Below are 115343 nucleotides of genomic sequence, written 5' to 3' on the forward strand. Positions count from 1 at the left end.
AATGTTTTTAAAACAATCACGAGAGATTAGGATTTATCTTTTGTATCTTTTACCTATTTTTTGTTTTTTCTCAATTAACTTATACTTTCTTGCAGAAACTATTCCACAAGGGAAAATTACCCATCTCGCCTTAATCCAACCAAACACAAAATATGCGAAGCGTGAAGTGCAAGAAAATCAAGATTGGATGACAAACACAATCCAATCGGTTTACGATATAGGTTTGGAAACAATTCGTTATTCACCGAAGCCAATTGATTTACTGGTTTTACCAGAATCTTCTGTTCCATTTCTTGGAACTCTCAATACGAATGGTCCTAATTCCACCTATAGCCAAAGTTTTGTGGATATTACACAAAATCTTGTAAAACTAAGTAATGCTCCCCTAGTGTTTAATGAATTGGTTTGGGATGGTGGATCAAGAAACTCTTTAACTCTCCTTCAACCCATATCTTTCACTTCAGAAAGAAGATATAAACAGATCTTATTGCCTTTTGGAGAATATTTACCGGGAGAAAAACACTTTCCTTGGCTTAGGACCGTATTCCCCGAAACGAGTCAACATATTCCAGGGAACCTAACAGAAGCAGTCAAGTTCCAAACCAAATCGGGCGAAATGGTTACATTTAGTCCGCTCATCTGTTATGAAATCTTATACCCAGAATTAGTTCGTAAAATGATAAAACATTCCCCGTCTGAATTCATCCTAAATCTTACGAATGATTCTTGGTTTGAAAGTCAAACAGAGACAATGCAACATGCAGGTGCTGGTAGGCTTAGGTCCATTGAACAAGGAAGACCAGTTGTCAGAGTTGCGGTCACAGGGCTAACGACTGCCTATGATTTATGGGGAAGGGAGATGATGGGTGATTTACAAACATTCCAAAAAGCAATCGGATATTTGGATTTACCGTTAGTCTCCAAGGAAAGAAAAACACCTTATATCCAATTCGGTCCAAGTCCTTGGCGGATCTTGGCCGTTTTTCTAATATTTTTTGTTTTTTTCCGTAGTCCCCGTCATATACTCACCAATAAAATGAAAAATGAAATTGAAATTTAGGTAAGGAAAGAAAGGCTATTCGAATATGGAATGGGAAAAAATACTTCGCGATGCGGTGAAAGAAAATTCAATTAAGGAATTGTATCTCAGAAAGGTACCTTCTTTAAAGACCTGCGAAGATTGGAATAAGGTCGTAGAAGTGGGAACTGTGGACCACAAAACGAAATATGCTTATTATAAAGGTGGACTTGTTAAATACGGAGAAAGATTGTTCTTCGTCACCCAAGAACGTTTGGATGCGGTTTCTCCTTTTCGCAAATGGGATTTTAAAAACAAAATTAAAGTCACTGACCCAGAACTCACGGCAGGCGAAAAAAAATAAGACATACCTCGGGACCAAATACCCACAAGACCTCTGCGTACATAAAAAAAGACCAACAATAGTTGGTCTTTTTTTATTGAATCTAGGTAAGCGGCAATTACCGATTCAATCGAATGATCATATTCAATTTTTCTGCGATGGCAATGACTTCCATGACCTTTGATTTTTCGATAATGATCCCTGTCGGGCTCACTTCTTCCAAAACAAACTTCTTCCCTTTAATTTGACCAAGGAGGAGCTCCATCACCTGCGAGTCTTTGGTTCTTAGGAGAACCGAATCTTCCGTAATGGTCACAATTGGTAAATTGTTACCCCAATCATCTAATAAAAAGAGTAAGTTTTGTGCAAGATCTGCCTTCGAAGATTCTCTTAAAAAATGAACAAATGTTTCTTTGTCGTAACCAAGTAAAATTCCCAGTTGGAAACTGTCTTTGGTTAGTAAAAAAGTATAAACCCTATCGTAATCTTTTAACTCACAAAAAGCTTTTAATAAATGAATTCCATGTAGAGAAACTCTATCAGGAAAAGCAATGATTGAAAAGTCTGGGTTGATGGTAATTCCACCCTTTTCAGTTACAGTAACTAAAGGTTCATGGTTGAAATAATGGGCGCCAAGTTCAGAAAGGCTCAAGTTTCGCTGTGGATATTCCACTTCAATGAGACCAAAGAGTTGTAAGTAAAAAATAGCAGAGATGATTTCTTTACGTAAGTCAGCTAAATCTTCTTCATAAGTTTTAATCTGAAAGGTTGGTGAAAAAACCAAATGATCTCGGATGATATGGGAAAATATCACGGATGTGTTGATTTTTCCATGTGCCATAATGAGTTTTACAGTTTTATCTAAAATTCCTTTTTCGTAGAACGGAACTTCGGTGGCAGTAAATACTTCGGCAGGATTGAGACGGCGAGTCCTTGCTTCATTGACTTCATGAATCACGAGTTTCATGATTTCAAAGATATCTTTTTTTAAGAATTCATCAGTCTCTTGAATGAGAATGACATTCTCACCTTTGATATCTACGTATCCTAAGAGTTTTAGGATCGGAAGGATTAGTTCAATTTGATAAACCTGGCTTTTTTCAGGAAAAATTTCTATATCAGGAGATAGAAGCTCAGTTTCTGTTCTTTTGTGATCTGCCTGTTTGATTTTCCCTGATTTTGCAAGGTTCAAACCTTTTCGTGAAATATACGAAATGAGTTTCTTTACATTGAGAAAAAAATCGAGACCATTGGCAGAAATTTTTTCCTGACGTACTCTTGTTCCCTTTTTTACCGGAGGCAAAATAGGAGAAAATTGCAAATGATCTAAAATTTCTTTCGGGATCACGATCACCCGAATGAATTTGTCCTCTACATAGTATAAATCGCGAACTAAATAAAGAGAGGTTAAATGCGGAATGGTTTGTTCAAATTTACCACGGTTGACAGTGATGTAGTTACGAATGGTATCTGCTTCAATGACACCACCATGAATGTAAATTTGATGAAGAACATCTTTATCAAAATCAGAAAGACCATCAATTAGCTTTTGAAGAAACTCTTGCTCTAGAGCATTCTTTAAGAATGTTTCAATGTGTTCGCCTTTTTTCGCACCAACAGCTTCCTTCCATTCTTCTGGAAGCTCAGCAATTGTGGCTTTATGTAAGGCCTTCTCAATCGAAAATTTAAACTTTTCACCCTTAGGGTTTGTTTCGACTTTGATGAGTTTTAAATATTCATCATACGTATGGTATTTATCTAAATTGTTAGTAAGACGTTCGCGGTTTTTTCGTTGGTATAAAAGATAATACTTTCGAAGGACGTTCAGTTCCATTTCCACGTTGATCGGTGGAATGTTAACCTTTCTCGAAATTTCTCCGAGTGTCATAACCCCTTTGTTCTTTAAAATGGAAGTCAATATGTTGACTTGGAGGGGTGTGAACTTTTCCAGAACCCCTTTTAGGTAAAATTCATTCTGGAAAATCTCCATGAGACCCAAAATGGTCGATTTTTTGTCCTTTCCTGGGATCTTTTGGATGTTCCAAAGGCTTGCGATTTTTTTGATCTCGTTGAGATCGAGTTTCTCTAACTCTTGGTACAGGACAGTTTCTTGGCTCATGGTTGCGATTTGATAAGTTTTTGATTGAGACCTAATCCTGCAACTCTATTTCACTTACAGGATCGAAGGGGATTTTCTCGTTTCCAATCCCGATTTAGGTCTCAAACTAGGACGTATGGATTCCCTTTCTGAAATCGTTTCTTTCGGCTGGCAATCGAGCCTACGGGTCGCCCACTCCAGTTTTGTATTCACTTCTAAGGCGTTAGGGATTCTGGCCCAGCTCACCAAGGGAAACCCCAATCATAGAGAAATAGCCATCGCCCTCCGAGAAGCATTTTCAAATTTGGGAGCCACTTATATCAAACTGGGCCAATTTATCGCAAGTGCGCCCTCCCTCTTTCCCAAAGAATATGTAGAAGAAATGCAGGCATGTCTGGACTCCGTGCGACCGGTAGCTTTTCGGGACATTCGATCTTCCGTAGAACGTGAATTGGGTGGGAAACTAGAAACCTTATTCCATTCCTTCGATGAATCCCCTCTTGCCTCCGCCTCCATTGCACAAGTCCACGCGGCGGTCACAAAAGAAGGTTTGGACGTAGTTGTAAAGGTGCAAAGGCCCGATGTCCATCTAACATTAAAGACGGATATGCAGATTTTAGGTATCCTTACTAAAATCTTAGAATTCATTGCACCCGAATTTAAAAAGTCAGGTCTTACTGCAATGTTTGAAGAATTTCAAACTTCAATCTTACAAGAAATAGATTTTATCCAAGAAGCAAAAAACATTGAAGAGTTTGAAAATTATCTTTTGCGTGTGAAAGAATCCAGAGCAAGAGTTCCTAGAGTTTACCATACACTTTCCACTAAAAAAGTTTTAACTATGGAAAGATTTTATGGAGTTCCTATTACAGATGAAGTCGGCCTTCGAAAATACACGAATAATCCTAGAAAAGTTTTAAGTGATGCTTTAGAAATTTGGTTTTCATCTCTTTCCAACCAAGGTTTTTTTCATGCTGATGTACATGCCGGAAATTTAATGATTCTAAAAGATGGGACCATTGGATTTATCGATTTTGGAATTGTGGGGCGAATTTCTCCTAAAATTTGGAAAGGACTTATGTTGTTTACTCAAGGCATCGGAATCGGCGAACCTACATTAGTTGCTAAGGGATTGGTAGAAATGGATTCAACTGATAGCGGAGTCAATCCTGCCGTTCTTGCAAAGGAATTAGATTCAGTTTTTAATGAATTAGAATCAGTATACGTACATTTAACCGACAATGAGATATTTGACGAATCCAAGGTGAATCGGATTATGTACGAGATGAAGGAAATTGCCGAAAAAAATGGATTAAAAATACCAAGGGAATTTGCACTTCTCATGAAACAAATGTTATATTTTGACAGATACGTGAAGTCGATTGCACCAGAAATCAATTTATTCCGGGACACACAAAAATTTGCCATCTCATAAACTTAAGACAATGACAATACAAGATTTAAAAATTGGAGAAACTGCAGCGATTGTTTCTTTAGATTCAAGACAACTTCCAAAACCAATGTTAACCGAGTTATTAGAACTAGGCTTTTTCCCTGGGGCCGAAATCACACTCAAAGATAAATCATCTTTGCTTGGAAAAATGATTTGTGATCTTAACGGCAGCACAATTGCCCTACGAATCAACGACGGAAAAGCCATAGAGATAAAATTAAAATCAACATGAAACAAAATCGAATTTATTTAGTCGGAAACCCCAACTGCGGGAAGTCAACGTTATTCAATCAGCTTACCGGCCTCAAACAAAAAACGGGAAACTTCAGCGGAGTCACCGTTGAAAAAAGAGAAGGAACTCTAAATTTAGATAATGTTGACTGGACTATCACCGACTTACCGGGTACATACGGTCTTGGAGGGGTGGCAGAGGATAAAAAAATTGCTTATGAAATACTACTTTCAAGAACACCGGACGAACAAGTTATATATGTTTTGGATGCACTGAATTTAGAACGCGGCCTTCAGTTTTTATTACAAATTATTGATATGGGTGTTCCAACACTTGTGGTTCTAACCATGAAAGATGTGCTCGAGAAAAAAAGAATTCAATTGGATTTAGAAAAACTAGAAAAATCCATCGGGCTTCAATTCATTTTGGTCAATGCAAAGTCTGGAGAAGGTATTGATCACTTAAAAGAGATTCTAAAAAAACAAGATAGCTTTCAGAAACGCCCAAGATTATGGAATTGGGATTCAAAAGAAGAATCGTTTTTAGCAGAAGCAAAACAAAAGTTAGGCATTAATACAAACGAAGCAGAGTTCTTTTTATCTCAATCTTTAAAATTTATCAATAAAGATCCACACTTAAATGACAAACGTTATTTTACAAAATTTCCTGAAGAAACAGGGAATTGGCTAAAGTCTGCTATAGAAGGCAAAGGATATAACTTTTATTACCAAGAAGAGATGATCCATCGTTCTTTCTTTATCAAAAAGGTTTTGGCAAATGTAATCACCTATCCGAAGTCCATTCCAGGAAGTTGGGAAGAAAAATTGGATCGCCTCTTATTACATCCGATTCTTGGATTTGTCTGTTTTTTCCTTTTAATGGGACTTCTTTTTCAAAGTTTGTTTAGTTTTGCAGAGCTACCGATGGATTTAATTGAATCAGGTATAACAAGCTTACAATCGTTTGTTGAAAGTTTATTAAGCGACGGACTTTTAAAATCCTTAATTTGTGAAGGAATCATTGGTGGAGTAGGAAGTGTGATTGTATTTATTCCACAGATTGCCCTATTATTCCTCTTCATTGGGATTTTAGAAGAGTCTGGATATTTGGCACGGGCAAGTTTTTTAATGGATCGAGTTATGGGTAAATTCGGATTATCAGGGAAGTCTTTTATTCCCTTACTCTCTTCGGCAGCTTGTGCCGTTCCCGCTATCCTTGGGACAAGAACCATAGAAAACAAATCGGATCGCTTTACAACGATTATGGTATCACCTCTAATTATGTGTTCGGCTAGATACCCTGTTTATATTTTAATTGTAGGAACAGTTTTTAGTTTTCCCCCTGTATTTGGGATATTTAATATCCAAGGTTTTGTTCTTTTTTCTATGTTTTCGCTTGGTATGATCGCAAGTTTGGGTTTTGCACTTCTCTTTCGCAAAACAGTGTTTAAAGAAGATGCTTCCTATTTTGTTATGGAACTTCCCAGATACAATCTCCCCTCTGCAAGAAGTTTGTTTCATACAGTCTTTGCAAAGGTAAAATCATTTTTGTCTACTGCAGGCCAGATCATTTTATATATATCCGTTTTGCTCTGGTTTTTAAGTCACTTCCCGGCTGATTACAAAAATAACGAATGGAAAACAAGCCCAATAGAAAATTCTTATATTGGAACTATCGGAAAAGTGATGGAACCCGCTATTAAACCACTTGGTTTCGATTGGAAAATTGGTATTTCCATTTTAACTTCTTTTGCAGCAAGAGAGGTTATGGTTTCCACCTTAGCTGTGCTATATGGTTCCGAAGAAAACGAAGAAGGCGAATCGCTTCGATCTATGCTTCGCACAGAAAAAAGGGAAGATGGATCACCGGTTTGGACGCCGCTCTCAGGACTGTCTTTACTTGTGTTTTTTGCCTTTGCCAGCCAATGTATGTCTACTCTGGCCGTGACAAAAAAAGAAACAGGAACTTTATTTTGGCCAGTTGTACAATTTTTATATATGACAACTCTTGCGATTTGTTCATCCTTTCTTATTTTCCAATTAGGAAAGATTTTAGGATTTTCTTAATTTGCCGACAATGATCTAAAGAAGGGAACACTTGGATTTTAAAATTGGATCAAAAACTTTAACAAGAAAATCGGAACCGTATTTAGTTGCCGAAATTGGGCTAAACCACAATGCAAATTTAGAAATTGGCAAAAGAACCATAGCCAAAGCAAAAGAATCTGGAGCACACGCGGTCAAGTTCCAAACCTACCGAACGGAAGAGTTCATTGATTCGACAAACCCTGATGTAAAATTTCTATATGACATTTTTAAACAATACGAATTAAATGAATCGCAACATAAAGAACTTCAAAAAACTGCATTGGATCTTGGACTTGATTTTTTTTCCACACCGCTATGTGATTCCGCAGTTGATTTGTTATGTGAACTAAATGTACCAGTATTAAAAATTGCCTCGGGTGATATTGTTAATTTACCATTATTAAACAAATCCATTCAATCGGGAAAACCATTGATCGTTTCTACAGGTGCCGCTTTGCCTGAAGAAGTTACAAGAGCCATTTCACTTTTTCAAAAACAGAAAACAGAGGTTTGTTTACTCCACTGTGTGTCCATGTATCCCACTCCACTCAATAAAGTGAACCTTCAGTCGATTCCCTTTTATTTGGATACAACAGAATATGTTGTGGGTTTTAGCGATCATTCGGATGGAAGTTTGGCTTCTTCAGTGGCCTGTGGTTTGGGTGCCGTCGTATTTGAAAAACACTTTACTTTGGATCGAAATTTAGAAGGTCCTGATCATGGAATTTCAATGGATCCAATGATGTTTACTAAATTGGCCAATGATTTAAAACAAAGTTTTGAAATGGGTGGGCTGTATGGAAAGAATACACATACAGAAGAAACGAATGGTTGGTTCTATGGAAGGAGATCCTTATACAAAAAAGGGGAATCCATTCTTAGTTTAAGACCTGCTTTGCATACTAAAGATACAAATATTTTAAATTCTTGGGAGTTGGATCGGGTGGGAGATCCTTCCCTTTTACAAGAAGGACCTATTATATTGGCACCTAAGTCTAAATAGGTGCCATTCTATTCTACATTTTTTGAATGATTTGTTCTAGAAGTGATTTTAGAAATATTGGATTTGGAGTACCACTTTCAATTTTTCTATCGTTCACATAAAGAGAAGGAGTTGATTGAATATTCAACTTTTCTGCCTCATCAATCTCAGCATTCAATTGGTTTTGTGCCTCTTTAGAAGCCATACAAGCTTTCAATGAATTGACATTGAGTCCAATGGAATTTGCTAAATTTACAACACTAGATCCGGAATGAGCGACACCCTTTTCTAAGTTATCATATAAACCACGATACATAGGTTCGAACTTTCCTTGTTTATCAGCACAAATGGCAGCAATCGCAGCAACACAAGAGGTTGCACCTGGCCTTGGCTGTTGCATGAGGCGGTTACAAGTACCGTCTAACGGAAAGTTCTTATATACAACTCGAACCATTCCATCATATTCAGAAAGAACCGTATGTAAGATATGGCTTGTATGCATACAGTGTCCGCAATTATAATCAGCATACTTAACAATAGTTATAGGTGCATCTTTTTTACCAATAAAAGGATAACCGTCCACTTTGATTCCAAGTGTTGGCTCTTGGAAATAAGCGGCAATTTTGGATTGCATTTCTTGAGAATCCATTCCTCTAGAAGTGGCCAATGTATTCGAATTGGACCCACTCACCCACATTTTGCTTGTCGCAAATCCCAGAGAAAAACTGAAAAAATAAACAAGTGCTGCAGTGGTAATACCTTCTTTGATTGCTACAGGGAAATTTAGTGTTGGTTTTCCCTCTGTTTTCCAAAGTAAAAACAAAATTGCAAGTAACACTATTGTAACTATGTATGTGATGAAACAAAGTTGACAAATGGTTCCAATGATCCCCACAGAGATTCCCAAAAGAACGAAATCAAAAACTAACCCTAATACCAAAATTGGCAAAAGTAGAGAAATAAAGTTTGATACTTCCTCATTCGATTTAGCTCTAGTTACTAAAAAGAAGGAATAAGTAAGTAATCCGTAAAAACCGAATCCGAGTAATGCGATAGGAACATTCCCTAAAAAAGGAACTCCAGGAATCGCAGAATAAGAACTCTCTGCTACTTTTAAACAGGAGTCCCCGCCACCTAATGCAGAACATGCGGAGCTTGCAACATTTTCAGTGCCAATACCAAAGTATTCGATTGCCAATAGGAAAGAGACGATGAGTCCAATGGCTCCACCAATCACCCCTGCTAATGCTAAATTCTTACGATTCATCAATTTTCATTCCTCTTCTTACTTAGAATCCTGATACTTTCTTTTAGGTCTAATTTTCCTTCATAAATGGCTTTTCCCGTAATGGCTCCAAAAAGTTTCCCTTGGGAAGCGTCATAAAGATTCACCAAATCATCGATAGAAGAAACTCCACCCGAAGCTACCAGTTGTAAATCCGGGAAAAGAGATAAGAGCTCTAAATACACCTGAGTATTGGGCCCTGCCATCATTCCATCTTTCGAGATATCGGTAAAAATTACATGCCTGACTCCCATATCATACATTTTTTTTAAAAAATCAATGTATTTGATACCGGAGTTAGTTTCCCAGCCTTTTGTACGAACAAACCCATCTTTTGCATCCACTCCAATCACAATGCGATCTGGACTGTAAGTGTTAAGAGCCTTTTCCACAATAAATGGATTTTCCACCGCCACAGTTCCTAAAATAAACCGGGACACTCCTAATCCATCGTAAAACTTCATATTTTCCAAAGAGCGAATTCCGCCACCTAACTCTAACTCTACGGAACAGTTATCTTTGATTTTTCGAATGGCATTTTCATTTTCTGACTTTCCAGTTTTAGCTGCATTTAAATCAACGATGTGGATGAGCGTGGCACCTTGTTCTTCAAATACTTGGATCATCTTCTCTGGTTCAGAAGAATATACCGTCTTTTGAGAATAGTCACCTTGGAGTAAACGTACAGCTTGGTTATCTAAAAGATCAATGGCAGGTAATACTAACATATTAAAGTTCTATAAAGTTTTTCAGGATTCCAAGTCCTGTTGTATCTGATTTTTCAGGGTGGAATTGTGTTCCAAATACGGTTTCCTTCTCTACAACTGCAGGAAAGGATTCCCCGTAATAATGACAGTTAGCTGTAATATCCAAACGATCTACACCAACAGGTCTGTAGGAATGGATAAAATACATAAAGGACTCATTTGGAATTCCTTTCAGTAGCTTTGTATTTTTAGCTTTGATATCGAATAATTTATTCCAACCCATATGAGGAACTTTCAAATTTGGTTTTCCTTCAAATTTTCGAATTTTCCCTCGAATGAAACCGAGACCTGGAATCGTTGTTCCGGCTTTGGAAGTTTCATCCGAGTCTTCGAATAACACTTGGTAACCGATGCAAATTCCAAACAAAGGTTTTTTTGCGGCAACATGGTCTTTTAGAACAGAAGAAAATCCAGCTTCATTTAGGTTCTGCATCGCTTTATCAAAATGCCCGTCACCAGGCAAAATGATTTTATCTGCTTTTTTTACCACTTCTAGATCACTTGTGAATTGGAAATCATTCGAATAAAGTGAAACAGCTTTTAGTAGGGAATGGATATTCCCCATTCCAAAATCTAAAACTGCGATCACTCAAGCATTCCTTTTGTAGAAGGGATTTGATCCTTAGCGAAAGTATCGATGGCAATGGCTTGTCTTAGTGCCTTACCAAGGGCTTTAAAAATAGACTCATGAATGTGGTGGCGGTTTTCGCCGTAGTGTACAACAACGTGTAGATTCATTTTGGCATTAAGAGCAAATTTCTGAAGGAACTCAAGAGAGAGTTCAGCATCATAAATTCCAAATTTCCCATCCATCGGAGGTCCAGTGTATTTAAAATAAAAACGACCCCCTAAATCTACCGCAACCGTAGTTAACACTTCATCCATTGGCAATGTGAAATGACCATAACGGAAAATTCCTTTTTTATCACCTAACTGTGTATGGATCATTTGTCCCATAAGGATAGCTGTGTCTTCCACTGAGTGGTGGCAATCGATACCAATATCTCCGCGAAGTTTGAGGTCCATATCGATCAGACCATGTTTGGAGATATGAGAGAGCATATGCTCGAAAAAAGGGATTTCTGTATCAAACTGATAGACCCCTGTGCCTCGAACGTTGAGGTCGAGTCGGATGTCTGTCTCGGATGTCTTTCTTGATTCCACCATATTCCTAGCATGTTTGGTAGAAAACCCAGGTGTCAAGAGAGAATGTAGGAGAACTTTAAGAGGCGAGGCTTAAGACCCCAGCCAAATCATACCCAACAAACACCCAGAAAATATAAAGTAAAGCAATCACCGTAAAAATAAGAATTCGTTTCCAATGTTCCTGCAAAGAAGTCCCTCTAAAAGGAGAAACAACTGAAAATCAAGTTCTTCTCAGATTTTTAGGGAATTCCCATTTTTTTGAAGGCGGAGTTCCTAGAGTCTACCTATTTTCCAAAACGTTGGTTGAACATCCGCACAAGCTCAGAAATGGAATCTTCCACATATTTAAAATGTTTCGGTTTCATTGGATCTAGCGGCATCATATCATGAATTTTTTTATAACGGTCAAAGGATTCACGAATGTATTCCAAATACTTTTGGCTCGTGATCCCATAACGTTTGAATAGAGATTCGTTCTCGAGAAACATCCTCTTAAAATCGTCTGCATACGTCCCATCATTCAAGAAATAGAAACGAAGGTCTGTTTTGGCCTGTGAAAAAACGATGTCTATATTCGTAATGAATTTGGATGTTTTGGCTGTATCTGGTGTTTCTTGGCTCTGGGAGGATAATTTAGCGGCTGCTTGTTCGATCGCTTTTTTTTCAGAGCTACGTTTTTCTTTTTCGAATTCTTTTGCTAATTTTTCGCGTTTGAGAACCTCTTCCACAGAGGATTTCTTTTCTACAGGCATGTTTTCATTATCCCCATCTCAGGTGTCTGTCAAGGAATTAGACGAAAAATTATTCTTTTGCCTTACGAAGAGCACAATTTGCCAACCATTCGCAACGCAAACAGATCGGATCCTCGGTGTTATACGTAGAAGGTGGGCAAATATTGGCACCTGCCACTTGCATTCCTTGTAAATAATTTATTACCGAATCCTTGTCCTTTTGGGAGGCTATCTGTTTCAGCACAGATTCGTTGATTTTTTTTTGATCGAGAAAAAGATCTTCAACGACAGCTGGTTTGGCCTTCTGTTGGATTTTGTTTTCTCTAGGTGGCTCCCATTCTAATCCCGGAATGTACGGTAAACTTCCCGGTTTGATCTTTTTTTGAAAAATTTTATAGAGAAGTAAGGCAGTGAGGGCACCGCCTAAATGACAGGTATTAGAGATGGCACCATTTCCCAGTTGGGAAATTAAATATCCGATCACAAGAGAAACCCAAACGGCATTTTTTGCTTTTACCGGAAAAATGAATAAAAGTAATTCCGCATTCGGGTAAAAAATTCCAAAAAGAGCGAGTAATCCAAATAAAGCACCGGAAGCACCGATTGTTTGTGTGGTCATCGATTCTAAAAAAGGGATATTTCCACCTAACATCTCATTCAAATAAGCAGAGAGAACTACGAATATTCCCGCACCAATTTGAGAAGCAAAATATAAAATGGTAAACTTAGTTTTCCCAATGATGGGAATGATGTTAGAACCCAACATATACATCCCATACATGTTTACCAGTAAGTGGAAAGGAATCAAATCTACTGCATGTAAAAAGCCATAAGTGAAAACTTGCCAAACAGCCCCACCTAACACAAAATCAGGTGTTAAACCAAATCGGTAAATCAGTTGTTGATTTGCAAAGTATTGGAGAAAAAAAACAAGACAATTGATGATGAGAATTACATTCAGGGGATGAAGGATGGGATTCCCAAATAAACTAGGACTCTGGCCTCGATTTCTAGACATGTAACCTCCAGGATTTAGATGGCTTGGAAAGAAACAAGGGAAATAAAAAAAGGGGGAATCCTTTCGGAAAGTCCCCCCGGGAGTGATTTAAGGTAAAATCAGGCAACAGACCCTACCTTGATTATCAATCACTTCTACCATCGGAATTCCGAACTGGGGGCTTAATAGCTCAGGGAAAAAATTTAGGCGATTTTTGAGAGTGAATACAGGGCTTCCCTGTTCAGGATGTCGATCCTGTTTTTGTCTACGGAGATGAATTCTCTGGCTTTGAGATCGGAAAGTGCCCGCACCAAAGTTTCTGTTTTGGTTCCAATAAATGTGGCAAGAACGTCACGAGTCACTTTGAGTTCTACATGATTCTTTCTTCCTTGCGCATTGTCTAAGACAATTAAGATTTCTGCTAATTTTTCATGGACCTGTTTGGTTCCAAGAGAAACCACATGTTCTTCCATCTCTTGCCATTCCCTTGCCATCTGTTTGAAAACTTCTTTCTGGAAGTTGATATCATCCTTTACAAGAGCATCGATCAAATCCCCGGTGATGTAACAAGCATGGGTGTCTTCCACTGCGACTACATTGTGGTGAGATACCGAATCAGAAATGCAGTCTCGAAAACCAATCCAATCCCCAGGTCCACTGAGACGTAAAGTCTGTTCCTTTCCACTAGCAAGTTGTACATAACTTCTGACAAGGCCTGATTTGATAAAGAAAAAGCCATTTGCTTTTTCTCCAGAAGTAATCAGATGTTTTCCTCTGGGGAATACAGTGAAGTCTTTACCTGCGTTGATTCTTTCAATAGTCTCATGCGCAGCACAATGAAGTACATTGTGATTTTTATAATCACAAACAAAACAATCAGGATTGAGTGGAAGATCCGCCATTCAGTTTTGATGTAACCTCTTGAAAAAACCTTGTCGAGTCTTAATTTAGAAACTTTCTAAATTTTTCATTTACCGGAAAATTTTGGTTCCCGTTTTTCTAAGATACTTTTGATCGTCTCTTTAAAGTCGTCCGAAATAAAGTTCCGCGCCTGAGATTCTGCTTCTTTTTTTAGGGCAGAATCGAGCTGTTTCCAAGAGTATAAATTATACTTTAACTCTTGCAAGGCGAGGGGTGCAGCCTTCGACAAGGAAAGTGCCAGTTCCATAGCACGAGAATAAACTTCTGATTTAGGGACACTGTCTAAAGCAAGCCCACAAGCCTTTGCAAATTTACCGTCAAAAGTTTCTCCAGTCAGTAAAAGTCTTCCCCCCAAACTTTTTCCAAGAAGCTCCGGTGATAAAAAACTAGAACCCATACCTGGATGAATTCCGAGTCTTACAAAATTGAAAGAATACTTGCCTTCTTCTGCGAAAATTCTTAGGTCACAACCAAAGGTTAATGAAAGACCAGCTCCAATGGCATGACCATTCACAGCGGCAATGACTGGAACAGGTAGTTTGCGAACGGATAAAAAGAAACCGTAGAACTTCCTCATATCACGTCTGTTTTGCGAGAACGATTTTTCAGAAAAGGATCTTAATAAATTTAAATCCCCGCCGGCGCAAAACACATCGTTTCGACCGGAAATGATCACTGCCCGAGGAAGGACTTTTTCTTTTTTAATGGAATGAATAAGGTCTGCGAACTCTTCCCCCATTTTCCAAGTCATGGAATTGCGGGAAGTGGGATTATTTAGGAAGATGGAAACTATCTTTCCATCTTCTGTTTCACGGGATTCAATTTCTAGGAATTCATACTCTTTGGTTTCAAATCGCGATTTCATCTATCTGAAAGGATTCGTACCAGGCTTTATCTTGTAAAGATAAAGGTTTATTCCCAATCTCCATATTTTCAAAGTAGTTGAGTAGAATCTCTAGGTGTTGGGATTCTAAATTCTCATTGGGAAGCGCAGAATCAATCCCTTTGCTTACCAAAACTTCCGCTCTAATTTTATCTTTATAATGGTCTGGTTTTCCGCTAAAGATCAAATGAGCAGAAATAAGATCAAAACGAATGGTATCAACAATTCTTCGGAGTGAGTCTTCCGATTCTAAAAAATAACGAGAAGCCACTTCGGTTTGGAAATAATCACCCCAAGTGATGAGATCAGGCAAAGATCCTGTCCTTTCCAAAATTTTCTTTTGAGCCTCCTCATCCGTATACAAACAACCGGCAAATCGTTCCACAATCAAATGGAGTTCCGTTAAAATGGCTAATTTCTCTGGACTGAGAAGCCCTTGGCGGATCATGGGAAGAAGTTCAGGATTGACTTGTTTAGGGAGAGTGAGTTCCATATACTTCCCATTTCGGCGAATTCTGTCGTTTCCTAGCACATTTTCCTTGTGAGAAAATCGATTTTCGCCTTTCAATAATCGATAATTTTAGTATGGCAATTGGAAGATCCGATTCGATGCAGGAACTTATAACGATCCTAGAATCGTTATTTGAAGAGACAATCATCGGTTCCGATGTCAATATCGTAAAACATCTCTTTTATTATCTCAAAGCAGACAACAGAGAATTCGAATTTATCTACGAAGAAGATATCGTTGTTGCGGCCGTAGAAGAAATTGAATCCCATACGGTTACTTTAATGATTCCAGATTTGGTGGAACAGGGATCCAGACGAGCCCGTGTCCGTTTTGAAGTAATGAACATTAACTACCAGTTTGAGGTGGTTATTCTAGATATCCAAAAAGATAAAACGATAATTAAAACTCCGACCGAGTTACAATCATACCAACTCAGAACTAACAAACGAATTCCAGTAGATGATTTGTTTATGAACTTTATCATTCTGTTTAGAAGTTTAACTGGAGGTTCAAGGGAAGTAGGTAAAAATCTTTACGCCGAAAGTCGCTTCCCTCACCTAATGAAAGAGGTACGAAAAGATAGACCTGATAGCAAACTCATCAATGTGATGTTAACTGAGGCTATCGAACGAATTTCCAAAGATTATGAAATTCATTTTTTCCAACCTGACGAAAAACTAAACGAATACGATGACTTTATTAAAAAAACCATTCTAAGAACTGGAAAAACCATTTATATATCCGATTGTAATCGAATTACTTCTTATATCAATGATCCAGGTGATGATGTTCTTTTTAATTATTTTAATGAACATAAAGAAATGGCAAAGGAATTCGGAGAAGAATTCGCCTTGGATTTTTTTGAATCTATGCGCAAACACGAATCGCGCAATTTTTATGTTTCTTATGTGATTACACCCATTCGATTGTACGAAGATGTCGTTGGGTTTATCAAAGTCCATTCTACTGCGATGGAACGATTTACTATTTCAAATAACCAAGCAGTCTATATTTTTGAACTGGCTGAAATCATTAGCTATGTATTCACAAAAATTGCCATCCAACATGGTAGTTATGAAACTATGCAATCCACGACAAAAGTTGTTGACATATCTCTCGATGGACTCCTCTTCGAAATTTATGATAAACGTTTGTTTCAATATTTAAAAAGGCATAATATCATTAAAATGTTCATTCCCTTAAACAAGGAAAGAACCATGATCATTCGAGGAGAAATCATTCGATTTTTAGATAAAGGGGATCATTATCATCTTGGGGTAAACTATTTCAGTTCGGCCCCGGATGATATGTTACATCTAGAATCTTATTTATTTGAAAAGAGTATGAAAATTTTATCAGAGTGATCCAGATTGTTTTTCAGCTAACCGGATGGCATTCAAAAGGTCTTCTGACAAAGTAGTTTCTCCAGTGTAGTAAAGGCGCAATAACTTTCCATGTTCTATCAGTTTGTTTCGATATTCTGTTTCTTTGACAGAACCACGTGTTTCTTTCCATTTTAAATTATAGAATTCACAAGCCAGTTTATGGAGATAATAATCTGATTTTCTTAATGAATAGGCTTTCTGTAAATATTCTTCCGAACGTTCCGACCACTCATCTCTTTTTTTACGACCATCTACTCCGATATCAGCCATATTCGAATGCAAAAGATTTAAAAAAGAAGTTTCAAAACTATAAAGCCAAACCTCGTAATTCTTAGGATAAAGATTTCGCGCTTCCTTTGCCACTAGTGGCATAAGATCCAATTGTTTTTTGTTTTCCTTCCCTTCTGCTTTAAAATAGAAAGTTAAAAATCGCAAATAATCGATCAGAAATAACAACCTTTCTTGAGCATTCGAAAATCGTTCTCTATTTTTCCAAGCCATCGAATATTCAAATGCAGTCGAGACATATCCTTCCCCATCTTTCCAATGAGCTTTACCAAGCGCATAATGAGAATCAGGTGATCCTTGGTCAAGAGAAACAGAATGTTTGTACATTCTGAGGGCTTCTTCCATTTGCCCTTTGGCAAAATAATGGTCGCCTTTCTTTTTAGCCATAAAGGCTTCATCGTATTTTGTGGTATCCAATAACCTTGCGGCTGTTACAGGTCGATCTTCAATAAGTCGCAAATATCCTTCTCCGCGAACCTGCCATCCAAAAAAAGTAGTTTGGTAAACGGATTTTACCGTGATCATTCCCACAATGTTTCCATCCCGAAATGTTTTGTGGTCTTGGTTCTTTTCTAATAAATACAATGTTTGACCAACTCGAATTCCTTTCGGGTCACCCACTTTAATTGTTACAGTGTCGGGTCTTGTGTCCACTTCCAGTTCCTGTGAAAGTGTATCCACTTCATAATAACTGGCTTTTTCAATCCCTACAACCTCCCCCACAACAATCATCCGAAGTGGGTCAAGTGAGGCTTGGCTACGAAATGCAAAGGCTAACCGATCGGAAGACGATTGGGCAAAAGCTGACGTAACAAACAAAATAAAAAGGAAGAAGGAACGAAACATCTGGTTTAAAGATCGGCCAAAAAAGAATCTTAGGGTGCAGAAAAACTGAATTCCCCACAGGTCCCGCGGGGAATTTTTTTAGAAACTACTGAGGTCGGAATTCCAATCGGAATTTTCCAGCCCCCACTTGCTCTTTTGAATACAAGATTTTCCTATGAACCCCACTTATATAATCATCCACTAAGTTCCCATAAAAGGGACTTGCAAGGTTTCCGCTATTCCCGATGGGAAGTTGGGTTACGGAATCCTCAAAGCGGCCATAATCAATCACTCTCCTTTTGGATGGACCGGCAGTAGCCGTCCAATCTTCTTTCATCAGTTTGTATTTTAAATTATTAACCACTTCGGCACCACCGGCAGAAGGAAGCGGACCAATATCAAAAATACCACCTATCAGTGGCAATACGCCGAGTGGATGAGGGTGTTTGATTTTGTATAAATTTTTCCATGTCCAAAGGCTCGGAGATGCAGAAAGATGTGTTTCTAAATACCGACCTGTTTCCTCAATCGATCTTTTGAGAATATCTTCTCTCGTTTCGATAATTCCTTCAGTTCGTAAGTCATCCCAATAGGGAGAATTTGTATTCCTTACGAATCGGCGATATGCATTCCAATACTCTGCCATATCTCCATATAACTCAAAATTGGCGGGACCCATCTCATCAATTAACAATTCCCGAAGAGTGATATAAAAGAATACATCGTAAACAGCAGCTCCTTGCGACTCGGGGAAATGTTCAAAATTCCATTTTTTTAATATCCCCAGAACTTTTTTGCCATTGGGAGTTTTTGCTTCTTTGACCGTTGATAAAACAAGATCTAAATACTCAGGTGCAAAGGAAGAGACGGTATCGTTTTGGATTGCTGCGAGGTCTTCCAAACTCCACTTTTCTTTTGTTTCCAAAATACCAACTAACCTTTGAAAACGATCAGGTGGTTGCCAGTTTCCTTCTGGTTTTCCAAGCCCGGTGAGAGATTTACTTGTCACTTGGTTGTTTGCTGTGACGATGATTCCATTTTTTGGATTGATGATCTTTGGATTGTCTTTTGCCGAAACATAACCAACCACATCATTTTCACCAGTTGAACCTTCTAAAATTTTACGAGAATTACCCGATTTTAAAATCGGAAATCTTCCCACAGCATAATAAGCAATGTTTCCATTTTTATCCGCATAACTAAAATTTAGACCTGGTGCCCCAATCATTGAAGAAGCAGAATCAAGTTCTGCAAATGATTTGGATTTTCCCATTTGAAAAAGAACATCAAGAAGTGGGTTTTGTACATGATGGTGAGCCCAATACAAACTCACAGGCCTTCCCTTAAATCCTTTGATATGTTCTGTAATCAGAGGACCGTGATTTGTGATCCCTACTTCAAATGGAATTTCGGTTCCATCCTTTTTACGAATTGGATCGCGATAATAAGTTAACTCTTTCCATGTATTTCCTGCTTTGAATTTTCCACCTTCGATGGTTTCTAAATACAAGTTAACATCATCTTGTTCCAACATGGTAAGCCCCCATGCCTTATCTCTGTTATGTGCGATGAGAGGGAAAGGAATGATAGATAGAAAATATCCATAATTTTCATATCCTGGATATTCAATATAGGCTTCATACCAAGCCCCAGGATTGGAAAGAGCGATATGTGGATCATTGGCAAGAACGGCACCTCCACTTTCAGAACGACTGGGAGCCACAAGCCAAGAGTTACTACCTTCTAACGGCTCAATCGGTAACTGCAATTGGTTCACAAAAGAAACGAGTTGTTTTAGATTTAGAACATCCTCTCCACCCGATTGCTTTTTGATCTGAAGATTTTGGGAAAGCTTCGGAGAAAGAATTCGTTTCTCAGTGGAAGTCAAACTTGAGTTTTGTTTCATGGATGGATTTATTTTTTCGATATCCTGACCGTAAGCTAACCGCTGTACACCCGGTTGTGTTTCCAGAATCGTCGCATTGGTTTCAAAATCATAACGTGGGAAAAGTTCGTTTGCAGACCTACCCTTAAGTTCCGACTCCATAATGGTGTACAAACTGTCCGATTTGATTCCTTCCGCAAAAGAAAAACCCATATAAAACAAAAAAGAAATAGCATCTACTCGATCAAAGGGTTTCGGTTTGATTCCAAGAATGGTATACTCAATTGGCAAATTGTCTTCAGATACGAAATGATTTACCCCATCCAAAAACCAGTCTAGTTGCTCCCATGCCTCAGGATAAATATGATCCTTTTGATTGGCATACTCTTCCGCCGTTTTTTTTAAGAGAAGAGATTTCAAAAACTGATCTGTGGGAATGAGTTTTTCACCAAAAATTTCAGTGAGTTCCCCTTTCCCAATTCGTCTTTGTAATTCCATCTGGAAAATACGATCCTGGGCCATTGTATAACCTAACGCAAAATAGGCGGAACGTGCATCGCCTCCTACGATATGAGGAATTCCTGCTTCGTCTCGGATCACAGTCACAGGAGAAGTTAGCTTATCAGAAATAATTTCTCCGCTATACTTAGGTGCTTTTAAGGCAACAAGCCCCCAAAACAAAAGATGTAAGGTGACGGGAAGGGTGAGAATCAAAAGAAGAAAGAGACTCACGTATGGTCTCTTTCGGATGAATTTTTTTGTTTTTTCTAACATAGGTTATTGTAGTGCTTTGATTTGACGAATGCGATTTTGTTTGTCTGCCGAATCCCACGCTGCATTCGAGAAGGATTCCACTTTATAATATTTTGTTTTGTATTCCTCTTTGTATGGAACAACGAGTTCACGATCTGGTTCTGTTGTTTTTGCCGCTTGGATTTTTCTGAGACCTTCTGCCCCTTGGTTAAACCATTCAGGATCAATGGGTAAGTTTACGCGGTGTCCCCGAAAGGATGTCGCAATGTATGGACCATCTAAATCTTTATCACGAAGGATTTTTCCAAAAAAAGTAAATTCTACTTCGTTAGAACCAGAAACCAAATCGCCATCATATACTGCATATGCGATATATTCTCCATTCTTTTCGTCTTTTAAATTTGCTTCTAAATGGTACTTCCCTTTTTTATAAACATTCACTACTGCGCGAACAATCAATGATCCATCTTGTAAAGAATCAGAAAAAACTCCGTTAAATTCAGCTGGAATGGAAGGACTAGAAAAGAAACTCGAAGTAAGCGTTGTTTTTAAATTTTCTGGTCCGTAAGTGATTTCTGCAACAAGAGACATTTGTCCCCAATCTGCTTTTTGTGGTTTCCAAGAGAAAGTGAAAATATTATCCCCTCTCGTTTGGTCTCCATCAGTTCCATTGTCATTCACAGAAGCGCTGACAACTCCATACCTTTGTCCTTCCCATTCTTTAAAAACTTGATGAGAATCGATAGATACCTTCACTCGATTTCTTGCTTTGTCACGACATTCTAATGTTACGTACATCATATCTTTGTTTCCGATCACGGCCCAAGTTTTCGGTTGGAATAAACATACATAGCCCGTTGGTTCGTTCGTTTTTGGATCAATGGAATAATCAGGGGAAGTTTCAATAATGAAAGGGAAAGCCAAATCATGATTGAGAATGGACATCGGTCTTGAGAAAGGAGGGTATTCAGCCCATTCTAGATACTTTTCTAAAATATATTCAGGAGTGGCGCCATCGTCAGGAATCCCACCGGATCCATCTGATCCACTTCCAGAACTATCATCACCTTGCGTTGGATCTGAGCTACTTGCCATCCTTTCTTGTCTGGCTTTCTCTCTAGCATCTTGATCAGAACCAACATTATCCTTAATGAAAAAGAAGATAAGGCCAATTACGACCAATATAACAACTGCTAGATACACACCGTATCTACGAATTAAATCCATACGCTCCCATCCTTTTGTTTTATAAAACGGATAAGAGCCTTGTCGGTTTTAAAACTATGTAAAGTAAAATTTAGATAGAAAGAAGACTCGCAACCGTTTCGGATATCAGGCTTTGTGTTGGAGTGGGCATTGATTTCCATTCATCATAATACCGGTACACTGATCGCGAATACTCTGGAATCCCTCCAAATCGTTTATAACCACCAAGTCCAGCGTTGTATGATAACAATGCTGCCTCCAAGGAATCAGTGCGTTCGATTAAGTAATTCAAATAAAGAACACCAATGTACAAATTTATTTCTGGATCATATAAGTCCTTGTCAGAAGAAAAAGGAATTCCTTCTTTTTCAGCCAACCACTTGGCTGTTGCTGGCATCACTTGCATCAGGCCAAGAGCTCCTTTATATGATTTAGCTCGTTTATGGAACTGTGATTCTGTATGCACAAGGCCTACCAAAAATCCTAATTTGTCGTGCCGCTCTTTTTGATTTCCACTGGGAAGACGAAGGCCCAGCGCGGCATTTTCCATCGCTTTTACCAACTCGCCTCTTTCCTTGGGAGAAAGGTTTGGCCTGTGTTTGGCAATGTAAGACTCCAATTTCCATTTGGAAGATTCATTACGGACGGAAAGTCCGGCAGAACTGATCTTTCCATAGGATTCTGTTAGGAAAAGGACCAAAATCAGTCCAGTTCCTAGAATTTGAGTGATTGTATTTTGTTTTCGCATTGGGTCCTCTTGGCCGCATTTTTATTTGTGCATCGCACAATAAGTCCATGATTCGACACTACCTCGTAGAGACAAGCCCAATCTTGTGCAACGCACAATAAAAACCAATGCGGGAAACGAAATGCTTGCCGAAAGTCAAATCTCAGGGATTTCTGGATTGGCTTGGCACCCTTACTGAATCTATACAGTTTCTTTTATTTTGGGCTCTGTTTGGTGAGTGGGATAGCCTTTGTCTACTTTATGTCACGAAAGGAGGACTTAACACCCACCTTCCGCGGCCTCCTTGTCCCTTTGTTCTGTCTCTTTTTTTGGTCAGTGGCCTGGTCGATTTGCAATTCATTTGTCGCACCGTGGACTGCCTATGTTTTTGTTTTTTTGAAAAATCCATTCATTTTGGTGTTGGGAATCGCTACCTCAAACCTTGCCTTCGGATTCCAAGAAAATAGTTTTCCAGGCTGGAAAAAATGGAGCCTTCGTATCCATATCATTCTTTCTGTGTTTGCGATTCTTTCCAACGGGATCGGTTTTTTTTTCCGGGACATCCTTTTTGATCCCAAAATGGAATTTTATGTTCCAGACCAACACTCTTCCTCACTTCTTGTCCAACTTTCCATTATTTCCATCGCAGGAACTTTATGTTTAATTCTTGGGAATACAACAACTGTATTAATCGCGAAGTATCTAAAGTTACAAGGTTTACAAAAAAGATATATTGGAGGATTTATTTTAGCGATCCTTGGAATTCTTTCTTTGGCTTTTGCCGATATTCTCGTTGACCTAAATTATTTTAGCAAACCAACCTTTCTTTTTTTACTTACTAACCTAACAATCATTATCATGACCATTCTTGTTTTGGTTTCTCTCAACCAAGAAACAATTCCGTCTACAGTCGGATTCAAAATCATGACATTTAATTTAACCGTATTATATTTAATCCTCTCCATTGTTGCTAATTTTTTATTTAACCGCTTCCGCATAGATTTTCAAAATGAAATGAGTCGTGAAAAACATAGTATCAAAACACAATTGGAATTGGGGTCCACTTATCCTTTTGTTTATCTTTCAGAACTTGTCATCGACATTCAAAATCAAAATTTTCGAATCAATAAAGCAAACTATACAAAAGAAGATATAAAAATTATTCAGAAGATACCCACTTCTTTCGAATCCTTTAAACTACAGTCATTTTCTAGTAATCCCGGTGGAATCTATTGGACTTCGGATTTTTATGCAAAGAATCACCACTTCTTCATTGCAATCCCCTACATTGAATACAGAAACACTGTACACAAAACCGTTGTTTGGCTGATAGTCACATTACTTTTCTCTTTATTTACAATCTTTATGTTATATCCCGTTTTACACAAAACGAGCATCGTTTATCCATTAACTAGGTTACTTGCGGGGATCAGAAAAATGCATTCGGGGGATTTGTTCGTTACTGTCAAAGTATCCAGCAAAGATGAAATTGGTGAGTTATCCAATAGCTTTAATGAAATGATTTCTATTGTTCGTGATGCAAGATTGCAGTTGGAACAAAAAATTAAAGAACGCACAGAATCATTAAACCAAACCATTTTAGAGCTTAAAGAAACCCAAGAGCAACTTTTACAAGCAGAGCGAATGTCTACTCTTGGAAAAATTGCAGCCAGTGTAGCACATGAAATCAATAACCCACTAGCAGCGATTAAAGGAAGTATCCAGTTTATCAAAGATGGTCAGGCTAATGTTGTGGGTTCAGAAAAAACAGAAACAGTTCTTTTAGCAGAACAATTTTTGGAAGAATTCAAAACCCAAAAACGATCTGAAGTTACATCCAGGTTCAAAAGAAAAAAAGAACTCATCGCCTATTTTAAATCCAAATCAGTCCCAGATCCCATTTCTCTGGCAGATACTTGTTTCGATTTTAAAATTGAAACCATTCCAGAACCATACCAAAAGTTATTTGATACCGAAGAAGGAAGAAACACTTTCCAATCCAAACTCAATGATTTTGTCATTGGGTTTCATTTAGGGATTATTGAGACGGCAGTGGAGCGAGCCTCAAAGATTGTTTTTGCCCTCAAACATCATTCCTATGCAGGTCCTAAGGAATCACAAAAACTCCTCTCTCTAAGAGAGGGAATTGAATCTGTTCTTTCGATGTATTCCACTAGTTGGAAACAAAATATCGAAATAGATTGGAAAGTCAGTGGAGATCCGGTCATCCTCGGCCACGCCGACGAACTCGTGCAAGTTTGGACCAACTTAATCTATAATGCTATCCAAGCCTGTCCTAAAGAAGGGGGGAAAATCCAAATTTTTCTACACGAGGAAACAATGGATGCCCTGGTAACTATCGAAGACAATGGCAAAGGAATTCCTGAAGAGATTTTACCCCGTATCTTTGAACCTTTTTTTACCACGAAGGAACTGGGAATGGGCACAGGCCTGGGTCTTTCTATCGTCCAGAAAATCATCCAAAACCACGGTGGAAACATCCATGTGGAAAGTCGTCCCGGCAAAACCCTATTTACAATCCGCATTCCCCTAGCAAAATCCTAGGATCCAAACCTAAAGATTGTCAGAGAAAACCCGACAATGGCAAAAATATGTTAAAATTTTGTCGAAATTTGTAAAAAAATTTCTTGTCAATCTTTTGCCAAACTTATAAAACAAGGAGAACATACCTTTAAAAAATAGGAAAACAAAATGCGAACGATACTAGCAACCATTACGGCAGTCCTTTTAGCGGGATCCCTAAGTGCCCAAACTTACACAGTCTTCATTCATGGAAAATCGGACAAAAATCATAATGGTGTGGGTACTACTGACGTAAACAGCTACTGGGGTTCTTCCGTTAACTCTGTAGGTGGAACAAGAATTTTTATTGGATATGATGGAACAAGCGACCCACGTTCTTATGGATCCTCTCGGGCCCAAACTAATATCGCTACTGGACTTACAAACTATTGCAAAGGATCCAACTCTTGTAAGATTGTTTGTCACTCTGCTGGATGTTATGCGATTGAATATTGGTTGGCTAATCTCGGTTCCACTGCATCGGCAAAAGGATTTAATCTAACAAAAGTCACTGCCCTTGCTGCTGCTTCCGGTGGATCAGAACTTGCAAACGCGCTGAATGGAATCACATTTGGATTTGGTGGGAATGCAATGGACAAATCTCTCATTGTTACCACAGCTCGTGGTGCCTTCAATCACAACAACACTGCTGGTGTTGCCGTAAACCACGTTCCTGGTTACAAAGGTATGATCGGTGCTTCCCTCATCCTTCCTGGAGAAGACGATTATGCTGTAGCATATCACTCTTCTTGTGGTTACAACCGAACTGGCGGATTAAATAAATGCCAAACATCCCTCACTCAATACGAAGGGCTCTGGCCATTTGGATCTAACAAAACATATAACCAATACAGTGGACACTACCGTGCTCCGTCTGTATCATCCACAGGACTTTATCTAGACCACGGCCAAATCAAAACCGAAGGTTGGAGATAGTTAACCGGTATCATTTAAAGAAAGGAAAAGGAAAAAAGAGATGCGTAGCTCAATCACAACAATACTTGCGATGCTGTTTGCAGGATCGCTCAGTGCACAAACTTACACTGTGTTCATTCACGGTAAGTCAGACAAAAACCACAATGGTGTGGGAACAACAGACGTTAACGGATACTGGGGATCTTCCACTAGCACCGTTTCTGGATCAAAGATTTTCATCGGTTATGATGGAACATCTGACCCTAGAACTTACGGAACTGCACGTGCACAAACCAATATCGCTACTGGACTTACAAACTATTGCAAAGGGTCCAACTCTTGCAAAATCGTTTGTCACTCTGCTGGATGTTATGCGATTGAGTATTGGTTGTCTAACCTCGGTTCTACGGCATCATCAAAAGGATTTAACCTAACAAAAGTAACGGCTCTTGCTGCTGCTTCTGGTGGATCAGAACTTGCTTCTGCACTCAATGGAATCACTTTCGGATTTGCTGGAAATGCAATGGATAAGTCTCTGATCGTTTCCACAGCTCGTGGTGCCTTCAATCACAACAACACTGCTGGTGTTGCTGTAAACCACGTTCCTGGTTATAAAGGTATGTTTGGTGCTTCTGCCATTCTTCCTGGTGAAGATGATTATGCTGTCGCATACCACTCTTCTTGCGGTTACAATAAAGCAGGGGGCCTTAACAAATGCCAATCTTCTCTTACACAAAGCGAAGGAATCTGGCCGTTCAATTCTAATGTAACTTACACACAATACAGTGGACACTACCGCGCTCCGTCTGTAACGGCGACTGGTCTTTACCTCGACCACAGCGAAATCAAAACAGAAGGATATCGGTAAGCCGAACTTCCCTTACTTCTCCTCTAAAAAAGGAAAAGGACAGGTCAGCCAAACGGCTGGCCTTTTTTTTGCCTTCTTATTATATAATTTGACATATTTGACTTATTTATGGAATTTGTGTCGTAATATAGAAAATCAGGAAAGGAAAAACAAATGCGAAGAACCATCACCACTGTACTTACGATGCTGTTTGCAGGATCGCTCAGTGCACAAACATATACCGTGTTCATTCACGGAAAATCAGACAAAAACCATAACGGCGTGGGAACAACAGACGTAAATTCGTATTGGGGAACCTCTGCGAATACAGTTTCTGGATCTAAAATTTTCATCGGTTACGATGGAACTTCTGATCCTAGAACTTACGGAACAGCACGTGCGCAAACCAATATTGCGACTGGACTTACAAACTATTGTAAAGGATCAAACTCTTGCAAAATCGTTTGTCACTCCGCAGGCTGTTATGCGATCGAATTTTGGCTGTCCAACCTTGGTTCGACTGCATCAGCAAAAGGATTCAATCTTACAAAAGTAACAGCTCTTGCTGCTGCTTCTGGTGGATCAGAACTTGCTTCTGCACTGAATGGCGTAACATTTGGATTTGCTGGAAATGCGATGGATAAGTCTCTCATCGTATCCACGGCTCGTGGGGCATTCAATCACAACAACACTGGTGGAATTCAGATCAACCATGTACCTGGTTACAAAGGTGCATTCGGACCATCTGCAATCCTTCCAGGAGAAGATGACTATGCTGTGGCATACCACTCTTCTTGTGGATACAACCGCGCTGGTGGGCTTGATAAATGCCAAACTTCTATCGTGAGTGGAAGCACTACTTATACACAATACACTGGACATGTGAGAGCACCTTCTCTAACAGCAGCTGGATTGTATAAGAATCACAGTGAGATTAAAAACGAAGGAACTCGTTAATTCGTTTGTCTGATAAAAAACCCTTTGGTTTCAAGCCAAAGGGTTCGACTGAAAGGCTGAAATTATTTTCAGCCTTTTTTATTTTAAGATTAGATTTTATGATTCGAATTCAAAACCAAAAACTAACCGTGTTTGATCACACCTTGCCTTGATTTTCCGATAAACCAGTAGTATAAAACAGGAACCGCAAATCGACTGAGAACTGTGGCAGCTATTTCACCAAACATAAGTGAGATGGCAAGACCTTGAAAAATTGGATCAAATAACATGACAAAGGATCCAACCACCACGGCTGAGGCAGTCAGTAACATCGGTCTAAAACGAACTACTCCTGCATGGACAACGGCTTCTTTCAGATCTACACCTTTTTTGATTTCTCCTTCGATAAAGTCCACGAGAATGATCGAGTTTCGAACAATGATCCCTGCTCCCGCAATAAATCCAATCATAGAAGTTGCCGTAAAGTAAGCACCCATCGCCCAGTGACCCGGCAAAATTCCAATGAGAGAGATAGGAATCGGAGCCATAATCACGAGTGGAACTGTATAACTTTTAAACCACCCAAGAACCAAAACATAAATGAGTAAAATCACAACGGCAAAAGCACCACCTAGATCACGAAACACTTCATAGGTAATAAACCATTCGCCGTCCCATTTGATCACAGGTTTTGTTGTATTCCAAGGAACATCGGCCGTTTGTGTTTCATATTTGATTTTGGGAGCAAGTTTTAACATCCCATAAACGGGAGCTTCTTCTGCGCCTGAAAGTTCACTCATCACATAGTTGACCGGCTTTAAATTTTTTCGAAAGAGGGCCCGATCTTCTTCCAAATAAGGTTTTCCTAAAACACGTTCTGAGGAAATCACTCCTGACTCCATAGACATAATGTTTTGGTTTTGGAACGGATCTTTAGAACCACGGTAACTTTGAATCACAGAAAGATTCACTGTTACTTCTTCCGGTTCTTCCGCAGTCGCCAAACTGACTAAAGGCGATTCGGAAAATAGGATGGAACCTGTATAAGCAAGAGCAGAAGTTTTGATTCCATAAAGACCTGATTTTTCAAAATCAATTGGGTAAACCATCTTTGGACGACCATTCCTAAGGGATGTATCTAAATCTACTACACTAGGTTCTTCTCGAAAAACTTGATAAATTTCCTCGGCCACACGTTTCCTTTCCTGTGCGGTTGGACCATATACCTCTGCAACCATAGTTGCCATCACTGGAGGTCCAGGAGGGATTTCCAAAACTTTAGTCACTACACCGTAATCTTCACCAAACTTTTGTATGTCGGAACGTAAAGTTTCTATAATCTCATGACTTGATTCTTTGCGTTCATTTTTATTTTTCAAAATCACCTGTAAATCATTCATCGAATCGAGATTACGAAGAAAGGAGTGTTTTACCATTCCCGAAAAAGAAAACGGTGCCGCTTCCCCAGCAAAAATTTGAATTTTCTCTACATTCGAATTTTTTAAAAGGATTTTTGCTAACTCTTCGGTATGACCCATACTTTGATTCAGTGTAGTTTCAGGTTTATAATCTAATAATACCTGAAATTCTTCTTTGTTGTCAAAAGGTAACATCTTTACTTTCACCCATTTGAATCCAACAAATGCCATAGAAATAAACAATAAACCAATGGTAACTGCACCAAAGACGGCTGCATTCTTTTTGAATCCAAGTAACCAATTCATAAAACGAATATAGATTTGGTCTAATTTAGAAACTTTATGTTCACCGGATCCGTTTTCCGTATGAGAATGGTTTTCTTTCAGTAACCTTACCGAGGCCCAAGGTGTAATTGCGAATGCTACGATAAGAGAAAGAATCATTGCAAGGCTTGCACCCACAGGAATTGGTTTCATATAAGGACCCATGAGTCCTCTTACAAATGCCATTGGCAATATAGCAGCTATAACAGTAAATGTTGCAAGGATCGTAGGATTTCCTACTTCTGAAACAGCAACGAGTGTAGCACGAATGATACCTAACTTTGGATTTTCTTCCAAATGCCTCTCAATGTTTTCGACCACAACGATGGCGTCATCCACAAGTATTCCAATGGAAAAAATCAAAGCAAATAAGGTAACTCGGTTTAGAGTATACCCAAGAAAATAATAAATGGCCAAAGTAAGGGCAAGAGTCACTGGAATTGCTATGGCAACCACAAGAGCTGATCTCCATCCCATCCAAAGGGCAATCAGGACTGTAACAGAAATGGTTGCAATCAATAAGTGTTCAATGAGCTCATGCGATTTATCTTCCGCTGTACTTCCATAATCACGAATCACACTCAATTGAATTTCTTTTGGTAAATCCTTTTGAAATAGGTTTGCCCTTTCCAAAAGATCTTTAGATAAATTGACTACGTTTGTTCCTTTCCTTTTGGCAAAAACAATGGTGACTGCATTTCGTTTTCCTTCACCTAAAGATTTATCGTATAAAGCTGAAGATTTAGTTCTTTCTTCTGGTCCCTCTTCTACAAGAGCAAGGTCTTGGATCCGAACCACTCGCCCTCCCCGTTGCGCGACAGGAAGACGTTTGACATCAGATATTTTTTTGAGAACACCGCCAACTTCGATATCCATAATGGATTCAGAAGACCAATTTTTCCCAGCTGGGATCAAAGCATCGTTTTGTTTCAAACTCATTGCTACTTCAATCGCGGTAACACCATATTGATTCAAAAGACTTGGATCAACTTTTACGCGGACTACTTTTTTTAATCCACCTAACATTTGCACAGATGCTAAATCTGGAGTTGATGAAAGTTCACGTGCCAAGGGAGCTACCAATTGTCGTAACTGATAATCATTCATACTTTCTGCACTAAAACTCAATGCCAAAAACGGAACATCATCAATGGAATACGATTTAACTATAGGACTTAAAGTGTTTGAAGGGAGACTATTTTTAACCTCCATCAATTTATGGTGGATTTTAACCAATGAGGGTTCGATAGGCTCGCCAACTTTAAATCGAACGGTGATATAACTTCCATGCCATTTACTTGTTGAATATATATACTCAACACCTTCTAGTCCCCACACGGCCCGCTCTACAAACTCCGTAACTTTACGTTCTGTTTCTTCTGGTGAAAACCCAGGCGCTGGAATTTGGATATCTATCATAGGAACAGAAATCTGTGGTTCCTCTTCTTTAGGTGTTAAGTAAACGGCAAACAATCCTAACACCAAACTAGCGACTGCGATCACTGGCGTAAGTCTCGAATGCAGGAAGGTCTCTGCTAGTCGCCCAGCAAAACCTTTTCTAATTTCTTCCAATGGATTCATTTGCTTCTTCCTTATTTGAAAATAACGACGTTTCTGTTCTTACTTGTAAAACAGCGATTTCTGTTTCCATAAGTACTCGGGATAATTCTAAAGATTTATTTAATGTTTCTGCAAATTGTATGGCATTGATAGCTCCGCTTTGGAAGAGTCTTTGCATATTTACAACTTGTTCTTCTTGGTATTTTACAGTTTCTATTACCAAATCTAAACTCTCTTTTAATGAAATTTCTTTCTGAAAAAGAGACTTTACATGGGCTTCTTCTTCTTTGGTTTTTTCTTCAATTTTTTTTAATGCAGCTTCTGCATTAAGTTTGGATTCCTCTACAGCTCCCATATCTTTTGGATTATAAAGATTCATTTGTAAATACACACCAGCTTGGTAGGCATTCGCTACGTTACGACTTCCTTGGTATCCGTATGCTTCGGAATAAGCACCGATTTTAGGCAAAAACTTTGCCATTTCCATATCGCTTTTAAGTCTTTCGCCCTCAGCATATTTGATCTGTGCATTCATTTGATTGGATCTTTCATAACCAATAGGACGTTTGAAGTGAGTATCTAAAAAGACATTCAAGTCTGATTCTATAATTTCTAAATCAGATGGAGGGAGATCTGATAGAACATATAAAGTCTCTTTATAATCATTGATTTGTAGATCGGATTGTTTTTCTAAAATGGCAATTTGATTTTTGATAGATTTTAATGCAAGATACCCTGCATATCCAACAGGATTCCCTTTATTACCAAGCGAATAATTGGATTGGAATCTAGACTCAATTTTTTTAATTTGTTCTAGTCTGCGTTTGTATTCATTTAAAGTCTGAATTGCCCGGTAATAAAAACCGGTTTGAGCAAATTCACGATCACGGACGGCAAGCCACTCAAACTTAAGACCTGTTGATCTTTTTTCATTCATGGCAGCCAGAGTTTTTCCTGACCCACCTTCGTATAATGGTAAATCCATACCAATTGTCCCACGAGAGTATGTATGACTTCCAGGATAGTTGAGTGTATCTTTTGAAAACAGATTCATAGTATCCGAATTCAATGTCGAATAAGCTTGGTTATTCGAGTCTAGAAAATTTCCAGGTCGATACCTTGTTGAGGCAGTAGAAAAATCGGAATCTGTCGCACTTCTCTGACTTAGTTTTCCCATAAAATTTAATGTGGGATCATTCGTTTGGAAGGTACGTAAATCTGTATATACTCTAGGTAACCAGTGTTTGTCGGATCTATCTTTTGAGATTTCTCCCGCTTTCCATTCTAAATACTTGGCTTTTCTTGCAGATGAATTTTCCTCAATTCGTTTCCACAAATCGTTAAAACCGACGCTCTCCGCAAAGAGAGCCATCGGAACGACCAAAAGCAAAAAGCTAATGATTGATTTCATATTCTTAGTCCTTAACCTTGGGTTCAAAACCAAGTTGTTTCAAAAGAATTGCCATCGGACAAAAACCAGTGGTTGAAAAAACAATCAGGTTCACACCTACAAGCAAATTCAATAAATACCACCAAGGTGAAACAAAGGTCCCAAGTGTTACACCCACGAGACTGAAAAGTCCTGCGACGAAATACACCACTCGTTCCAAATACCAAGTTTTTGTTGAAGCTAGAAACATTACCATACCCCCTATAGTATATAGATACTTAATCCACATATACCCTATGGGGTATATGTGGCAATCAATTTATGGATTTTTTTTATGGAAGAAAGAGAGAGTTAAAGGGAAAAAGCAGCAGAAATTGCTTTTTTCACATCAGTTTCGATGTTTTGGGTGGATTTTTTTTCTTTAAAACATGTATCCATGTACTCATGGATATAGGCCTCACCAAATTTTTTCATGGCTTGATGGGCTGCTTTTAAAAGTAAGATTGCCTTTTCGCAGTCTTTTTCTTCCGTTGTGATCGTATTCTTGATTGCTTCCAGCTGTCCCTGGATTCGATTGATACGGTGGATCAGTTTAGTTTGGTTTTCCGAAAGGCTCATACTACATACCCGGCAGGGTATAAGAATCTATCAAGTAAAAAATGACACCCTTCCCTTTTTCAAAATCACCAGCTTTTATCCTTCCCCAATCATCCCCCTTCTATCTTTCTAATTTTGGATATTGGGATGGGGAATCTTCTTACAAAACGGCGGGAATCAGGTTTATAGCCGAATTTGCCAAAGGATGCGAACTTAAATCCAAATCTAAAATTTTAGAAGTTGGTTCAGGGCTTGGAGGAAGTTTGATATACTGGTCCAAATATTATCATCCAAAACTTCTTTCCGCAATCAATCTTCCAGGAGAACAATCAGACTTCGCCGAACATTTATTTGATTCTAACAAAATCATCGTAAAACCTTTCCTAAAAGGAAGTTGGGAAGTTCTTACAATGTTACCGAATTCTTCTTACGATTATGTATTTTCTTTAGATGCAGCCTATCACTTTAAGAATCTTCCCACATTTTTTAAAGAAAGTTACCGAGTCTTAAAACCTGGTGGAAGATTTGTATTCACAAACTTTCAGTTATCAGAAAACAAATTCAAAAAATTTGTTTGGCTATACCTACCTTTTCTTATACCAAAGGAAAACTTAAAATTGAATGAAGAGACAATTTTAGATTTGAAATCAACTGGTTGGAAACTTATAGAAAACCAAAACTGGACCCAATCTGTCCTAAAAGGATTCACTCATAACTCAAAAGACCTACCGATTTCCTTAAAAGTATTTGCAAAGATTTTAGATTGGTTTGTGAATTACCTTGGACTTACCTACTACTATTATGTTTTCGAAAAATAAATTCTACTTAGAATTATTTCTGAATCAGCTCATCTATGTTTTGGTTTAACAATCTAGAAGCAACTTGTAATGCAGATTTTGCGCCTGCTTCCAATAAAGGAATTCCATACAAAGAGTAAGAACCACACAACCAAAGATTACATTTTGCTTGAGAATGAATTGCCGAAATCCTTTGAATGGCCTTAGCAGTTCTCTCATCCATCACTGGTCTTTCAAACTTTGCTACTTTCAATGTATCCGCATCTTTAGGTAGTTTGTGTGGATTCCAAGTCTGAAAGATTTTTTTTCCTTTTAATTCTGGGATGATCCTACCTAAGTCCAAAGTCACCTCCGGTTTATCAAACCCATCTCGGATTTTAAAAATTAATGAAACTTTAGGATTCAAAAAATAAGATTCATCAGTATGTAAGACAACATCGCTAGATTCGTATCGGAATTCATTTAACACTTCTTTTTCTAAATCAAAACCTACTCCGAGTAAGTCTTTTGCTTGGTTCGCCTGAGTAGAAAGTATTACGTGATCAAACTCTTTTTCCTCAGCAGTGAATTGAATGATTGTTTTATCATTTTTTTTATATATTTTTTGAATCCCTGCATTTAGGGTTAAGTTTTTTAAATTTGTTGTTAGACGATTAACAATATCCCTAGTGCCGGAACTTGCTGTTTCTTGTGGTGTATAAGAATATCCACGAGAATGATAGCCAATAATGGTTTCTGCAGGATAAGCACCTACAGTTTCCGTTTTACAAGTATTCACTAAAGCAAAAGTTGGCAGAAGAAATTCATAAATGAACTCAGTCGAATAACCGTGTTTTACAAGAAAATCCAAAATGGAGATGGTTGGATTTTCTTTCTTCCAATCTTCTTTTGCATTGGCATAAAACTTTAACAAATCAGAAAAAATTTGCCTCCCTTTTCCTGTTCGAAAGGAATCCAAAGTAGGTATTCCAAATGGTATACCTAAGATTTGGTGGGAGCGGAATCCAAAAACAGAGTCACCATTTGATTCAACTGAAAATGAATAATCCACAGGCCTAGTTTTGATTCCCGCTTTATCATACACCTGAAAGAGTGTTGGATAATAATCTCGTTTGATAGTTCTAAAAGGAATATCAAACTCAATATTTTTTCCATCTATCGTTTGTTTGGCCCCAAAGGCAGCCATACCAATCTCTGGAAATTTTTCAAACAAAGTTACATCACGATACTTTCCAATTGCCCAAGCTGCTGTAAGTCCTGTAATTCCGGAGCCAACTACTGCAATCACTTCATACTTCCCGTTTTTAAGAATTGAACATGCCAAGAAAGTGCTCTTTCCAAATCATGAGGAGTATGTTTTCCCTTAGAAACCCTAAGCGCATTTTCATAATATTCACGAAGTTTATCACGGTAAATGGGATGAGCACAATTGTTGATAATGAGCTCAGCTCTTTTTTTCGGAGGACAACCTCTAAGATCAGCTAACCCTTGTTCTGTTACAAAAATCATTGTTGAGTGTTCATTATGATCCGTATGCGATACCATCGGAACCACCGCAGAAATATTTCCGTCCTTGGCAAGTGATGGTGTCATAAAAATACACAAATGGGAATTTCGAGTGAAATCTCCAGATCCACCAATTCCATTCATCATCGAAGTTCCCATTACATGCGTGGAGTTTACGTTTCCATAAATATCAACTTCGATTGCTGTATTCATAGCGATAAGACCCATACGTCTAATTACTTCTGGGTGGTTAGATATTTCCTGTGGTCGAATGATGAACTTAGATTTCCACTCTGCTATATTCGCGTGGAATCTCTTTAATCCTGCTTCCGAAAAAGTCAATGCGGAAGTAGAGGCAATTTCTAGTTTTCCTGCATCTATCAAATCAAAAACAGAATCTTGTACCACTTCCGTATACATTTGTATTGAATGGAAGTTTGGATCTTTTGCCATACTAGCAAGAACTGCGTTAGCAATATTCCCTACCCCATTCTGAAAAGGAAGATACTCTTTCGGGATTCTACCTTTTTTGATTTCATGTTGTATGAAAGACAATACGTGAGCTGCAATGTTTTGACAATCTTCATCCGGAGTTTTAAAAACAGTCGCTGCATCTGGTTTACTAGATCGCACAATCCCTTTGATTTTATCAGGAGGAACTTGAATGTAAGGTAATCCGATACGATCCCCAGGTGTGAGAATATTAATCGGAAGTCCTTTTTCATGATGGTTTGGAAGATAAACATCATGATAACCTTTTAACTCTAAAGGATGAGTATCCGTTAACTCAATATAAACTGATTCCGCATTATGGATATAAGTTGCACTCATTCCAGAAGATGTTGAGAGATAGATTTTTCCATCTGTGGTTACATCAATTGCTTCTACAATCGCTGCATCAATTTTTGGTAAAATTCCGTGTTCAATGTACTTTACAACATGAGACAAATGCATATCGATGAAATCAGTTTCGCCTTGGTTGATGAGATTACGTAGGTGCGAGTTCGACTGGTATGGAATTCTCAATTTTAGTGCACCAGTTTTTGCTAACGCACCGTCCAATTCCTCGCCAGTGGAAGCACCAGCGTATAAATTAATAGAGAACTCTTTACCTATTTTTTTTTCTTCTTCAATTCGTTTGGCAAAGGCAACTGGAATGAGTTTAGGGTATCCAGCCGGTGTAAATCCAGAACATCCTAGAGTGACATGTTGGGGTAGAAGTGCTGCCACTTCTTCTGCAGTTTTAATTTTTTCTTCAATTAAAGGGTTTGTTACGGCCATAATTTTAAATTCTCTTCTTTGACCAAAGATAAAGAGATTGCCTAAAAATAAAAAGTCCAAATTCTGAACGTATGGATTTTCTCTTATATCTGTATTGTTTGCTATTTGGAATCATTCTGGTTGCGCCTTTTTTAGTCTTTTATTACAGATTCCGATTGGATGAATCACCCTTTGGAAAAGATGAAGGAGCTTACCTAAAACCCTTTACAGAAAGGAAAAACAATTTGTTAGATTCACTAAAAGACATTCGATCTGATTTTGATTCAGGTAAATTAACTGAAGAGGAATTCCAAACCCAATCCCTTCCTTATATTGAAGCATTGGATTCCTTAGAAGTAGAACTAAAGGAAAAAAAAGCGAATGTGGCAATTCTTCCCACTCCCAAAATCAACGAGAACTGGACCTGTGCCAGCTGCGGTTCGTTTGTTGCAATTCCCAATGCAAAGTTTTGTCCTAATTGTGGAGTGGGCCGCCTGGCCTAAGACCGTTTTAGCTAATTTGAACCTGAAAACTGCATATCATACAATCTTTTGTATTTAGAGTTTTGGTTTTTTAATAAATCAATGTGACTGCCACTTTCTACGATTTCACCGTTTTCTAAATAATAAATAGTATCTGCAATTTTGACCGTAGATAAACGGTGAGCAATGATAATAACCGTTTTGTTTTCATACAACCTAACAAACGCTTGTTGAATCAGACGCTCCGATTCTGTATCTAAAGCAGAAGTTGCCTCATCCAAAATCAATACTTCCGGGTTGGCAAGTAATGTCCTAGCAATCGAAATCCTTTGCCTTTGACCACCCGACAACATAACTCCACGTTCTCCCACAATGGTATCATATCCTTCTTCAAAGGCCTCGATGAACTCTGAAGCAAAGGCATCTTCGGCAGCTCGTCGCACTTCTTCCTCAGACGCTTCGGGTTTTCCAAAAGCAATATTTTCACGAATAGATCCGTTAAATAAAAAAATATTTTGCGAAACCACTCCGATCCGTTTGCGTAAATTATCTAAACTGATATCTTTTGCATTTACATCGTCCCAAAAAATCCCACCTTCACTTGGATCAATTAATCTTGGCAAAAGATCAACTAACGTTGATTTACCGGCACCAGAAGAACCTACTATCGCAATGGTTCCTCCGCGAGGTAAAGTTAGGTTTATATTTTTCAGAGCATATATATCTGTATTAGGATAAATATAAGAAACATTTTTATACTCAATGGACTTTGAGAGCGCACCCAAAGGATTCGGGACCTTCGGCTCCTTAATATCCACATCTCTTCCTAAAATTTCGAATACGCGATCACTTGCGATCACAGAAGCTTGGATTAAGTTCACAAGAATACTCATCTGTTTTAACGGGCGCATAAGGAAAATCAAAGTTAGGAAAAAAGCAATAAACATCCCTTTAGAAAAACTTGCATCTTCTAATAAACATGCACCTATCCCTAAAAAAACCATAGTCACAACAGATCCAGATAACTCTGTCAATGCGGGACCTATTTGGTGATAAAAATGCGTTTTAAATGTTTTATCTGAAAGATTTTGATTTACTTTAAAAAATCGATCGGCTTCTTTATCTTCCATTGAGAATGCTCGGATCACTCGAATTCCTGAAATAACTTCCTGAAGATCGCCATTCAATTCAGATAATTGTTCTTGTTGGTTTTTTGTGGTTCGTCTGATTCGATCAGCAAATGTACTAACAGGTCCCACAATCAAAGGTATTACAATAAATAATAAAAAAAACAATTTCCAGCTTAACACGAGTAAGATGATCAAATGAGTGACTATATAAAAGAAATCATTTATAGCATCTTTTAGGTCATTTGATACAACTTTACCAACAATATCTACATCATTGATCACTCGACTCATGAGAACGCCAGTTTTTTCACGATAGAACTCATTAAGTGGTAACACTTGGAGTTTTTTATAGAGTGCTTGCCTAAGATCACTGACAGCAAGAAGGCCTGCGGAATTGACAAAGTAAACGGTTCCTGCAAGACAAATAAGTTTCAAAAAGTAAATCGGAAGGATGATTAAACAGAATAGATAGACTAGATCATCTGGTTTTTTATCAGCAAGCTCTTCGTTTGTCTTTTGTTTGAGATTAGCAAATTGCCATTCCCAAAACTTGAGTCCTTCGAGATGGTCTGGTTTGTTGTATTCCGAAAGTAATGTTTGGTCTTTTTTGGTAAGAGCAATTTGAAACTTGTAATTTTCACCAGTCCCTAAAGAATCAAAGATAGGAATGAGAGACGTGAGGGAGGCTCCATTAAATATGGAAACAAATATAGATAGAAATACACCGAGGCTGAGTCTGTATTTGTATTTTGTCAAGTATGGCCAGAGTTTTCGGTAAATCTTCACGTATGAGAACCTTATCCCTTGTTTTCTTTCTCTTGTCCCTCACTTTTTGCCAAAAGGAAACTCCGCATTTTGACTTAAAAATTGGTCTTCCCTCCGATCCTGCGCATTTGGATCCGCTTTTCCTGACTGATTTGTCAGGTCAGAAATTGGCAAAGTTCCTTCACCAAGGCCTCTTCGCTCGAGAGAAAAATGGTTTTAATGCCCCCTGGATTCTTTCCTACAAAAAACTACCACACCCGCAAAACGAAGTCTGGCGTTTCCAATTGAATCCGTCAGCCCCAAGTCTTAAAGATATCGAATACAGTTTATCTCGTTTGATCCTTGAAACCTTTCCCAGGAAAGGGGACTACCAGTTCCTTATATCGATCCGAGTATCATCGGAGAACCAAATCGATTTAACATTCAAAAAAGGAACTAAAGAAACGGAGTGGAAAGAAAAACTCAGTTTACCTTTCGCATCCATTATCGGAAAAAAAGAATGGGAACAAGGAATCTTAAAATCTTATGGGAAATACAAACTCATCACTTGGAAAAAAAATGAATTTTTAGACTTAACGTTACAAAATGAAAAAGAGTCAAAGTTTCCTAAAAAAATTCGATTCTTAATTTTACCACAATCCTCCACATCCTTATTTTTATACAAAAAACATCAATTAGATGCGTTCAAACTAACAGACTTTCTCCTTTCCTTACCTGAAGCCAATTCTGAATTCACTCTTACAAAAAAAGGAAGATCAGTTCAGTATGTTGCAATCAATCAAAACAATCCCTGTTTTGATATTCATTTTCGAAGAGCAGTAAATTTAGCGATCCCACGCGAACTAATCATTCAAAAATTATTAGAAAACCATGCAGATTTCACTTATGGACCCGTTCCTGTTACATACATGGAAAAAATTTCAAAGCTTCCAATGATCCCTAAAGAAATCTATGATCCAAAATTTGCTATCGAAGAATTAAAAAGATCAACATGTTTTTCAAAACTTAAAACGACAAAATTAGAATTTAGAATGCGTGGTGATGATGAAAACCAAGCCAAAGGTAGAGCCATTAAACAAGCGTTAGAAGAAATAGGTTTAAAGATTCAACTTAAACCAATGGAAAAAGCGCCCTTATACAAAGAAAACGGAGAAGGGAAAGGGGATCTTACATTGCTCACTTGGTATTCCGATTTTGACTCAGTTTGGAATTTTTTAGATCCGCTATTTCATCCAAACAAAGGTGGTAATGGAGGGAACCGATCTTTCTATAAAAATGCGGAGGTAGGTGCAATTCTGAATCAACCTTCCAAAAATGATAAGGATGCCCTTCAAGTCATTGAAAGAATTCGAGAAGACAAACCTTGGATTTTTCTTTGGTCCATTCAGGAAAATTATTTAGTATCTAGGGACTTTCTTCGTTATAACGCGCTCGTCGATTTTCTATAACAGGAGGTTCTAATTCTACCGAATCAACTGCAGTTGGCCGAATACGACTTCCTTGCGCATCAAAGGTGGAAATTTCTGATTCCTCATCATCAACCTCTTCTGGTTTGAAATTTGCGTTTTGGTTTACAGGCTCTTGTTTTACAAACCCAGCTCTTTTCGGTGGTAAATCTCCAATATAATAATACTGTGCATATAAAGGCACCTTACAGACGTAATCTGGATTTGCTTCAATGATAGTTCCATCATCAGCGCATACGTCTATCTTTACAAAATCACCTACGAAGTTAGGAATTAACTGATTTCCCATTCCTAACTTAGATTTAACATTTTGCGTATATCTGTACCAAATCCCACCAGAAACCCCCGATCCCGATCCAGGAAAAGGAGCCCCTTCATCATGCCCAACCCAAACAACTGTTACATTCCTTGGCGTGAGTCCAGCAAACCATACGTCACGAACTCCCTTTAATCCTTTCCAGCGGGATGATTTTAGTTTAGGCGATTGAACCGTGCCTGTTTTTCCAGCATATAAAAAAGGTTCCCCTTCTTTACGCTTTAAAGTCATGGTCCCCTCTTCAGTTAGGACTGATTGTAATGTATTAATTGCCATCGCACAAGCAACAGGATCTAATATTTGTTCTGCGGCCTCATTTGGCACAGTGCTATAAAACTCGTTTCCATCCAAATCTGTAATTTTTAGAATTTTTCTTGGTGTGACTCGCCTTCCCCCATTCATAAGAGTTGCATAAACCACAGAAAGTTCCATCGGACTCAGTTCACCAGACCCAAGGGCCAAAGATAAATTTCTTTGGAATCGGACTTCAGCTTCTTCCTCTGGGATGGAAAGAATCGCACTTAACTTTTGAATAAAATATGAAATTCCAATTTCATGTAATAATTTTACAGAGACTGTATTCACAGATTGGGCGAGAGCTTGTCTAACGGTAATTTCTCCCTTGTATCCTTTATACCAATTCTTCGGTGAATAACCTGAGATGTCTAATTTTTCGTCTTTGATTTTTGATGATGGGTTTACAATGCGTTTTTCAAAAGCAAGTGCGTAAACAAGTGCTTTGATAGTGGAACCTGGTTGTCGTCTTGCGTCTTCCGCACGGTTGAATCGAAATACATTAGAAATTTTGTAACCACCTACCAATGCTTCAATATCTCCAGTTTCAGGATCAAGAGAAATCATAGATCCACTCAGTTGAGGTAATATGGCCCTTGTTACTTCCGCTAAATCAGCTTTTCCTTTACTTTGATAATCAATTTCTTGTTTGGTGAGATCTGCTCTGACTGAATCAACACCAACTCGTAATGCTTCTTCCGCGAATCTTTGTTTTTCTAAATCTAAGGTTGTGTAAACAAGTAGACCACGTTCCTCCAGGTCCTCATTGGAAAATCTCTCTAAGATAAATCTTCTAATTTCAGAATTAAAATCAGGAGCTAAGTTTACTCTAAAATCTTTGTCGGACCCATATTTCCCAATTTCACTTGAGTACTTTGGATTTCCTTCTTCGTCTTTGGATTCTTTGACTTTATAGATGGTTCTAAACTTTTTTAAATTAAGCTCGATGGAATCAGAAAATTTATGAGGAATCTCTTTTTGCGAAGGGTGAAGCTCTGGATTCCTCGCCATATCATATAACACGCGTTTCTGTCTCGAAAGAGCGATTCCTAAATTGCGGACAGGATTGTAAACGCTTGGAGCAGGGATAATACCTACAAGTAAAGCAGCTTCTTCTGGACTTAATTCTGATGCAGGTTTTCTAAAATAGTATCTAGCAGCTTCTTCGACACCAGTATTCCCTTCTCCGAGAAAAATCTGATTCAAATACATAGCCAAAATTTCTTCTTTTGAATATTGACTTTCAATATAAAAGGTGCAATATAATTCGGTAAGTTTATTGAATAAATTTCGTTTTCCTAAGTTTAAGGTGAGTTTAGCTAACTGCTGTGAGATGGTAGATCCACCTTGCGACAATCGGAATTGGATTAAATTGGTTACCACTGCCCGGCCAATTGCCGTATAATTCAACCCAGAATGAGAAAAGAACTCCCGATCCTCAGAAGAAAGGACAGCCCAAACAATGACACTGTGTTTTCCTAAATTGTCTGTTCGGATGGGTCGAAAGTTTCTTCGATAAAACTCACCCATTACTTTTCCACTGCGGTCCAAAATCTTTACTGATTTTGGCTGGAAACTGTCGTAAAAATTGGAGACTTCCGATCTATATTTCTCCAATGATTTATGGACACGAGCCTCTTCACCAGACCAAACAACATAAGCCCCACCCAAAAAGAAAAAAGATAAAAAAACACCAAAAATAAAACCTAAAGTCAAAAAACGAACTCGCCTAATCCAAAAAAAGCGAAGGAGGTCTTTTAAATGACTATATAAAACTTCTATAATGAGAACAAAGGAGCTTGTTTGTTGGTTCATTTCTTTTTACCTTTGGACTTAGGAAAGACAAGTTTTTCCACTTCTTCAAAACGAGTCACAGGGAAAAAAGTTACACCTCGTTTTACATAATCAGGGATTTCTTGGAATGCTTTTTCGTTATCTTTTGGAAAAATGATTTTTTTCACTCCCACACGTTTCGCTGCTACGATCTTTTCTCGTAATCCTCCAATCGCAAGCACTTCACCAGTTAATGTTAGTTCTCCGGTCATACCAAAACCAGGTGCAATGACCCGATCTGTTACAAGCGATAAAAGAGCAGTAGCCATTGTTATCCCTGCACTTGGTCCATCTTTGGGTGTTGCGCCATCTGGAACATGTAAGTGAATTGCCTTTTTCTCAAACAAACTGTCATTGTTCACATAATTCTTAACAAATGACAATGCAATGTTAGCAGACTCTTCCATCATTTTTCCCATCTGCCCCGTAAGAGTCAGTCCACCTTTTCCAGGGATGAGAACAGCCTCGATAAGAAGTGTCGAACCACCTGCATTAGTCCAGGCAAGTCCTAGTGCGGTTCCAGGAACTTTAGGAATTGTCATTCGGTCATCCACAAATGGAGGTGGTCCTAAGTATTCCACCAAATCCTTTTCACGAATTTCTTTGGAATACTTATCCTTTAACACTTGTTTTAAGGCAATTTTCCGGACTAATTTATCAAAAGTTTTTTCCAGTCCACGTAACCCTGATTCTCTAGAATAAGAATTGATAAGGACTGTTACCGTTTCCTTTTTCATAGAAAAAGAATCCGGATTTAACCCATTTTTCTCAAAGATTTTTTTCCAAAGATACTTTTGGAAAATCTGAACTTTTTCTTCCGTGATATACCCTGAAAGTTGAATGACCTCCATACGATCCAAAAGCACACGAGGGATAGGCTCAAAAGTATTTGCTGTAGCTATAAACAAAACATCAGAAAGATCGAACGGTAAATCCAGGTAATGGTCTCTAAAATTTGAATTTTGTTCTGGATCTAAAACTTCGAGTAAAGCCGCTTGTGGATCACCTTGGTATCCTTGAGACATCTTATCAATCTCATCCAAAAGAATCACTGTGTCCCTTTCTTTTGTGATTTTTAATGCACTAATGAGTTTTCCGGGCATTGCCCCAATGTAAGTTCGTCTATGTCCTTTGATTTCTGCTTCATCCCTAACTCCACCAACAGAGAATCGAAAAAACTTTCTACCAAGTGCCTCTGCTACTGACTTGGCAATGGAGGTTTTACCAACACCAGGTGGACCCACCAAACAAAGAATAGATCCTTTACTTTTTGGATTAAGTTTATGAACGGCTAAAAACTCTAAAATTCTTTCCTTTACATCTTCTAGTTTGTGGTGATCCCGATTGAGAATTTTTTTAGCATGAACGAGATTTACATCCTTTTCGGCCGGTTTTTCCCAAGGAAGGGCATCAACTAAATCCAAATAGTTGCGGATGACATTATAATCACTTGAGATAGGATCTGAGTTTTTAAACTTATCGATTTCCCTTTCTATTTCCACTATGATTTCATCAGCAACCGGGATAGCCTTAAGTCTCTCCAAAAGTTTTTCGTATTTAATTTCTGTTTTATCTTCCCCAACACCTAACTCTTGCTGTATTGCCTTTAATTGTTCACGCAAAAAAAATTGTCTTTGTTGGTTATCAATTTTATCATTGATCTGTTCTTGGATCTTTTTTTGAAGAACAACCAACTCTATCTCTTTTTTTAGAAACAATAAGACTTTTTCTAAGCGATCGTTGATTTGGATCGCTTCAATGACAGACTGGTATTCCTCTTTTTCTAAGTTCAAGATAGAACAAACAAAATCAGCCATTTTTGCTGGTTCGTTTACATTCATCATTGTAAGCTTCATATCTTCTGTAAACAGAGGATTATTTTGGGCGAGTTCCTTAGTCAAAATAAGTAAGGTTCTCATTAGAGCTTTGATGTTATTTTTACTAGTTCCCAACTCTTCTTCCGGATAACTTACGTTAGCAAGAAGCACAGGTTCTTTAGTATGAATCGAATTAATTTTAAATCTTTGTATGGTGTTTACTAGAATATTCATTCCACCGTCAGGTAGATTGATCTTTTTTAGAATCCGAGCGACCACTCCAATTTGGAAAATATTATCTTCCGAGGGTAGATCCGATTCATCTTCTTTCAAAAGGATAAGACCTAAAAATCCAGCACCTTTGGATGATTCTTCGATGGATTGAATGAATCGACCGGGAGGAACAATTAAAGGAGTAATGATTCCTGGAAATACTGGCCTTACCTTAATGGGGAGAAGAAAAATTTGTTTAGGAAGGGAGTCTTCCATTCTCGCCAATTTTGTTGAGTTTTCCCAAAATTCATTTGTTTCCAATTAAAATCCTACCTTATGACTCTATCTTATCTGGCCCGAGTGCTAACATCTTATCTCGAAACATGGCCGCTTTTTCAAAATCCAAATCTGAAGCATATCGCAACATTTCTCTTTTCAATGCATCGCGTAACTTGTCTTTGGTTTTGTATTTCTTCAAGGTAAACTCTTTTTCCATTTCCTTGAGTGCTTCTTCTTTACTATCCTCTTCCGCCATTTCACGTGGGAGGATATCATGAATTTCTTTAATGATACTTTGAGGTGTAATCCCCAGTGCCGCGTTATGTGCTTCTTGGATTAGACGGCGGCGTTCCGTTTCACTGATTGCTTTTTTGATCGAATCAGTCATTCGGTCTGCATACAAAATAGCCTTTCCATTCACATTCCTTGCGGCCCGTCCAATAGTCTGGATCAGAGATTTATAGTTTCTAAGAAAACCTTCTTTATCCGCATCTAAAATGGCAACAAGGGAAACCTCTGGAATGTCCAAACCTTCTCGGAGCAAATTGATACCTACGATACAATCATAAACACCCTTACGTAAGTCTCTGATGATTTCCGTTCGTTCTATGGTATCTATTTCTGAATGTAAGTAGGCAATTTTTAAACCCACTTCCTTATAATAGTCCGTTAAATCTTCGGACATTTTTTTTGTGAGTGTGGTAATCAGGATTCTTTCTTTTTTTTCAATGCGAAGCCTGATTTCGTTTAACAAATCTTCAATTTGATTGGTAGTGGGACGAACTTCCACGACCGGATCCAATAAACCTGTAGGACGAATGATTTGTTCAATCACTGCTTCACTTTTATTAATTTCATTTTGATCAGGTGTTGCTGAAACATACAACGTCATCGGCGTTAAAGTCTCAAATTCCTCAAAATTCAATGGCCGATTGTCCAGAGCACTAGGGAGCCGAAACCCGAAGTCAACTAACGTCTGTTTTCTGGATCTATCTCCCGCATACATCCCTCCGATTTGCGGTAGGGTCACATGGGATTCGTCAATGATCAGTAAAAAATCCATATTGGGGAAATAATCAAGTAAACAGGCTGGTCGTTCTCCCTCCTGTCTCCCCGTTAAGTGACGAGAATAATTTTCAATCCCACTACAATATCCAAGTTCAACCAACATTTCCATATCATAATTGGTTCTGGATTCTATACGTTCGGCTTCTAAATGTTTGCCAGCTTTCAGAAACTTATCTTTTTGTTCGGCCATCTCAGCTTTGATTTTTTCAATGGCATCCTTAATTTTTGGTCCAGAAGTGATGAAGTGCTTTGCAGGATATACTACCACTCGGTCCAGTTTCATTTTCACCTTTCCCGTGAGTGGATCAATTTTGGAGAGTCCATCAATTTCATCACCAAAAAGTTCAATCCGAATTCCTTCCTCTTGGTAGGAAGGCATAATTTCAATGGTATCACCACGAACACGAAAATTGCCTCGGCTAAAGTCTATATCGTTTCTTGCATATTGGATATGCAGAAATTTTCGAATGATTTGGTCCCGGTCAATTTTGTCTCCGATCCTTAACATAACCACAGAGTTCATGTAGTCTTCAGGAGAACCCAAACCATAGATACAAGATACAGAACTCACTATGATGACATCATCACGTTCGAGCAAACTCGAAGTAGCACGTAACCGAAGTTTATCGATCTCTTCATTCATTGACATATCTTTTTCAATGAACGTATCGGATGAAGGAACATAAGCTTCTGGTTGGTAATAGTCGTAATAAGAGACAAAATACTCTACGGCATTTTCTGGAAAAAATTCTTTAAACTCGCGAAAGAGCTGTGCTGCGAGAGTTTTGTTATGTGAAAGGATCAAGGTTGGTTTTTTGACGCGAGTGATGACCTCTGCCATTGTAAAGGTCTTTCCAGAACCAGTTACACCTACTAGAGTAATTTTATTTTTACCCTCACCGAAGGCCTTTGCAATATCTTCGATTGCTTTGACCTGGTCTCCGGCAGCCTTAAAAGGAGAAACCATTTTGAAATTTGCCATAGGAACCTATGTTAGTTTTCGAGTTGCTTTGAGTATAGCTTGTTTTCGATTGTCGCTGATTTCCAAATCCACAGAATCGAAAAGTTTTTGCATGACCATCATACCACGCATGAGCGTTGCCGTGGAAGAAAACTTACCTCTCTGAATATCATCTTCCAAACTAAAATCTTTTACAGTATTGATCATTTCGATGGTAAAGGTCTTGTGTTTGTCTATTTGGAATATTACATCCACACCTCCACCGTCACCGTATTTCGCGGCATTCTCCACAGCTTCCACTGTAGCAATACAAAGATCCATTCTTAACTCTTCGGCAATCCCGTTTCGTTTTAGAAAATAATCGAGTCTGGCACGGACATACTGCATCGGATTGTATCCGAGAGCTCCCAGGATTACAAACTGTTCGGAATTACCCATCTTGCGAATGATAGGAGAAGATTCAGCTAACAAATATTCCCTTGGGTCCAAGGGGTTTGTGGTAATGATTCCATCCTTAATGAAGTCTTCTAGGACAGAAGTCATGGTTTCCAAAGTGGTATTCGGATTGTCTTTGAATTTCCTTTGGGTTTCCATAAACACCCAAGAGTAGAAATCGTTCACATTCCCCGAGAGGCCATTCGAGAACAAAGTTTTCACTTCTTTCTCTAACTCAGTTCTGGAGAGAGGGAACGGCATATATTCCCATTTCAAGGGGAACGGAAGAGTTGTAAATTGTTTTATCCTTTAAGGATTAGTCCGTGTTTTCTCTTGGCGCAGTGCTTCATAAAGTACGATGGCAACGGCGTTGGAAAGGTTGATCGAACGACTCACCTCTGCCATAGGTAAGGAAATAATATGTTCTGGAGGGCATGAACGGTGGATTTCTTCTGGTAAACCGGAAGTTTCACGACCAAACAAAAAGACATCCGTGCTTTGAAAGCTTACATCCCAGTACACCTTGGTCCCAAATTTGGATACGAGGAAAATTCGACTCCCTTCTGCTTCTTTCCGAACCTTAAATTCTTCGAAATTAGCAAACCGTCGGAGGTCCAGATCTTTCCAATAATCTAATCCAGCACGCCGAACTGCTTTTTCAGAAAGATCGAATGCCGGTTCTCCCACTATGGAAAGGGGGACACCGGCATTAACACAAAGCCTAGCAATATTGCCGGTGTTAGGTGGGATTTCTGGCCTAAAAAGTGCGATTTCCAAATCGTGAATTACTTTTTATTCTTTTTTTCCAAAGATTTTTGTAGGGCAAGACCAAAACTAGAAACGGCACCTGGTGTTTCTTCCTTGGACAAATATTCTTGGTATTCCATTCGATCTTTTGCCTCTGCCGCCTTGGTTATTGATAAAGCGATTTGTCTTCTTTCTGGATTGATCTCCATCACAAAAACTTCCAATTTTTGACCTGGATTAAAAACAGTATTCAGTGGAGTGCGAGAAGGAATGCCCGTTTCTTTGTTCGGAACAAGACCTGAGAAGTCATCACCCAACCGAACAAAAAGTCCAAAAGGTTTAATCGACTCTAAAGTTCCTGTTACGATATCGGATTCTTTAAAAGGAAGTTTCCCTGACCAAGGATCTGACAAAAAGTCTTTTACACTGAGAGAGATCTTGTTCGTTGTCCAATCAAGGGTAAGAATTTTGGCTCGCAAAGTTTCTCCTACTCGAAATTCGGTAGTGAGATCGGCATTTTTTTTGTAAGTTGCTTCCGATTGAGGAACCAAAGCATCAAACCCATCCATATCCACAATCAGACCAAATTTATGAATACTTTTTACAGTGCAGGATACAAACATCCCTGCCTTCAGCTCATCACGTAACAGTTGTTTTTTGGTTTCCCTTTCTTTATCAGCGATTTTTTTCTGAGATAAAACAATTTTGTTTTGTTTCTTTCCAATTTCAGAAATCACAAACTTGATTCTTTTGCCTGAGATATTTTTTCCTTTTAAGGAAACATCCAATTGGCTGAAAGGGACAAAGGCAGGATGACTTCCTAATTTAACATCCCATCCGCCATTTGATTCTACAAGCAACTGGCCAAGAACAGGAATCTCATATTGAGACGCCATCTCCATATTTTCTTCTGTTAGGTTATCTCCAGAGAGACAAGTGGTAAAATAAAAATCTCCCGAGTTTTCTCTTAAAAAATAAACGACAAGTGAGTCGCCAATCTTTGGCAAAACCTCATCTCTCCATTCTTCGACTGAGATATTTCCTGTAATTTTATTTTCTATGGTTCTAATGAACACATAATCATTTTTAACAGCTGTTACTTTAGCTTCATGGCGAGAGCCAGGCTCGATGGATTGTCTTTTTTTAAAACTTTCTTCTAATAAACGTTCAAATTCTGAGGATGGGCCTTTCATTTTGCGGTTCCTTCCTTGGTGGGTTTAGGGGTATAGACCAATTTTCCTCCTAATATCATGGATTCAATTGGAAATATTCCGGAACTGCGTTTCAGTGGATTTTCGTCGTGAATGGAAAAATGAGCAGGCCCACCCACACGGATTTTCCCCTCATGGTCCGCACCAATAAAGGAACAAGTGCGAACTGTCAAGGTTTGGATGATCTCCCTACGGATTTGCGATATAGATTCTGGGTCTCTATTGGTGGGGAGGAGGCCTGGCGAAAAGTTTCCAAATAAGGAAGCCCAAAATCCAGGTTTCTCCTTAACTAGTTCTACCTTTCTTTCCTCTGGTTTTGCCAAAAGGGTCTCCCAAAGCCTTACTTCAACAATAGCTGCTTGTCCAGGGAAAAGTCCCCAGTGCCCGGACCCACTCGCAAATAAGAGATTTTTTCCCACTTCGGCTTCGGCCTGGAAAGTAGACTTGTATTGCGAAAATGAAATGGTTTCAGAACTTTCCTCTTCGTCTTCCCAGGAAAGAGAGTCCTTCCAACGTGATCCAAAAACGGAATGAAGGCGGGACCAAATGGGGACTTCTTCTTTTCTAAGTTCTGGATTCGTTTTTAATTCTTGTAGGTACAAAATAGACAACATCGGAGCCCAACGGAAATCCCGTTTCTGTGCTCTGTAAAGATTGGTTCCCTCTGGCATCGGATGGAAAATGACCGGAAAACCTGTGTCTAAGGCATCTTCCCAACTCGTTTTGTCCGCAAAAGTATAGGCCACAGGCAGGTATCCCTTCTCCTCTCCCTCTCTTCGTTTGGCAAAGAGTTCGGTTTGGGAAAACCCTCTGTTTTCCACCTCTTTTAAAAAGATGGGGATATGGCGGTTCCTTTTAGAATCGGGGGAGAAGGTTAAACCAGAATGGTATAGTGTTTCCTTCCCTATAGCAAGTTCTGCATACAAAGCTGGCTTTTGTGATTGGGTAATGACAGGGGAAAGCCACTTCGATTTGGTAATTTCGGATTGTAAATTGGATAAATTCGGATCCCCGACAGATTCAATATGACTGAATCCTGCCGCTAAAAACCCAGAAAGATAAGTCGCAATCTCCTCGCGCCCCGTCTTTCCACCTCGCGCATTGGATCCTAAAGTGACAGACGCATCACAAAATCCAGGCAATAAGTACTTAGGTTGTACAGTGGGGACTGCGGCTTTTAAGGAAAGAATTTTCCCTTGGACCACCTCTAAATCCACAAATCCGCCAAAATTGGATTTTTCACTGTCCCAAATTCGGACAGATTTCATTTTCAAATTTTGAGACAAAAGTATCGTAGGGGCAAAAGCCGATAAAAATATAGAGAGGAATAGAAGCCTGCGGTTTTTCATGCTAGCGGTCTTAGTTACCTTGACAGTAAGGACTAGAATGGAAAAGATTTCGGGTATGGGAAAGGAAACAAGCGAGATTTCTGATCACATCAAATTACACATCGAAAATGGGAAAATTCTCTCGCTAAAAACGCACCGAGTTTCCAAATCCGTTGAGGAACATATCAAGGAAGCAGTTGGCCTGATTCTAGATCGCCTCACTTACCCGACCCTTGTCCCCACTCTCTACACCATCATCAAAGAACTAGCCATCAATGCCTGCAAAGCCAATCAAAAACGAGTGTTTTTTGAGGAACGTGGTTATAGTATGTTGAATCCTTCTGAATACGCTAGGGGAGTCAGGGAATATCGGGAGATGTTTTCGGAAGAAATGTCCAACGAATTTGGAATGAAAGCCAAAAAAAAAGGATATTACTGTTTAATTAATTTTAAATTCAATGACGATGGGATTACCATCGAAGTCATCAACAACACCCCCATTGCCAAAGAAGAAGAAAAAGCCATCCGCGAAAGATTGGAAAAAGGGATGGTATATGACGATATCGCGCAGTTCTATATGGACAATGCGGATACTACAGAAGGAGCTGGTCTTGGACTTGCCCTCATTCTCATTATGTTAAAAGGGGAAGGCATTGATCCCAATTTCTTTCGTATCATCATCGGAGAAGATTCTACCATTGCAAGGCTTGAAATTCCTTTATCTGATAAATTCATTTCTGTCCGCGACCCCAACCAAATTTAAATTATGCCTCTTCCTTTATCCTGTGCCATCATTACCCTCAACGAAGAGGATAATATTTCTCGCACACTTGAAGCTCTTTCCTTTATTGAAGATATCGTAGTCATTGATTCTGGTTCTACTGACAAAACAGTATCCATTGCAAAGTCTTTTGGAGCGCGCGTTTTTTATCGTAAGTTCATAAACTATGCGGACCAAAAAAACTATGCCATTGAACAAACAAAATACGATTGGGTCCTTGCCGTAGATGCCGACGAAGTGGTATCGAATGGATTAAAAGAAGAAATCATAAATTTATTTGCAGAAAATAAATTACAATCGGAGGGGTTCCTGATTCCCCGGTTGACTTATTATTTGGGTAAGTGGATTCGATTTGGTGGTTACTATCCAAATTACCAAATTCGTCTGTTTAAAAAAACTGCTGGAGAATTTAGCGGTGGTTTGGTGCACGAACGAGTCAAACTCATCGGTAAACCAATCAAACTTACAAATCCACTTTATCATTATTCTTATAAGAATATATCCGATCATTTACAGTTTATTGATCGTTATTCTAGTCTATTTGCAGAAGAAGAATTTAGAAAGGGAAAATCTAGTTCTATACTTTGGGCTTTTTTAAAAGGCTGCTTTAAAGGTTTTTATATGTATTGGATTCGGCTGGGAATCCTAGATGGGAAACAAGGATTTGTGCTCGCCCTACTAGGATTTTATTATAATTTTCTTAAGTATTTAAAGTTATATGAGAAATCGAATTCAATCTCTTCTTTCTTTGTTATGGTTGATTCGGTTCATGATATAAAGAGCCGTAAATCCACCAAGAAAGATAGCAACCAAGTTCACGTTGGATAATTGAGTGGATCCAATTTTGGGTGACATGAGCCACATAATGATATCGCGGATGTAGGTTTGGAAGGTTGCAAAAACGATAAGCGCTCCAATCCCTGCAACAAATGTTGATCCCCAAAATTTTCCGAGCAAGTCTTTACGTTTATAATAATAAAAATAATAGGCACAGGCTGCGGATGCGAGAAAAAAGAATAAAATATCTACGAGAATGGTCCACGGTTCTGATGGTGCGGCAAGCGGTAATGAAATCATTGATCTTGTACCTGTCTATTACCTATTTTCGGTAGGCTATAGTTTAGTCCATAAGATAAAAAAAGAGGTTTTCCTTGTATTCAAAACACACTGAGATATTTGGGATCTTGGGATATCCCTTAGGCCATACCCTTTCCCCTTGGATTCATAACACTCTGTTCCAACTCTCTGGATATGATGGAGTGTATTTGGTATTTGAAAACCAACGTTGGAACGAGATTGGACTTCGTCCCTTAATCGACTTAGGTGTAAGAGGAGTCTCTGTTACGATTCCTTTTAAAGAATGGGCCTATTCACAAGCGAACATTGTTTGTAAAGCATCCCAAACAATGGGTTCCTCCAATACCTTACTATTGCGCGAAGGCATTGAAGCTGTGAACACAGATGGAACTGGTGCCGTCAGATCCATTCTCAAGGCCAATGCCCATCTTTTAGATCCACATCAGGAAAAACAAATTTTAGTTCTAGGAAGTGGGGGGAGTGCAAAAGGAATCTTATTTGCGATTGCAGAGTCCCTTCAAAAAAACGCAAATAAGGGAAAGATACAAAGAAAGGTAAATATCCTTGCAAGAAATGAAGTGGCAACTAAAGAGATTTTGTTTTCTTTAGGAAATCCAGAATGGCTTGGGGTTACAACCAAGGAAACATCTATGGAAGAAGCGGAAAACTATGACCTCATCATCCATACAACCCCGGTTGGTATGAAAGGATTTGCTGGGGAACCTCTCCTAAACTTCGATTTTTTTACCAAAAAACATACGTTATTCGATATCGTCTACAATCCTTTAGAAACTGAATTGGTAAAACAGGCGAAGAAAAAAAAAGCTGAGATCATTCCTGGATATCATATGTTACTCTACCAAGGAATTAGACAATTTGAACTATTTACAAATATCCAAGCAAAACAGAAATGGATCAGGAAGGTGGAATCAATCCTTTTCAAACAATTAAAAAATCGCAGTTAAATCGATGCGGCATCGACCGAGAACTAAGGATTACAAAAGAATTCAATATGTTGTTTTTTGATTTTTTACATAGTTTACAGAACGTTGAAAAAACAAGGAACTTCAATGTTTTCAAAAACTATTCTTTAGATGGACTTTCCGAACTTTTTTTATTTTTAAAAGCAAAACATAAAATAAAAAAACCGGTTCGGATCAGTGTTGTTGGCACCAATGGAAAAGGTTCCACTTCTCACTACCTTGCTTCTCTTTTGTCCCTTCTTGGATACAAAACGGGACTTTATACCTCCCCTCACTTATTAACACCACTAGAACGTTTTCAAATTTTCTTAGAAGGAAAATCAGAACTTCCCATAGAAGAGGATGTGGAATCATTTTTTAAACATACCATCCTTCCCGACCTAGAAAGGTACCAGTCACTTTCGTATTTTGAATTTTTAACCGTTTTTGCTTATCTCTATTTTGCGAAAGAAAATACAGATTTCGAAATTTGGGAAGCAGGTCTTGGCGGAAGGCTTGATTCCACAAAACTAGTGTATGCTGATTTTGTCATATTAACAAAAATTGGAATGGACCATTCTGAAATTTTAGGAAATACCAAAGAAAAAATTTGTTTGGAAAAACTAGGAATACTAACAGAAGTTTGTCGAAAATTAGTTGTGATGGACCCCGACGATGATTCCTTACAAATCCTCATTCAAAATTTTTCAAAAGGAAAAACAGAGACTCACTTCCTCCCTCTCGAAAAAAAAGACACCTATTTAGAAACGAATTTTCTTTTTTCCCAAGCGGCCCTAATCCATTTGGTTCCCAACCTGACAACAAAACTCAAATCCATTTCCTTTGGGTCAGTAGAAAAACCTCGCGGTCGAATGGAAGTTTTACAAACCTTTCCCGAAGTTGTTTTTGATCCGGCGCACAACCCAGATGCCATAACCACCACCACTCAAGAGTTTGCCAAAACCCACCCATCCTTTTCCCTTCTACTCGGTAGCCTTCCTGACAAAGACCGCGAAGGGATTTTGTTCCAACTGGTAGGCCTTCCCCTCCAATCACTGATTCTTTGGGAAGGAAGCGGTTTTGGAACCTTCCCAGAACTTCCACAAGAGTTAAAACCTATCACCGCCAAAGTGCGGACGGAAGAAGAGCTTCGGCCCCTATTCCAAGGCAGATTTCCGATATTAGTGTTAGGAAGTTTTCGCCTCTATGGAATTGTGGCAAAATTAATACAAAATACAACAAACATGTAAAATTTAACTTTACAAATGAATCCTGAACGACATTGTTCTTTTAGGAAACATCGTTCAGGACCATGCAAACTCCCAAAGAACATACACGAAAAGAAATCTTACAAGCGGCTCGAGAGGAATTCATCCAACTCGGTTTTGAGAAGGCTAGTATGCGTACCATTGCGAAAAAAGCAAAGGTATCCACGAGTAATATCTACAATTACTTTGAAAACAAAGAACACCTTCTATCAGAAATACTACAGCCGGTCCTTTCAGGAATGGAAAAAGCCTTTGCTTATGTATCTCATCCAGATTATTTCGAAAAAAGATTTAACGACAGTTATGAGGCATGGCAAGAAAGATTTCATATTGCCCTTGATTATGTTGATGCAAATCGAGATGATTTTATTCTTCTTTTAACAAAATCACAAGGTTCTCATTTAGAAGAATTTCCAGATACGGTTCTCACTCGTCTTACCAAAATCAACTTTGACCAATACAGCAATTTTAAAGAAAAAAATCTAAGTTACAAAGGGGAAGTGAGTGAGTTTGTTGTCCGCAACATCCTTTCCTTTTTTCTCAATATCTTTGTGCAGATGGTCCGCCAAGGAATTTCCAAACAGGATATGTTGGTCTATCAGGATAGTTTCCTTAAATTTTTACACTTTGGGTACAAAGGATCGATTGCCTCTGATCTGAGTTGATTCAATCTGGTTCCCATATGGGAACCAGATACAAAATTAAAATCTGCGGAATCAAAGACCTGGCTACACTGGAACTATGTGTGGACCTCCAGGTCGATTTTGTTGGACTCAACTTTTCTCCACGTTCCCCCCGTGCCATCACTGCCGATACAGCCGAAACACTTCTTAAGTTAAGAAAAAAGTCAGGATTTCCCAAACTTGTCTTTTTGTTTTTTGAAAACGAACTTACAGAAATCGACACGTTAACAAATCGTTTCCAACCGGACCTCATCCAACTCATCCGAGGTGATGCCTTCGTAACTTCTCAAATTTGGAATGAATTTACAGAAACTAAAAAGTTATTACCTGCCATTCGCATCCAAACGAAGGTCATAAATGAAGAAGACCTGGAACCTAAATCGAATTTAGTGATTTTAGATAGTTTTCAGAAAAATTTGGGTGGTGGGACAGGACATACTTTCCCTTGGGAATATGTAACATCCGTAAAACGACCCTTTTTACTTGCTGGTGGAATCACTCCAGAGAATGTTAAATCCGCTTTGGAAACAGTTCACCCTTATGGGATTGATGTGGCAAGTGGAGTAGAAACTGACGGAATTAAAGATCCAAATAAAATAAAATCCTTGGTACAAAATGTCCGAACATTATGAAGCATTGAATACTCCTGTTATGCGCCAATATATGGAGGTGAAAGAACAACATCCCGATGGGATTGTATTCTTTCGTATGGGCGACTTTTACGAAATGTTTTTAGAGGATGCAAAAATTGCGGCTCAAATTTTAGACATCACCCTCACCAAACGCCAAAACCAAATTCCGATGGCTGGAATTCCCTATCATGCAACAGAGAGTTATATTTCAAGACTCATTGCAGCTGGTAAAAAAGTAGTGGTTTGTGAACAAACAAAACCCGACGATCCCAAAGCCAAAATCATGTCGAGAGAAGTGGTTCGTATCATCACCCCGGGAACTGTGGTGGAAGATAACCTTCTTGGTGGATACCAAAACAATTATTTATCTTTGTATTACCGTGAAAAAACTTCCGTCTACCTAGCGTTTGCTGACGTTTCCACTTCAGAATTATTGTATTTCTTTTTTTCAGAAAATGAAACGGAAAGAATAAACGACACCATCAAACGATTTTCCCCAAAAGAAATCATTTATACAGAGGAAATACCTCCCTTAGCCAAAGAATCGAAAATCATCCTTTCTAAAATACCTCCCGATTATCTTCCTAAAAAGAAAGGTGCGGGAATTGACACGGTTGTCCATGTACTCGATGCCTATCTTCAATATAACTATCGCAAACAAAATTTTGTTTTTAAATCCCCTAGGCGAATTGATGAAAACGATTATTTAGTTTTAGATGAACAAACCGTTTCCCATTTAGAGTTAGTTGAAAATCCTAATGATAAAAACCATACTTTGTTTGGAGTTCTTAATCGCTGTATCACAGCTACCGGCAAAAGGTATCTCAAACAAAGGATACTATTTCCAACGCGAGATGAAAACAAAATCAAAGCCCATTGGGATAAAATTGAAATCCTTTCTGCCAATAAAAAAGAAAGACAAAAAATAAAAGATTTGTTAGGTGATCTTATCGATTTAGAGCGTGTACTTACTAGGTTTCGAGTGGGGAAAGCTTTGCCTCGCGACTTTCGCGGGATTGAAAAAAGTTTAGAATCCACAGCAAGTATCAAATCCATTTTGGATGGAATTGGTTATGACTTTTCCAAATTACCCAAAGAGCTGAACACATTATCTAAACTATTTTTCGATACCCTTTACGATGGAGAACTTCCTGTTTTTTTGGGTAACTCCCCTTTTCTTAAATCTGGATTCAATAAAGAATATGATGATGCCATCCTTGCCCGCGAAAAAGGAAAAGATTGGATTTTAGAATTGGAAGAAAAGGAAAAAAAAGCATCAGGCATTTCTTCTCTAAAAATTCGTTACAACAAAATCCTCGGTTACTTTATTGAGATATCTAAAGCCCAAGCGAAAGATGTTCCCAAACATTTTTTAAAAAAACAAACACTGGTTACAGGGGAAAGGTTCACTTCTCCCGAATTAGAAGAGTTAGAACGGGCCATCCTACAGGCCGATGAAATCATTGAAAGGATTGAAAAAGAAAAATTTGAAGAATTAGTAGCACATTGTATTTCTCTTTATGAGGAGTTTTTAACTTTATCCAATGAAATTGCCTCTTTAGATTATCATCTTTCCCTCACAGAAACCAAAGAAGAATACCAATGGGTAAGGCCCGAAATTCGTAACGATGGAATATTAAACTATTCCGAATCCCGCCATCCTGTTGTAGAAACTTTTTTACCGATTGGCGAACGTTTTGTACCCAATAGCCTAGAACTCAATCCAAAAGACAGCGCCATTGCAGTGTTAACCGGTCCAAATATGGCTGGTAAATCTACGTTTATGCGCCAAATTGCAATCAACCAAATCCTATTCCAAATGGGTTCTTATGTTCCGGCAAAAAAAGCATCGCTTGCCGTTGTAGATCGAATTTTCACTCGGATTGGTTCTGGTGATAACCTTACCAAGGGTGAATCTACTTTTTTTGTAGAGATGAAAGAGACAGCAACCATCTTAAATCAATTTTCAGAGAACAGCCTCATTCTATTTGATGAAGTAGGTAGAGGGACTTCCACCTATGATGGATTGTCTATTGCTTGGGCCATTTTAGAATTTTTATCAGCCAAGTTTCCCAAACCAAAAACCATTTTTGCAACTCACTACCATGAATTGACAGAACTAGAAAAAGGAAATGGGATCTTTAATTTGTATTTAGATACGTTTGAAAAAGAAGGAGAGATTCTTTTTCTTAAAAAAGTCAAACGGGGGAAATCAAAACAATCCTTTGGAATTTATGTAGCAAAATTGGCAGGGATTCCCGAAACCGTTTCTGATCGTGCGAAAGAAATTCTTTCGGGACTCGAATCCAAAAAAAGAGAAATTAAAATCAAAAACGAAGAACCAAGTTTGTTTGCCAGTTTAATGGACAACCAAACAACTAATCTTTCACCAAACGAAGAAAAGGTTCTAAAAAGATTAAAACAAATTGATCCAAATCAAATCCCACCGATGGAAGCGTTATCAATTTTGGATGAATTAAAAAGAATTCTCAATGAGAAAGACTAAGGCAGAGAGATCAGTAAACTCAATCCAGTTTGTGATTTTTTCTTTTAATCCAGATTTTGCGTGAATACCAATCCCAATTCCTGCGGCTGCAAGCATGAGTGCATCATTTGCTCCATCTCCAACGGCAACAACTTGTTCTAAAGGAATCGAAAGTTCATTGGCATACTGTTTTAGATAAATTTCTTTTTTTTCCCTATTGATGATCTCACCAAAAATTTCACCAGTAAAGGTTCCACCTACTTCTTCCAATCCATTGGCTCTATAAAAATTCACTGGATATTTTTCAGAAAATAGTTTTAATACGGGAGTAAAACCACCACTTAGGATTCCGAGTTTCGATCCATTGGCTGGAACAAACTGAAAAACTTTTTCCATCCCATCGTTAAGTGTCAAAAGATCATACACTTCACGAAAACTTTCTTTTGAAAGTCCGGCAAGGTGTTTTACGCGCAACCGTAAGGCCTCGTCAAATCCCATCCCACCTTCCATTGCCTGTTTGGTGACAGTGGCGACGGCATCATAGACTCCGTGTTTTCTTGCCAACTCATCAATGACTTCTTCTTTGATCACTGTAGAATCCATATCAAAAACAAAAAGAGACTCTTTCTGTTTCGGTAACAAAGCACCAAGAGATAAAAAATCAATCTGATAGTCGGCTAATTTCTTGCGTGTTGTTACCACTTGGTCTCGATTGAATGATTGATTATGTAAAATGCGCACACAGTACAATCCAAAATGTGCCGCATGGAAAACATTCGAATCACTCACATTGACAGTGGATTGGGTATCATTCAATTTTAGATTGGAAAGAGTTTCAGAAAGGATGGAGGACGAGATGGGAGAACGAGAAATCAGAAGTAGTGAATTCATTTTTACTTTTTTAAATAGGGTCTTAGTTTTTTACCCCAGAGTTCATATCCTTTTTCATTAAAATGAAGGTTATCCCCATTGGGACGAATGAATTCTTCGCTTAACGTGGGAGAATCGATTTTACGCATTTTGTCCCAAACTTCAATGTATTCCACATTGTTTGTGGACCTTGCCACCTGATTTAAAAACAAATTGAAAACTGGAACAATTTGGTTTAATTCTCTAACACGTGTTGGCGGTACAGCCATCAAAAAAATCTTAATATTCCGATTCCGCGTGTGAATTGTCTGAATGATAGAAATCAGATTATTTTGTACAAGACTAAGGCATTTGCCTTGGATAAAATCGTTTCCACCAATTTCGATGACTACTTTCTCAGGACGAAGTACAAGAACATCTTCTTCGATGCGAGTAAGAAGAGTCTCTGTCATATCACCTCCAATTCCACGATTGGTAACGGTCTGACCTGGAAATTCTTTGGCAATCAAGTCTGGTAAAAACAAATGTACCAAACTATCACCTGTAAAAACAATTTCTGATTTTTTGATTTTTAAATTATCTTCTGCGTATAACAGCCGTGTGGGCAGCCATGCCTTTTCAATATACTTTTTAAAGTTAGCGTTGTCTCGCCACCCAGGCTCCGCAAAACATTGAAAGCTGGTATCGAAATAATCACGTTTTGAGGAAGATTTACAATCGGTAAAACTCAAAACAAGGGCAAAAGCCATGCCCCATCGGAGGAAGAATTTAGTCCTGTTCTTGCGGTTCATTCATTCGGAAACGCTTTTGCCAATCTTTGATTTGGGCCTGCGCATATTCTTCCGTATCACAAATCCGAAATTCAATCGGGTTATTTGTGGTTGTCTCGATGAGTTTGGCTTCGATATACCCGTTCTTTAACTTGGTTGTCTCAATGCGATATCTCATCTGAATAGCTCCAAAAACCAGGATTTAATTACCACGTATCTTTGCAATCTCTTCTAAAGTTTCATCTTCCTTGTATTTTCCAAAGAGAAAGATGGCGAGTAGACAGAATGCTGAGGCAAGAGGACCCGTCAAACGAACACCAAGCTCCCCTCCCGCTTCTACTTCTTCGACTTTACAAATGGAAGATTCCATACTTATTTTTGTCTCTCCTTCTGGATTTTTTTTCATTTCTGACTTAGGTTCTGCAACAGAAGGAGTAATGATCCCTGTAACTTGAGGAGATACATTTTTCTTTGTTTCACGATCAAGACCTAAAAGAATCACCGTGCTAAAGATAAGGACTGCTAGAGTTTGTCCCAATTTCTGCATAAAAGTTCTTCCCGCATAAAAGAGTCCCTCACGTTTTGAACCTGTTTTTAACGAATCAAGTTCAGCGATATCAGCAAGGATCGCATTCGGTAAGATTCCAAGAATCGCTATGGGAACGGCAGCAATAGCAACAATCAAATAACCTTGGATATACGGTGATAAAGGCAAAGAATCTTTTCCTACAAAATAAATTGAAAGAAAGAGTATAAGGAAAATATAGAATCCGCCGAGTACGGTCTTTTTCTTTCCGATCCTTCTTGCGATCCAGTTGACCGCAGGATAAAAAGCAAAAGATACCAGTAACATCACGGTAAGGAGTTGTGTGACAAATTCACGTTCCAATTCCAATAGGACAGTTACATAATAAGAAATCCCTGTGGTGAGTATGGTCAGTGCTAAAAAATAGCAAAGATCCGACAAAGCGAAGTATAGAAAATTCTTATTTTTGAATGTTAGAAGGATGGCCTCTTTGAAAGGAACACTGGATGCTTCCGACTCACAATAGGTTTTTTCGTGAATGGAAAATACGGGAAAGTACATACAAAGTGCAGCAAACGTACAAAGGATTCCCAGTGCATACTGACGGGACACCAATGTTTGAAGAGCGCTGTCCCCATGAAAAACAAAAGTGGATTTTAAAACATTGGCAATCATGGGTTCTGTCGATGCGACAATGATCCCCAAAGCATAAGTCACGGAAATATAGGTAGAGAGATTCAACCTTTCTTCCGGCGTATGCCCCAGTTCTGGGATAAGAGCAAAGAAAGGCGTAACATACACTGTTAAAAATAAATAAAACAACAACATACAACCGGTCATCCAAACCAAGTTGGTGGAAGATATATAGTTGTGAGGGGGAACAAAAATCAACCAACAGAAAACGGCTGCAGGAACTCCCCCAAGAAAAAGAAAGGGAATCCGACGTCCAAACCTTGAAGTAAACCGATCCGAGGAATTGGCAATGATAGGGTCTGTAAAAGCATCCCACAAACGACCAATAGCAGCCACAACACCAATGGTGGACAGTCCCCAAAAGGCCATCTTTTCAATGAGATCAGGGAAACATTCCTGTCCTGGTTTGGGTGCGGGAGGAAGATAAAAATAAACTTGGTGAAGACCAATGATATTAATGAGAGTGGACCAACCCAATTGGCCGATCGCATAACTCATTTGTTTTCGAAATGGTAAAGAAGGTTTTCGCATGTCTCTCACTAGAGGCGGTAAAGTAGGAGCATACTACCGCCAAAAGTAAAAAAGGCAAACTACTTTTTATGTTTATAAAGTTCTGGAAAATTTTTCTCGTCGTAAAGAAACTGTGACTCGTACTCATCCCATCCCTCCGGTACCCCTTCTGTAAATTCAGGTACCATAGAACAATCGCGAATCAAATTCATCGTTTGGGCCATCTCACTGCCTTTTACATTTAAGTATCCTTCAGCAAACAATGAATTGGCTACAAAAAGTGCCATCGATTGTAAAGAACCCAAATGACCTTCTCTTCCGGCACCAATTCGAATTTCTGAATCTGGATTGACCAATCGAAACATAGATAACACCCGAATACAAAATTCAGGAGTGAGTGAGGACTTCTGGATGGCATGTCCTTTAATCGGAATAAAAAAGTTAACAGGGATCGATATCACTCCTAACCGTTTGAGTTCAAAAGCAACTTGAACCAGATCCTTTAGTTCTTCTCCCATCCCAACAATAATCCCAGAACAAAGCCCGATGTCCGCTTCTTTGGCCGCTTCTAGCGTTGTTAGTCGGTCTTTAAAAGTATGGGTGGAACAAATTTCGTTGTATTTAGATTCAGATGTGTTGAGATTATGATTGTAGCGGTCAAGACCTGCGTCTTTTAAAGTCCGAGCTTTTTTTGCATCCAAAATTCCCGCAGACAAACAAACCTTCATTCCAAGTTCGCTGTTGATTTTAGAGATGGTCTCGGCCAATCGATCGACCGCATTGTCAGTAGGACCACGTCCAGAAGTCACCATACAAAAACGGTAAGCACCGTTATCTTTGGCTCGTTTCGCATCTTCCCAAATTTCTTCCGGTGATTTTAATGAATACTCTTGGATTCCGGAATCACCACCCTTTCTTTGGGCGCAGTAACCACAGTCTTCAGGGCAATAACCATTTTTGATATTATCTAATATATGAATGCGGACACGATTGGTATAATAACGATTTCTTTCTTCCGTGGCACGAGCAACAACCGAAAGCAAAGGGACTTTTCCTTCGAGGATTTCTAGGGCTTCCACTTCCGTAATTAAGGAAGGTGCGGAGGAAACTGTTTTTTCTTGGATTTCTGCAATCATGGGAACAGATTCTTTACGACGCCAACCTGTGTAAACGAAGAAAATCCCTTCGTATATTTAGTCTCAATCTGAATGGGCAAAACTAAGAAGAGTTTCTTCCAACGCCAAAAAAATTTGATCCAGGGATTTCTCTGAAATGGTATAGGGTGGAGTGATATAGATGGTTCGACCGAGAGGGCGCAAAAGAACACGAAATTCTCTCATTTTTTCGCGAATCTGTTTTCCAATGGGATTTAGGTATTCATCTTCTGCAATGGTTTCTTTGTATTCAAAAGCAAAGATTCCGCCAAACACCCGAACATTTTGGATTCGTTTTCCTAATTTTTTTTGGAAAGGTTCTATTCGTTTTTGCAAAGAACTTTCAAGTTTTTTAACAAGTGTTTTCCCATCTTCTTGTAAAAGTTTTACTGACGCATAACCAACGCTACATGCAATAGGATTTCCAGTCATAGTATGAGCATGAAAAAAAGAATGGTAAGGATCTTTTGATAAAAATTGTTGATAAATGAATTCAGAAACTAAGGTAGCACCTAAAGGTAACATCCCTCCTGTTAGGCCTTTTGCCATCACCAAAAGATCAGGTTTGACTCCTGCTACTTGGTATGCAAAAAATTCTCCTAGCCTTCCCATTCCTGTAAATACTTCATCAAAGATAAGTAGCGTATTGGTTTGTGTTGCCAGTTGCCTTAGTTTAACTAACACCTTTTTATCATAAAACACCATTCCATTGGCGCCAAATACCAAGGGTTCTATGACTATTCCTGCATATTCTTTTTGTTTGATGCTACTTTCTAAGTCGTTTAAACATTCCGTTGCACAACTACTCACATTTTTCCCCCAAGGACAATTCATACAATTAGGAGCAGGAAATTCTTTTGTGGGAAATCTAAGTTCAGAAAAAATTCGGTTAAAATAGTTTTTTCCTGAAACATTCATGGCTCCAATGCTATCACCATGATAAGAATTAGAAAATACGAGAAACTCTGATCTTGGTTCCAAATCAGGATGGTTTTTATAGTATTGGATTGTCAATTTCAGAGCAATTTCTATCGCATTGGATCCGTTATCTGAATAGAATACTTTTTGGAAATCAAATTGAGTTAGTTCTAACAAAGATTTCGATAAAGCTTCTGCAGCAGGATGGATATGACCTGCAAGCATCACATGGTCTAGTTCATCAATTTGTGTTTTAAGTGCGGATACTAATTTTGGATGCCTATGACCAAAAATAATTGTCCACCAACTGGCAATGGCATCAATCCACTGATTTCCATCGGAATCGAAGACAAATTCTCCCTCGGCTTTGACGATATCAATCAAGGATTCTCCTTCTTCTTGGATGGTCAAAGGAACCCATGTAAGAGTTTGGAGCGGATTATATTTCATCGTCTGGGTTCTGAAGTGTATCAATGACATTTCGATTAGGATCAAACTGGTGGTTTGCAAAAGAAATAAATTCCGCAGGTGTTAATTTTTGTTTTGGAAAATTAGTAACACCCAAACAAGGCGCTCCACCTAACTTCTGTATTGTTTCCGCATTATCAATTTGTAAGGAATTTTCTGGACCCACTAAATAAAATCCAAGGACAGCAACAAACCTACTTGTAAGGGCGTCCAAAGTGAGTAGGGTATGATTGATGGTGCCAAGCTCAGTGGATCCAATCACTACAACAGGAAGGTTACTCTCCCCAATTCCTCGTATCGCTAAGTAGTCCTCTGTCCAAGGAACAAAAACTCCACCAGCACCTTCGACAAGGGTATTGGTTTTTCTTTCTTTCGCAAGTGCAGTTAAAAGGAATTTTGGATCTAAAATTTTTCCTTCTTGTTTGGAGGCATAATGGGGACTTGCGGGTGTCTGGAATTCATAAACAGGTTTTAGGAAAAAGGAATCCGGGAGGTTTGTCGTTTTCTGGACCAATTCCGTATCACCAGTGCCCGCTGCCCCAGTTTGGATGGGTTTCCAATAACGAAAACCATTACTTTCTGCATATTTAGCCATAAAGAGGCAGGAGAAAAAAGTTTTTCCGACATCGGTTCCTGTTCCAGCGACGTAAAAAGCTTGGCCCATACGGATCAAGTTTTATCAATTCTTACCCTCGTCTATCCGATTTATATAGAAGAGGCTTTATGCAACTTCCCCTTTGGAAATCCATTCTCAAACGTGACGAAAATCCGATTACGGAGATTTCACATTTTTTACGTGAAACTGCTATCTTTGAAGGAATGTCGCGCAGGACGTTACGAGAAATCGCAAGACTCATCCACAAACGAAAGTATTACGCTGGTGAAACTATTTTTTACCAAGGACAAGCTGGAACCGGTGTGTATCTCATCTTACAAGGAAAGGTAGAAATTTTTTCAGAAAGAGAAGGTGTTACTTTAAAACTCGCAGAACTAGAAAAAGGTGCTTTTTTTGGTGAACTAGCATTGTTCCAAGATTTTCCTAGATCTGCCACTGCAGTGGCTCTTGTTGATTCTATTTTACTTGGTTTTTTCCAACCAGAATTAAAAACACTCTTAGAAACCAAACCTAGGGTGGGGAATGATTTACTCCTGAGTTTTGCATCCATAATTGCAGACAGACTCCGCAAAACAAACGACACACTAGAAGCAGCTTACTTCAAAAGCAAAAAAAACAAAGCAAAATGAATCCGAAAGATTTTAATATTTCATCTTTTATTTTACGAAGTGCTTTTTTTGGACTGATTGCACTTACCGTTTTAATTGGAGTCGTTGGTGTTAAGTTTCTAGCCATTCCGCTATTGATTTCAGGTATCCATTTTTATATATTTCATGGGATAGTGGACTATTTTGAATCAAGAGGAATCCATAGGGCTTTTACAATTATCATTATTTTTTCAATTTTGATTGTTGGTGCTTATTGGTTTTTAGCTTTTTATTTGCCTAATCTTTTCGAAAAGGCACAACCCATTGTTTCAGAATGGTCTGTTAAAATGGATGATCCCAATTTTCAACTATTGGATTTCAATAAACTACCTGTGGTTTCCAAGAATCCGGATCTCTGGAAGAAGATCATTAATCCAGAAGAAGTTGCAAAGATGGCGACAAATAATTTAGAGGAATTTTTAAGAGAAATGATTGTTATGATACCTACTTTTATAAGTTGGATGATCATTATACCTATCATTAGTTTCTTTTTACTTTTGGATGCCCATTTAATTTACAAAACGATGATTAGTTTTATACCAAATCGATTTTTCGAAATGTTCTTAATGGTTTTTTATCGAATGAACCAACAGATCACTAGTTACTTAAAAAGTTTGGTGATCCAATGTGGGATCATGGCAGTTGTCGCTTCAATAGGTTTTTACATTGTTGGGGTTAAGTTTTTTGTTTTGTTTGGAGTGTTTCTCGGTGTTGCCAATTCCATTCCATATTTAGGACCACTTGTAGGAGCAGTTCCTCCAATTTTGTTTTCGATTCTTTTTCCTGAAATTTCTCCATCCATCGGATCCATAGCATCCGTAGTTGTGGTAGCCCAACTTGTAGATAACGCGATTGTTCAACCGGTAGTGATTGCCAATGCTGTTTCTCTCCATCCACTGGCGATACTCATTGGAATTGCTGTAGGGGGAAATTTTTTCGGGATCTTCGGCATGTTACTCGCAATTCCAGTATTATCCATCCTAAAAGTAACGATTGGGATTCTTTATCATGCCTTAAAAGAGCACCAAATCATTTAAAGGAAAATAGAATACTTTGGGAGAGAATACATACCCGAAAGTTTCATTCTTCGCGTTTGTTCCACTTACCTAATTCGGAAAACACAATTCCAAAAAGGGTAAGGCCGGAACCAATAGCACCGACCGTCTCCAATCTTTCTCCTAATACTAAATAGGCGAGAAAAAAAGAAAACACAGGTTCCAAACTATATAGTAGTCCTGCTCTTGCTGGAGGAACCGCTTTTTGATATCTAGTTTGAATCTGAGTTGTAAAGATTGTAGCAAAAATGGAAGTATAAATGATTCCGATCCAAAATTTCAAATCAAATTGTATGGAAATGGTTTGATTCAAAAACATTGATTCAACAGGAAATAAACTAGTGGATACAATCGCGATGAGTAGAATCTCAAAAGACACTAAGATTTGGGCAGGAATTTTTTTACTAAATATATCAATTAATATAATATAGATCGCAAAGAAAAATGCTCCAATGAGCGTAAGTCCATCACCTAGTCCAAAACCACTGGATTTAAGAATATCTTCATACGATTTTCCATTTTGCGAAATCAAAAATAGTCCTACGATTACAATCAGAACCGCAATCCAAGTTCGAACTGAAGGTAGACGACGCTCAATGGCAATTTGTAATAGAGGAACAAAGACAACATAGGCCCCAGTCATAAAACCAGATTGAGTGGCAGTCGTATAAACAAGGCCAATGGTTTGAAAGGCATAACCCAAAAGAGCGGAACAAGCGACGAGAAAGGCAGGGAAAATATAATCCCACCTACGATTGGCTTTAGAAAACAAAGTCTTTCGGTAGAGGAGTAAAGTGACAATTCCCGCAAGCCAAAACCGGACGGCTAAAAATAGAAAGGGGGGCACTGAATCCAGCGCAAGTTTGATGACCACAAAGGTTCCACCCCAAAGAATGGCGGCAATCACCAAAAAGAGTTCTGGAGTGAAGATCCTGGACATATAGAAGACAATGTTTCGAAAGAAATGTCCAGAGCAAGGAAAAGATGAATTGGAAATTTAGAATCCGCAAACCACAAACAGGAACAACCTTAAATTGGGAGGTGTATTTTTCTCCCGGGACTGCATCTTGGGTTGGTGAAAAAATAAAAGAGATATTAAATTCTGTTCCCTTACCCAACCAACCAGAACCAAATATACGTATTTTTTCGGAAAAAATCAAATTAGAAAACACAAACTCTCATCAGATCGCCTACCTTTTGTTTCATGGTCTTTTTCTTAGAGACGTTCGTCTTGTCATTGGGCGCACCAAAGACTGGGACAAGTCTTCTGAGGTTAGGGAAGAAGAATGGGATAGAATCTTAACAGAAGCAGTAACAATCGCAAAACCTTTGTTTTCCGATCATAATATTAGATTTTATGAAATTAAAGAAAACTTACATATCAGTTATTTTGAAGATGAAATCACCGTTTCTCTTTCTGTATTGGGAGAACCAGGTTACAAGCGGGGAATCAAAGCTAATTTTCCTACCAGTGCACCTGTCCCTGAAGACTTAAGTCAGATTTTAATCCAACAATGTTTTGATATTTTTTTAGTTTCTAAAAATGAAATTTCCGCTTTGTACGTTCCGTTTGCAGGTACATTAACTTTTGCCACCGAATGGAAGTTACAAGAGGAGAACATTTCTCTTCTCTCTTTACCAAGGGACTTTTTATTTTCCAAACTCAGTTTATTTCCAGATAAATCAGTAGAACATTTCAAAAGAAAACAAAAAGACCTTATCGCTTTGTCACCTCCCAACTCGACACCGATTGTCATCCAAGATACAGACCCCGCCTTAGAAAAATACTGGTCGGAAGAGTTTCAACGTTGGCAAAAGGTGATTCAAGTATCTAATTGGGATCATAGTATATCTGATTTTTTTAAAACATTTCCTGTTTTTCCAGAAGGAGAATCAGTATCGGCTTTTTACTTTTTGCCTTTAAATCCACCATACGGACTTCGTAAACATGAGCGAACCGGACCTGAAGAAAAACTTTATTCCAAAATTGGAAAACGATTGGAAGAGCTTTTAAGGCTAACAAAAAATCATCCAAAACTCATCGGCTTTGTCCTTTGCCCCACAGAAGAAAAATGGAGTGACTGCATGAGAGAACTTCGTAGTTTTTCAAAAAAAACCATCCATGTAACACATGGAGGAATCGACTTACGAGTATTATACTTTCATTCAGAGGGGAGAAATGAAAGACGTTCAAATTGAATCTGGTTGGAAAGAAGTTCTTAAGGAAGAGTTTGCAAAACCTTACTTTTCTAACTTACGAGAATGGGTACGAGAACAATACAAAACCTCCACCGTTTATCCCCCAGCAAAGTTAATCTTCAATGCCTTCGATTCTTGTCCCTTTGCTAATGTTAAAGTGGTGATTCTTGGCCAAGATCCCTACCACGGCCCAGGGCAAGCACATGGTCTTTGTTTTTCCGTAAACGAAGGAGTTCCCTTCCCACCATCCTTACAAAATATCTTTAAAGAAATTGCAGACGATTTACAAAAACCTATTCCAAAATCAGGAAACTTAACGCATTGGGCAAACCAAGGTGTCCTTCTTCTCAATGCCACTCTGACTGTACAAAAAGACAAAGCCGGATCTCACCAAAACAAAGGTTGGGAAGAATTTACAGACGCTGCGATCAAAATCCTGGCAGAAAAAAAATCGAATCTTGTATTTTTGTTATGGGGATCTTTTGCTCAGAAAAAAGAAGTTTTAATCCCACCAAACAAACATTTGGTTTTAAAATCGGCGCACCCCTCCCCACTTTCCGCCTATAGAGGATTTTTAGGAAATAAACATTTTTCCAAAACAAACGAATACTTACTAACACAAGGGAAGAAACCCATTGACTGGTAACGAAAAAAAAGGATATTTCTTTGTATTTCTGACAGGGGTATTCTTTGCCTTTGAGGTAATTGGTTTTAAAGAGATATTTAGGAAATACCAATTAGAACCAGAAATTGCCGCTTTTTTTGGAGTTGGGTTTTCTTTTTTGGTAGTGACTCCCTATTTTTTAATTTCCAAAAGAAGAAGATTCAAAGTAACCACAACGATTAAACGAGATGGTTTTATTCTAACTTTAGGAACTATTTCCAATGCCATTGGAATCGTTTTATACTACTTTGCTCTTAAACAAACCGATTTAGGTCCCGCTGCCATCCTTATCAAAACAACTGTTCTTTACAATGTATTACTTGGAGTTTTTTTCTTAGGAGAAAGATTACGTAAAACAGAAGTGTTTGGAATCGCAATTGCCATTTTGGGAATTTATATGATTTCAACTTTGGAAGGACAAATTAATTTTTTATCTACTTTCTGTATTTTACTCAGTGCCTTTCTTTTCGCAATCCAAAGTTATATGATTAAAAAATATATTCCTGAAATTTTGGGTTTAGAATATGCTTACTTAAGACTATTTCTTTTGAGTCTGTTTTTCTTAGTTTATTCACTATACATTGGGAGTTTTCATGTTCCTGAAATTTCTATTATAGTGACTCTTGGTTTATTTTCACTTCTCGGTTATTTTTTAGGTAGAGCTTTTTATTTTGAGGCGCATAATTATTTACCTATAAGTAAACTTAATGCAACTTTACTCATTGAACCCATCTTCTTAATGTTTGTTGGTATATTATTCATGAAAGAACCATTTGACGAACAAAAATTAGCTGGTGCTGGTATCATTCTAACGGGATTGTATTTGATCGTATTTCACAAACGGAAGGGGAAACCATGAGAGAGAAACCAACAAGTCTATCAAATGAGGAAATAGAGAATCTCTTAACTCTCCAAAAAGATTGGAAATTGGATTCAAAAGAAGGAATCCCTATTTTAAAATTTGAAAAAGAATTCCGTAATTTTACCGAAGCATTTTCTTTTATCACAAAAGTGGCATTAGTTTCTGAATCCATAAATCATCATGCAGAGATTTGGAATGTATACAACAAACTACGATTGCAACTATTCACTCATGAAACTAATTCTTTAACCACTAGAGATAAAGATTTCATTACAAGGCTGATGGACTAAACAAAAATCCTATCGATCCGTGATGAAATAAAAAAAGCCGGGGTTGGAAACCAACTCCGGCTTTTGATTTTTCAGTAAAGAACTGATTAAATCTCGATTTTGTAACCTACGCGGTAAGTTTGTCCACCCACTACTACTGGGTAAGCTGCCCAAGGAGCAAGTGCACTAGCACCACCAACAGATGTGGTGCCAGCAACACCCATTCCTGCAGAAAGGATAGTTTCCAATTCGAAGAAAAGGTGACCTTTATCAGTTACTTTTGTTTGAGCTCCAACAATCCAGTTGAATCCGAATCCGCTAGCACCAAATTTTGCATTTTCTTTTGCAATACCAGGACTTGGAACATCACCCAAAAGAGCGCCCCCACGACCAAGTAGTGGAGATCCGTTGGAACCAAGTCCAGCGGTCATTAACTCTAAACCAGGAGCGTTGGTAGTTCCTGATACGTTCCACATACCTTTAAAGTAGTTCACACCACCACCGATGTAAACAGCTGTGTCGTTAGCTGCATTGTACAATTTAACCCCAATATAAGTGGGAACAGTTACAGCAGTATAATTCCACTCTTGGTCTAACCATTTGTAACCCATGATAGTGGAAGTAGTATCACCACCAGCAATTTTAGTTGTATAGTTAGCGTTGATTCGGAAGAAAAGATTATTGAGCCCGAAGATTCCTTCTTTTTCGTAACCGATGTTGATGTTACCACCAGTCATTGCTCCACTGTTTTTTCCACCAACCACTCCACCAGTAGATCTTTTTAAGCTGAGTAATGTGTTTTCAGCATAAATAGCTTTTTGTTGTCCACCAGTCAAAGCGCCAGAGCTGTTAGTTACTGGAAGGCGAGAATCGAGACCATCTTTTGTGATGGTTCCGCCGAGTTGTGCTAGGTCAAATTGCATACCTAGACCGATCATAAGATACGAACGAGGACCGGATTGTGCGCTTAAGCTGCCAGCTAAGCACAAAAGTAAGAACCCCATCATTCCAAAGCGAAGAGATTTAAGCATTTGATGATTACTCCTTAGTGAGTGTTTCCTGAATTTTTTTTCATTCCTGTGGACAAACGAATGCAAGTGAGCAACCGTTCATACCGACAATTGCAATGAAACTAGTCGTTCTTCTAGGATTTGTCAAATAAAATTGTTAAATTTAAACGAAAATTGTGTTAAATGTGGTAATTCGAATGAGTCTAATGCCATCTAGGCAATCTTTCCTTATTTGCAGATTGTTCTTGCTTTTTGTTCTGTTTTCCGGCGAGGCATTTGGTCGGGAACGCAAAATCATTCGTTTTTCAGGCGAATTGGTGCATTGGGATACAAAAGGACCCGAACCACAGTTTCGTTTTATCGACCCTACCAATTTACGAGAAAAAACCATCTATTGTGACGCTGATACGATGCAGCAGGCCCTTGGAAACCAGTCCTTTGAAAAACACAATATTGAGGGCAAAGCCACGCAACTTAACCCCACTTCTGAAATTTGGCTTTGTTTGGGGAAACCTCATATTTTTCAGAAATTTCAAGTGTCTATTAGTACTCCTGGTCCTCAGTCGAAAAAGATCCAAGGTCAGGTCATCGAAGCCGATGGCAACACAGGCCAAATTGTCTATTTGGTGAGAGGGAAAAGGTCCTATTTAACCATTGCACCAGAACTGGCTCAGGAGATGGCCGACTCCCTTTCTCGAATGCAAACAGTGGAAATCAATGGGGGCTACCATTATGACAGGATAAAACGTTATTACATAAAAGATTGATGAATTTTTGTTCGTCAGAAGGGACCATTTCTTTGGAATGGACTGGATGCAGGCTTTTTTGGTTTTAGCAAACGGAACGGTCATGAAGGGCCGATCCTTCGGTGCAAATAAGAATTCGATTGGCGAGGTAGTGTTTAATACCTCTATGGCGGGATATCAGGAAATCATCACTGACCCTTCCTACAAAGGCCAACTCGTGACACTAACTTACCCCATGATCGGGAACTACGGTATCAATCCAGATGACATGGAATCGGACAGAATCCAAGCTTCTGGACTCATTGTCAAAGAATACGTAAAACGACCTTCTAACTTTCAATCTAAAGAAACTCTGAGTGATTTTTTAATCCGATTCGATATCCCTGCCATTGAAGGAATCGACACTCGCAAGCTAACTCGCATCATACGAAACTCAGGTGCCATGTCTTGCGGAATTTTTATTAGCGAAACTTACAACGATTCATTCCTAGTAGCCGTTAAAAATGCCCCCTCTATGGAAGGCCAAGACCTAGCACAAGTAGTTACTTGTGAGAAACCATACGTTTTTGGTGCTCATTCTCCAAGTAAGTTTAAACTTGCTGTTTATGATTTTGGGGTAAAACGTAACATCTTAAAACTTCTGGATGCAGCCGGATTCAATGTTCATGTATTCCCCGCGAAAACCAAAGCCGAAGATTTATTGAAAGAAGGATTTGATGCCTACTTCCTTTCCAATGGTCCTGGAGATCCAGCTCCTTTGGATTATGCCATTTCCTCTGCAAAAGCCATTATGGATGCCAAAAAACCTCTGTTTGGAATTTGTTTAGGACATCAAATTATTGGTTTAGCTTTAGGAAAAAAGACCGCCAAACTAAAGTTTGGTCACAGAGGTGGAAATCATCCGGTCCGAAACGAAGAGACTGGCAAAATTGAAATCACATCCCAAAATCACGGATTTCATGTTCTTGGTGAATCAACAAATGAAATGCCGATTACAAGAATCAACCTATTTGACCAAACTGTTGCTGGGCTTAAAATTACGGGCCTTCCCGTTATGGCTGTCCAATACCATCCAGAAGCATGTCCAGGTCCGCACGATTCAGCCTACCATTTCCAAGAATTTTATACTATGGTAGAATCTAGTAAATCTTAAGATTTGGCTAAATAGTGAGGTGATTCATGTCATACGGTGAAGATAAAAATTTTTGGGGAATCCCATACGGAACAGAAATTTCTGCAGAAGCATTTGTAAAAGATATTTGGGATCCTAGTACAGAAGAAATCCTAACACCAAAACAATTCTTTGGCCTTGGTTGGGGAATTAATCTACATGCCTTGGGCCGAAGAGTGGGCGTAATCAAATAAAGCCTTTTTCAAAATTACGGCAAACGCATCTCTTCCTTTTTGGTTTAGATGCGTCAAATCACCAAAATACCGATACTCCTCTAAAAATACCGATTTAAAATCAAAAACGATTACATCCTGCTTAGCTCTCATATCTGCGGTGATTGTTTTAAAAAAATCATCAGCAACTAAGTTTGCCTTCGTCTTCAAAATATCTTTTTCCATCTTCGGAGAAAACGGGATGCGAAGAAAAACTACATTTACTCCTCTTTCTTTCCAGAGTCGGAGAAAATCGAACCAAAGATGAATCGATAATTCCCTTTTCCCTGAAAGAACTTGCGAGCTATTTTCTGGGAACACTTCTTTTGCATCTAAGGTAGGATCATCACCTATGGATTTCCATACCCAAGAGCCTTGGTTTTTCTCCATACTTTCCTTTATATATACAAATTCTTTTTGTCTGCGCAAAACATCAATTTGTGCCAAAGGATCATAAACCAAACGGTTGATATTGGAACTAAGCCCAAAGTAAGGGAATACTTTGATGATTAATTTCCAACTTAAATCAGTTAAATTCGAAAAGTAAGCCTTACGTAATAATGGATGAGTAATTACTTCGAATGAAAAACCTCCGAAGGAAAAGTAAAGTTGCCTATTGGCATCAGTCACAGAATTTTTACTCGTATTTAATGGTGAAAGATTGACATAAACTTTCTTCAATTTCGGAAGCTTAGGAAGAACATCCAATGATTCCAATAGAATTCCTTCAGGTTGCTGACTCGGTTTAGGAAGATATAAAACTTCATTAATAGTTACACCTTCAATTTCGGCAATCAACTGAGGTGTTACCCCAGTTACTATTTGGCTATCACCTAACACCAATACTTTTGCATCAGAGTTTACAATTCGATTATTTGCAAGATACCAATATGAAGATGTAGTTTCGCAAAAAGGAACTATCCATTCGACAGTAAGATGCATAAAAACAGAAAGAAGTAGAAAGGTAATTAAAAAATAACGTAGCTTCATCATCTAAACTAAAACTGAAAATAAAAGAAATCCTGTTTTCCAAATGGAGAAAATAAAGAAAACCAAAGAAAAAATAGAAAAAATAAAAATAAGAAGGAAAATGGTTTTGAAGTTATATAAAAATTCGGACGATCTGTATCTTTCCACTCTTGCCACAAATCAAATAGGAACAATGGCAATATAGTAATTAGGATCATTAGTGGAATAGATGAAACTTTTGGTAAGTGAGATAAATTTTCCAAGATTAACATTGTTTCCCCAGGCGATTGAATTCGAAACAACAATAACCCTAAAGAAAAACTATAGAAAGTAAAAAAAACACCTAAGAAAGCCTGAATGAGATTTGTTTCTTTCACAATACCATAATATTTTAAACATCGATAGAAAACCAAACAGAGACCTAAATACACTCCCCAAATCACAAAACCATAACCGGCACCATGCCAAATCCCAGCCAAAAACCAAACAATCATTAAGTTTAAATTTTCACGTAAAAAACCATGCCTATTCCCACCTAACTTAATGTAAACATAATCGCGTAACCAAGTAGAAAGTGAAATATGCCACTTGGACCAAAACAAAGATGGATTGGAGGCAAAAAATGGTCGTTTGAAGTTATTCATCAATTGAAATCCCATCATTTCGGCCAGACCCATTGCGCAGAGCGAATAACCAAAAAAATCTGCATACACTTGAAATGCAATCACCGGAGCCACAATCCATAAGATTCCTTGTTCTAATGAAATAAAGGATGGAGCATGAATTTCCACATATCGGGATAACGGATCTGCAATTGTGGATTTGATAAAAACGCCCCAAATCAATAAGGAGATCCCATTCCAAATTTTTTCTCTAGTGATGGTTTGTTCAGACTCTATTTGGGGAATGAGATTCCCTGGCCTTTCTATTGGACCAAGCAACAATAAAGGGAAAAACAAATCATAAATCGCAAAGGTAAAAAAATTCTTACAAGGAAGAATTCTTTCGTCATATACTTCAATTAAATAACTAATGTTATGAAATGTATAAAAAGAAATCCCTATAGGTAGTAGAATTTCAGGTTTCCATAATAATTCAGCAAAACCAAAACCTATCCTTAAATCAGAAAACAAATCCCATAGAAAAATGAAATATTTAAACACTCCGAGGTAAAGTATGTTAGTAGAGATTGCGAATACAAATACAACTTTCTTCTTTTCCTCAGAAAGCGAGGTTAGGTATCTAGCTAATGTATAATTAAAAACCACTGAAATGAGGAGTAAGAATGTAGCATTGATATTCCATTGAGAATAAAAATAAATGCCGAAAGCCAAAAGCAGATATTTCCTAATTCGATCGGAAACAAAATAATAAATGCAATAGAAAAAAAGAAAATGAAAAAGGAAGGGTAGAGAGTTAAATAACACGGGTAGTTACTTAGGCTTCTTCAACCATTTCCAAAAATTGATTTTTGTCCTTTGTATCATGAGGATAGGATAAATTTAAAACGCGATAAGTCGCTCGATACGATCCAATAATAGCGTCTTCTTTTTTTGCAAAAGAAGACTTAATTTTTTTAATCACGATGTCGGCTTCCTCTTTGTCTTTTCCATGAAGAACCATAGCAAACTTTCCTTGCCCTACTCGCGTGAAAAAATCCAATTCTCCAATATGGTCCATCATTGTTTTTCGCAATGCATCCGCATAACGAGCAAATGTTCCTGTTCCGACTAAGTGAACCATTCTAGAAACATTTTGAATTTTAAATAAGGAAACAGTGAAATTCGTATTCATCTGAGATGCCTTTTCAATCTCAGTTAAAATTCTATTTTCCAATGGATTAAACGGATTTCTAAATAACGCTTCTTTCTCTTGTAAGATTAAAAGATTTGCAAAGACAGGCGCAGAAGTTTCAAGAAGAGTAACAGCTACGTCTCTAGTAGTGTCTGTCCAAGAAGATCCGGTAGAATGAACAATCACCATACCCACAAGCCAATTCAAATTTATGATAGGAAGAATGGTAAATTCATTCATAATCCCTAGTTCATCATTGGTAAAAATAGATTTTAATTCTGCATCTTCTCTAAAGTTTTCTAACTTATAAACTCCAGGTACATTGGAAACCATTCCAACGATGTCAGAATCTTTACTGAGCCTGAAATCTTTGGCCCGTTCTGGTAGTATAAAATTTGACCCAAATACAATATAATCTGAACGAGTTTCCGAATCTAATACCAAGAAGGAAAACTGTTTTACACCTAATTTCTGTTTAATGCTATCAATAAGCAGGTCATATGCCTCATCCATCTTGCGAACACGAGTAAATTCGCGTGCAATTTTCAAAACAGATTCATTGATTTCTATTACTTCTTTAGCCTGGACTAGACTATCATTCGTAGCTTCAAATTCTGATACTCTTTCAAATACGGAACCCGCAATATCACCTACAATTTTTGCAAATTCTAAATCGTCGGTAATGTATTCTTCCCCATTGATGAGTTTTCCTAAGGATAATAATCCAAAACATTTATCTCCATGTCGAATCGGAACGAGGATTTCAGAACCCATTTCATTTAATAGGTTCAATTCTCGGCTAGGCAAACGAGCAGATTTAAACTCTCCTGCATAAATCACAGTTTCCGAATCAGAAATGCGAGAATAGATTTCATCGTTAGGTGACAAATACCAAGAATCTTTGGATTGAATTCCTTGAGCAGCAACTGCTTCCCATTTTGGATTTTTAGGATTTGTGGAAGTGAGAACTACGACTGAGTTACATCCCACTTGTCCAATTAAACTATAAACTAAATTATCAAAGTAATCAGAAAATTCTTTGGAAGATGCGATTTCTTTTGTTATTTCAAATATAGCTTGGTAATTTTCGATTCGTTTTTTGGAAGCAAGATGATATGACATCGGTGCTGTTCCAAAATCAGACTCATCGTCAAACAAGACATCTTCGCCAATCGGAGTCGGATCTTCTTTCGTAGGTCTAAGAGGTTGTTTTGCAGCTTCTTTTTTTGCGTCGATTTCCCACTCATCAAAAAGATTTACTTCTGGCAGTGGTGCATCCGGTTCCGTTGTATCGTCATGAAAATCACGATCAATTAAATCGTCACCAAACTCCAGTTCACTGGTCTTATCTGGTTCCGTTCCTTTGCTAGGTGGCGTTGTCTTTTCAGGTGATTCTGCTTCTAATTCTGGTGAAGGATTTTCATCGGAAGGTGGTAATTCTCCTTCTAACTCGGGAGATAATTCTTCCTCTGCGGGCAATTCAAAATCTAAATCAGGTTCTACAAGAGAATCATTTTCAGAATCCTCATCCGCAATTGGTTGGTAATCATTAGGTCCATTTTCAAAATCATCTTCTAATTGTGAGACAGGATTTTCATCCCATGCCTCATCTGCTAAGTCACCAAAATCGGCATCTGTCAATTCTGGAATATCACTTAAATCAAACTCTTCCTCTCCATCAGGATTGGGTAGGTCCCCAATTTCAGTGGGAAGGTTATCTTGAAATTCATCGTCTAACCATTCCGAGTCGGAGTCGACGGCAGGTGAAGATTCTTTTTGAGTTAGTTCTATCTCTTCCCGAAAGTGTTCCGCTTTTTTTAGTAATGAAGGTTTATCTTGAAAGTCGGAAATTGTTTTAGGAGTTGGGGAATCCGAAGTTTTTTTAATTTCTTCGGCTCTATCGAGAAGTCCCACTTTATAACTCCAATTCTTTCATCATTTTTTTGTATAACTCGAAGTATTGGGATTTCGAGAATTCACGAATGACTTCATCAGGAAGGTTGCCAAGTAAGTTATCCAAATAACCTAACACTTTTTTGCGATCACCAGCGGATAAATTTTCGCTACCAACCTCGGCAAAAGCTTCCTCTGCAGGGGTTTGTTTTCCCTCTGGTGCGGATACATCTGATTTACGAAGTTCTTCCAATGGAGAAAGTTTTCCTTCCATTGCATATTCATCTAAATCAACTTCGTATTCTTCCGAATCATCTGAAGCTAAAGTCGGAACTCTTGTTTCTTTAGGTGGTTCGCTGATTGTTAAATCAAAGCTATCATCAACCGCAGAATCGGAAGTTAAATCTCCAAAATCCGTATCTGATTCATGTTCGACTAAGTCTTGTTCCTCGACAGTGCCAAAATCAAATTCTGATGCATCTTCTTCACCAATTTGTTCCGATAACGCAAATTCTTCCTCAACTGGAAGGTCAGCGATATCTTCTAATCCTTCTCCGGGGAGTTCTTCCCCTAAAATTTCATCCAAACTTTCCGGCGAGAGAGTCACATTCTCTGTTTCAATTTCTGCTTCTAGAGAGTTTGCAATTTCATCAGCTGAAACCTCTTCTTCTTCCGAGGCAGTAATGTTTTCCAACTCTTCCATTGACAAAGCGATGGATTCATCTTCTTCATCTTCTGCCATTAGATCTGATTTTGGAGTCAGTTCTTCTTCATAAGGGAGTGGTGCGCGGTCAAAACTATCAACAAGTTCTTCTTCCGAATTTTCTTCAGCATCAGAAGCAATGGATTCCAATTCTTCCATAGAAAGAGCAATGGGGCCTTCATCTTCTTCGGAAGATTCAAAACCTTCCATTTGACCTTCTAGCCCTTCTTCCGAACTTTCCGATCCTTCTAGGTCAGATTCCGTTTCTCCTAAATCAAAACCGAAATCGTCGCCGAGATCCGTTTCTAATTCGTCACTTCCTTCGATTTCAGAAGTTTCAGAATCTTCTGTTTCTTCGATTGGATCACTGGCAATGATATTTCCAAGTTCGTCTGGACTTAAAGTGATAGATTCGTCTTCTAATTCTTCGTTTAGAATGTCTGAAGTAGGTTCTTCAAAATCCTCTTCAATAGCTTCGCCAGAAATGTTTTCTAATTCTTCTAATGATAATGTGAGAGGACCTTCCTCTTCGTCATTGTCCTTAGTTTCGTTTTCTTCTTCATGCGTTTCAAACTCGCCGCCTAATAGGTCAAAGCTGCCTTCTTCATCAGTGAAACTAGGAAGGTCTGATTCATCATCGGATGTTAGGAATTCTTCTTCCGAACCTAAAGTTTCCTCTAAACTTGCTTCACCGCCTGCTCCAAGGATACTTCCTAGTTCTTCATCAGAAAGCGTGAGGTTTTCATCTTCTTTGTTTTTTCCGAATAATTCTTCTTCTTCTGGATCAACAAGAGGTTTAAAACTAGTATCCTCTTCCTCTACCCCAAGTCCTAAGTCATCTTTAGGTATAAAAGTATCTTCATCATCATGATCAGTTAGATCAAATTGAGGTTTACCTTCTTCATCGAACGCAAGGTCTGTATCAATTTCAGAATCATCTAAATCTAGATTTAAATCGGAATGTTCATCAATTAAATTGTGTTCATGTTCCTCTTCATCAAATTGAGTTCGTGCAGGTTCTCCTGTATGATCTTCCTCTTCTAAGTTACCTGTAATATTCTCAAGTTCTTCTAAAGATAAAGAGATAGGACCTTCTTCTTCGTCTTCATCCTGCTTGGTTTTCTTAGGAGTGAGAATTCCGTCTTCACCGTTAAGAATTGATTCGATTTCTTTATCCAGGTCAATCAAATCATCATCAAACTCTAATTCAAGATCTTCGTCAAGGGTATCGTTATATGATTGTTTTGCGGGGCTTTTGGAATTTTCTTTTTCTAAATCTTCTTCGTAGTCAGAAAAATCAGCATGAATGTCTTCATCATGCAAAATGGGGTCTTCTTCCCCAAGTAAGTTTAAATCAGAATCTAAATCTATATCTAATAAATCATCATAGGAATCGGAAGAAGCAACCATATCCGAAATGGAATCGTCTTCCTCATCGAAGGCAGAGATATCTTCGAGGTTTGGGGCTTCAATCCCTGGCGATACATCTAAGTCATCATCGCCCATATCAAAATCATCCAAATCCAAAGAAAACGAGTCTTCATCGAGTATAGGTTCGATGTTTTCTAGATCTTCGTTTTTATTCTGTTCTTGATCCGCCATTCGCCTCGATTACCGTTTTCCCAAATTTAGTATCTGGCCATCCTCTAATGGTAACTCCAAGATACTATCCTCCATTTTGATTTGCGCTCCAGGTAAGTAACCACCCGCCATCTCAATCAAATCTTTACCATTCGAGCCTGCATCTAATGAATAAAACCCAGGGTTCACCACAGGTCCTTCAATTTTAACACGAATTGGCTCTTCAGAATAGATTCTTTTTCGCAAATCAGGGTTTTCCTTTAAGTAATAGAATCCAGCAAACAGTATCGTCACCAATACAGAACGTCGAATCCAATCTATAGCCAAAGGAATTCCCCCTCTGGTTTATTTTCGGCAAGAAGGGGGGAAAAAAATTAACGTTCGTGCAGTAAAATGCGAACTTTTGCTTTCTTTAGTAGATTTTCTTTCTCTTTCGAGGAAGGAAGTGATTCCGCTTCCTGTAAGAGTTCGATGGCGTGGTCATGAGTCAAATCTTCCTCAGAATCCCCACCTTCGGTGAGAACTCGGATTTGATCATTTTTCACTTCACAAAATCCTCCATCGATGGCGATTCGGAATTCTTTTCCAGCTGTATGCAATTTGATCAGTCCAAAATCGAGTTGGGAAACAAGAGTCGCATGGCCTGGTAAAATTCCAAAATAACCCACAGAACCTGGCAGAATCACCGATTCTGCCTTGCCCTGGTAAAGGATTTTGTCAGGAGAGATGACTGTTAAAGTCAGTTCTTTACTCATCCTGATTAACCTTTGAGTTGTTTCGCCGCTTCGATCGCTTCGTCAATCGATCCGACCATATAGAATGCTTGTTCTGGAAGTGTGTCATACTTACCTTCAATAATTCCTTTGAAGGAACGGATGGTGTCTTCCAATTTTACATACTTTCCAGGTCGACCAGTGAACTGTTCTGCTACGTGGAAAGGTTGCGAGAGGAATTTCTCCAAACGACGAGCACGAGAAACAAGGATTTTGTCATCCTCAGAAAGTTCGTCCATACCAAGGATCGCGATGATATCTTGTAGGTCTTTGTATCTTTGAAGAATTCTTTGTACTTCACGTGCCGTGTTGTAGTGGTCTTCCCCAACAATTTGTGGGTTCATAATGCGTGATGTGGAATCGAGTGGATCCACCGCAGGATAAATCCCTTTTTCAGAAATCGCACGAGATAAAGTCGTTGTTGCATCCAAGTGAGCAAACGCAGTTGCAGGAGCCGGGTCAGTTAAGTCGTCGGCAGGAACGTAGATCGCTTGCACAGAAGTGATGGAACCTCTTGTTGTGGAAGTGATTCGTTCTTGTAATCCACCCATCTCAGTGGAAAGAGTTGGTTGATAACCTACCGCAGATGGCATACGACCAAGAAGGGCAGATACTTCAGAACCTGCTTGAGAAAAACGGAAGATATTATCAACGAAAAGAAGGATATCGGACCCTGATTCGTCACGGAAGTTTTCTGCCATAGTTAATGCAGAAAGTGCAATACGAAGACGAGCACCAGGTGGTTCGTTCATCTGACCAAAACAAAGAACGGTTTTGTCGATAACTCCCGATTCTTTCATCTCATTCCAGAGGTCGTTTCCTTCACGAGTTCTTTCACCCACACCAGCGAACACAGAGTAACCACCATGTTGTTTTGCGATGTTGTTGATAAGCTCTTGGATAAGAACGGTTTTTCCTACCCCGGCACCACCGAATAGTCCTGTTTTTCCCCCTTTGATATAAGGAGCGAGTAAATCGATAACCTTGATCCCTGTTTCAAAGATTTCAGTTTTTGGTTTAATTTCATCGTAAGAAGGTGCATTTCTATGGATTGGCATCTTTTTTACGTCTTTAGGAAGATCACCGAGTTCATCGATAGCCTCACCAAGAACGTTAAAGATACGGCCAAGAGTTTTTGTTCCTACTGGAACAGAAATTGGTACTCCTGTATCAATCACTTCTAATCCTCTTTTTAATCCGTCAGTGGATTGAAGGGAGATTGCACGAACAGTGTTGTCTCCAATATGTTGCTGCACTTCTGCAGTGATAGTCACATCTTTGCCATTAACTTTCGATTTAATCTCTACGGCATTGTAGATCTCAGGCATATTCCCGGAATCAAAACTGATGTCCATTACCGAACCGATGATTTGTTTAATTTTACCTTTATTCATATATACTCCGAAAGACCTTTGTTAGGAGATGGCTTCCGCTCCCCCTACGATTTCTGAAATTTCCTGTGTAATTTTTGCCTGACGAACTCGGTTGTAACCGCGGGTTAGAAGTTTAATCATCTCACCTGCTGCATCTGTTGCCGCTTTCATAGCTACTCTACGTGCGATGTGTTCGGAAGCTACCGATTCCAAAATGATCTTAACGAAAGTTGTTTTGATCACCATCGGAAGAAGGTTTTCCAAAATAGTTCTTGGATCCGGCTCATACAATACTTCAGGACCAGAAGATCCTTTGGCACTCGTATCTTCCATTGATAAAGGAAGTACTGTTGTGATCTCTGGTTTTTGAGTTGCAGCCGAATAATAATGTGTGGAAATGATTTCTACAGAATCCACAGACTCATTTGCAAAACGTTCCATAAAGTAAGTTGCAAGGTCGTTTGCTTCTTTACTTCCTGCTTTGTCATCGATATTGGTATATGTTGTTACCAATTCAACTTTTGCAAATTTAAAGAAAGCAATGGCTTTTTTCCCTGCGGCATGGACTTCTACTTCCACACCTTTTGACTTCAACTCTTCGATTCGGTTTTTGACCATCCGAAGAAGATTGGAGTTAAAACCACCACATAACCCACGGTTTGCGGCGATTGCAAGGATAGCAACTTTTCGGATTTTATCCGGCTTCCTTAAGTAAGGGCTGTGGATGATCCCAGCAAGGCCAGACAAAGAAGAAACTAACTCACGAGTTAAATCAGCGTATGGTTTCGCCGCATTCACTTTGTTAGTGGCCTTTTTTGCCTTTGCCGTGGAGACCATCTCCATGGTTCGAGTGATTTTTCTCGTGTTTTTAACCGAGTTAATCCTCTTTTTTATCTCACGCGGTGTCGCCAAGATCTTTCCCCTTAGTTATTCTTTGCTAGAAAATGTTCAACAATCGATTTGATTGTTTTTTGTAGAGCTGCTTCTTGTTTTACTTCTTTGGCAGTTCTAATTTCTTCCAAAATTTCAGTGTGTTGCTCTCTCATCGTTTTCAAAAGGAAAGATTCAAATTCTCTAACTTTAGCGGTAGGAATTGTATCCATAAATCCTTTTGTTACAGCAAAGATGGAAATTACTTGTTCTTCTACTGGAGATGGTGAGTTATTTGGCTGTTTTAGAATTTCAAGAACTCGGTATCCACGATCAAGCTGTGCTTGTGTGACTGGATCCAGTTCTGTTCCTAACTGTGCAAACGCTTCTAAGTCACGGAACTGTGCCAAGTCTGACTTGAGTGTTCCCGCTACTTTTTTCATCGCTTTGATTTGCGCTGCAGATCCAACCCGTGATACAGAAATCCCTACATCCACCGCAGGGCGTAGTCCCGATGCAAAAAGGTTGGATTGAAGGTAAATCTGACCATCAGTAATGGAGATTACGTTAGTCGGGATGTAGGCGGATACTTCCCCTTCTTGCGTTTCAATGATTGGAAGTGCAGTCATAGACCCACCACCAAATTTATCATCGAGTTTTGCTGCTCTTTCAAGAAGGCGAGAGTGAAGATAGAATACGTCCCCAGGATATGCTTCACGACCTGGTGGGCGGCGTAGAAGTAATGACATTTGTCTGTATGCAACGGCTTGTTTGGAAAGGTCATCGTAAACAACGAGTGTTGCTTTTCCTTCTTCATACATAAAGTATTCAGCCATTGTCGCACCAGAATAAGGTGCAATGTATAACATTGGTGCAGGTTCCGATGCGTTTGCAGATACGATGATTGTATACTCAAGAGCACCTTTTTCGCGTAACATTTCGATGGTGGAAGCAACTGTAGATGCTTTTTGTCCAATCGCTACATAAACGCAGATCACACCTTTACCTTTTTGGTTGATGATGGTGTCGATTGCGATGGAAGTTTTTCCTGTTCCACGGTCACCGATGATAAGCTCTCTTTGTCCACGTCCAATTGGGATCATTGCATCAATTGCTTTGATACCAGTTTGCATTGGCTCATGAACCGATTTTCTCATCGCAATTCCAGGAGCTGGAGACTCAACCGGTCTTGTTTTTTTTGCGTTTAAGGGGCCTTTTCCGTCGATCACTTCCCCAAGTGGGTTAAGAACTCGACCGAGAAGTTCAGGGCCTACCGGAACTTCGAAGATTTTTCCCACACGTTTAACGGAAAAACCTTCTTCAATTTTAATATAATCACCGAAGATTACAACCCCTACGGAGTTTTCTTCTAAGTTGAATGCTTGCCCTCGAACTCCGTTTTGGAATTCAACAAGCTCTCCTGACATTACGTTTGTGAGTCCGTAAACTCTCGCAATCCCGTCCCCAACTTCGAGAACTGTTCCGACTTCTTCAACTTGAAGGTCTTTTTTGAAGTTTTTAATTTCTTGTTTTAGTACCGACGTTACTTCGTCTGTTTTAATTTTCATTCAAATGCTCCGACTGGGATTTTCTTTTGGAGGAGAGCCTCTTCTATTCCTGCAAGTTTTGCACGGATCGAGGCATCGATTAAAAAGTCGTCTATAAAGAGTTTGAATCCACCAATAAGGGCTGGATCCGTTTGTTCTGTGACACGAAGATCGCGTCCAAACTTGGAAGTGATAGACTTGGTGATTCGATCTACAGCTTCTTTGCCAAGAGAATCTTTGGAAACAATGCGAAGAGAACTACGATTTTTAAGTCGGTCCACTCCTGTTCTATAATCTTCCAAAATATCCTTGAGGAATAGAAATCGATTTTTGCGAACCACAAGTGTGATGAAGTTGGCAACGATTTCCGATGCCTTCCCTTGAACTGACTTTTCAGCAGTTCGTTCTTTCTCAGAAGGATCAACTAATGGAGAAAGGAAATAATGGCGAATTGATTCATCAGAAAAGAAAACATCAACGAGTGTTGAAAGTTCCTCTTCTGTTGACTCAAGTGAGTTAGCTTCCTGAGCTAACTCCAAAAGTGCCGTTGCGTAAACCTTTGAAATTTGGTTCAGACTCATTTGATTTTAAGTTTATCGAGTTTTGCGATCTCTTTTTCGACAAAGGAAGCATAGTCTTCCTTCTTCAATTGTTTCTCCAAGATCTCACTCGCGATGAGAACGGACATTTCCACAATTTGGTTTTGCATTTCAGATAATGCTCTGCTCTTCGCTAAATCGATTTCGCGAATTGCGTTATCTTTAATGCCTTTCACTTCGTTGTGTGCTTCTTCCGTCAATCGAGAGCGGAGAGCAACTGCATCTTTTTTAGCTTCATCTACAATTTTATGAGCTTCTTCCGTCGCTTTGAAGAGTTGGTCTTTATATTCTTTTAAAGACTTTTCTGCTTCTACGCGAAGGGTTTCTGCTTTGTTGATATCGCCTTGGATGCCGGAAGCACGTTCTTCGAGAGCATGAAGGATCTTGTCCCATGCAAATTTTTTAAGAACGAAGACAACAACTGAGAAAGTGACCAGGGTCCAGATGACCAGACCCGGATTGACTTTCAGCAAATTGAAGCCGGAAGCCGCAAGGATAACCAAGACTATTGTCCTTGTTCTACTTTAGTGGCACCAGCACCAATTGTTTTGTCAATTGAGCCATTGAGTTTGAGCGCGATAAGAAGAGCGATTACCACTGCGAAAAGTGCTGCACCTTCAATCATACCTGCTGCTACGTAAAGAACGAGTTGGATCTTTCCCGCTGCTTCTGGTTGGCGGCTGATGCTTTCTGCCACTGATCCACCAATTCTACCAATACCGATTCCTGCACCAAGTAATGCAAGTCCTGCTGCGAGTCCTACTGCGATGTATCCTAAACCGAATTCCATTGTTTTCGTTTCACTCCTGTGTGTTTTATAATATAAATAAAACCAATCTTAATGTCTATGCATCACAGTTCCGATGAAGACGGTTGTGAGCAGTGAGAAAATGAACGCTTGTAGAAAGGCTACAAGTAGTTCTAAAAAGTAAATAAGCACTGAACTGAGAACAGATACAGGTGCTATGAGCCAATTTTCGCTCATAAAGATAAACCCAAGTAACGCAAGGATCATAACGTGCCCTGCAGTCATGTTGGCAAGTAACCTCATGGTTAACGCAAAGGAACGTGCGATATGAGTGACGATAAATTCAAGAACCCACATCAGTGGCCAAAGTGGGAGAGGAACTCCCTTAGGAACCGCATGTGCTACAAATGAAATTCCTTGGTAAGAGAATGCTGTGCCGTATATCGTTAGTAAGGTGATTGATGCAAGAGAAAGTGTGACACTGATATCACCTGTTGGTGTGATCCCAGACCAGATTTCTCCGAATGTATGGAGAGAATGTGGTGTGTGATCCACTGCCCCGACTGCCACAAGAGCATCAGAAGCGGCAACTGTTAGCTCCCCTACCGAAGGGATAAGGCCAAACAAGTTACAGAATAGAATAAAGAAAAACAATGAGAAAATATAATGGTAGTAAGAATGGCCGTGGTGATCAAGAGAAGAATCTACAACGTTTTCTTTTAGATAAGATACAAAAGCCTCTACACCTGATGTAAATTTGTTATGAACTTTTTTTGGGTTTTTTGAAATCAAATTGGCTGCAGGGATAAAGATGAGGAACATAAAGAAACATGCAATCCACATCATGGTCACTCGTTTGGTGATGTGAAGGTCAAGGCCACCAACATAGTGGTATTTCACACCGTCATGGTTTACAAAGACATCATGGTTTTCAGCGTCGAATCCAGGTTGTCCTTCTGTCACGATGGTGCCACCGAAGTTCAGCGGAAAAACAGGAGCATCACCTAAATGGTGTGCCATGACTTCACTGAAATCGAAGCCCTCTTCAGAGCCGTGCCCTTCCGAATCGTTCGCAAAAACATTCGTAAAACTAAGGGAAAAAACTAATAAAAATGATAAAAAAAACCGATATTTAGACTTATTTTCCACTGAAATAGCTCGCAAATACAAGGAAAAGAAGGTGGACGAAATAGGCAATTAAAAATCCAGAAGTTGCCTCAAAAGGGTACTTTAAGACCTGCAAAGCAGTCAATATGCCCAGATTGAGAAAAAAGGAGAGAAATACTGTGAAAACAGGGAACCCAGACTCTGCTAATGCAGGTATTTTGCGAGGTAGAAAACGAAGTTGCAAGATTGCCATTTGAATGGCAAAAGACATAGCTCCACCGAAATAAAAAATCACACGATACCCATCTTCCACCAAACCTGCAGTTAGTGGAAGACTTAGAATGAATATAAGAAATAAGTAACTGAAATAGTGTAGATGGAACCTTTTGAGATTGATGGTATTTAGATCCATTGGTTGTAGTTTGGAAGGTGGGGGAATGGGGGCAAGTAGGAATGGGGGTGCGTGGGGGATAGAAAGGTAGAGATCCCCGCCCGTATCGAACTGGGTGGGGTAATCCACCCGCCACCCAATGGCTACCATATATCAAATGTTTGTTGGTTTGTGAAGGAAGAATTGCAGGTTTAAAATTTTTATTGGAAAGTGTTCGGCTTTTTACATAATCTAAAGGTGAAATCTCACATACCACTACATAGGCGAAAGCCCATATTTCGCATTCAGATAAAAAAACAATTTCTGAACATCTGTATCTGTAAGATCCGTATTGAAATATAATACTTCAGCAATGTCTGCATCAAGATTACCATTGCCTAAATAAATAGAATTTGGATTTTCTCCAATTGAATAATCATGCGAGATTGGTACTTGGCCTTTTAAACTACCATTCCAATATTCTCGAGCAGAAGTCATTAACACTTGTACTGAACCTACCACCAGAAAATCATTTTTTGGAATTGGTAAAGCCGATATGTTAGTGCAACTTTGTCCATTTCGACAGACAAGATATGTAGAAATGGGATGATCTATGGAGATCTCTCTTCCTTGTCCGCCATGTATATTTAATAAAGTAATTCCACCAGGAATTGTATTTACTAATCTCAAGACAAAAAAACGCTTCCGCTATTATTCACATACAGCCCAATTCCACCAGATAAATTCATCCGCGATACTGTTGAACTCCTAAACTCCGCGATTGGATAACCATTGACTTGGTTCATTCGAATCACTGGCCTTTGAGTCGTATTTACTTGCGAAATATGATTCCCATGTCCACTCAGATCTGACCAGGAAGCAATCGGATCTCCATCATTTAATGTTAGTTGGTCTGCCTTAAACCACAAACGAAGCGAACCAGAACCCAAAATTCGAGGTGCAACCATTTGAACCGTATATTCATTTGTGCTGCCATCAACACCGGTCACAATATATTTTAAAGGAGCCGTAAAAGGATTGGAAGTGATGCCACTAATTTGTTCAATCCCATTCACTGTTACAGAAACACCGTTAGTTTTGAAATTAGCAATGTATGAAGATATAGAAACTATAGATTCCGATGTGATGACAATTTTGTTTTCTGTTATGATTCCATAAACGCCGAGACTCGGAATCGAATACTCAAGAATCTCTTTTTGAACTGATGGAACATAGATCTTACCGCAAGTAGGACTGGCATCCGATGTTGCCCATTTTAAAAGCAATGTGTCTATAAACTGTTTTCCGTTCGGATCACATGAATTTTCAGTAAACGGGTTTTTACAGGAAAACAATAGAAAAGCGAGACAGAAGCAAAGAGTAAAATGTTGTTTCTGCATACAGCAACGGACCTTTGCTTTTTATGGTTCATTTAAGAACAAACCTAAATGATGTTAGATCATCGCTAAAATGGCGAGAATGAGTCAAGAATAAATTAGGAAATATATTCCAGGAATTTTAAAATTAATATATATGAGCCCCTAGCCCATCAAGAATTTCCTTCAATTGAACCGCCTGACTTTCTTTAATCCCTGACAGACAAAAAATCTGTTCAGGTATTGCCTTTGCTTTTTCACGTAAGTGTTTTCCATTTTTAGTAAGGGACACAAACACAACACGTTCATCTTCAGAACTTCTTTTACGTTCTACAAACCCACTTTGTTCCAATCTCTTTAGTAATGGAGTTAAAGTTCCAGAATCTAACTGCAAACGATCCCCAAGTCCACTCACAGTAATTTTCTCCTCTTCCCAAAGAACTAACATAACAAGGTATTGTGGATAGGTAATGCCCACCGCCGAAAGCAGTGGACGGTAGATTTTCATTAACCTATGCATAGAAGAATATAAGGAAAAACAAATTTGGTTCTTCAAAAGAAGAACCTCGTCTGTAGTATTCTTATGCTTTGACAAGTTTTTCTATATCCTTTTCTATATCTTCTGGTTTTGTAATAGGCGCATATCGTTTCACAACGTTTCCATTTTTATCAATTAAGAATTTTGTAAAATTCCATTTGATATCTAATGAACCGAAGATTCCCGGTGCCTGTTTTTTTAGGTGTAAATAAAGTGGATCAGTATTTGGACCATTCACCTCCAATTTAGAAAAAATAGGGAAGGTAGTAGAAAATGTCCTTTCACAAAACAATTTAATTTCTGCATCTGTTCCCGGTTCTTGTTGTCCGAACTGATTGCATGGAAATGCTAAAATTTCCAAACCCTTTCCTTTCCAACGATCATAAGTTTCTTGAAGACCTTTGTATTGAGGGGTGAATCCACATTCGCTCGCTGTATTTACGATGAGTAAAACTTTGTCTTTAAATTGCTCCATTGGCACTTCTTCGGCGCCGCGTTTTACTTTGATTTTATAAAATTCATCTGACATTTCTATTCTCCCTAACCAACAATTAGATTGTGCACAATTTAATTTTGTTCAATCTTTTTTAAAAAATAAGACAGTTTTTTGGTTAGGGAGAAAAGGCAGAGGGGATTTATATAACCCCGCCCTGATTTGGGTGGGGAACTGAACCCGCCTCCCAATACAATCGCCTTACCACAACCCCACAAAAAACGACCACCACCTCCCTCATTTCCCAATATTTTTTACAAAAAAGTTCCTAGTTTTGCAGAATTGACTAGCTTTCCGAGGGACGGCATTCGTAATGATACGAATTTTATTTCTCATTTCAAAAAGTTATTTGGAGCAAACAATGAAAATACAATTGGTCTTAAGGCCTTTGTTGGTATGTATACTCTTCCTTTTGCCCGGATTTTTGGCGGCAGAAGCGGAATTAACTCCCTCCTCTACCATCGACAAATCCGACACCACATGGATGTTAGTTTCTTCTTCATTTGTGTTTTTTATGATCCCAGGCCTTGCTTTGTTCTACGGTGGAATTGTCCGATCCAAAAATGTTCTCTCGACTATGATGCATAGTTTTATTGCGATCATCGTAATGACATTACAATGGACAATTGTAGGATATAGTTTTGCTTTTTCTGGTGATAATCCCTATGTAGGTAATTTTGATTTAGCATTTTTAAATGGGATCGATCTGGATTCGGTAAAAGGAACTATTCCTACGTATGTACATTTTTTATTTCAAGGTATGTTTGCACTTATCACTCCAGCATTAATTTCAGGTGCAATTGCGGAGAGAATCAAACTTTCAGCATATATCGTTTTTATCCTCGTATGGTCAACGTTAGTTTATGACCCGGTAGCTCATTGGGTTTGGTCCGATTCAGGTTGGTTACTTCAAATGAATGCACTTGACTTTGCTGGAGGAACAGTAGTCCATTTAATCTCGGGGATAGCTGGACTTGCCGCAGCCATTGTGATCGGGAAACGAAAAGGTGATCCTGGATTATTAACACATCCGAATAATATGACTTATACGTTACTCGGCTCAGGATTATTGTGGTTTGGATGGTTTGGTTTTAATGCTGGATCGGGTCTTTCTGTCAATGGACTTGCAGCACGTGCATTTTCTGTAACACTGATTGCGCCAGCAGCGGCCGGAGCCAGTTGGTTACTGATCGAATGGCTACACACCAAAAAAGCAACAGCACTAGGAGCAGCATCAGGAATTGTTGCGGGTCTTGTTGTCATTACACCTGCATCAGGTTATGTGGGCATACAAGGCGCCCTTATTATGGGATTTTTAGTATCACCAATATGTTATATGGCGATTTTACTCAAAGGAAAACTGAACTATGATGACACTCTTGACGCTTTTGGAATTCATGGTGTCGGAGGAGCATTCGGAGCCATTCTCACGGGCATCTTTGCCTTAGAATTAGCAGAAGGAATGACATTAGGAAACCAAGTAAATGCCCAAGTCATCAGCGTAGTGGCGACAGGAATTTATTCTTTTGTAGTTTCGTATATACTAGCACTTATTATCGAAAAAACAATTGGATTTAGAATCGAAGAAGATAAGGAAATCACCGGACTTGACCAAGAAATTCACGGTGAAAAAGGATATGATATTAGGTAAATATTATGAAATTAGTGATCGCAATCATTCAACCACATAAGTTAGAAGAAGTAAAAAACGAACTTACTAAAAACGAAATCTATCGTTTGACTGTAAGTGATGTCCAAGGTTATGGCCAACAAAAGGGGAAAACAGAAGTTTTCCGCGGACATGAATACCAAGTAAACTTACTCAGAAAAGTAAGATTAGAAATTGCAGTTAATGATGAATTTGTTAAACCCACTGTTGATGCCATTTTGAAAGCTGCAAAAACAGGATCGGAAGGTAAAATTGGTGATGGAAAAATCTTCGTGATGCCACTTGAAGAAGTAATTCGCATACGAAGTGGAGAACGAGGAAGCAAAGCCATTTAACAATAGTTTGATGGCCCGAGGGATTTTTTCCCTCGGATTAAAATCATTAGGTTACAAGTTTTTCCAGAATGTATTCCTGATTAGATTTCCCACCAGGAACAAATGGATATACTCCCCAACTTGAAGGGATCCTTACTTCAATCAAAGCTGGCCCTTTTTTCTCTAAGACTTTTTCCAATTCGGTGGTTCCCAATTTCCAGTCCCATTCAAAATATCCAATTTCGAATGATTGACACAACATCGAAAAGTCAGGATGGAAATGGAACTTCGAACCAGAGTATAATCTTCCGTAAAATAAGTCTTGTTGTTGTTTAACAAGCCCCAAATGTTCATTGTTAATTAGTATGATCTTTACATTTAAGTTCTGTTCTTTTAGTGTAGATAACTCTTGTAAGTTCATCATAATCGATCCATCACCCGTAAAACAAAACACATGAGAATCCCTATGACTTAAAGCCACTCCAATGGCAGTAGGAAGACCAAATCCCATAGTTCCTTGACCACCTGAGGTGATCCAAGACATCGGATTTAGAAACGGGAAATACTGTGCTACCCACATCTGGTGTTGGCCCACATCAGTAAGGACAAAATGTTCGCCACATGGTAAAACCGAAGCAAAATCCAAAAGAATTGATTTCATTGGATGTTCTTCCGGGATCTCTTTCCATACCTCGATCTGTAACAATGATTCGCTGTTTTGGATCAAAAAATCCTCTTCTAATAAAAAAGGAATCACTTCAGAAAGATCTTTTTGTAAACTCAAAGTTACTGGTTTATTTTTACCAATTTCACGGGCATCAATATCAATATGAATGATTTTCGCTTGGTTACAAAACTTTTGTATGGCTCCCGTCGCACGGTCATCAAAACGAACTCCTATCGCAATTAAGAGATCACAAACACCCAGTGCTTCATTTGCGGCAATTGTTCCATGCATGCCCATCATTCCTAAATTCATAGGATCGTCTTTTTCAAAAATCCCAAGCCCCATAAGAGTGGTCACAGCAGGGATCTGAAAACGAGAAACCAATTCCCTTAAACGCAAATATTCTTTTTTAGCACCACCACCTATATAAAGTAAGGGGAAACGAGAATTTTCTAGTAAGGATTTGAATTCTTCTAGAAAAAAATCAAAACTTACAAAAGACAAATGATCTACCTTGCTAATTGGTTCCAAGAAATCCAAATGAAATGGATCGCCCAATCGATTGTTTTTTTCAGGTAGATTGATTTTTTGTGTTTGTATATCTTTGGGTAAATCAATCCATACTGGGCCTTTTTTCCCTTCATCGCATAACCAAAATGCTTCTTCTAAAATTCCAATGATTTGATTTGGTTCTTCTACCAAATAAACTTTTTTCACAAGAGAAGAAACAATCTTTGCTGTGGGTAGTTCCTGGAAAGCATCGGTTCCCATTAATCCTAACGGAACTTGCCCAGAAAAAATAAGTAAGGGAACAGAATCCCTTTGTGCATCGGCAACGGCTGTGATAAGATTGGCAACACCGGGTCCTGAAGAAACAAATACGGCACTCACCTCCCCTGTGCTCCTGGCCCTACCTTGTGCCATAAATCCTGCACCCTGCTCATGCCGCGCTAATACATGTTCAATATTTGACCTCGCCAAACTTTCGTATAATGGAAGTATAGTTCCACCAGGAACCCCAGGAATCCATGTAATCCCCTTTGATTCTAAAAAATCTATGATAAATTGACTTACGGTGATTTGTTCCGACATAAAGACACTCTCCTTAGTTCGTTTCCCCGTCGACTCTTAGCTTTCTGTCGACCGAGGAAACGAGGGAGAATTATGACAGAAAGCTACGTATGTATGAGAAGACTACGACGACTAGGACGAGAGTAGAGAGGACATAGCTAGACAATCCAAGAACGGGCATGGAATCCATGAATTCGTTGTTTATGGTTGTCTGAGAAGCCATTACACTTAAAAAGATTTTTTTTAAGAGGAGAGCCGTCAAGAATTTATTTAAAGTTGTCTTCTGATTTTCTACAAAGAGGCCACTACCAAAGGATGGGTTTGTGAGAGGCAAAGTTAAAATCAAAAACGGATTGGTTTTTTATTCGTTTTCCTTGGCGCGTTTGATAAGGGAATAAAAAGCAAAAATAAAACCTAAAAAGAAACCAACAAGAAGCCACAAGGGCTCTGTCTTCATATAGTCATCAAGATAATATCCTCCGACTACAAAAAGTGCAATGGAAGATACAAATTCAAAACCAGCACCGGCCATCGCCATAGGCGACTTTTCTGGTTTTTGGGCCGATGGTTTTTCGGGTTCTTTTGTCATCTTATTTTAGGATACGACCGATTCTGTCCCAACGTACACTGAGTCGCCAAACTCGATATCTTAGTGTCCTTTCAATCCATCCTAATCTAGACTCATCATCTCTATAACGAGAATTATGTGACGAAAAGACTTCTGTATAGTGACAACGTCTATCAAGAGCATCACCTTCATACCTTTCTGCAATTTCAGGACCTTTCTCTGCAAGCTCCTGACCATCTTTATACTCGCAAGTGGAATCTTTCCAATCGATCGAAAAATAAATGATCAGTGCCTTACCTAAAATATCTTCTCGTTTTACAAAACCCCAAGCGCGCGAATCATGAGAATCATCCCGATTGTCCCCCATCACCATATATTGGCCTTCAGGGATCTGGCAACCATGTAAAAAATCACAATATTCAAAGATATGGGCACGACGATCGTCTTCAAAACCTTCCAAAATAAAATGTTCAAACCCTGGTTTGACTTCTTTAAAGAGTGCTCTTTGGGTCGCTTCTAAATTATCCAAATCAGAAAGTTCTTCACCTATCGGAACTTCCTTTGGTTGGTAAGACTGAAACTCATCAGTTCCCTTTTCTTTATACTCAATGAGTGCAAAGTGTACCCTCCCTCTATCTTTGGTATCGATATATTTACGAGTGATGCGAATTGTATCTCCAGGAAGTCCCACCACACGTTTGACAAATCGTTTTGCAAAAATTCCAGTTCTTGATTCTTCTTGAGCCAGTGCCGTTGCCGGGGGAATAAATGTGACAATATCTCCACGTTTTGGATCATCAATACGAAAGAGTTCCTTTTCTGTAAAAGGCATACGGAAGGAATAACGCATTTTATTAACAAACAAAAAGTCCCCGATTTTGAGTGTGGGGATCATAGAACCAGAAGGAATATTATTAGCATCTAATATAGATGATTTAAAAGCAAATACAAGGACCACGATGATTCCGAAAGATATGCCCGAAGCAGCGGCTCCTTCTTTTGGAGGTTCCTTAGAATCTTGTTTTGGTTTGGATTGGAAGATGGTGGAGAATATTCCCATAGGTTCGAAGCTAGGGAATTGGAATTTTCTGTCAAGAAAGGGGGAAAAAAAGCGCAAAAGACTTGTACTATTTTCGGGAATAGACGATACCATACATGGAGATCTTCTGCTTATGGAAACATCAATCCACGTTTTACGCAAAACCTTACAGGAGATGAAGGAAAATTACTCCTTTGTCTGCATCAAAACAGGTACGGAAACCGAGGATATGGGAGAAGAAGAAATCTCCCTCTTAAAAACGATCACTGCGGGAATTTTGCCACTCTATGTCAAAATCGGAGGTCCGGAAGCCAGAAACGATATCCGAATCTGCCAAAGGATCGGAGTTTCAGGAATCTCTGCACCTATGGTGGAGTCAGAGTATGCATTAAAAAACTTCATCCAGACGATGAAAAATCTCCTCACACCTTCGGAATACGAATCTTATAACAAATCAATTAACATAGAAACCATCACTGGATATCGAAACTTGATGGATATCTTTGACTCCGTTCCATTTCAAAGTTTAGAGCAAGTAACAGCTGCTAGATCAGACTTAAGTGCTTCAATGGATAAAAAACCAGACGATAAAGAAGTCACAAGAATCTCCAAAAAAATCATTTCAGAAGCCAAAAGCAGAGGTAAAAAAACTTCTGTTGGTGGAACCATTACCAAAACCAATTTTGATTTGATTGCCAATGAAATCGAACCCGACTTTATTAATTCACGTCATGTGATGGTCGATACAAAAAAAGCAATGTCCATTGGTGCAACTGATGTAGCCGAATGTATGTTGTTATTTGAAATGGATTTATTTGAATTTTTCTCAAAAACATTTCCTGAAAAAGGTTATTATTACCGTAACCGAGTCGAAATCAACAGAGAACGGATTGGCGAAAGAAAGGTATTGTACTTTATTCGTTAAGTGGTTTATTTATTCTTTTTTTTCAGTTTAGTTTCTTCTTTTCTCTTTATTTCTCCTAAAAACTTTCATACCCCCTTCCAAAAGGGGGTGTTTCTTTTTTTGTTTTTTCTAACCATCTTTCACTTTTGGAAAGAAAAAAAAACAGTACCTCAGTCAAAGCAGAATCACAATCTAAGTAACTTCGGTCTGTTGTCTGACAAACAAATTGCGATTCTCCCATACCTACTCAGTTTCAGTTGCATTCTATTTATCATTACAAATACATACCATGCGATCCAACTCACAAAATCTCTCGCAGGTGCTTTTTTATTTCAAGATGCAGATTATATTGGTATCTCAGATATCCTTTTGTCTTTATCAGAAGGGGATGGATTTACCAGCGGATATTATTCCGAATCAGGCAAAGGTAGTTACCTCCACCACCACTTCGCTCCAGGATTATTCGTTCTAACTCCTTTTATCAGTTGGATTCCTGATCGGTGGGGACTTGCTATTGCCGTTTTTTTTGTTTATCAATTAGCAACGATCCTTTGGCTTTTATGGGCTTATCAAATTTCCAAAAACAATTTTAAAGATCGGGTGAGTAAATTCTTAATTTTTTGGGTTCTTCTCACAAACCAGTTGTATCTGTATCGCATAGGATCTAGTTATCATTTTGAAGTTCTTGTTCTCCTCTTTGGTCTTTTCTTTTTTTATATTTGGGAACAACGATGTAAGATACAAAATGTCCGGACTCATGTCTCCTGGTTCTATTATAGTATTTTAACTTTTGTCACCATTCTTTATCTCTCACTGAAAGAAGATATTGGCATCTACCTTCTTCTCTTTTTTCTACCAATCACTTTAGAGCGATTATACAAACTTTGGGTAAACAGGACAATACAAGGACAAACGATAGACGAACCATCTTACAACATTCAAGATCTGTTTTCCTACCGTTTATTTTTCCTGATCTTAAGCATTACAATCCTATGGCTGGGTTTTGTTTTTATCATTTATCCAATGTCTAGTGGAAATAAAGGAGCCTTTTCCTGGACCCAAATACTGACCCAAGAATACCATTCCGCGTTCAAACAAGTAACAGGTATCAGAAAATCCATTCAGATTTTTCTTGAGTTAATCACAAGCGGTGGACTAGGAATCTTTCAAATGTTACCAGAAGTCATCGGAGTTGGACTAATATACGCAACTCATATATTTTCCTCAAGGCCTTGGCACCATGAAGTTTATACGTATTACAGTTATTCTCTGGTTCCGATGATTCTCTACACGGGAATCCTCTGGATCCAATCAGAAAAAAAAATAAACTTTTCTTTTGCTTTTCTGATCCTTACTTGCCTCTTTTGGAAAAATTCTCTGGACCAAAATTTTCCATTGGATCCCAAAATGGAAAGCCCTTGGCAAAATCCTGGTTTGGAGGAAGAAATTCGAGAAGATATCAAAAGAACCAATTCCTTGTTTTTTTCCCAGATGGAGAAGATTCCATCCCAAATCCAGAATACCGAAATAAATTCAGGAAGTGTGAAGCGAGTAACAAAACAAAATAGAATTTTTGTATTTTCCCAATACAATCTTTCATTTTTGATCACTGACCAAATCAAAACCTATCCACTTGAACAAATTAAAAACTCTTTACCCATTTGTAAAAATGCAAATGTTTGTTACGCGGTATTTGCCAAAGAATTTACTGATGAAATTCTATGGCCCCAATCTAGAATTTTAGAGTATAAAAAAGAAGTGGAAAACAGGGAAGGCGTATTGGTTTGGAAAGGCAAACAAGTGGAAGTTTGGCAATTACTAGAACCAACAAAAACGGAAAAACCCAAATAATTAAATCTTTTGATTATAGATCGAAAATACGAACTAAACAATTGTGTATAAAAAAGAGCTAACCAATATTAGCTGACAAAGTCTACAGTCTTTTACCGATATCTTTTAGTCGATAATATGAAAGACTTCATATCCATTCTCACGTTTTTCGATACGAATCTGCCCTTCTAATACTAATTTTTGTATGATGCTATACACAAGACCAAGTGCTGTCGGTAGGTGGCCACCATTATGGACTTTTTTTCCTATGGCTGCTTCCATAAGCACTTTTAGATCCGATTCCCCTTCCTTAAGCCTACGAAGGACTCCTTTTTCCAATATACTTAGTGTTTTTTTCACAAGAGTGATGGTTTTTTTGGGATCTTCAATTTCGCTACCATGAGCTGGTAACATACGTTTGATGGGTTCCTCTAAAAGTTTGGAAAGTGTAAAATAATAATCACTTAAATTACCATCCATTTCAGAATAGATGGCAGTGAGATTGGCAATGATGAGATCCCCTGAAAAATAAACACCTGTCGAAGGATCCACAGGTGTGATATGATATAAATTATGACCTGGTGTATGCAGAAACCTTAAAAGTCTTCCACCAAACTCTAAACTGTCATTGTGATCAATTTTTACATCAATTCGCAAAACTGGGTCTCCTTTTTTGGTTTCCCCGAATTTACTAAAAAATTGACGCCAACCTTTTCTAGATTCTTCCAAAATTCGATCGAGTTCTTCTTTATCCCCGAATGCTTTATGAAAAAGATCTTCTGTCGCTTCTTCAAAAAGTAACATTGATTCTAAATAATTTCCCACCCCGTCGGCCATAGCACGATACCCGTAGTAAGTTATATTTTTCGCATAAGACTTAAGCACTAAAGAAGAGGATATATGATCCAGATGATTGTGTGTATAAATAATATGACGGATGTCATTCAAAGAAAATCCCTTTGATTTCAAAGAGGCTTGTAACATTGGAATAGATTCGATATAACCAGAGTCAATTAAGGTTAAACCATCATTTCCGTGATAAAGATAGATATTATTAGGCGCGTAAAACGGCTGGGGAAGAACAATTTTAAAGACACCATCCCCGATGTCTTCCATGTCCGGAATTCTTTTGGGGATGGTAACTTTCATTGTTTCACCTTATGGTTGTTTTTTGATGATCAATCTTCTTTCGATTTCGAAGATTTTCTCTGGGATTTTTTCTTTTCCTAGTTTCTTTTTATCATTTTCTTTAAGGAAAAGATCAGCACCAAATTTATCCAATGCATCATTTGCTTTGATGTTTTTTAAACCAATGAATTGGATTTGAACTTCACCTGCTGGAATTCCATATTCAGTTCCTTTGTCTTCAGTGGTCAAAATTCTAGAAATACAAGTCACTGTGTCACCAGAAAAAGCAGGTTGTGTGTGGTATCCTTCGGTGAATCCAAGTTCCCAAATTGCGTTTTCAGAAATATCACGTGATGCCATACCAGCTAACCAACCAAATACGAGTCCACCGTAAACCACTGGTTCTCCACCCATAGGGCCAGAGATTCCTGCAGAATACAATTTATCATAATGAAGTGGGTGAGTATTTCCTACTCGGAATGTCCACTGGTAGTGTTCGTCAGTGATGGTTCTTCCATTTTGATGAACATAAATTTGACCTGGTTTAAAGTTTTCAAAATAAGTATGTCCCCAAGTAACATCCTTCATCTCTGTTGGGAATTTGAGATTTGGCAGTTTGAGTGCTGGAGTTTTTGATTCCGGAAAGTAAGCCGAAGCATCACCTGGTTTTGGATTGCCTTTTGGTTTTCCATTGGACCTGTAGATCATGATTTTACGTTCGTATTGTAAAACCACTTCATTCTTTTGGTTAAGACAAAGTGTTCTTACATGAACGATTCCTGGTTTGTCTGGACCTTTGTCATCGACTGCTAAAATTTTAGTTCGGGAAGAAAGAGTATCTCCTGGATAAACTGGTAATAAAAATTGCGCGTTATAATAACCGAGGTTTGCAAGCGCCTTCTCACTGTTATTCTGAACACCAATCGAAAGTGCTAAGTTAAACACCATCAGAGGATGAACGAGTAAATCTGCAAATCCGTGAGCTTTTGCATATTCTGCAGAAAGGTAAAGTGGGTTTGCATCCATAAACACAGTGGCAAATTCTTGGGCAAAACTTCTGTCCACAGTGAATTGGCGAGGGTGAACATAAATATCACCTACATTGAATTCTTCGAGGTATCGTCCATAAATGTTCTTTTTGACATCAGAGAGAGAAGCAGGTGTGTTGGGAGCTAACTCACCAAAGGGGGACATAGGTTTTTCGGCCATGGGAATTCCTTTTTCGAATGGGATAGGACTAATTTTCCAAGAGAGGTCCTACCGAAAACGATTTTTCAGACTCATCCGGTCGCTCGTTTGGCGTATTCCTCCTTCCAGGCACTATGCCAATGGTACCATTCTTCACGCACAGCACGGTAACGAACCAAATCACTACGAACTTCTAACATAAGTGATTCTAATTCTTCCACTCGGCGGAAAAGTCGTAAGGTCAATGCCTCCCACTCTTCTTTGTTTTGGTCCATCCTTGGTTCCATAAATTTTATATCGGCCGTTCTTTTCTGTAAAATGTTGCTTTTTTAGTCTCCTTCCCATTCGATTCATGGATCATGAGCTTTGTTTTTCCTTCCGCAGATTCCGTTCCAGAAAAATACAGGATCCAACCGATCCACCAAAAAGAATACCTCCTAAATGGAGAAATTCGAATTTGGGAAGGGGAATCACAAATTGTCAAATCTCCCATCTTTCTGAACCAAAATGGAAAATCAGAACCAGTGATTTTAGGATCCTATCCTAATTTTGATGAAAAACAAAGTTTGTTGGCACTAGAGGCAGCAGTCAATGCATACAACCACGGAACAGGTGTTTGGCCCATTGCTACCTCTAAAGAAAGAATTGATGCAGTTCGAAAATTCATTACCCTAATGAAAGGCAAAAGAGACCAAATCATCCTACTCCTTATGTGGGAAATAGGTAAAACAGAAAAGGATGCTACAAAAGAATTCGAAAGAACCATCGAATATCTAGAAGACACTATCGAATCATTACAAGAGCTTGAAACAACTTCCAGCAATTATATCAAAGAAGGCGGACTCATTGCACAAATCAAACGATCACCTTATGGGGTGGTTCTTTGTATGGGTCCGTTCAATTACCCCTTAAACGAAACATTCTGTACTCTCATCCCTGCCATACTAATGGGAAACACCGTTGTCTTCAAACCTGCAAAGTATGGAGTCTTATTATTACAACCTCTCCTAGAATGTTTTAAGGAAGCCTTTCCACCTGGAGTCATTAACACAGTCTATGGTGATGGTGCCAAAGTGATTTCTCCCATTATGGAGTCAGGGAAAATTGACGTTTTTGCTTTTATTGGTTCGAGTTCTACCGCAAACCTCATCACAAAAAAACATCCCAAACTCAATCGCCTAAGATCTGTTCTAGGACTTAACGCGAAAAACCCAGCGATTGTTTTACCTGATACCGATTTAAAATCAATGGTACCAGAAATTTTATCGGGATCTCTTGCTTATAATGGACAGAGATGTACAGCACTTAAGATTCTTTTTGTTCACAAAGATATTTTAGATGAGTTTACTAAACTTTATTTAGAAGAACTAACAAAGTGGAAAGCTGGGATGCCTTGGGAAACGGAAGTCAATTTTACTCCACTCCCTGAAGAAGGAAAAACCAAATGGTTAAAAGAACTTTTAGATGATGCTCTGACAAAAGGTGCAAAAATTTTGAATCCTGGTGGTGGAGAAATCAATGAGTCCTTTATGTTTCCAGCAGTCCTTTCCCCCATTCCACCAAACGCACGTTTGTATCAAGAAGAACAATTTGGGCCACTGGTGCCGATTGTTCCCTTTTCCTCCGTGGAAGAACCATTAAACTATATTTATGCATCCAATATGGGCCAACAGGCCAGTATCTTCGGAAAAGATCCAAAAACCATAGGCAAACTCATCGATATTCTTGTGAACCAAGTGGCAAGGGTCAATTGGAATGCGCAGTGCCAAAGGGGACCAGATTCCTTTCCTTTTTCTGGACGTAAAGATTCTGCTGACGGAACACTTTCCGTTTCCGATGCCCTTCGCGTATTTTCCATTCGTACTGTTGTGAGTTTCAAAGACAACGAGATGGGACGTAATCTTCTAGGAGATGTACTGAAAGAAAGGTCGTCGAATTACCTAAGCCAAGAATTTCACTTGTAACACTCTTTTCTTTTCCGATACTTGAGAAAGGTAAATCCCTAAATTGTTTTAGAGGATAAGGGAGGGTAACAACTTGCGTCGGAATTGGTTCGTTTCTTTCCTTTTTCTTGTTTGGTTTCTTTCCTGTAACCAGGTGAACCCAAGAGACGAACTTTTGTTTACGCTTATGAGTGGTTTAAATCCTGTCATCACGAGTACGACAGTTTCCGTTGCCTCTTCTGCCAAAATCAATGTTTCCAGTACAAGTGTTTTATTGAAATATGGAACCCCACAAAACTTTGGAATTTCTCTTGTCAGAGAACCCACTGCGAATGTAAACATTTCTCTGAGTTTTACTTCCTCCAAATTACAAGTAAACTCATCAAACTCCCCACTAACAAATGTTTTAACTTTTAATTCGAGCGATTATAATGTTACCAAAACTGTTAGTTTATCATCAGCAACTCAAATTTTAGATTCCTCTACCTTGACAATCACGGCGACGAGTGCCGACCCTTTTTACAATACCAGTGGTGCTGTCTCCATTAGTCACATTTATATGGCATATACAGGAAATTCATTTGTCTTTCAGCAAGGTGTGCCGATACCTACACTCACTCCAGACATCCAATTTTCATTTACTTCTTGTTCGGTGACTCCTTCACTCCCTTCTGGGCTCAGTTTGAATACAAGCACTTGTGTCATATCGGGAACGCCAACAGGCGGTATACAACCCGCAACTACTTACGCCGTGACAGCGACAAACGGAACCAATTTTATAAATCAAAATGTTTCTATTCAAATAGAACCAAACGTATATAAAGTATTTGTTACTGCAGCTACATACGATGGTAACTTATCAGGAATCGCTGGTGCTGATGCTAAATGCAATGCAGATGCAAACAAACCATCAACTGGAACTTATAAGGCAATGCTTACGGCTGGAACTATTCGAAGGGCCTGTTCTACGGATAATTGTGGTGGCAGCGGGGCAAACGATAGCGAAAATATCCTTTGGGTTTTTCAATCAGGACGGATTTACATTCGCGCAAATGACTCGGCGAGTTTACTGAGTCCCAGTGCCGCCGGAATTTTACCAGCAGATGGCTCAGGCAATTTCACAACCAATCCTTATTACCTGAACCATTCTTTTGATTCAGGAAGCACCATGAAGGAATATTGGACAGGCTTTGCACAAACAAACTATTGGCAAAACAGTTTCAATTGTAATGACTGGACTGATGGAACCACAACATCACCCGCAAGTAATGGTGGAAGGGTAGGTGCATCCAATAGCACTAACTATTCGGCCCTTCGAAATGGTGGTGGGAGAAGTTGCTCTGCCACCTACTACCTTCTTTGTGTAGAACAATAAAAATTCTAATTCAATATTCAATATTCAATATTCAATATTCAATAGCCCTTACTTTCAATGACAATTTCGCTGAAGGCAATATCATTCATTTAGTAAAAAAAATAAATCCAATTTCTAAATTTTGCCGGTTACCTAACACAGCGAATCACCTTCTTCATAGAATAGATTGATCCAGTGGTTTACTTTTTATGGTCGATTTCGAATCCAATTGGCACACCAATTCGAGCGGCTTTCAAATCGAGTGACTTACCCTTTTCACGACCGTGACTGATCGATTTACATGACAATGCCCCTCACTTTCTCAATCCATCCGCTTTTCAATTCAGCGGACTTCCTATCATCACAGTTGCCTTTTTCACTGACTTTCTAAATCCATTTGCTCGTGAAAGTGACTGACTTTCCAATTACATTCACTTTCAATCGAAACTCGCTTTCCTTTGACACGCAGTCGACTTCGAACCCCACTGGAAAAGGTAACTCACTTACTTTTTTCACTCGCTTTCCAAAGAAACTGAGTTACAATCTTTCTCCGTGATCCAAATCCTTATCAACTCCCTAGCCGGAAAAACAGTTTCGCTTACCCAAAAAACAACCGATTCCCTGCTGAAAGGGGTACAATTCCTGGTCAAAGGAAGCCTAACGAGCGCAGGTGGAGGATTGGATTTACTCTCCAATGCATTTTTTTACAAACCAGAATGGAGAGAAGCCTTACAGAAAGCAGGAGTACAGGTCAAAGAAACTGGTCACAAATCAAATGAAAACTTACAAAAGACGATAGAACAAACGAACCAGGCTTTTGAAAAAGCACTCTTCAAAGTAGAACTAACCGCAAAACACAGTGATGATATGGTATTTGATAATCGTATGGTATCAAGTGTCCTGGGAAGTTCTCACAATCAAAAATTCAAACTCACAAAGATTGATATGAGTTTTAGAACGATTGGAAAAGATATTACGGCAAAAGAAACCATTGCAGAATTTAAAGAATCCAAAAAAACAAAATCCGTTCTTTTCCTTCCTGGATTATTTACAGATGAGACCGTTTGGCAGGAACAAACTGTCGAGTATAAGGAAAGAAAAATTACCTCTCCTGGGCTTGCCACAGAATTACAAGAAAAAGGATACTATCCATTTTATTTGAGATACAACCACGGTCTTCCCATCCATGAAAATGGAAAAAAACTAATGCATCTCTTAGATATTTTTTTTAATGAAGACCAAAACATAAAACCAGACATCATTTGTTATAGTTTAGGTTGTTTAATCTTTCGCTCTTGTTTATATCATGCAAAATTAGAGAACAAAGAATGGGTTCCTCGATTTGGGAAAATCATACTGATCGCAGCACCAAACAAAGGTTCGTATTTAGAAAAAATAGGTTTTTGGCTTGGATTTTTGTTTGAAAAAAGTCCCAACGTAGCACTCAAAATTATCGGAATGATAGGCAACCTTCGCAGTGATGCCATCAAAGACTTATCCTTCGGACTCATACGCAAAGAAGAAAAAGGGTGGATGGAAACCATCTCTGGTTACTTCGGCGAAACCTATTTTGGTGAATTGGACGAGATGGATGTTTACCAAGCTTATGCACTTATGGAAGGAGTAGAAAACCCGTTACAAAACTTTCTTGGGGATGGGTTTGTAGAGAAAAAAAGTCTTACCTACTTAACAGATAAGGTATTCACCAGAAAATCAAACCCCGCCTTACGAACACTTGAGCTAAACAAACAAAATCATTTTTCTATCATTAGCGCAAGGCCCTTAATCCATTGGGTAAAGGAAGTTTTTGGTGTGGCACCGAAGATTTGATTTTAAGATGTTAGAATGCTAATGATTCCAAATGCAATTTGACCGATTCGGCAAGAGCATTCAAATCATATCCTCCTTCTAAAAAGGAAATCATTCTACCATTGGCGTATGTATTAGCTATTTTTAGTGTTTCCTGAGTAAGGATTTCAAATGAGGACGTAGACAAATTCATTCCACCAAGTGGATCGTTTTTATGAGCATCAAAACCAGCGGAAACCAAAACAAATTCCGGTTGGAATTTTTCCATTTCTCTTTGGATAGAAGGAAAACTAGATAAATATTCGAATTCCCCTGCCCCACGAGCCAAAGGTAGATTCAGAGTGGTCCCAAGCCCTTTCCTTATACCTCGTTCGGACATAGCTCCTGTTCCCGGATAAAACGGATACTGATGAAGCGAAATAAAATAAACAGTATCATCTTCGTAAAACTGGTGTTGTGTGCCATTTCCATGATGGACATCCCAGTCTAAAATCAAAATGCGTTTGATCCCTTTGGATTGTAGATATTTTGCAGTGATGGCAATATTATTAAAAATACAAAATCCCATTGCATGATCTGCTTCCGCATGATGGCCAGGTGGACGAACCAGTGCCATTCCATTTTTTAAGTTTCCCAGAAGGACTTCATCCGCTAAATAAAGTCCAGCACCAACGGCAAGACTTGCCGCCGTAAAAGAATGCGAAGAAAAAACGGTATCTCCATCCAAATACCCTGATCCTTTTTCCTGGCAAGTCTTTCCCACCAAACGAACGTAACTTGGATCATGTATGGAAGAAATTATAGAAAGTGGCGCCTCTATAAAATCTTTTTTCCAAAGAAAATAATTGGAAGGTAAGTCAGAAAGCTTGTCTAAGATGGATTCTAATCTTCCGTGTGTTTCTGGATGCCCTGAACCTGTATTGTGTTTTAGAAATTCCTCATGAAAAGTAATTCCAGTTTTTAATGATTCCATCGGCACTCGAGTTGTCATTTACTGAAATAACATAAACCGTTCGATAAATACAATCATCTCCACAATCTCTAGGATGATACGATCGATTTGTTTAGTAATTTGAACTTTTTCCTCCGAGGAAATAACTTTGTCCATTCCCGCATTCCCATAAATTGCATAGAAGGTCTTGATATCTGTAGAAAAGGATGAATTAAACCATTCTTTGAAGGTCCGTTGTTTCATTTTGTATTCTGGTTTGATCGATCCAGTCAGTTCCCAAACAGAACCTTCGGTAAACCGCAATCTGATTTCAAATAAACCTCGGTCCTTTCGAATATAGGTTTCTTCGTCAATTGGTGAAAAATCAATCTTACGCAACATAACAAGTACTAGTAAAATACTTTCTAAAAATTCAATGAGGTTTTTCTTTTCGGATCCGCTAATTTTGGAATCGTCACCAAGATGTTGTAAATAGGATTCCCCCATTCCTTGGAAAAGACGTGAAACTTCCACCATTCGGTCTTTAAAACTCTTTGGATCCGATAATTCTTCAGGAAACCTTCCGTAAGATTTTAAATTGAAGTCGTTGGAAATTTCTAACATGCCCAAATTTTCTTAAAGCCAGTCATTTTCGTCAATCGATTCGATTTGAATTTTCAGAACCAACCCAAATTCTTGTCATTACTACCATGAAACAGGCAACTTTTTTCCTCCTACTTTTTGTCTTATTATCCTGCCAGTCAGCATCCAAAACGGAAAGACGGCAAAATGCAGATTCCTCAGGGATCACTCCTGATTTTATTGAAGGTCTCTATATTAATACCAAAACCATCCGCGATAAAAAAAGATGGAGTCTATTATTCCAAGGGATGAAAGAAGCAGGGATGAATACTGCTGTTGTGGATATGCAACCTTTTCCTCCCACGCCGGAGCAAGTAGCAGAAGCCAAAGCTCTCGGCTTTTATATGGTGGCAAGGGTGGTTAATTTTGAAGGTGGGCTTACAGAAAAAACACCTAACACTAATCTAATGGCATCCATACAAAAATCAATTCGAAAAGCCTGTGAATTAGGTTTTCCAGAAATCCAATTGGATTATATACGATATGCAGATGGTGGCACTAACTTTAGTATGAGTTATGAAAAACGTTATGAGTCCATTCTCGGAATCATCAAAGATCATAAAGAAAAAACCAAAGACAGTTGTTCCAAGGACACACGTTGGACAGCTGATGTATTTGGAAGAGTTCCTTTTATTGAAAACGATGTGATTGGCCAAAAAGTTGAACCGTTTAGTGAAGAATTGAACGGGCTATATCCAATGTTATATCCATCTCATTTTTATGGATTAACCAAAAGAGTGGCAGACCCTTATGGAACCATTAAAGACGGTCTTGATCTCACTGTCAAACGTGCAAAACAAGGAACCAAAGCGATTGCTTGGGTACAGGGATTTAATATGATGGTGGGTCCAAGTAAATTAACTTACACAGACTATATCAAAGTACAAATGCAAGGTGCTAAAGATTCTTTAGGACATGGATTTATTGTTTGGAACGCAGGAAACGAGTATTTCGAAACCATGAAAGCCTATGAAAAATATAAGTCGGAACCGTCTCCGAGTAACCAGGAGATTACCAAAAACTAAAATTACGCTTAGGTGATTGGTGGAAAGAAAAGCGGGAATTTACTTTCCCGCTTCTTCAATATTTTTACGCCTGATATATGCATCCGCTTCTTCTTCCGAACCCAAGGCCTGAATCCGTAATTCTTTTAGTTTCTTTTCTTTTTCGCTAGCAGAAAGATTCGGATTCTCTTTTAAAAATTCTTTTTCTTTAGATTCATACTTTGCAATCGATTCATGAAATTTTGTTTCTTTGACTCTCTCCTCAGACAAACTCGCAGCACGTTCTTTTCCAAAATATTTGGTTTCAATCTTATTAAGATATTTTTCTCTTTCTTTAGGATCGGTAATGGCACTAAGCTCTTTATCACGAAGACTCATTTCCAATTGGTAATGATCATATTTATCTTCTCGAGAAACTAAAGCATCGTAATAAGCACCATATGTTTTTCTTTTTAGTTCCTCGTATTGTTTTACACGTTGGTCTGCAGGTAAATTGGCTGATTGTTTGATAAAGTTTTGTGTTCCTTCCAAAAATGAAACTTGCGATTCTTCCATTCCAAACACTAAGTCTGCTTTATCTCCAAGAACATCTCTTCTTTTTGCTTTGATCTTTTCATACAGTTCCACAAAAGGTAAATCCGTTGGCTGTTCCCATCTTCGGTATTCATCTTCATATCGAAAGTAGGAAGTAAAAAGGTCTTTTACTTTTTCTTTATCAGGTGATTCATATTCCGAATCAAGATAGGCGAGGATGGTTGCATTGCACTGGTCAGGTGTATATTCTGCCTTACATTTACGACGCAAAGCCCAAACTTCCCAGACAAAGTTGACCTTTCCAGTTCTCAAATCTTCTAATAACTCTAAATAAGGTTTGGTTCTATCTTCTCTAAATGGAGAAATTGCCTCGTCCCAAAATCCCTCCCCCGTTCCGAGAGGTGAAATTCGATCCTTAGCCATTTGTTCTTCAGGAGTTAAGGACTGGTTCAAATGATTAACAACTGTATCTTTTTTTAAAAAATAAAGTAAACCCAAGAAAAATATAAGAAATATAACTACTATAATGATAATTTTTTTAAAATCCATTCTGATTGTATAAAAACCTAATTTGGAACTTATGTTTAGAAGATAATTAGAAATAAAAAAGCCGGACTTGGCATCCGGCTTTGAATGTTTGGTTTTTATTATAAACCAGCTTTTGCGTTCTTTGCGATGTTTAAGTACCAACCTTGCACATCAAAATAGTTTTGTCCGCTCCAAGCCAAGTTTGTTGCTTGTAAGTGGTCAATTCCTGTTGCAAACCAATAAGAAGAAGGTGTTCCTTTCCAAGCACCCCATTTTTGGGAGTTCAATGGAACCACACCATCGTTACCACCACCTAAACCATAGTATAGACCACCGGCCCAAGTAATTGGATGAGTGAGTGCCATAATTGGGTGTTGGATGAGGTCAGCCCAAGCCATTTCACTACCATAGGAATAGTATTTAATTCCAGATTTGTTTGGGGAATTTGTGTTAAATGTTTTCACATAACTTACAGTTAACGATTTTCCCATAGCAATTACATCTTGTGGGCGACCATCGCGATAAACTAATTTTGCGAGTAAACTAAGTGCTGAATTGGCAAATGGTTGTAACCAACCAGGAATGGCGGCAAGAACGATATCTGCCATTGGTGCTCCTTGGTGAAGGGAGTTGATGGTAGTTACAGTTTGTGTCTTTCCAGAAAACCCTAAATTGGATACCATATAACGAATGACAAGTCCCCCTTGGCTATGACCCATCAAATGGACCTTAGAACAACCGTTTGCTGTCATCCAAGTGGAAACTGCTGATTGGATTTGGCTTGCACGAGTGGGAATGGAATTAGTAGCAGAACTTCCCGGAGTAGTTACTTTTGCACCTTGGCTACGAAGATAACCGTCAAGGCCTCCCCAATACTTTACAAGTCCACCAGCAAGCCCTTGGGTATCATCAAATCCGAGGATTCCATGAACTAGTGCAATGCACTGACCATCAAGAGGACCGGCAAACAGACCGGAGGTGGGAACGGAGAGGAGGGTCGCTAAAACCCCAATCAAGATTTTCTTTTTCATATTTCACCTGAACTTTCTTTGTTTTTACAATATAAATGCACAGGATTGACATCAGTCAATAACTTATGGCAAATTTAGGTCAAATGTTTCGAAACGATGTTCATAACTAACGCCGTAAGTTCGGGAATTGTGAGCCAGGATTTGCCATTCGAAGGAGAGATTGTTTGATTTTTAAAGAGGCCGATTCGTTTGAAGGATTAGAAACCTAACTCTTGTAAGTGTTTGACTGGAGTGAGTTCCAAAGAAGGAAAAAGCCCATCCACTTCTTTAAAATTTCCCTGTGGGATGTAGACCTTGGAAATACCGATACCTGCTAGTTCTTTGAGTCGTAGGTTGATCTGTCCCACACTCCTCACCTCGCCAGAAAGTCCCACTTCCCCAAGAAATCCCATTTCTCTGGAAACCGGTTTGTCTTTAAATGAAGAAGAAATGGAAGCAACAATGGCTAAGTCAAGACTTGGTTCATCAATACTAAGTCCACCAGCAAGATTGCTAAAGATATCAGATTCGGATAAAGGAAATCCTAAATATTTTTCAATGACAGCAGATAGTAAAATCACACGACGATTGTCTAGACCTTCTGCCATTCGCCTTGCTTGGCCATAAGAAGATTTGGTCACTAATGCTTGTACTTCGACGCTAATTGCCCGAGAACCTTCCATAACAGAAGATAAAACACTGCCTGACCTTTCTTCTGACTCGGGGGAAATGAACAAACGATGACGGTCGAGTACTTGTTTGAGTCCACCCGATACCATTTCAAAAATGGCAGTATCCCCTACCGCACCAAATCTGTTTTTGACAGCACGAAGGATACGGTAATAGTTAAACCGGTCCCCTTCAAAATACAAAACTGTATCTACCAAATGTTCTAAAACTTTGGGGCCTGCAATTTGACCTTCTTTGGTAATATGACCAATGAGAAAAATTGGAACTGAAGTACGTTTGGCGGTTTCTAAAAAGATTTGTGAAGACTCTCTCAGTTGAGTGATGGTTCCTGCTTGGTTCACTAAACTTTCTTTGAGAATGGTTTGAATGGAATCAATAAAAACTACTTTAGGATGTAAATCCGAAATCATTTGTGAAATATTTTCTGCATATACTTCAGATGATAACAGAATATTTTCCGAGGTGACTCCCATTCGTTTGGCGCGTAAACCAATTTGCGAAGCGGACTCTTCACCAGAAATATACAAAACCTTCCCATCCGCTGCAATGTTTTTGGCTATTTCTAAAACGAGAGTGGATTTTCCCACTCCTGGTTCTCCTCCAACTAACACCAAACTACCAGGGACAATCCCACCACCAAGAACCAAATCCAATTCGCTAAAACCAGAAGAAGTGCGAACATGGGCATCACTCACCACAGAGCCTATGGATTTAGGATCGGTGTATTTTCTATCTTTTGGTTTTTGAGAAACGGGAGAATCAAATCTCCCGGAAGAAGTATTTGTGACTTCTTCGATTTGGTTCCATTCCCCACAAGAAGGACATTTTCCAGCCCAACGAACAAAACTATCCCCGCAGGACTTACATTGGTATTGGGGAAGTTGTTTTTTTGCCATCAGTGTTCGAAAAGATTAGGTACTTCCAAAAGATCCAGTTCCACTTGGGTTTCCAAAAAGGCAAAACAACGTTCCGCTAAGGCAAACCTATTTTCCCTGATCATCATCTCAGTAAGGATGGATTCAAGTGCAATTAAAAACCGAACATCAGTGGATGCATAATCGACTTGGTCTTTGGTGAGGATTTTTTTCCCCCAATCAGAACTTTGATTTTTTTTATCAATGTTTTCTTCAAAAAATTCACGGATTAGTTCTTTTAACCCATGTTTGTCGGTATAAGTTCGAGCAAGTTTACTTCCGATTTTGGTGCAAAAAACATTTTGAACTTTGATTCCTAGTCTTGCCCTAAGGAAGGTCATATCCATTCTTGCAAAATGAAAGATCTTTGTAATATCTTTGGATTCAAATAATTTTTGGATATGCGGAGCTTCGGTTTGCCCAGGAAGAATTTGAACGAGTGCGACTTTATTTTTGGAATCGGAAATTTGTACGACACAAAGTCTATCCCGTCTGGGATTGAGCCCCATCATTTCACAATCCACAGCCAACCTGTCATCCTTTTTGAAGGCGTCAAAGAAATCTTCGTTCAGATCTCCCTGGAGGACGACTGGTTTTATAGTTGAACGTTTTTGGGTCATAATGGCTTACTATGGAAACCACCCTATCAAAATCATCAAATAGATTTTTCCAAGATGAAAATTCAATACAGAGTTCATAATTCCGTCACCATTTCGAACTTCCTTCCTGTTAAGGCAGGGGTTTACCAATCCGAATGTAAAAAATTCGAACTTCTACTTACTTCGACAACAGACACTAAAACAGGCACTGTATTCAGTCCTAAGCTCATTTGGCGAGAGTCCACAAGACCCGAAGTAGGATTTTCAGTAGATTATTTAGAATTAAATTTATCGATCCTACCGGAAGGAGGAGGTTATTCCTTATTCCAACACGGATACCAATCCTGGTCTATCTCAAGAAAGGTCGAAAATACATCGACTGACAGGCCACCTTTTTTATCTTTTTTGCAATATTCACAAGAGAATATTTATTCAAAACATGAATCAAAAGTCGGGAAGTTCATTTCGGAATATCTCACTCTTATTTTTAATAAAGATACTGGAAATGGTATTTTGTATGCTCCTATCGAACAAGGAGAGTTCGGAACCAAATTTGAAGTGGTTTTTGGAGAATCAGCCAATATAACCTCCGTTAAAGTTATCTATGATATTCATTGTTTACCGGATCTTCGTCCCAATGCAAAACTGAGTATTGCAAAAATTAAAGTTTTACCTTTTAAAGGGAACCCGGAAGGAAAACTTGCTAAGTATTTTGAAGAATTAGGGAATAAAGAAGGTCCAGGAAATTTACCAAAAAAGGTTCCCACTGGCTGGTGTTCTTGGTATTATTATTATACAAAGATTGATCAAAAAACAATTTTAGACAACCTAGCAAAGGTTAGAGAGCTAAACCTACCATTTGAATTTTTCCAGATCGATGATGGATACCAAAGAGAAATTGGGGACTGGCTTGTACCGAATGAAAAGTTTCCCGGAGGGATGCGAATCCTGGCAGATGAAATCAAACGTGTGGGATTAAAACCAGGAATCTGGCTTGCCCCATTTTTAGTCCGAAAAAAATCAGAATTCTTTCGTAAGTATCCAGAGGCCATCCTAAAAGACCAAAATGGAAAACCGGTTCCTGCCATTTACCAACCACTTTGGGGAAGAGGTTATACCTATGCACTGGACATCACACACCCGACTGCACTAACCTATATAGAAAAAGTTTTTACTACCCTTGTCAAAGAATGGGGATATCCGTATTTAAAATTGGATTTCCTTTATGCAGGTCTACTTCCAGGCGATGTATATAACAAAAGTTTGTCGCCTCAAGCACGATATAGGAACGCCTTAGAACTCATTCGAAAAGTCGTTGGAAAAAACACATTTTTGCTTGGATGTGGAGCTCCCATGTTACCATCGGTGGGAATTTTTGATGGGATGCGTATCTCTTGTGATGTAGCACCATTTTGGTATCCCGAAAAACTTCGTGTATTTCTAAAAGATAGGGATGCACTTTGCACAAGAACTGCCCTCATCAACGATATCACACGTTCCTCAATGCATAGACATCTTTGGTTGAATGATCCGGATTGTTTGTTAGTTCGTAAAAAAAGAAACAAAATGAACGAGGCTCAAACAAAACTTATGGCTTCCGTCATGGCAGTGTCAGGTGGGATGTTACTTGTTTCTGATGACCTTACGAAACTGGAAATGGACAGATTGGATCTTTTGAAAAAAGCCTTCCAATTGAATCGGGAATGCCAAGCTTATACCCCTGTTCCAATTGGAATTTTTGAGGAAGAATTCCCTACGGCAATGTACAATCCTGCTGGTTATCTTGGAATTTGGAATCCTTCCGAAGAAGAACAAACTGTGCGTTTTGCAATCCCACAAGGTTTAAAAACAAAAGCCCCATTTTTAGATTTTTGGACAGGAACAATGGTGGATCTTCGAATCGTGGAAGGTCATTTTGAAACCACTCTTCCGGCGTTTGGTTCCGTTGTTGTGGCAGTTTGAATGAGAAAATTAATTGACGGTTTCTAATTTGGACTTAGAATCTTTGCAATTCGTCGTAAGAG

General features: G+C 38.7%; 107 protein-coding genes. 39 read left to right on the top strand and 68 right to left on the bottom strand.

Annotated elements, in window-relative coordinates:
- Both lnt and ND811_RS15935 read left to right on the top strand, forming a co-directional pair.
- Positions 1-1060, top strand: a 1060-nt coding sequence (gene lnt / locus ND811_RS15930; RefSeq protein WP_265365537.1) for an apolipoprotein N-acyltransferase, incomplete at its 5' end; no start/stop codon positions are given.
- 25 nt (positions 1061-1085) lie between these two features.
- Positions 1086-1382 carry a hypothetical protein gene (locus ND811_RS15935; protein ID WP_265353110.1) on the top strand — a complete coding sequence of 99 codons (297 nt, stop codon included), beginning with the start codon at positions 1086-1088 and terminating at the stop codon, positions 1380-1382.
- Between the two features lie 97 nt (positions 1383-1479).
- Here the strand turns inward: ND811_RS15935 and ND811_RS15940 are convergent, their stop codons facing one another.
- Positions 1480-3480, bottom strand: a complete 2001-nt coding sequence (locus tag ND811_RS15940) for a helicase (protein WP_265353109.1) — start codon at positions 3478-3480, stop codon at positions 1480-1482.
- Between the two features lie 115 nt (positions 3481-3595).
- On the opposite strand from ND811_RS15940, the gene ND811_RS15945 reads away from it, so the two are divergent.
- From ND811_RS15945 to ND811_RS15960, 4 genes are read left to right on the top strand one after another with little or no spacing between them, the layout of a single operon-like run.
- Complete coding sequence (locus tag ND811_RS15945; protein ID WP_265353108.1) at positions 3596-4894, top strand: ABC1 kinase family protein; 1299 nt, start codon at positions 3596-3598, stop codon at positions 4892-4894.
- Between the two features lie 10 nt (positions 4895-4904).
- On the top strand, positions 4905-5144 hold the full coding sequence (locus tag ND811_RS15950) for a FeoA family protein (protein ID WP_265353107.1): 240 nt from the start codon (positions 4905-4907) through the stop codon (positions 5142-5144).
- A complete protein-coding gene (gene feoB / locus ND811_RS15955) occupies positions 5141-7210 on the top strand; it encodes a ferrous iron transport protein B (RefSeq protein ID WP_265353106.1) in 2070 nt (689 codons plus the stop codon). The genes ND811_RS15950 and feoB overlap by 4 nt, the downstream gene beginning before the upstream one ends.
- 31 nt (positions 7211-7241) lie before the next feature.
- Positions 7242-8234 (top strand): N-acetylneuraminate synthase family protein, encoded by a 993-nt coding sequence (locus ND811_RS15960; RefSeq protein ID WP_265353105.1) that lies wholly within the window; start codon positions 7242-7244, stop codon positions 8232-8234.
- 13 nt (positions 8235-8247) lie between these two features.
- Here the strand turns inward: ND811_RS15960 and ND811_RS15965 are convergent, their stop codons facing one another.
- The 9 genes from ND811_RS15965 to ND811_RS16005 form a co-directional block, all read right to left on the bottom strand.
- The gene (locus tag ND811_RS15965; RefSeq protein WP_265353104.1) at positions 8248-9480 is read right to left on the bottom strand and encodes a vitamin K epoxide reductase/DsbA family protein; all 1233 of its coding nucleotides are present in this window, start codon (positions 9478-9480) and stop codon (positions 8248-8250) included.
- The gene (gene hisA, locus ND811_RS15970) at positions 9480-10226 is read right to left on the bottom strand and encodes a 1-(5-phosphoribosyl)-5-[(5-phosphoribosylamino)methylideneamino]imidazole-4-carboxamide isomerase (protein ID WP_265353103.1); all 747 of its coding nucleotides are present in this window, start codon (positions 10224-10226) and stop codon (positions 9480-9482) included. The genes ND811_RS15965 and hisA overlap by 1 nt, the downstream gene beginning before the upstream one ends.
- A 1-nt stretch (position 10227) precedes the next feature.
- The gene (hisH, locus tag ND811_RS15975) at positions 10228-10854 is read right to left on the bottom strand and encodes an imidazole glycerol phosphate synthase subunit HisH (RefSeq protein WP_265353102.1); all 627 of its coding nucleotides are present in this window, start codon (positions 10852-10854) and stop codon (positions 10228-10230) included.
- Entirely contained in the window at positions 10851-11432 is a 582-nt protein-coding gene (hisB, locus tag ND811_RS15980; protein ID WP_265353101.1) for an imidazoleglycerol-phosphate dehydratase HisB, read from the bottom strand. The genes hisH and hisB overlap by 4 nt, the downstream gene beginning before the upstream one ends.
- A gap of 263 nt (positions 11433-11695) precedes the next feature.
- Positions 11696-12163, bottom strand: coding sequence for an LIC11177 family protein (locus ND811_RS15985; RefSeq protein ID WP_265353100.1), 468 nt, complete (start codon positions 12161-12163; stop codon positions 11696-11698).
- Between the two features lie 49 nt (positions 12164-12212).
- Complete coding sequence (locus ND811_RS15990) at positions 12213-13160, bottom strand: rhomboid family intramembrane serine protease (RefSeq protein ID WP_265353099.1); 948 nt, start codon at positions 13158-13160, stop codon at positions 12213-12215.
- A 182-nt stretch (positions 13161-13342) separates the two neighbouring features.
- Complete coding sequence (locus ND811_RS15995) at positions 13343-14041, bottom strand: Crp/Fnr family transcriptional regulator (RefSeq protein ID WP_265353098.1); 699 nt, start codon at positions 14039-14041, stop codon at positions 13343-13345.
- Positions 14042-14106: 65 nt separating this feature from the next.
- The gene (locus ND811_RS16000) at positions 14107-14925 is read right to left on the bottom strand and encodes an enoyl-CoA hydratase/isomerase family protein (protein WP_265353097.1); all 819 of its coding nucleotides are present in this window, start codon (positions 14923-14925) and stop codon (positions 14107-14109) included.
- Entirely contained in the window at positions 14909-15436 is a 528-nt protein-coding gene (locus ND811_RS16005; RefSeq protein WP_265353096.1) for a hypothetical protein, read from the bottom strand. The genes ND811_RS16000 and ND811_RS16005 overlap by 17 nt, the downstream gene beginning before the upstream one ends.
- A gap of 92 nt (positions 15437-15528) precedes the next feature.
- Here ND811_RS16005 and ND811_RS16010 point away from each other — a divergent pair, with 92 nt between their 5' ends.
- Entirely contained in the window at positions 15529-16818 is a 1290-nt protein-coding gene (locus ND811_RS16010) for a PilZ domain-containing protein (RefSeq protein ID WP_265353095.1), read from the top strand.
- Here the strand turns inward: ND811_RS16010 and ND811_RS16015 are convergent.
- The 4 genes from ND811_RS16015 to ND811_RS16030 form a co-directional block, all read right to left on the bottom strand.
- Positions 16810-17973 carry a tetratricopeptide repeat protein gene (locus ND811_RS16015; RefSeq protein ID WP_265353094.1) on the bottom strand — a complete coding sequence of 388 codons (1164 nt, stop codon included), beginning with the start codon at positions 17971-17973 and terminating at the stop codon, positions 16810-16812. The genes ND811_RS16010 and ND811_RS16015 overlap by 9 nt on opposite strands.
- Positions 17974-18058: 85 nt before the next feature.
- Positions 18059-20611, bottom strand: coding sequence for a penicillin acylase family protein (locus tag ND811_RS16020; protein ID WP_265353093.1), 2553 nt, complete (start codon positions 20609-20611; stop codon positions 18059-18061).
- A 3-nt stretch (positions 20612-20614) separates the two neighbouring features.
- Entirely contained in the window at positions 20615-21817 is a 1203-nt protein-coding gene (locus ND811_RS16025; protein WP_265353092.1) for a hypothetical protein, read from the bottom strand.
- A gap of 70 nt (positions 21818-21887) precedes the next feature.
- A complete protein-coding gene (locus ND811_RS16030; RefSeq protein WP_265353091.1) occupies positions 21888-22544 on the bottom strand; it encodes a transglycosylase SLT domain-containing protein in 657 nt (218 codons plus the stop codon).
- A gap of 162 nt (positions 22545-22706) precedes the next feature.
- Here ND811_RS16030 and ND811_RS16035 point away from each other — a divergent pair, with 162 nt between their 5' ends.
- The 4 genes from ND811_RS16035 to ND811_RS16050 all read left to right on the top strand — a co-directional run bounded on the left by ND811_RS16035 (position 22707) and on the right by ND811_RS16050 (position 27825).
- Positions 22707-25088: an ATP-binding protein gene (locus ND811_RS16035; protein ID WP_265353090.1), complete on the top strand. Its 2382-nt coding sequence runs from the start codon at positions 22707-22709 to the stop codon at positions 25086-25088.
- Between the two features lie 147 nt (positions 25089-25235).
- A complete protein-coding gene (locus ND811_RS16040) occupies positions 25236-26042 on the top strand; it encodes a hypothetical protein (RefSeq protein WP_265353089.1) in 807 nt (268 codons plus the stop codon).
- Between the two features lie 40 nt (positions 26043-26082).
- Positions 26083-26889 carry a hypothetical protein gene (locus ND811_RS16045; protein WP_265353088.1) on the top strand — a complete coding sequence of 269 codons (807 nt, stop codon included), beginning with the start codon at positions 26083-26085 and terminating at the stop codon, positions 26887-26889.
- Between the two features lie 153 nt (positions 26890-27042).
- Positions 27043-27825: a hypothetical protein gene (locus ND811_RS16050; protein WP_265353087.1), complete on the top strand. Its 783-nt coding sequence runs from the start codon at positions 27043-27045 to the stop codon at positions 27823-27825.
- 122 nt (positions 27826-27947) lie between these two features.
- On the opposite strand, the gene ND811_RS16055 is transcribed toward ND811_RS16050, so the two are convergent.
- From ND811_RS16055 to ND811_RS16070, 4 genes are all read right to left on the bottom strand, one after another.
- A complete protein-coding gene (locus tag ND811_RS16055; RefSeq protein WP_265353086.1) occupies positions 27948-31127 on the bottom strand; it encodes an efflux RND transporter permease subunit in 3180 nt (1059 codons plus the stop codon).
- Positions 31105-32517 (bottom strand): TolC family protein, encoded by a 1413-nt coding sequence (locus tag ND811_RS16060; protein ID WP_265353085.1) that lies wholly within the window; start codon positions 32515-32517, stop codon positions 31105-31107. Before ND811_RS16060 ends, ND811_RS16055 begins: the two co-directional genes overlap by 23 nt.
- A gap of 4 nt (positions 32518-32521) precedes the next feature.
- Complete coding sequence (locus ND811_RS16065) at positions 32522-32746, bottom strand: YgaP-like transmembrane domain (protein ID WP_265353084.1); 225 nt, start codon at positions 32744-32746, stop codon at positions 32522-32524.
- A 101-nt stretch (positions 32747-32847) separates the two neighbouring features.
- Positions 32848-33114: a metal-sensitive transcriptional regulator gene (locus ND811_RS16070; RefSeq protein WP_135571240.1), complete on the bottom strand. Its 267-nt coding sequence runs from the start codon at positions 33112-33114 to the stop codon at positions 32848-32850.
- Between the two features lie 41 nt (positions 33115-33155).
- Between ND811_RS16070 and ND811_RS16075 the strand changes: the two genes are divergently transcribed.
- On the top strand, positions 33156-33911 hold the full coding sequence (locus ND811_RS16075; protein WP_265353083.1) for an SAM-dependent methyltransferase: 756 nt from the start codon (positions 33156-33158) through the stop codon (positions 33909-33911).
- A gap of 13 nt (positions 33912-33924) precedes the next feature.
- Here the strand turns inward: ND811_RS16075 and ND811_RS16080 are convergent, their stop codons facing one another.
- Together ND811_RS16080 and ND811_RS16085 are read right to left on the bottom strand one after the other, a co-directional pair.
- Positions 33925-35178, bottom strand: a complete 1254-nt coding sequence (locus ND811_RS16080) for an NAD(P)-binding protein (protein ID WP_265353116.1) — start codon at positions 35176-35178, stop codon at positions 33925-33927.
- The gene (locus ND811_RS16085; RefSeq protein WP_265353082.1) at positions 35175-36677 is read right to left on the bottom strand and encodes a succinate CoA transferase; all 1503 of its coding nucleotides are present in this window, start codon (positions 36675-36677) and stop codon (positions 35175-35177) included. The genes ND811_RS16080 and ND811_RS16085 overlap by 4 nt, the downstream gene beginning before the upstream one ends.
- A 71-nt stretch (positions 36678-36748) precedes the next feature.
- Between ND811_RS16085 and ND811_RS16090 the strand changes: the two genes are divergently transcribed.
- Positions 36749-37159 (top strand): zinc ribbon domain-containing protein, encoded by a 411-nt coding sequence (locus tag ND811_RS16090; protein ID WP_265353081.1) that lies wholly within the window; start codon positions 36749-36751, stop codon positions 37157-37159.
- 11 nt (positions 37160-37170) lie between these two features.
- Here the strand turns inward: ND811_RS16090 and ND811_RS16095 are convergent, their stop codons facing one another.
- Positions 37171-39054 (bottom strand): ABC transporter ATP-binding protein, encoded by a 1884-nt coding sequence (locus tag ND811_RS16095; RefSeq protein ID WP_265353080.1) that lies wholly within the window; start codon positions 39052-39054, stop codon positions 37171-37173.
- Positions 39055-39056: 2 nt separating this feature from the next.
- On the opposite strand from ND811_RS16095, the gene ND811_RS16100 reads away from it, so the two are divergent.
- Positions 39057-40481: an ABC transporter substrate-binding protein gene (locus ND811_RS16100; RefSeq protein WP_265353079.1), complete on the top strand. Its 1425-nt coding sequence runs from the start codon at positions 39057-39059 to the stop codon at positions 40479-40481.
- On the opposite strand, the gene ND811_RS16105 is transcribed toward ND811_RS16100, so the two are convergent.
- The 7 genes from ND811_RS16105 to ND811_RS16135 are packed head-to-tail and all read right to left on the bottom strand — an operon-like array spanning position 40438 to position 51022.
- Positions 40438-42924 carry a transglycosylase domain-containing protein gene (locus ND811_RS16105; protein WP_265353078.1) on the bottom strand — a complete coding sequence of 829 codons (2487 nt, stop codon included), beginning with the start codon at positions 42922-42924 and terminating at the stop codon, positions 40438-40440. The genes ND811_RS16100 and ND811_RS16105 overlap by 44 nt on opposite strands.
- Entirely contained in the window at positions 42921-45248 is a 2328-nt protein-coding gene (gene lon / locus ND811_RS16110; RefSeq protein ID WP_265353115.1) for an endopeptidase La, read from the bottom strand. Before lon ends, ND811_RS16105 begins: the two co-directional genes overlap by 4 nt.
- Before the next feature lie 58 nt (positions 45249-45306).
- Positions 45307-47301 carry an excinuclease ABC subunit UvrB gene (gene uvrB / locus ND811_RS16115; protein ID WP_265353077.1) on the bottom strand — a complete coding sequence of 665 codons (1995 nt, stop codon included), beginning with the start codon at positions 47299-47301 and terminating at the stop codon, positions 45307-45309.
- Between the two features lie 6 nt (positions 47302-47307).
- Positions 47308-47976 (bottom strand): ATP-binding protein, encoded by a 669-nt coding sequence (locus ND811_RS16120; protein ID WP_265353076.1) that lies wholly within the window; start codon positions 47974-47976, stop codon positions 47308-47310.
- Positions 47977-48024: 48 nt separating this feature from the next.
- Positions 48025-48492 (bottom strand): tRNA (cytidine(34)-2'-O)-methyltransferase, encoded by a 468-nt coding sequence (locus tag ND811_RS16125; RefSeq protein ID WP_265353075.1) that lies wholly within the window; start codon positions 48490-48492, stop codon positions 48025-48027.
- 8 nt (positions 48493-48500) lie between these two features.
- Complete coding sequence (locus ND811_RS16130) at positions 48501-49655, bottom strand: S1 RNA-binding domain-containing protein (protein WP_265353074.1); 1155 nt, start codon at positions 49653-49655, stop codon at positions 48501-48503.
- Entirely contained in the window at positions 49652-51022 is a 1371-nt protein-coding gene (locus ND811_RS16135; protein ID WP_322113484.1) for a hypothetical protein, read from the bottom strand. Before ND811_RS16135 ends, ND811_RS16130 begins: the two co-directional genes overlap by 4 nt.
- A 37-nt stretch (positions 51023-51059) precedes the next feature.
- On the opposite strand from ND811_RS16135, the gene ND811_RS16140 reads away from it, so the two are divergent.
- Positions 51060-51764: a hypothetical protein gene (locus tag ND811_RS16140; RefSeq protein WP_004785405.1), complete on the top strand. Its 705-nt coding sequence runs from the start codon at positions 51060-51062 to the stop codon at positions 51762-51764.
- A 3-nt stretch (positions 51765-51767) separates the two neighbouring features.
- On the top strand, positions 51768-52610 hold the full coding sequence (locus ND811_RS16145; protein ID WP_265353072.1) for a glycosyltransferase family 2 protein: 843 nt from the start codon (positions 51768-51770) through the stop codon (positions 52608-52610).
- Here the strand turns inward: ND811_RS16145 and ND811_RS16150 are convergent.
- A complete protein-coding gene (locus ND811_RS16150) occupies positions 52515-52859 on the bottom strand; it encodes a hypothetical protein (protein ID WP_040917277.1) in 345 nt (114 codons plus the stop codon). The genes ND811_RS16145 and ND811_RS16150 overlap by 96 nt on opposite strands.
- 74 nt (positions 52860-52933) lie before the next feature.
- Here ND811_RS16150 and ND811_RS16155 point away from each other — a divergent pair, with 74 nt between their 5' ends.
- The 5 genes from ND811_RS16155 to mutS all read left to right on the top strand — a co-directional run bounded on the left by ND811_RS16155 (position 52934) and on the right by mutS (position 58910).
- Complete coding sequence (locus tag ND811_RS16155) at positions 52934-53824, top strand: shikimate dehydrogenase family protein (RefSeq protein ID WP_265368966.1); 891 nt, start codon at positions 52934-52936, stop codon at positions 53822-53824.
- A gap of 47 nt (positions 53825-53871) precedes the next feature.
- A complete protein-coding gene (locus ND811_RS16160) occupies positions 53872-55071 on the top strand; it encodes a Mur ligase family protein (protein ID WP_265353114.1) in 1200 nt (399 codons plus the stop codon).
- A gap of 62 nt (positions 55072-55133) precedes the next feature.
- The gene (locus ND811_RS16165) at positions 55134-55754 is read left to right on the top strand and encodes a TetR/AcrR family transcriptional regulator (protein ID WP_265353070.1); all 621 of its coding nucleotides are present in this window, start codon (positions 55134-55136) and stop codon (positions 55752-55754) included.
- A gap of 17 nt (positions 55755-55771) precedes the next feature.
- Positions 55772-56404, top strand: a complete 633-nt coding sequence (locus ND811_RS16170) for a phosphoribosylanthranilate isomerase (protein ID WP_265353069.1) — start codon at positions 55772-55774, stop codon at positions 56402-56404.
- Positions 56388-58910, top strand: a complete 2523-nt coding sequence (gene mutS / locus ND811_RS16175) for a DNA mismatch repair protein MutS (protein ID WP_265353068.1) — start codon at positions 56388-56390, stop codon at positions 58908-58910. The genes ND811_RS16170 and mutS overlap by 17 nt, the downstream gene beginning before the upstream one ends.
- Here the strand turns inward: mutS and serB are convergent.
- The 7 genes from serB to bioD all read right to left on the bottom strand — a co-directional run bounded on the left by serB (position 58881) and on the right by bioD (position 65462).
- Entirely contained in the window at positions 58881-59780 is a 900-nt protein-coding gene (gene serB / locus ND811_RS16180) for a phosphoserine phosphatase SerB (protein ID WP_265353067.1), read from the bottom strand. The two genes, mutS and serB, sit on opposite strands and share 30 nt — an antisense overlap.
- A gap of 2 nt (positions 59781-59782) precedes the next feature.
- The gene (locus ND811_RS16185; protein ID WP_265353066.1) at positions 59783-60508 is read right to left on the bottom strand and encodes an SGNH/GDSL hydrolase family protein; all 726 of its coding nucleotides are present in this window, start codon (positions 60506-60508) and stop codon (positions 59783-59785) included.
- 19 nt (positions 60509-60527) lie between these two features.
- A complete protein-coding gene (locus ND811_RS16190) occupies positions 60528-60707 on the bottom strand; it encodes a hypothetical protein (RefSeq protein WP_002975048.1) in 180 nt (59 codons plus the stop codon).
- Positions 60708-60731: 24 nt separating this feature from the next.
- Complete coding sequence (locus ND811_RS16195; RefSeq protein ID WP_322113485.1) at positions 60732-62246, bottom strand: MFS transporter; 1515 nt, start codon at positions 62244-62246, stop codon at positions 60732-60734.
- Between the two features lie 92 nt (positions 62247-62338).
- Positions 62339-63394: a biotin synthase BioB gene (gene bioB, locus ND811_RS16200; RefSeq protein ID WP_265353064.1), complete on the bottom strand. Its 1056-nt coding sequence runs from the start codon at positions 63392-63394 to the stop codon at positions 62339-62341.
- 63 nt (positions 63395-63457) lie between these two features.
- Positions 63458-64780, bottom strand: a complete 1323-nt coding sequence (gene bioA, locus ND811_RS16205; RefSeq protein WP_265353063.1) for an adenosylmethionine--8-amino-7-oxononanoate transaminase — start codon at positions 64778-64780, stop codon at positions 63458-63460.
- The gene (gene bioD, locus ND811_RS16210; RefSeq protein WP_265353062.1) at positions 64770-65462 is read right to left on the bottom strand and encodes a dethiobiotin synthase; all 693 of its coding nucleotides are present in this window, start codon (positions 65460-65462) and stop codon (positions 64770-64772) included. Before bioD ends, bioA begins: the two co-directional genes overlap by 11 nt.
- A gap of 59 nt (positions 65463-65521) precedes the next feature.
- On the opposite strand from bioD, the gene ND811_RS16215 reads away from it, so the two are divergent.
- On the top strand, positions 65522-66043 hold the full coding sequence (locus tag ND811_RS16215; protein ID WP_265353061.1) for a cyclic nucleotide-binding domain-containing protein: 522 nt from the start codon (positions 65522-65524) through the stop codon (positions 66041-66043).
- Positions 66040-67098 carry an AI-2E family transporter gene (locus ND811_RS16220; RefSeq protein WP_265353060.1) on the top strand — a complete coding sequence of 353 codons (1059 nt, stop codon included), beginning with the start codon at positions 66040-66042 and terminating at the stop codon, positions 67096-67098. Before ND811_RS16215 ends, ND811_RS16220 begins: the two co-directional genes overlap by 4 nt.
- Before the next feature lie 43 nt (positions 67099-67141).
- On the opposite strand, the gene ND811_RS16225 is transcribed toward ND811_RS16220, so the two are convergent.
- Positions 67142-68056, bottom strand: a complete 915-nt coding sequence (locus ND811_RS16225) for a DMT family transporter (protein ID WP_265353059.1) — start codon at positions 68054-68056, stop codon at positions 67142-67144.
- Positions 68057-68100: 44 nt separating this feature from the next.
- Here ND811_RS16225 and ND811_RS16230 point away from each other — a divergent pair, with 44 nt between their 5' ends.
- The 4 genes from ND811_RS16230 to ND811_RS16245 are packed head-to-tail and all read left to right on the top strand — an operon-like array spanning position 68101 to position 71131.
- Positions 68101-69315 (top strand): hypothetical protein, encoded by a 1215-nt coding sequence (locus tag ND811_RS16230; RefSeq protein ID WP_265353058.1) that lies wholly within the window; start codon positions 68101-68103, stop codon positions 69313-69315.
- Positions 69296-69961: a uracil-DNA glycosylase gene (gene ung / locus ND811_RS16235; protein WP_265353057.1), complete on the top strand. Its 666-nt coding sequence runs from the start codon at positions 69296-69298 to the stop codon at positions 69959-69961. The genes ND811_RS16230 and ung overlap by 20 nt, the downstream gene beginning before the upstream one ends.
- Positions 69951-70838, top strand: coding sequence for a DMT family transporter (locus tag ND811_RS16240; RefSeq protein WP_135744531.1), 888 nt, complete (start codon positions 69951-69953; stop codon positions 70836-70838). Before ung ends, ND811_RS16240 begins: the two co-directional genes overlap by 11 nt.
- Positions 70835-71131, top strand: a complete 297-nt coding sequence (locus ND811_RS16245; protein WP_265353056.1) for a 4a-hydroxytetrahydrobiopterin dehydratase — start codon at positions 70835-70837, stop codon at positions 71129-71131. The genes ND811_RS16240 and ND811_RS16245 overlap by 4 nt, the downstream gene beginning before the upstream one ends.
- 86 nt (positions 71132-71217) lie before the next feature.
- Here the strand turns inward: ND811_RS16245 and ND811_RS16250 are convergent, their stop codons facing one another.
- Positions 71218-72141, bottom strand: a complete 924-nt coding sequence (locus ND811_RS16250; RefSeq protein ID WP_265353055.1) for a porin OmpL1 — start codon at positions 72139-72141, stop codon at positions 71218-71220.
- A gap of 224 nt (positions 72142-72365) precedes the next feature.
- Here ND811_RS16250 and ND811_RS16255 point away from each other — a divergent pair, with 224 nt between their 5' ends.
- Genes ND811_RS16255 through ND811_RS16265 form a run of 3 tightly spaced genes read left to right on the top strand, consistent with a single transcriptional unit; the run spans position 72366 to position 74231 of the window.
- Complete coding sequence (locus ND811_RS16255) at positions 72366-72887, top strand: hypothetical protein (RefSeq protein ID WP_265353054.1); 522 nt, start codon at positions 72366-72368, stop codon at positions 72885-72887.
- Positions 72888-72933: 46 nt separating this feature from the next.
- Positions 72934-74019 (top strand): glutamine-hydrolyzing carbamoyl-phosphate synthase small subunit, encoded by a 1086-nt coding sequence (gene carA / locus ND811_RS16260; protein ID WP_265353113.1) that lies wholly within the window; start codon positions 72934-72936, stop codon positions 74017-74019.
- A gap of 26 nt (positions 74020-74045) precedes the next feature.
- Entirely contained in the window at positions 74046-74231 is a 186-nt protein-coding gene (locus ND811_RS16265; protein ID WP_135571309.1) for a DUF5808 domain-containing protein, read from the top strand.
- Here the strand turns inward: ND811_RS16265 and ND811_RS16270 are convergent.
- The 18 genes from ND811_RS16270 to ND811_RS16355 all read right to left on the bottom strand — a co-directional run bounded on the left by ND811_RS16270 (position 74193) and on the right by ND811_RS16355 (position 91019).
- Positions 74193-75242, bottom strand: coding sequence for a hypothetical protein (locus ND811_RS16270; protein ID WP_265353053.1), 1050 nt, complete (start codon positions 75240-75242; stop codon positions 74193-74195). The genes ND811_RS16265 and ND811_RS16270 overlap by 39 nt on opposite strands.
- 5 nt (positions 75243-75247) lie before the next feature.
- Positions 75248-76552 carry an MBOAT family O-acyltransferase gene (locus ND811_RS16275; protein WP_265353052.1) on the bottom strand — a complete coding sequence of 435 codons (1305 nt, stop codon included), beginning with the start codon at positions 76550-76552 and terminating at the stop codon, positions 75248-75250.
- Positions 76553-76655: 103 nt separating this feature from the next.
- The gene (locus ND811_RS16280; RefSeq protein ID WP_265353051.1) at positions 76656-78926 is read right to left on the bottom strand and encodes a sensor domain-containing diguanylate cyclase; all 2271 of its coding nucleotides are present in this window, start codon (positions 78924-78926) and stop codon (positions 76656-76658) included.
- Between the two features lies 1 nt (position 78927).
- On the bottom strand, positions 78928-81210 hold the full coding sequence (locus ND811_RS16285; protein ID WP_265353050.1) for a midas domain-containing protein: 2283 nt from the start codon (positions 81208-81210) through the stop codon (positions 78928-78930).
- 9 nt (positions 81211-81219) lie between these two features.
- Positions 81220-81516 carry a hypothetical protein gene (locus tag ND811_RS16290; RefSeq protein ID WP_265353049.1) on the bottom strand — a complete coding sequence of 99 codons (297 nt, stop codon included), beginning with the start codon at positions 81514-81516 and terminating at the stop codon, positions 81220-81222.
- A gap of 47 nt (positions 81517-81563) precedes the next feature.
- Positions 81564-81944: an ATP synthase F1 subunit epsilon gene (gene atpC / locus ND811_RS16295; protein ID WP_265353048.1), complete on the bottom strand. Its 381-nt coding sequence runs from the start codon at positions 81942-81944 to the stop codon at positions 81564-81566.
- Positions 81945-81949: 5 nt separating this feature from the next.
- The gene (atpD, locus tag ND811_RS16300; RefSeq protein ID WP_265353047.1) at positions 81950-83356 is read right to left on the bottom strand and encodes a F0F1 ATP synthase subunit beta; all 1407 of its coding nucleotides are present in this window, start codon (positions 83354-83356) and stop codon (positions 81950-81952) included.
- 21 nt (positions 83357-83377) lie between these two features.
- A complete protein-coding gene (atpG, locus tag ND811_RS16305; protein ID WP_265353046.1) occupies positions 83378-84247 on the bottom strand; it encodes an ATP synthase F1 subunit gamma in 870 nt (289 codons plus the stop codon).
- A gap of 11 nt (positions 84248-84258) precedes the next feature.
- Positions 84259-85773, bottom strand: a complete 1515-nt coding sequence (atpA, locus tag ND811_RS16310; RefSeq protein ID WP_135697156.1) for a F0F1 ATP synthase subunit alpha — start codon at positions 85771-85773, stop codon at positions 84259-84261.
- Positions 85770-86333, bottom strand: a complete 564-nt coding sequence (gene atpH, locus ND811_RS16315; protein ID WP_265353045.1) for an ATP synthase F1 subunit delta — start codon at positions 86331-86333, stop codon at positions 85770-85772. The genes atpA and atpH overlap by 4 nt, the downstream gene beginning before the upstream one ends.
- Entirely contained in the window at positions 86330-86854 is a 525-nt protein-coding gene (locus tag ND811_RS16320) for a F0F1 ATP synthase subunit B (protein ID WP_100742135.1), read from the bottom strand. The genes atpH and ND811_RS16320 overlap by 4 nt, the downstream gene beginning before the upstream one ends.
- Positions 86855-86856: 2 nt before the next feature.
- On the bottom strand, positions 86857-87141 hold the full coding sequence (atpE, locus tag ND811_RS16325; protein ID WP_002975055.1) for an ATP synthase F0 subunit C: 285 nt from the start codon (positions 87139-87141) through the stop codon (positions 86857-86859).
- A 48-nt stretch (positions 87142-87189) separates the two neighbouring features.
- Positions 87190-88269 (bottom strand): F0F1 ATP synthase subunit A, encoded by a 1080-nt coding sequence (atpB, locus tag ND811_RS16330; RefSeq protein ID WP_407658918.1) that lies wholly within the window; start codon positions 88267-88269, stop codon positions 87190-87192.
- On the bottom strand, positions 88238-88726 hold the full coding sequence (locus tag ND811_RS16335) for a hypothetical protein (RefSeq protein WP_265353043.1): 489 nt from the start codon (positions 88724-88726) through the stop codon (positions 88238-88240). Before ND811_RS16335 ends, atpB begins: the two co-directional genes overlap by 32 nt.
- A gap of 126 nt (positions 88727-88852) precedes the next feature.
- On the bottom strand, positions 88853-89266 hold the full coding sequence (locus tag ND811_RS16340) for a hypothetical protein (RefSeq protein WP_265353042.1): 414 nt from the start codon (positions 89264-89266) through the stop codon (positions 88853-88855).
- Positions 89263-89862 carry a DUF5018 domain-containing protein gene (locus ND811_RS16345; protein WP_265365538.1) on the bottom strand — a complete coding sequence of 200 codons (600 nt, stop codon included), beginning with the start codon at positions 89860-89862 and terminating at the stop codon, positions 89263-89265. Before ND811_RS16345 ends, ND811_RS16340 begins: the two co-directional genes overlap by 4 nt.
- 238 nt (positions 89863-90100) lie before the next feature.
- Positions 90101-90547, bottom strand: a complete 447-nt coding sequence (locus ND811_RS16350) for a MarR family winged helix-turn-helix transcriptional regulator (protein WP_322113483.1) — start codon at positions 90545-90547, stop codon at positions 90101-90103.
- Entirely contained in the window at positions 90534-91019 is a 486-nt protein-coding gene (locus ND811_RS16355; RefSeq protein WP_265353039.1) for a glutathione peroxidase, read from the bottom strand. The genes ND811_RS16350 and ND811_RS16355 overlap by 14 nt, the downstream gene beginning before the upstream one ends.
- A 325-nt stretch (positions 91020-91344) precedes the next feature.
- Between ND811_RS16355 and ND811_RS16360 the strand changes: the two genes are divergently transcribed.
- Together ND811_RS16360 and ND811_RS16365 are read left to right on the top strand one after the other, a co-directional pair.
- Positions 91345-92634, top strand: coding sequence for an ammonium transporter (locus ND811_RS16360; RefSeq protein WP_265353038.1), 1290 nt, complete (start codon positions 91345-91347; stop codon positions 92632-92634).
- 5 nt (positions 92635-92639) lie between these two features.
- Positions 92640-92987: a P-II family nitrogen regulator gene (locus ND811_RS16365; RefSeq protein WP_015681402.1), complete on the top strand. Its 348-nt coding sequence runs from the start codon at positions 92640-92642 to the stop codon at positions 92985-92987.
- 46 nt (positions 92988-93033) lie between these two features.
- Here ND811_RS16365 and ND811_RS16370 read toward each other — a convergent pair whose 3' ends face one another.
- The 3 genes from ND811_RS16370 to lepB form a co-directional block, all read right to left on the bottom strand.
- Entirely contained in the window at positions 93034-94725 is a 1692-nt protein-coding gene (locus tag ND811_RS16370; RefSeq protein WP_265353037.1) for a thiamine pyrophosphate-binding protein, read from the bottom strand.
- 340 nt (positions 94726-95065) lie between these two features.
- Entirely contained in the window at positions 95066-95293 is a 228-nt protein-coding gene (locus tag ND811_RS16375) for an AtpZ/AtpI family protein (protein WP_265353036.1), read from the bottom strand.
- Between the two features lies 1 nt (position 95294).
- Entirely contained in the window at positions 95295-96332 is a 1038-nt protein-coding gene (lepB, locus tag ND811_RS16380) for a signal peptidase I (RefSeq protein ID WP_407658917.1), read from the bottom strand.
- A gap of 112 nt (positions 96333-96444) precedes the next feature.
- Between lepB and ND811_RS16385 the strand changes: the two genes are divergently transcribed.
- Positions 96445-97236, top strand: coding sequence for an aldolase (locus ND811_RS16385; RefSeq protein ID WP_265353034.1), 792 nt, complete (start codon positions 96445-96447; stop codon positions 97234-97236).
- Positions 97237-99066, top strand: a complete 1830-nt coding sequence (locus ND811_RS16390; RefSeq protein WP_265353033.1) for a DUF2079 domain-containing protein — start codon at positions 97237-97239, stop codon at positions 99064-99066.
- A 105-nt stretch (positions 99067-99171) separates the two neighbouring features.
- On the opposite strand, the gene ND811_RS16395 is transcribed toward ND811_RS16390, so the two are convergent.
- The 3 genes from ND811_RS16395 to ND811_RS16405 form a co-directional block, all read right to left on the bottom strand.
- On the bottom strand, positions 99172-100194 hold the full coding sequence (locus ND811_RS16395; protein WP_265353032.1) for an MBL fold metallo-hydrolase: 1023 nt from the start codon (positions 100192-100194) through the stop codon (positions 99172-99174).
- Positions 100195-100203: 9 nt separating this feature from the next.
- Positions 100204-101382 (bottom strand): MaoC family dehydratase, encoded by a 1179-nt coding sequence (locus ND811_RS16400; RefSeq protein ID WP_265353031.1) that lies wholly within the window; start codon positions 101380-101382, stop codon positions 100204-100206.
- Between the two features lie 71 nt (positions 101383-101453).
- Positions 101454-101636 (bottom strand): hypothetical protein, encoded by a 183-nt coding sequence (locus ND811_RS16405; RefSeq protein WP_100720202.1) that lies wholly within the window; start codon positions 101634-101636, stop codon positions 101454-101456.
- Between the two features lie 84 nt (positions 101637-101720).
- On the opposite strand from ND811_RS16405, the gene ND811_RS16410 reads away from it, so the two are divergent.
- The 3 genes from ND811_RS16410 to ND811_RS16420 all read left to right on the top strand — a co-directional run bounded on the left by ND811_RS16410 (position 101721) and on the right by ND811_RS16420 (position 106488).
- A complete protein-coding gene (locus ND811_RS16410; RefSeq protein ID WP_265353030.1) occupies positions 101721-103325 on the top strand; it encodes an NADP-dependent glyceraldehyde-3-phosphate dehydrogenase in 1605 nt (534 codons plus the stop codon).
- A gap of 73 nt (positions 103326-103398) precedes the next feature.
- Complete coding sequence (locus ND811_RS16415) at positions 103399-104679, top strand: DUF1554 domain-containing protein (protein ID WP_265353029.1); 1281 nt, start codon at positions 103399-103401, stop codon at positions 104677-104679.
- 531 nt (positions 104680-105210) lie between these two features.
- Positions 105211-106488: an esterase/lipase family protein gene (locus ND811_RS16420; protein WP_265353028.1), complete on the top strand. Its 1278-nt coding sequence runs from the start codon at positions 105211-105213 to the stop codon at positions 106486-106488.
- A 10-nt stretch (positions 106489-106498) separates the two neighbouring features.
- Here the strand turns inward: ND811_RS16420 and ND811_RS16425 are convergent, their stop codons facing one another.
- Together ND811_RS16425 and ND811_RS16430 are read right to left on the bottom strand one after the other, a co-directional pair.
- A complete protein-coding gene (locus ND811_RS16425) occupies positions 106499-107440 on the bottom strand; it encodes a histone deacetylase family protein (RefSeq protein WP_265353027.1) in 942 nt (313 codons plus the stop codon).
- Positions 107441-107458: 18 nt separating this feature from the next.
- Positions 107459-108022, bottom strand: a complete 564-nt coding sequence (locus ND811_RS16430) for a hypothetical protein (protein WP_265353026.1) — start codon at positions 108020-108022, stop codon at positions 107459-107461.
- Between the two features lie 86 nt (positions 108023-108108).
- On the opposite strand from ND811_RS16430, the gene ND811_RS16435 reads away from it, so the two are divergent.
- Positions 108109-109065, top strand: a complete 957-nt coding sequence (locus tag ND811_RS16435) for a putative glycoside hydrolase (RefSeq protein ID WP_265353025.1) — start codon at positions 108109-108111, stop codon at positions 109063-109065.
- Between the two features lie 39 nt (positions 109066-109104).
- On the opposite strand, the gene ND811_RS16440 is transcribed toward ND811_RS16435, so the two are convergent.
- From ND811_RS16440 to ND811_RS16455, 4 genes are all read right to left on the bottom strand, one after another.
- Positions 109105-110127, bottom strand: a complete 1023-nt coding sequence (locus ND811_RS16440; protein ID WP_265353024.1) for a lipase secretion chaperone — start codon at positions 110125-110127, stop codon at positions 109105-109107.
- A 98-nt stretch (positions 110128-110225) separates the two neighbouring features.
- The gene (locus ND811_RS16445) at positions 110226-111137 is read right to left on the bottom strand and encodes an esterase/lipase family protein (protein WP_265353023.1); all 912 of its coding nucleotides are present in this window, start codon (positions 111135-111137) and stop codon (positions 110226-110228) included.
- A gap of 197 nt (positions 111138-111334) precedes the next feature.
- On the bottom strand, positions 111335-112702 hold the full coding sequence (gene radA / locus ND811_RS16450; RefSeq protein WP_265353022.1) for a DNA repair protein RadA: 1368 nt from the start codon (positions 112700-112702) through the stop codon (positions 111335-111337).
- A complete protein-coding gene (locus tag ND811_RS16455; protein ID WP_135744564.1) occupies positions 112702-113340 on the bottom strand; it encodes a ribonuclease D in 639 nt (212 codons plus the stop codon). The genes radA and ND811_RS16455 overlap by 1 nt, the downstream gene beginning before the upstream one ends.
- Positions 113341-113394: 54 nt before the next feature.
- On the opposite strand from ND811_RS16455, the gene ND811_RS16460 reads away from it, so the two are divergent.
- The gene (locus ND811_RS16460; protein WP_265353021.1) at positions 113395-115281 is read left to right on the top strand and encodes a glycoside hydrolase family 36 protein; all 1887 of its coding nucleotides are present in this window, start codon (positions 113395-113397) and stop codon (positions 115279-115281) included.
- The last annotated feature ends 62 nt before the right edge of the window (positions 115282-115343 follow it).

Source organism: Leptospira soteropolitanensis (assembly GCF_026151655.1).
GTDB classification, from domain to species: domain Bacteria; phylum Spirochaetota; class Leptospiria; order Leptospirales; family Leptospiraceae; genus Leptospira_A; species Leptospira_A soteropolitanensis.

Coding starts and splice junctions, on each gene's coding strand:
- ND811_RS15935 (WP_265353110.1), top strand. CDS start 1,086: ATGGAATGGGAAAAAATACTTCGCGATGCGGTGAAAGAAAATTCAATT.
- ND811_RS15940 (WP_265353109.1), bottom strand. CDS start 3,480: ATGAGCCAAGAAACTGTCCTGTACCAAGAGTTAGAGAAACTCGATCTC.
- ND811_RS15945 (WP_265353108.1), top strand. CDS start 3,596: ATGGATTCCCTTTCTGAAATCGTTTCTTTCGGCTGGCAATCGAGCCTA.
- ND811_RS15950 (WP_265353107.1), top strand. CDS start 4,905: ATGACAATACAAGATTTAAAAATTGGAGAAACTGCAGCGATTGTTTCT.
- feoB (WP_265353106.1), top strand. CDS start 5,141: ATGAAACAAAATCGAATTTATTTAGTCGGAAACCCCAACTGCGGGAAG.
- ND811_RS15965 (WP_265353104.1), bottom strand. CDS start 9,480: ATGAATCGTAAGAATTTAGCATTAGCAGGGGTGATTGGTGGAGCCATT.
- hisA (WP_265353103.1), bottom strand. CDS start 10,226: ATGTTAGTATTACCTGCCATTGATCTTTTAGATAACCAAGCTGTACGT.
- hisB (WP_265353101.1), bottom strand. CDS start 11,432: ATGGTGGAATCAAGAAAGACATCCGAGACAGACATCCGACTCGACCTC.
- ND811_RS15985 (WP_265353100.1), bottom strand. CDS start 12,163: ATGCCTGTAGAAAAGAAATCCTCTGTGGAAGAGGTTCTCAAACGCGAA.
- ND811_RS15990 (WP_265353099.1), bottom strand. CDS start 13,160: ATGTCTAGAAATCGAGGCCAGAGTCCTAGTTTATTTGGGAATCCCATC.
- ND811_RS15995 (WP_265353098.1), bottom strand. CDS start 14,041: ATGGCGGATCTTCCACTCAATCCTGATTGTTTTGTTTGTGATTATAAA.
- ND811_RS16000 (WP_265353097.1), bottom strand. CDS start 14,925: ATGAAATCGCGATTTGAAACCAAAGAGTATGAATTCCTAGAAATTGAA.
- ND811_RS16005 (WP_265353096.1), bottom strand. CDS start 15,436: ATGGAACTCACTCTCCCTAAACAAGTCAATCCTGAACTTCTTCCCATG.
- ND811_RS16010 (WP_265353095.1), top strand. CDS start 15,529: ATGGCAATTGGAAGATCCGATTCGATGCAGGAACTTATAACGATCCTA.
- ND811_RS16015 (WP_265353094.1), bottom strand. CDS start 17,973: ATGTTTCGTTCCTTCTTCCTTTTTATTTTGTTTGTTACGTCAGCTTTT.
- ND811_RS16020 (WP_265353093.1), bottom strand. CDS start 20,611: ATGTTAGAAAAAACAAAAAAATTCATCCGAAAGAGACCATACGTGAGT.
- ND811_RS16025 (WP_265353092.1), bottom strand. CDS start 21,817: ATGGATTTAATTCGTAGATACGGTGTGTATCTAGCAGTTGTTATATTG.
- ND811_RS16030 (WP_265353091.1), bottom strand. CDS start 22,544: ATGCGAAAACAAAATACAATCACTCAAATTCTAGGAACTGGACTGATT.
- ND811_RS16040 (WP_265353089.1), top strand. CDS start 25,236: ATGCGAACGATACTAGCAACCATTACGGCAGTCCTTTTAGCGGGATCC.
- ND811_RS16045 (WP_265353088.1), top strand. CDS start 26,083: ATGCGTAGCTCAATCACAACAATACTTGCGATGCTGTTTGCAGGATCG.
- ND811_RS16050 (WP_265353087.1), top strand. CDS start 27,043: ATGCGAAGAACCATCACCACTGTACTTACGATGCTGTTTGCAGGATCG.
- ND811_RS16055 (WP_265353086.1), bottom strand. CDS start 31,127: ATGAATCCATTGGAAGAAATTAGAAAAGGTTTTGCTGGGCGACTAGCA.
- ND811_RS16060 (WP_265353085.1), bottom strand. CDS start 32,517: ATGAAATCAATCATTAGCTTTTTGCTTTTGGTCGTTCCGATGGCTCTC.
- ND811_RS16065 (WP_265353084.1), bottom strand. CDS start 32,746: ATGTTTCTAGCTTCAACAAAAACTTGGTATTTGGAACGAGTGGTGTAT.
- ND811_RS16070 (WP_135571240.1), bottom strand. CDS start 33,114: ATGAGCCTTTCGGAAAACCAAACTAAACTGATCCACCGTATCAATCGA.
- ND811_RS16075 (WP_265353083.1), top strand. CDS start 33,156: ATGACACCCTTCCCTTTTTCAAAATCACCAGCTTTTATCCTTCCCCAA.
- ND811_RS16085 (WP_265353082.1), bottom strand. CDS start 36,677: ATGGCCGTAACAAACCCTTTAATTGAAGAAAAAATTAAAACTGCAGAA.
- ND811_RS16090 (WP_265353081.1), top strand. CDS start 36,749: ATGGATTTTCTCTTATATCTGTATTGTTTGCTATTTGGAATCATTCTG.
- ND811_RS16100 (WP_265353079.1), top strand. CDS start 39,057: ATGAGAACCTTATCCCTTGTTTTCTTTCTCTTGTCCCTCACTTTTTGC.
- ND811_RS16105 (WP_265353078.1), bottom strand. CDS start 42,924: ATGAACCAACAAACAAGCTCCTTTGTTCTCATTATAGAAGTTTTATAT.
- lon (WP_265353115.1), bottom strand. CDS start 45,248: ATGGAAGACTCCCTTCCTAAACAAATTTTTCTTCTCCCCATTAAGGTA.
- uvrB (WP_265353077.1), bottom strand. CDS start 47,301: ATGGCAAATTTCAAAATGGTTTCTCCTTTTAAGGCTGCCGGAGACCAG.
- ND811_RS16120 (WP_265353076.1), bottom strand. CDS start 47,976: ATGCCGTTCCCTCTCTCCAGAACTGAGTTAGAGAAAGAAGTGAAAACT.
- ND811_RS16130 (WP_265353074.1), bottom strand. CDS start 49,655: ATGAAAGGCCCATCCTCAGAATTTGAACGTTTATTAGAAGAAAGTTTT.
- ND811_RS16135 (WP_322113484.1), bottom strand. CDS start 51,022: ATGAAAAACCGCAGGCTTCTATTCCTCTCTATATTTTTATCGGCTTTT.
- ND811_RS16140 (WP_004785405.1), top strand. CDS start 51,060: ATGGAAAAGATTTCGGGTATGGGAAAGGAAACAAGCGAGATTTCTGAT.
- ND811_RS16145 (WP_265353072.1), top strand. CDS start 51,768: ATGCCTCTTCCTTTATCCTGTGCCATCATTACCCTCAACGAAGAGGAT.
- ND811_RS16150 (WP_040917277.1), bottom strand. CDS start 52,859: ATGATTTCATTACCGCTTGCCGCACCATCAGAACCGTGGACCATTCTC.
- ND811_RS16160 (WP_265353114.1), top strand. CDS start 53,872: ATGTTGTTTTTTGATTTTTTACATAGTTTACAGAACGTTGAAAAAACA.
- ND811_RS16165 (WP_265353070.1), top strand. CDS start 55,134: ATGCAAACTCCCAAAGAACATACACGAAAAGAAATCTTACAAGCGGCT.
- ND811_RS16170 (WP_265353069.1), top strand. CDS start 55,772: ATGGGAACCAGATACAAAATTAAAATCTGCGGAATCAAAGACCTGGCT.
- mutS (WP_265353068.1), top strand. CDS start 56,388: ATGTCCGAACATTATGAAGCATTGAATACTCCTGTTATGCGCCAATAT.
- serB (WP_265353067.1), bottom strand. CDS start 59,780: ATGAATTCACTACTTCTGATTTCTCGTTCTCCCATCTCGTCCTCCATC.
- ND811_RS16185 (WP_265353066.1), bottom strand. CDS start 60,508: ATGGCTTTTGCCCTTGTTTTGAGTTTTACCGATTGTAAATCTTCCTCA.
- ND811_RS16190 (WP_002975048.1), bottom strand. CDS start 60,707: ATGAGATATCGCATTGAGACAACCAAGTTAAAGAACGGGTATATCGAA.
- ND811_RS16195 (WP_322113485.1), bottom strand. CDS start 62,246: ATGAGTTATGCGATCGGCCAATTGGGTTGGTCCACTCTCATTAATATC.
- bioB (WP_265353064.1), bottom strand. CDS start 63,394: ATGATTGCAGAAATCCAAGAAAAAACAGTTTCCTCCGCACCTTCCTTA.
- bioA (WP_265353063.1), bottom strand. CDS start 64,780: ATGAAATATAATCCGCTCCAAACTCTTACATGGGTTCCTTTGACCATC.
- bioD (WP_265353062.1), bottom strand. CDS start 65,462: ATGGGCCAAGCTTTTTACGTCGCTGGAACAGGAACCGATGTCGGAAAA.
- ND811_RS16215 (WP_265353061.1), top strand. CDS start 65,522: ATGCAACTTCCCCTTTGGAAATCCATTCTCAAACGTGACGAAAATCCG.
- ND811_RS16220 (WP_265353060.1), top strand. CDS start 66,040: ATGAATCCGAAAGATTTTAATATTTCATCTTTTATTTTACGAAGTGCT.
- ND811_RS16225 (WP_265353059.1), bottom strand. CDS start 68,056: ATGTCCAGGATCTTCACTCCAGAACTCTTTTTGGTGATTGCCGCCATT.
- ND811_RS16230 (WP_265353058.1), top strand. CDS start 68,101: ATGAATTGGAAATTTAGAATCCGCAAACCACAAACAGGAACAACCTTA.
- ung (WP_265353057.1), top strand. CDS start 69,296: ATGAAAGACGTTCAAATTGAATCTGGTTGGAAAGAAGTTCTTAAGGAA.
- ND811_RS16245 (WP_265353056.1), top strand. CDS start 70,835: ATGAGAGAGAAACCAACAAGTCTATCAAATGAGGAAATAGAGAATCTC.
- ND811_RS16250 (WP_265353055.1), bottom strand. CDS start 72,141: ATGCTTAAATCTCTTCGCTTTGGAATGATGGGGTTCTTACTTTTGTGC.
- carA (WP_265353113.1), top strand. CDS start 72,934: ATGCAGGCTTTTTTGGTTTTAGCAAACGGAACGGTCATGAAGGGCCGA.
- ND811_RS16265 (WP_135571309.1), top strand. CDS start 74,046: ATGTCATACGGTGAAGATAAAAATTTTTGGGGAATCCCATACGGAACA.
- ND811_RS16270 (WP_265353053.1), bottom strand. CDS start 75,242: ATGATGAAGCTACGTTATTTTTTAATTACCTTTCTACTTCTTTCTGTT.
- ND811_RS16285 (WP_265353050.1), bottom strand. CDS start 81,210: ATGGCGGATCAAGAACAGAATAAAAACGAAGATCTAGAAAACATCGAA.
- atpC (WP_265353048.1), bottom strand. CDS start 81,944: ATGAGTAAAGAACTGACTTTAACAGTCATCTCTCCTGACAAAATCCTT.
- atpD (WP_265353047.1), bottom strand. CDS start 83,356: ATGAATAAAGGTAAAATTAAACAAATCATCGGTTCGGTAATGGACATC.
- atpA (WP_135697156.1), bottom strand. CDS start 85,773: ATGAAAATTAAAACAGACGAAGTAACGTCGGTACTAAAACAAGAAATT.
- atpH (WP_265353045.1), bottom strand. CDS start 86,333: ATGAGTCTGAACCAAATTTCAAAGGTTTACGCAACGGCACTTTTGGAG.
- atpE (WP_002975055.1), bottom strand. CDS start 87,141: ATGGAATTCGGTTTAGGATACATCGCAGTAGGACTCGCAGCAGGACTT.
- ND811_RS16355 (WP_265353039.1), bottom strand. CDS start 91,019: ATGTCAGATGAATTTTATAAAATCAAAGTAAAACGCGGCGCCGAAGAA.
- ND811_RS16360 (WP_265353038.1), top strand. CDS start 91,345: ATGAAAATACAATTGGTCTTAAGGCCTTTGTTGGTATGTATACTCTTC.
- ND811_RS16365 (WP_015681402.1), top strand. CDS start 92,640: ATGAAATTAGTGATCGCAATCATTCAACCACATAAGTTAGAAGAAGTA.
- ND811_RS16370 (WP_265353037.1), bottom strand. CDS start 94,725: ATGTCGGAACAAATCACCGTAAGTCAATTTATCATAGATTTTTTAGAA.
- ND811_RS16375 (WP_265353036.1), bottom strand. CDS start 95,293: ATGACAAAAGAACCCGAAAAACCATCGGCCCAAAAACCAGAAAAGTCG.
- lepB (WP_407658917.1), bottom strand. CDS start 96,332: ATGGGAATATTCTCCACCATCTTCCAATCCAAACCAAAACAAGATTCT.
- ND811_RS16385 (WP_265353034.1), top strand. CDS start 96,445: ATGGAAACATCAATCCACGTTTTACGCAAAACCTTACAGGAGATGAAG.
- ND811_RS16395 (WP_265353032.1), bottom strand. CDS start 100,194: ATGAAAGTTACCATCCCCAAAAGAATTCCGGACATGGAAGACATCGGG.
- ND811_RS16400 (WP_265353031.1), bottom strand. CDS start 101,382: ATGGCCGAAAAACCTATGTCCCCCTTTGGTGAGTTAGCTCCCAACACA.
- ND811_RS16405 (WP_100720202.1), bottom strand. CDS start 101,636: ATGGACCAAAACAAAGAAGAGTGGGAGGCATTGACCTTACGACTTTTC.
- ND811_RS16410 (WP_265353030.1), top strand. CDS start 101,721: ATGAGCTTTGTTTTTCCTTCCGCAGATTCCGTTCCAGAAAAATACAGG.
- ND811_RS16425 (WP_265353027.1), bottom strand. CDS start 107,440: ATGGAATCATTAAAAACTGGAATTACTTTTCATGAGGAATTTCTAAAA.
- ND811_RS16430 (WP_265353026.1), bottom strand. CDS start 108,022: ATGTTAGAAATTTCCAACGACTTCAATTTAAAATCTTACGGAAGGTTT.
- ND811_RS16435 (WP_265353025.1), top strand. CDS start 108,109: ATGAAACAGGCAACTTTTTTCCTCCTACTTTTTGTCTTATTATCCTGC.
- ND811_RS16440 (WP_265353024.1), bottom strand. CDS start 110,127: ATGGATTTTAAAAAAATTATCATTATAGTAGTTATATTTCTTATATTT.
- ND811_RS16445 (WP_265353023.1), bottom strand. CDS start 111,137: ATGAAAAAGAAAATCTTGATTGGGGTTTTAGCGACCCTCCTCTCCGTT.
- radA (WP_265353022.1), bottom strand. CDS start 112,702: ATGGCAAAAAAACAACTTCCCCAATACCAATGTAAGTCCTGCGGGGAT.
- ND811_RS16455 (WP_135744564.1), bottom strand. CDS start 113,340: ATGACCCAAAAACGTTCAACTATAAAACCAGTCGTCCTCCAGGGAGAT.
- ND811_RS16460 (WP_265353021.1), top strand. CDS start 113,395: ATGAAAATTCAATACAGAGTTCATAATTCCGTCACCATTTCGAACTTC.